This window comes from Bradyrhizobium sp. LA6.1, assembly GCF_040547805.1.
In the GTDB taxonomy this organism is placed as follows: Bacteria; Pseudomonadota; Alphaproteobacteria; order Rhizobiales; family Xanthobacteraceae; genus Bradyrhizobium; species Bradyrhizobium barranii.
This window is the reverse complement of sequence record NZ_JBEPQK010000002.1, coordinates 230,687-340,320: the sequence shown is the minus strand read 5'-3', so window position 1 is coordinate 340,320 and position 109,634 is coordinate 230,687. Positions and strand designations below refer to the sequence as shown.

The 109,634-nt window shown below is 63.9% G+C and carries 118 protein-coding genes (2 of these 118 running past the window's edge); 53 read left to right on the top strand and 65 right to left on the bottom strand.

What is annotated here, in order from left to right; genetic code table 11:
• Positions 1-363 carry the start of a recombinase RecA gene (gene recA, locus ABIB99_RS05175; protein WP_014494106.1) on the bottom strand. 726 nt of this gene lie to the left of the window's left edge, so 363 of the gene's 1,089 nt are visible here — the first part of the coding sequence; its start codon is at positions 361-363; its stop codon lies off the left edge, out of view.
• Between the two features lie 309 nt (positions 364-672).
• Between recA and ABIB99_RS05170 the strand changes: the two genes are divergently transcribed.
• From ABIB99_RS05170 to ABIB99_RS05150, 5 genes are all read left to right on the top strand, one after another.
• Complete coding sequence (locus tag ABIB99_RS05170) at positions 673-840, top strand: hypothetical protein (protein WP_247309309.1); 168 nt, start codon at positions 673-675, stop codon at positions 838-840.
• 1,414 nt (positions 841-2,254) lie between these two features.
• Entirely contained in the window at positions 2,255-3,268 is a 1,014-nt protein-coding gene (locus tag ABIB99_RS05165; RefSeq protein ID WP_063982345.1) for a glycosyltransferase family 2 protein, read from the top strand.
• 1,187 nt (positions 3,269-4,455) lie between these two features.
• The gene (locus ABIB99_RS05160) at positions 4,456-4,692 is read left to right on the top strand and encodes a DUF6894 family protein (protein ID WP_071917358.1); all 237 of its coding nucleotides are present in this window, start codon (positions 4,456-4,458) and stop codon (positions 4,690-4,692) included.
• Between the two features lie 246 nt (positions 4,693-4,938).
• The gene (locus tag ABIB99_RS05155) at positions 4,939-5,130 is read left to right on the top strand and encodes a hypothetical protein (RefSeq protein WP_085404274.1); all 192 of its coding nucleotides are present in this window, start codon (positions 4,939-4,941) and stop codon (positions 5,128-5,130) included.
• Positions 5,131-5,392: 262 nt separating this feature from the next.
• Positions 5,393-5,560 (top strand): hypothetical protein, encoded by a 168-nt coding sequence (locus ABIB99_RS05150; protein ID WP_187388010.1) that lies wholly within the window; start codon positions 5,393-5,395, stop codon positions 5,558-5,560.
• A gap of 888 nt (positions 5,561-6,448) precedes the next feature.
• Here ABIB99_RS05150 and ABIB99_RS05145 read toward each other — a convergent pair.
• Both ABIB99_RS05145 and ABIB99_RS05140 read right to left on the bottom strand, forming a co-directional pair.
• Positions 6,449-6,688, bottom strand: a complete 240-nt coding sequence (locus ABIB99_RS05145; RefSeq protein ID WP_354174984.1) for a DUF2798 domain-containing protein — start codon at positions 6,686-6,688, stop codon at positions 6,449-6,451.
• Positions 6,689-6,781: 93 nt separating this feature from the next.
• Positions 6,782-7,033, bottom strand: a complete 252-nt coding sequence (locus ABIB99_RS05140; protein ID WP_148312138.1) for a hypothetical protein — start codon at positions 7,031-7,033, stop codon at positions 6,782-6,784.
• Between the two features lie 457 nt (positions 7,034-7,490).
• Between ABIB99_RS05140 and ABIB99_RS05135 the strand changes: the two genes are divergently transcribed.
• Positions 7,491-7,679 carry a hypothetical protein gene (locus ABIB99_RS05135; RefSeq protein WP_354174983.1) on the top strand — a complete coding sequence of 63 codons (189 nt, stop codon included), beginning with the start codon at positions 7,491-7,493 and terminating at the stop codon, positions 7,677-7,679.
• 147 nt (positions 7,680-7,826) lie between these two features.
• The gene (locus ABIB99_RS05130; RefSeq protein WP_028152656.1) at positions 7,827-8,066 is read left to right on the top strand and encodes a DUF6894 family protein; all 240 of its coding nucleotides are present in this window, start codon (positions 7,827-7,829) and stop codon (positions 8,064-8,066) included.
• A gap of 3 nt (positions 8,067-8,069) precedes the next feature.
• Here ABIB99_RS05130 and ABIB99_RS05125 read toward each other — a convergent pair whose 3' ends face one another.
• Positions 8,070-8,324 carry a hypothetical protein gene (locus ABIB99_RS05125; protein ID WP_014494095.1) on the bottom strand — a complete coding sequence of 85 codons (255 nt, stop codon included), beginning with the start codon at positions 8,322-8,324 and terminating at the stop codon, positions 8,070-8,072.
• 102 nt (positions 8,325-8,426) lie between these two features.
• Entirely contained in the window at positions 8,427-8,723 is a 297-nt protein-coding gene (locus tag ABIB99_RS05120; RefSeq protein WP_081369444.1) for a hypothetical protein, read from the bottom strand.
• Between the two features lie 364 nt (positions 8,724-9,087).
• Here ABIB99_RS05120 and ABIB99_RS05115 point away from each other — a divergent pair, with 364 nt between their 5' ends.
• A complete protein-coding gene (locus tag ABIB99_RS05115; RefSeq protein ID WP_354174982.1) occupies positions 9,088-9,552 on the top strand; it encodes a PaaI family thioesterase in 465 nt (154 codons plus the stop codon).
• Positions 9,553-9,675: 123 nt separating this feature from the next.
• Here the strand turns inward: ABIB99_RS05115 and ABIB99_RS05110 are convergent, their stop codons facing one another.
• A complete protein-coding gene (locus ABIB99_RS05110; RefSeq protein ID WP_014494092.1) occupies positions 9,676-9,969 on the bottom strand; it encodes an HdeA family protein in 294 nt (97 codons plus the stop codon).
• Positions 9,970-10,147: 178 nt separating this feature from the next.
• Here ABIB99_RS05110 and ABIB99_RS05105 point away from each other — a divergent pair, with 178 nt between their 5' ends.
• Complete coding sequence (locus ABIB99_RS05105; protein WP_354174981.1) at positions 10,148-10,396, top strand: PilZ domain-containing protein; 249 nt, start codon at positions 10,148-10,150, stop codon at positions 10,394-10,396.
• A gap of 46 nt (positions 10,397-10,442) precedes the next feature.
• Here ABIB99_RS05105 and ABIB99_RS05100 read toward each other — a convergent pair whose 3' ends face one another.
• Positions 10,443-12,491 carry a pyrroloquinoline quinone-dependent dehydrogenase gene (locus ABIB99_RS05100; RefSeq protein ID WP_354174980.1) on the bottom strand — a complete coding sequence of 683 codons (2,049 nt, stop codon included), beginning with the start codon at positions 12,489-12,491 and terminating at the stop codon, positions 10,443-10,445.
• Positions 12,492-12,716: a hypothetical protein gene (locus ABIB99_RS05095; RefSeq protein ID WP_085404269.1), complete on the bottom strand. Its 225-nt coding sequence runs from the start codon at positions 12,714-12,716 to the stop codon at positions 12,492-12,494.
• Between the two features lie 151 nt (positions 12,717-12,867).
• On the opposite strand from ABIB99_RS05095, the gene ABIB99_RS05090 reads away from it, so the two are divergent.
• Both ABIB99_RS05090 and ABIB99_RS05085 read left to right on the top strand, forming a co-directional pair.
• Entirely contained in the window at positions 12,868-13,272 is a 405-nt protein-coding gene (locus ABIB99_RS05090; protein ID WP_354174979.1) for a hypothetical protein, read from the top strand.
• A 114-nt stretch (positions 13,273-13,386) separates the two neighbouring features.
• Positions 13,387-13,716 carry a hypothetical protein gene (locus ABIB99_RS05085; protein ID WP_028152664.1) on the top strand — a complete coding sequence of 110 codons (330 nt, stop codon included), beginning with the start codon at positions 13,387-13,389 and terminating at the stop codon, positions 13,714-13,716.
• A gap of 59 nt (positions 13,717-13,775) precedes the next feature.
• Here ABIB99_RS05085 and ABIB99_RS05080 read toward each other — a convergent pair whose 3' ends face one another.
• Positions 13,776-14,243, bottom strand: coding sequence for a DUF6691 family protein (locus tag ABIB99_RS05080; RefSeq protein ID WP_354099762.1), 468 nt, complete (start codon positions 14,241-14,243; stop codon positions 13,776-13,778).
• Positions 14,244-14,248: 5 nt separating this feature from the next.
• A complete protein-coding gene (locus ABIB99_RS05075; protein ID WP_085404266.1) occupies positions 14,249-14,677 on the bottom strand; it encodes a YeeE/YedE family protein in 429 nt (142 codons plus the stop codon).
• 160 nt (positions 14,678-14,837) lie between these two features.
• Between ABIB99_RS05075 and ABIB99_RS05070 the strand changes: the two genes are divergently transcribed.
• On the top strand, positions 14,838-16,007 hold the full coding sequence (locus ABIB99_RS05070) for a GNAT family N-acetyltransferase (RefSeq protein WP_354174978.1): 1,170 nt from the start codon (positions 14,838-14,840) through the stop codon (positions 16,005-16,007).
• 7 nt (positions 16,008-16,014) lie between these two features.
• Here the strand turns inward: ABIB99_RS05070 and ABIB99_RS05065 are convergent, their stop codons facing one another.
• From ABIB99_RS05065 to deoC, 10 genes are all read right to left on the bottom strand, one after another.
• Positions 16,015-16,680 (bottom strand): DsbA family oxidoreductase, encoded by a 666-nt coding sequence (locus ABIB99_RS05065; RefSeq protein WP_039152160.1) that lies wholly within the window; start codon positions 16,678-16,680, stop codon positions 16,015-16,017.
• Between the two features lie 76 nt (positions 16,681-16,756).
• Complete coding sequence (locus ABIB99_RS05060; protein ID WP_028152669.1) at positions 16,757-17,578, bottom strand: helix-turn-helix domain-containing protein; 822 nt, start codon at positions 17,576-17,578, stop codon at positions 16,757-16,759.
• A 260-nt stretch (positions 17,579-17,838) separates the two neighbouring features.
• On the bottom strand, positions 17,839-18,930 hold the full coding sequence (locus ABIB99_RS05055) for an ABC transporter ATP-binding protein (RefSeq protein ID WP_354174977.1): 1,092 nt from the start codon (positions 18,928-18,930) through the stop codon (positions 17,839-17,841).
• Between the two features lie 85 nt (positions 18,931-19,015).
• On the bottom strand, positions 19,016-20,455 hold the full coding sequence (locus ABIB99_RS05050) for an extracellular solute-binding protein (protein ID WP_354175278.1): 1,440 nt from the start codon (positions 20,453-20,455) through the stop codon (positions 19,016-19,018).
• 49 nt (positions 20,456-20,504) lie between these two features.
• Positions 20,505-21,542: a carbohydrate ABC transporter permease gene (locus ABIB99_RS05045; RefSeq protein WP_014494080.1), complete on the bottom strand. Its 1,038-nt coding sequence runs from the start codon at positions 21,540-21,542 to the stop codon at positions 20,505-20,507.
• Positions 21,539-22,414 (bottom strand): carbohydrate ABC transporter permease, encoded by an 876-nt coding sequence (locus tag ABIB99_RS05040; protein ID WP_354174976.1) that lies wholly within the window; start codon positions 22,412-22,414, stop codon positions 21,539-21,541. The genes ABIB99_RS05045 and ABIB99_RS05040 overlap by 4 nt, the downstream gene beginning before the upstream one ends.
• Positions 22,415-22,421: 7 nt before the next feature.
• The gene (rbsK, locus tag ABIB99_RS05035; RefSeq protein WP_063986250.1) at positions 22,422-23,345 is read right to left on the bottom strand and encodes a ribokinase; all 924 of its coding nucleotides are present in this window, start codon (positions 23,343-23,345) and stop codon (positions 22,422-22,424) included.
• Between the two features lie 5 nt (positions 23,346-23,350).
• The gene (locus ABIB99_RS05030; RefSeq protein WP_014494077.1) at positions 23,351-23,806 is read right to left on the bottom strand and encodes an RbsD/FucU family protein; all 456 of its coding nucleotides are present in this window, start codon (positions 23,804-23,806) and stop codon (positions 23,351-23,353) included.
• Between the two features lie 81 nt (positions 23,807-23,887).
• Positions 23,888-26,278, bottom strand: coding sequence for an aldehyde dehydrogenase family protein (locus ABIB99_RS05025; protein WP_354120624.1), 2,391 nt, complete (start codon positions 26,276-26,278; stop codon positions 23,888-23,890).
• A 2-nt stretch (positions 26,279-26,280) separates the two neighbouring features.
• Positions 26,281-27,198, bottom strand: coding sequence for a deoxyribose-phosphate aldolase (deoC, locus tag ABIB99_RS05020; RefSeq protein WP_223154031.1), 918 nt, complete (start codon positions 27,196-27,198; stop codon positions 26,281-26,283).
• 339 nt (positions 27,199-27,537) lie between these two features.
• On the opposite strand from deoC, the gene ABIB99_RS05015 reads away from it, so the two are divergent.
• Entirely contained in the window at positions 27,538-28,332 is a 795-nt protein-coding gene (locus ABIB99_RS05015; RefSeq protein ID WP_166342548.1) for a DeoR/GlpR family DNA-binding transcription regulator, read from the top strand.
• An 80-nt stretch (positions 28,333-28,412) separates the two neighbouring features.
• On the opposite strand, the gene ABIB99_RS05010 is transcribed toward ABIB99_RS05015, so the two are convergent.
• The 13 genes from ABIB99_RS05010 to ABIB99_RS04950 form a co-directional block, all read right to left on the bottom strand.
• Positions 28,413-29,522 carry a substrate-binding domain-containing protein gene (locus tag ABIB99_RS05010; RefSeq protein WP_247309287.1) on the bottom strand — a complete coding sequence of 370 codons (1,110 nt, stop codon included), beginning with the start codon at positions 29,520-29,522 and terminating at the stop codon, positions 28,413-28,415.
• 147 nt (positions 29,523-29,669) lie between these two features.
• Entirely contained in the window at positions 29,670-30,662 is a 993-nt protein-coding gene (locus ABIB99_RS05005) for an ABC transporter permease (RefSeq protein WP_354125899.1), read from the bottom strand.
• The gene (locus ABIB99_RS05000) at positions 30,659-32,185 is read right to left on the bottom strand and encodes a sugar ABC transporter ATP-binding protein (RefSeq protein WP_502917485.1); all 1,527 of its coding nucleotides are present in this window, start codon (positions 32,183-32,185) and stop codon (positions 30,659-30,661) included. The genes ABIB99_RS05005 and ABIB99_RS05000 overlap by 4 nt, the downstream gene beginning before the upstream one ends.
• 339 nt (positions 32,186-32,524) lie before the next feature.
• A complete protein-coding gene (locus ABIB99_RS04995; RefSeq protein WP_256468556.1) occupies positions 32,525-32,656 on the bottom strand; it encodes a hypothetical protein in 132 nt (43 codons plus the stop codon).
• A gap of 189 nt (positions 32,657-32,845) precedes the next feature.
• Complete coding sequence (locus tag ABIB99_RS04990) at positions 32,846-34,249, bottom strand: amidase (protein ID WP_354174974.1); 1,404 nt, start codon at positions 34,247-34,249, stop codon at positions 32,846-32,848.
• Positions 34,250-34,335: 86 nt separating this feature from the next.
• Positions 34,336-35,097 carry an SDR family NAD(P)-dependent oxidoreductase gene (locus ABIB99_RS04985; protein WP_028151197.1) on the bottom strand — a complete coding sequence of 254 codons (762 nt, stop codon included), beginning with the start codon at positions 35,095-35,097 and terminating at the stop codon, positions 34,336-34,338.
• A 47-nt stretch (positions 35,098-35,144) separates the two neighbouring features.
• Positions 35,145-35,870, bottom strand: coding sequence for an ABC transporter ATP-binding protein (locus tag ABIB99_RS04980; RefSeq protein WP_166090896.1), 726 nt, complete (start codon positions 35,868-35,870; stop codon positions 35,145-35,147).
• A complete protein-coding gene (locus ABIB99_RS04975; protein WP_354174973.1) occupies positions 35,860-36,579 on the bottom strand; it encodes an ABC transporter ATP-binding protein in 720 nt (239 codons plus the stop codon). Before ABIB99_RS04975 ends, ABIB99_RS04980 begins: the two co-directional genes overlap by 11 nt.
• 2 nt (positions 36,580-36,581) lie before the next feature.
• Positions 36,582-37,655 carry a branched-chain amino acid ABC transporter permease gene (locus ABIB99_RS04970; RefSeq protein WP_354174972.1) on the bottom strand — a complete coding sequence of 358 codons (1,074 nt, stop codon included), beginning with the start codon at positions 37,653-37,655 and terminating at the stop codon, positions 36,582-36,584.
• A gap of 12 nt (positions 37,656-37,667) precedes the next feature.
• Positions 37,668-38,534 (bottom strand): ABC transporter permease subunit, encoded by an 867-nt coding sequence (locus ABIB99_RS04965; protein ID WP_028151201.1) that lies wholly within the window; start codon positions 38,532-38,534, stop codon positions 37,668-37,670.
• A 99-nt stretch (positions 38,535-38,633) separates the two neighbouring features.
• The gene (locus tag ABIB99_RS04960) at positions 38,634-39,851 is read right to left on the bottom strand and encodes an urea ABC transporter substrate-binding protein (RefSeq protein WP_175618340.1); all 1,218 of its coding nucleotides are present in this window, start codon (positions 39,849-39,851) and stop codon (positions 38,634-38,636) included.
• A gap of 58 nt (positions 39,852-39,909) precedes the next feature.
• Complete coding sequence (locus ABIB99_RS04955; protein ID WP_208087657.1) at positions 39,910-40,908, bottom strand: acetamidase/formamidase family protein; 999 nt, start codon at positions 40,906-40,908, stop codon at positions 39,910-39,912.
• 17 nt (positions 40,909-40,925) lie between these two features.
• On the bottom strand, positions 40,926-42,326 hold the full coding sequence (locus ABIB99_RS04950) for an amidase (RefSeq protein ID WP_247309273.1): 1,401 nt from the start codon (positions 42,324-42,326) through the stop codon (positions 40,926-40,928).
• A gap of 409 nt (positions 42,327-42,735) precedes the next feature.
• Between ABIB99_RS04950 and ABIB99_RS04945 the strand changes: the two genes are divergently transcribed.
• Positions 42,736-43,911, top strand: coding sequence for a transporter substrate-binding domain-containing protein (locus ABIB99_RS04945; protein ID WP_028151205.1), 1,176 nt, complete (start codon positions 42,736-42,738; stop codon positions 43,909-43,911).
• Entirely contained in the window at positions 43,908-44,495 is a 588-nt protein-coding gene (locus ABIB99_RS04940; RefSeq protein WP_028151206.1) for an ANTAR domain-containing response regulator, read from the top strand. The genes ABIB99_RS04945 and ABIB99_RS04940 overlap by 4 nt, the downstream gene beginning before the upstream one ends.
• A 231-nt stretch (positions 44,496-44,726) precedes the next feature.
• Here the strand turns inward: ABIB99_RS04940 and ABIB99_RS04935 are convergent, their stop codons facing one another.
• A complete protein-coding gene (locus ABIB99_RS04935; RefSeq protein WP_354174971.1) occupies positions 44,727-45,461 on the bottom strand; it encodes an IclR family transcriptional regulator in 735 nt (244 codons plus the stop codon).
• A gap of 90 nt (positions 45,462-45,551) precedes the next feature.
• Here ABIB99_RS04935 and ABIB99_RS04930 point away from each other — a divergent pair, with 90 nt between their 5' ends.
• The 10 genes from ABIB99_RS04930 to ABIB99_RS04885 all read left to right on the top strand — a co-directional run bounded on the left by ABIB99_RS04930 (position 45,552) and on the right by ABIB99_RS04885 (position 55,027).
• Positions 45,552-46,232, top strand: coding sequence for an RraA family protein (locus ABIB99_RS04930; protein ID WP_247309270.1), 681 nt, complete (start codon positions 45,552-45,554; stop codon positions 46,230-46,232).
• Between the two features lie 2 nt (positions 46,233-46,234).
• Positions 46,235-47,497: a 3-isopropylmalate dehydratase large subunit gene (locus ABIB99_RS04925; protein WP_354174970.1), complete on the top strand. Its 1,263-nt coding sequence runs from the start codon at positions 46,235-46,237 to the stop codon at positions 47,495-47,497.
• Positions 47,494-47,991, top strand: coding sequence for a LeuD/DmdB family oxidoreductase small subunit (locus tag ABIB99_RS04920; RefSeq protein WP_085404246.1), 498 nt, complete (start codon positions 47,494-47,496; stop codon positions 47,989-47,991). The genes ABIB99_RS04925 and ABIB99_RS04920 overlap by 4 nt, the downstream gene beginning before the upstream one ends.
• Positions 47,988-49,163: a pyridoxal-phosphate-dependent aminotransferase family protein gene (locus ABIB99_RS04915; RefSeq protein ID WP_354174969.1), complete on the top strand. Its 1,176-nt coding sequence runs from the start codon at positions 47,988-47,990 to the stop codon at positions 49,161-49,163. The genes ABIB99_RS04920 and ABIB99_RS04915 overlap by 4 nt, the downstream gene beginning before the upstream one ends.
• 31 nt (positions 49,164-49,194) lie before the next feature.
• A complete protein-coding gene (locus ABIB99_RS04910) occupies positions 49,195-50,202 on the top strand; it encodes an extracellular solute-binding protein (protein ID WP_085404245.1) in 1,008 nt (335 codons plus the stop codon).
• A gap of 4 nt (positions 50,203-50,206) precedes the next feature.
• Complete coding sequence (locus tag ABIB99_RS04905; RefSeq protein WP_063982310.1) at positions 50,207-51,268, top strand: ABC transporter ATP-binding protein; 1,062 nt, start codon at positions 50,207-50,209, stop codon at positions 51,266-51,268.
• The gene (locus ABIB99_RS04900; protein WP_028151212.1) at positions 51,265-52,902 is read left to right on the top strand and encodes an ABC transporter permease; all 1,638 of its coding nucleotides are present in this window, start codon (positions 51,265-51,267) and stop codon (positions 52,900-52,902) included. The genes ABIB99_RS04905 and ABIB99_RS04900 overlap by 4 nt, the downstream gene beginning before the upstream one ends.
• Positions 52,903-52,919: 17 nt before the next feature.
• Positions 52,920-53,975: a threonine aldolase family protein gene (locus tag ABIB99_RS04895; RefSeq protein ID WP_354174968.1), complete on the top strand. Its 1,056-nt coding sequence runs from the start codon at positions 52,920-52,922 to the stop codon at positions 53,973-53,975.
• 385 nt (positions 53,976-54,360) lie between these two features.
• Complete coding sequence (locus ABIB99_RS04890) at positions 54,361-54,591, top strand: hypothetical protein (protein ID WP_354174967.1); 231 nt, start codon at positions 54,361-54,363, stop codon at positions 54,589-54,591.
• Positions 54,592-54,628: 37 nt separating this feature from the next.
• Positions 54,629-55,027 (top strand): hypothetical protein, encoded by a 399-nt coding sequence (locus tag ABIB99_RS04885; protein WP_354174966.1) that lies wholly within the window; start codon positions 54,629-54,631, stop codon positions 55,025-55,027.
• A 126-nt stretch (positions 55,028-55,153) separates the two neighbouring features.
• Here ABIB99_RS04885 and ABIB99_RS04880 read toward each other — a convergent pair whose 3' ends face one another.
• Positions 55,154-55,711 (bottom strand): SET domain-containing protein, encoded by a 558-nt coding sequence (locus ABIB99_RS04880; RefSeq protein ID WP_354174965.1) that lies wholly within the window; start codon positions 55,709-55,711, stop codon positions 55,154-55,156.
• Between the two features lie 160 nt (positions 55,712-55,871).
• On the opposite strand from ABIB99_RS04880, the gene ABIB99_RS04875 reads away from it, so the two are divergent.
• A complete protein-coding gene (locus ABIB99_RS04875) occupies positions 55,872-56,477 on the top strand; it encodes a hypothetical protein (protein ID WP_502917480.1) in 606 nt (201 codons plus the stop codon).
• A gap of 21 nt (positions 56,478-56,498) precedes the next feature.
• Here ABIB99_RS04875 and ABIB99_RS04870 read toward each other — a convergent pair whose 3' ends face one another.
• A complete protein-coding gene (locus tag ABIB99_RS04870; RefSeq protein WP_354174964.1) occupies positions 56,499-57,233 on the bottom strand; it encodes a TetR/AcrR family transcriptional regulator in 735 nt (244 codons plus the stop codon).
• A gap of 106 nt (positions 57,234-57,339) precedes the next feature.
• Between ABIB99_RS04870 and ABIB99_RS04865 the strand changes: the two genes are divergently transcribed.
• The 7 genes from ABIB99_RS04865 (at position 57,340) to ABIB99_RS04835 (ending at position 62,790) form a co-directional block, all read left to right on the top strand.
• Positions 57,340-58,737, top strand: coding sequence for a carotenoid oxygenase family protein (locus ABIB99_RS04865; RefSeq protein ID WP_247309256.1), 1,398 nt, complete (start codon positions 57,340-57,342; stop codon positions 58,735-58,737).
• A 79-nt stretch (positions 58,738-58,816) separates the two neighbouring features.
• On the top strand, positions 58,817-59,080 hold the full coding sequence (locus tag ABIB99_RS04860) for a hypothetical protein (protein ID WP_071912263.1): 264 nt from the start codon (positions 58,817-58,819) through the stop codon (positions 59,078-59,080).
• Between the two features lie 76 nt (positions 59,081-59,156).
• Complete coding sequence (locus tag ABIB99_RS04855; RefSeq protein WP_247309255.1) at positions 59,157-59,732, top strand: hypothetical protein; 576 nt, start codon at positions 59,157-59,159, stop codon at positions 59,730-59,732.
• 14 nt (positions 59,733-59,746) lie between these two features.
• The gene (locus ABIB99_RS04850; protein WP_063982302.1) at positions 59,747-60,298 is read left to right on the top strand and encodes an inner membrane-spanning protein YciB; all 552 of its coding nucleotides are present in this window, start codon (positions 59,747-59,749) and stop codon (positions 60,296-60,298) included.
• Between the two features lie 108 nt (positions 60,299-60,406).
• On the top strand, positions 60,407-60,703 hold the full coding sequence (locus tag ABIB99_RS04845; RefSeq protein ID WP_071912259.1) for a hypothetical protein: 297 nt from the start codon (positions 60,407-60,409) through the stop codon (positions 60,701-60,703).
• Between the two features lie 14 nt (positions 60,704-60,717).
• Entirely contained in the window at positions 60,718-61,638 is a 921-nt protein-coding gene (locus ABIB99_RS04840) for an SH3 domain-containing protein (protein WP_346016124.1), read from the top strand.
• Between the two features lie 132 nt (positions 61,639-61,770).
• Positions 61,771-62,790 (top strand): DUF3616 domain-containing protein, encoded by a 1,020-nt coding sequence (locus ABIB99_RS04835; RefSeq protein WP_247309253.1) that lies wholly within the window; start codon positions 61,771-61,773, stop codon positions 62,788-62,790.
• A gap of 43 nt (positions 62,791-62,833) precedes the next feature.
• On the opposite strand, the gene ABIB99_RS04830 is transcribed toward ABIB99_RS04835, so the two are convergent.
• A complete protein-coding gene (locus tag ABIB99_RS04830) occupies positions 62,834-64,489 on the bottom strand; it encodes a fumarate hydratase (RefSeq protein WP_028158349.1) in 1,656 nt (551 codons plus the stop codon).
• 246 nt (positions 64,490-64,735) lie between these two features.
• Here ABIB99_RS04830 and ABIB99_RS04825 point away from each other — a divergent pair, with 246 nt between their 5' ends.
• The 3 genes from ABIB99_RS04825 to ABIB99_RS04815 all read left to right on the top strand — a co-directional run bounded on the left by ABIB99_RS04825 (position 64,736) and on the right by ABIB99_RS04815 (position 66,430).
• Complete coding sequence (locus tag ABIB99_RS04825) at positions 64,736-65,209, top strand: hypothetical protein (protein ID WP_071912253.1); 474 nt, start codon at positions 64,736-64,738, stop codon at positions 65,207-65,209.
• 259 nt (positions 65,210-65,468) lie between these two features.
• Positions 65,469-65,639 carry a hypothetical protein gene (locus ABIB99_RS04820; protein ID WP_166090739.1) on the top strand — a complete coding sequence of 57 codons (171 nt, stop codon included), beginning with the start codon at positions 65,469-65,471 and terminating at the stop codon, positions 65,637-65,639.
• A 116-nt stretch (positions 65,640-65,755) separates the two neighbouring features.
• Entirely contained in the window at positions 65,756-66,430 is a 675-nt protein-coding gene (locus ABIB99_RS04815) for a methyltransferase family protein (protein ID WP_247309252.1), read from the top strand.
• 17 nt (positions 66,431-66,447) lie between these two features.
• Here the strand turns inward: ABIB99_RS04815 and ABIB99_RS04810 are convergent, their stop codons facing one another.
• Together ABIB99_RS04810 and ABIB99_RS04805 are read right to left on the bottom strand one after the other, a co-directional pair.
• Positions 66,448-67,155 (bottom strand): glutathione S-transferase, encoded by a 708-nt coding sequence (locus tag ABIB99_RS04810; RefSeq protein WP_247342644.1) that lies wholly within the window; start codon positions 67,153-67,155, stop codon positions 66,448-66,450.
• Positions 67,156-67,355: 200 nt separating this feature from the next.
• Positions 67,356-68,030, bottom strand: coding sequence for a lectin (locus ABIB99_RS04805; RefSeq protein WP_063982296.1), 675 nt, complete (start codon positions 68,028-68,030; stop codon positions 67,356-67,358).
• A gap of 324 nt (positions 68,031-68,354) precedes the next feature.
• On the opposite strand from ABIB99_RS04805, the gene ABIB99_RS04800 reads away from it, so the two are divergent.
• The 4 genes from ABIB99_RS04800 (at position 68,355) to ABIB99_RS04785 (ending at position 71,871) form a co-directional block, all read left to right on the top strand.
• On the top strand, positions 68,355-69,356 hold the full coding sequence (locus tag ABIB99_RS04800; RefSeq protein ID WP_247309250.1) for an NrtA/SsuA/CpmA family ABC transporter substrate-binding protein: 1,002 nt from the start codon (positions 68,355-68,357) through the stop codon (positions 69,354-69,356).
• Positions 69,357-69,370: 14 nt separating this feature from the next.
• A complete protein-coding gene (locus tag ABIB99_RS04795) occupies positions 69,371-70,195 on the top strand; it encodes an ABC transporter permease (protein WP_247309249.1) in 825 nt (274 codons plus the stop codon).
• A 20-nt stretch (positions 70,196-70,215) separates the two neighbouring features.
• Positions 70,216-71,055 (top strand): ABC transporter ATP-binding protein, encoded by an 840-nt coding sequence (locus tag ABIB99_RS04790; RefSeq protein WP_247309248.1) that lies wholly within the window; start codon positions 70,216-70,218, stop codon positions 71,053-71,055.
• A gap of 90 nt (positions 71,056-71,145) precedes the next feature.
• On the top strand, positions 71,146-71,871 hold the full coding sequence (locus ABIB99_RS04785) for a Crp/Fnr family transcriptional regulator (RefSeq protein ID WP_063986244.1): 726 nt from the start codon (positions 71,146-71,148) through the stop codon (positions 71,869-71,871).
• A gap of 10 nt (positions 71,872-71,881) precedes the next feature.
• Here ABIB99_RS04785 and atzF read toward each other — a convergent pair whose 3' ends face one another.
• The 9 genes from atzF to flgB form a co-directional block, all read right to left on the bottom strand.
• Positions 71,882-73,267 carry an allophanate hydrolase gene (gene atzF / locus ABIB99_RS04780; RefSeq protein WP_063982292.1) on the bottom strand — a complete coding sequence of 462 codons (1,386 nt, stop codon included), beginning with the start codon at positions 73,265-73,267 and terminating at the stop codon, positions 71,882-71,884.
• Positions 73,268-73,436: 169 nt separating this feature from the next.
• Positions 73,437-74,468 carry a Tim44 domain-containing protein gene (locus tag ABIB99_RS04775; protein WP_247309246.1) on the bottom strand — a complete coding sequence of 344 codons (1,032 nt, stop codon included), beginning with the start codon at positions 74,466-74,468 and terminating at the stop codon, positions 73,437-73,439.
• A 229-nt stretch (positions 74,469-74,697) separates the two neighbouring features.
• A complete protein-coding gene (gene cckA, locus ABIB99_RS04770) occupies positions 74,698-77,280 on the bottom strand; it encodes a cell cycle histidine kinase CckA (RefSeq protein WP_247309244.1) in 2,583 nt (860 codons plus the stop codon).
• A 154-nt stretch (positions 77,281-77,434) separates the two neighbouring features.
• Positions 77,435-78,514 carry a flagellar biosynthesis protein FlhB gene (gene flhB, locus ABIB99_RS04765; RefSeq protein ID WP_063982289.1) on the bottom strand — a complete coding sequence of 360 codons (1,080 nt, stop codon included), beginning with the start codon at positions 78,512-78,514 and terminating at the stop codon, positions 77,435-77,437.
• Between the two features lie 7 nt (positions 78,515-78,521).
• Positions 78,522-79,292 (bottom strand): flagellar biosynthetic protein FliR, encoded by a 771-nt coding sequence (gene fliR / locus ABIB99_RS04760; protein WP_354174963.1) that lies wholly within the window; start codon positions 79,290-79,292, stop codon positions 78,522-78,524.
• A 17-nt stretch (positions 79,293-79,309) separates the two neighbouring features.
• Positions 79,310-79,573 carry a flagellar biosynthesis protein FliQ gene (fliQ, locus tag ABIB99_RS04755; protein WP_014494021.1) on the bottom strand — a complete coding sequence of 88 codons (264 nt, stop codon included), beginning with the start codon at positions 79,571-79,573 and terminating at the stop codon, positions 79,310-79,312.
• Positions 79,574-79,703: 130 nt separating this feature from the next.
• Positions 79,704-80,012 carry a flagellar hook-basal body complex protein FliE gene (fliE, locus tag ABIB99_RS04750; RefSeq protein ID WP_008142413.1) on the bottom strand — a complete coding sequence of 103 codons (309 nt, stop codon included), beginning with the start codon at positions 80,010-80,012 and terminating at the stop codon, positions 79,704-79,706.
• A 16-nt stretch (positions 80,013-80,028) separates the two neighbouring features.
• Positions 80,029-80,454 carry a flagellar basal body rod protein FlgC gene (gene flgC, locus ABIB99_RS04745; protein ID WP_354174962.1) on the bottom strand — a complete coding sequence of 142 codons (426 nt, stop codon included), beginning with the start codon at positions 80,452-80,454 and terminating at the stop codon, positions 80,029-80,031.
• Positions 80,455-80,548: 94 nt separating this feature from the next.
• A complete protein-coding gene (gene flgB, locus ABIB99_RS04740; RefSeq protein WP_208070577.1) occupies positions 80,549-80,953 on the bottom strand; it encodes a flagellar basal body rod protein FlgB in 405 nt (134 codons plus the stop codon).
• Between the two features lie 350 nt (positions 80,954-81,303).
• Here flgB and ABIB99_RS04735 point away from each other — a divergent pair, with 350 nt between their 5' ends.
• Positions 81,304-82,284, top strand: coding sequence for a flagellar biosynthetic protein FliO (locus ABIB99_RS04735; protein ID WP_354174961.1), 981 nt, complete (start codon positions 81,304-81,306; stop codon positions 82,282-82,284).
• Entirely contained in the window at positions 82,281-83,036 is a 756-nt protein-coding gene (gene fliP, locus ABIB99_RS04730) for a flagellar type III secretion system pore protein FliP (protein ID WP_063982286.1), read from the top strand. Before ABIB99_RS04735 ends, fliP begins: the two co-directional genes overlap by 4 nt.
• A gap of 228 nt (positions 83,037-83,264) precedes the next feature.
• Here the strand turns inward: fliP and ABIB99_RS04725 are convergent, their stop codons facing one another.
• From ABIB99_RS04725 to ABIB99_RS04705, 5 genes are all read right to left on the bottom strand, one after another.
• Positions 83,265-83,501, bottom strand: coding sequence for a hypothetical protein (locus ABIB99_RS04725; RefSeq protein ID WP_028148501.1), 237 nt, complete (start codon positions 83,499-83,501; stop codon positions 83,265-83,267).
• An 81-nt stretch (positions 83,502-83,582) separates the two neighbouring features.
• A complete protein-coding gene (locus ABIB99_RS04720; protein WP_354174960.1) occupies positions 83,583-87,335 on the bottom strand; it encodes a tetratricopeptide repeat protein in 3,753 nt (1,250 codons plus the stop codon).
• 232 nt (positions 87,336-87,567) lie between these two features.
• Positions 87,568-87,762 carry a hypothetical protein gene (locus tag ABIB99_RS04715; protein ID WP_354174959.1) on the bottom strand — a complete coding sequence of 65 codons (195 nt, stop codon included), beginning with the start codon at positions 87,760-87,762 and terminating at the stop codon, positions 87,568-87,570.
• Between the two features lie 35 nt (positions 87,763-87,797).
• A complete protein-coding gene (locus tag ABIB99_RS04710) occupies positions 87,798-88,661 on the bottom strand; it encodes a tetratricopeptide repeat protein (protein ID WP_354174958.1) in 864 nt (287 codons plus the stop codon).
• A 54-nt stretch (positions 88,662-88,715) separates the two neighbouring features.
• Entirely contained in the window at positions 88,716-89,408 is a 693-nt protein-coding gene (locus ABIB99_RS04705) for a FecR family protein (protein ID WP_354174957.1), read from the bottom strand.
• Positions 89,409-89,779: 371 nt separating this feature from the next.
• Here ABIB99_RS04705 and ABIB99_RS04700 point away from each other — a divergent pair, with 371 nt between their 5' ends.
• Complete coding sequence (locus ABIB99_RS04700) at positions 89,780-93,202, top strand: VCBS domain-containing protein (RefSeq protein ID WP_354174956.1); 3,423 nt, start codon at positions 89,780-89,782, stop codon at positions 93,200-93,202.
• A 21-nt stretch (positions 93,203-93,223) separates the two neighbouring features.
• Here the strand turns inward: ABIB99_RS04700 and ABIB99_RS04695 are convergent, their stop codons facing one another.
• From ABIB99_RS04695 to fliL, 5 genes are all read right to left on the bottom strand, one after another.
• The gene (locus ABIB99_RS04695; protein ID WP_071912220.1) at positions 93,224-93,421 is read right to left on the bottom strand and encodes a hypothetical protein; all 198 of its coding nucleotides are present in this window, start codon (positions 93,419-93,421) and stop codon (positions 93,224-93,226) included.
• Between the two features lie 660 nt (positions 93,422-94,081).
• Positions 94,082-94,843, bottom strand: coding sequence for a MotE family protein (locus tag ABIB99_RS04690; RefSeq protein ID WP_014494009.1), 762 nt, complete (start codon positions 94,841-94,843; stop codon positions 94,082-94,084).
• Positions 94,844-94,852: 9 nt separating this feature from the next.
• Positions 94,853-95,299 (bottom strand): DUF6468 domain-containing protein, encoded by a 447-nt coding sequence (locus ABIB99_RS04685; RefSeq protein WP_063982280.1) that lies wholly within the window; start codon positions 95,297-95,299, stop codon positions 94,853-94,855.
• Entirely contained in the window at positions 95,296-96,498 is a 1,203-nt protein-coding gene (gene fliM, locus ABIB99_RS04680) for a flagellar motor switch protein FliM (protein ID WP_063982279.1), read from the bottom strand. Before fliM ends, ABIB99_RS04685 begins: the two co-directional genes overlap by 4 nt.
• Positions 96,499-96,517: 19 nt before the next feature.
• Positions 96,518-97,021 (bottom strand): flagellar basal body-associated protein FliL, encoded by a 504-nt coding sequence (fliL, locus tag ABIB99_RS04675; RefSeq protein ID WP_354174955.1) that lies wholly within the window; start codon positions 97,019-97,021, stop codon positions 96,518-96,520.
• 381 nt (positions 97,022-97,402) lie between these two features.
• On the opposite strand from fliL, the gene flgF reads away from it, so the two are divergent.
• Genes flgF through flgH form a run of 4 tightly spaced genes read left to right on the top strand, consistent with a single transcriptional unit; the run spans position 97,403 to position 100,889 of the window.
• Positions 97,403-98,164, top strand: coding sequence for a flagellar basal-body rod protein FlgF (gene flgF, locus ABIB99_RS04670; protein WP_247309226.1), 762 nt, complete (start codon positions 97,403-97,405; stop codon positions 98,162-98,164).
• A gap of 16 nt (positions 98,165-98,180) precedes the next feature.
• Entirely contained in the window at positions 98,181-98,969 is a 789-nt protein-coding gene (gene flgG, locus ABIB99_RS04665) for a flagellar basal-body rod protein FlgG (RefSeq protein ID WP_014494004.1), read from the top strand.
• 9 nt (positions 98,970-98,978) lie between these two features.
• Complete coding sequence (gene flgA, locus ABIB99_RS04660) at positions 98,979-100,121, top strand: flagellar basal body P-ring formation chaperone FlgA (RefSeq protein ID WP_247309224.1); 1,143 nt, start codon at positions 98,979-98,981, stop codon at positions 100,119-100,121.
• A gap of 3 nt (positions 100,122-100,124) precedes the next feature.
• The gene (flgH, locus tag ABIB99_RS04655) at positions 100,125-100,889 is read left to right on the top strand and encodes a flagellar basal body L-ring protein FlgH (protein WP_063982276.1); all 765 of its coding nucleotides are present in this window, start codon (positions 100,125-100,127) and stop codon (positions 100,887-100,889) included.
• 147 nt (positions 100,890-101,036) lie between these two features.
• On the opposite strand, the gene ABIB99_RS04650 is transcribed toward flgH, so the two are convergent.
• Positions 101,037-101,816 carry a 2-keto-4-pentenoate hydratase gene (locus ABIB99_RS04650; protein WP_247309222.1) on the bottom strand — a complete coding sequence of 260 codons (780 nt, stop codon included), beginning with the start codon at positions 101,814-101,816 and terminating at the stop codon, positions 101,037-101,039.
• A 97-nt stretch (positions 101,817-101,913) separates the two neighbouring features.
• Positions 101,914-102,942 (bottom strand): SDR family oxidoreductase, encoded by a 1,029-nt coding sequence (locus ABIB99_RS04645; protein WP_247309220.1) that lies wholly within the window; start codon positions 102,940-102,942, stop codon positions 101,914-101,916.
• 93 nt (positions 102,943-103,035) lie between these two features.
• On the opposite strand from ABIB99_RS04645, the gene ABIB99_RS04640 reads away from it, so the two are divergent.
• Positions 103,036-103,434: a winged helix-turn-helix transcriptional regulator gene (locus ABIB99_RS04640; protein ID WP_354174954.1), complete on the top strand. Its 399-nt coding sequence runs from the start codon at positions 103,036-103,038 to the stop codon at positions 103,432-103,434.
• A 297-nt stretch (positions 103,435-103,731) separates the two neighbouring features.
• Here the strand turns inward: ABIB99_RS04640 and dksA are convergent, their stop codons facing one another.
• Both dksA and ABIB99_RS04630 read right to left on the bottom strand, forming a co-directional pair.
• A complete protein-coding gene (gene dksA / locus ABIB99_RS04635) occupies positions 103,732-104,097 on the bottom strand; it encodes an RNA polymerase-binding protein DksA (protein ID WP_008554760.1) in 366 nt (121 codons plus the stop codon).
• Positions 104,098-104,310: 213 nt separating this feature from the next.
• The gene (locus tag ABIB99_RS04630; protein ID WP_247309218.1) at positions 104,311-104,922 is read right to left on the bottom strand and encodes an NAD(P)-dependent oxidoreductase; all 612 of its coding nucleotides are present in this window, start codon (positions 104,920-104,922) and stop codon (positions 104,311-104,313) included.
• Between the two features lie 164 nt (positions 104,923-105,086).
• Here ABIB99_RS04630 and ABIB99_RS04625 point away from each other — a divergent pair, with 164 nt between their 5' ends.
• Complete coding sequence (locus ABIB99_RS04625; RefSeq protein WP_028148515.1) at positions 105,087-105,458, top strand: winged helix-turn-helix transcriptional regulator; 372 nt, start codon at positions 105,087-105,089, stop codon at positions 105,456-105,458.
• Between the two features lie 3 nt (positions 105,459-105,461).
• Here ABIB99_RS04625 and ABIB99_RS04620 read toward each other — a convergent pair whose 3' ends face one another.
• Positions 105,462-105,875 (bottom strand): flagellar assembly protein FliX, encoded by a 414-nt coding sequence (locus ABIB99_RS04620; protein ID WP_247309216.1) that lies wholly within the window; start codon positions 105,873-105,875, stop codon positions 105,462-105,464.
• A gap of 270 nt (positions 105,876-106,145) precedes the next feature.
• On the opposite strand from ABIB99_RS04620, the gene ABIB99_RS04615 reads away from it, so the two are divergent.
• The 4 genes from ABIB99_RS04615 to ABIB99_RS04600 all read left to right on the top strand — a co-directional run bounded on the left by ABIB99_RS04615 (position 106,146) and on the right by ABIB99_RS04600 (position 108,668).
• The gene (locus ABIB99_RS04615) at positions 106,146-107,270 is read left to right on the top strand and encodes a flagellar basal body P-ring protein FlgI (RefSeq protein ID WP_028148517.1); all 1,125 of its coding nucleotides are present in this window, start codon (positions 106,146-106,148) and stop codon (positions 107,268-107,270) included.
• On the top strand, positions 107,270-107,638 hold the full coding sequence (gene flgJ, locus ABIB99_RS04610; RefSeq protein ID WP_247309208.1) for a flagellar assembly peptidoglycan hydrolase FlgJ: 369 nt from the start codon (positions 107,270-107,272) through the stop codon (positions 107,636-107,638). The genes ABIB99_RS04615 and flgJ overlap by 1 nt, the downstream gene beginning before the upstream one ends.
• A gap of 11 nt (positions 107,639-107,649) precedes the next feature.
• The gene (locus ABIB99_RS04605) at positions 107,650-108,147 is read left to right on the top strand and encodes a hypothetical protein (protein ID WP_247309207.1); all 498 of its coding nucleotides are present in this window, start codon (positions 107,650-107,652) and stop codon (positions 108,145-108,147) included.
• Positions 108,148-108,305: 158 nt separating this feature from the next.
• Positions 108,306-108,668, top strand: a complete 363-nt coding sequence (locus ABIB99_RS04600) for a hypothetical protein (RefSeq protein ID WP_028148520.1) — start codon at positions 108,306-108,308, stop codon at positions 108,666-108,668.
• A gap of 53 nt (positions 108,669-108,721) precedes the next feature.
• Here ABIB99_RS04600 and flaF read toward each other — a convergent pair whose 3' ends face one another.
• Positions 108,722-109,090 carry a flagellar biosynthesis regulator FlaF gene (gene flaF, locus ABIB99_RS04595; protein WP_014493991.1) on the bottom strand — a complete coding sequence of 123 codons (369 nt, stop codon included), beginning with the start codon at positions 109,088-109,090 and terminating at the stop codon, positions 108,722-108,724.
• A 290-nt stretch (positions 109,091-109,380) separates the two neighbouring features.
• A protein-coding gene (locus ABIB99_RS04590) for a flagellin N-terminal helical domain-containing protein (RefSeq protein WP_071912196.1) crosses the window boundary here: on the bottom strand, positions 109,381-109,634 show its final stretch. The gene runs 1,354 nt beyond the window's last position; only the last 254 of its 1,608 coding nucleotides appear in the window; its start codon lies beyond the right edge, outside the window; the stop codon is at positions 109,381-109,383.

Sequence of the window (109,634 nt, the reverse complement as noted above, 5' to 3'; positions counted from 1 at the left end):
GTTGACGCCCAGCTTGCGCGCATAGACCGGGTCGAGCGCGTGCTCGGCGTCGATGAAGGCGCAGATTCCGCCCTTCTTCTGCGCTTCCGCCACCGTGTGCAGCGCCAGCGTGGTCTTGCCCGAGGATTCCGGCCCGTAGATTTCCACGACGCGCCCCTTCGGCAGACCACCGATCCCAAGCGCAATGTCGAGCCCGAGGGAACCCGAGGACACCGCCTCGACATCCATCGACCGGTCGTTCTTGCCGAGCTTCATCACCGAGCCCTTGCCGAACTGGCGCTCGATCTGGGAGAGCGCGGCGGCCAGAGCTTTACTCTTGTCCATGGAAGATCCTTCGACGATACGCAGGGCAGTGTTGGACATTGGGTCGTGCTCCTTATGGCGAGGATTCGCTAGAGGGACAAACGATTGGCGGGGCGGGCCGGCGATAAAAACAATGTACCCTATTTGTTCCGGGTTCGCAATATGTTCTTTCACGGATTTGGGCGCTGGCCTGTTTCTGGCGACATTGGCCTGGTTTGAAATGACACGTGGCCTGTTTTGTTCTGGGCCAACCATGCGGTGTATCCGCGAGCGGAACGTCGCCGTCATAAATCCGCAATCCCTAGCGAATCTTTTGGGGTGTTTGGCCTGTCTGAGGATGGCGCCGCTAGTCGTATGGGAGCCTGGGTGATGACCGAAAACACGCAGCAGCAGGCGGACAGGCGCAATCGGCTATTGGAAGCCGCCACGCAGGAAATGATCAAATTCGAACAGAAGGAAAATGAATTCCGCAGGCGAGATCGCGAGGAGCGCGCGGCGGAGCTTCGTCTGCCTCTGGATAAGATCAACGTCCACTGAGCGGCGCCGACAGTTTCACACGACTGTCATGGCACGTTCCTAGCATTGTCATGCGACGGGGGTCCGGCGCGCGGCTCTCCGTCCAACCTCGGCCTAGACCACCAGATGGGCGGAGAGCTCGCCGACCTCCCGAACCATCGCGGCACGCCCGGCCCACAACGTCCTTTCATCCGGATATTCTGATGATCAGAAGATCGCGGCCGTTGCAGGCGGTGGCCCGATCCCCTCTCCCCTCTGAGGTGTCCCGCCGCGTGACATAAAACCTTGGCACAGGTTGTGCACACTCATCATCACCGGGGTTTTGCATCCACCTCTCCGGGGCTGGAAAGCCGCCGCCCGCGCGACATTTAAGCGGGCGGCGTTTTTATTAATGTCGCAGTCCGGCAGTCCCGCTGTCCTAATTGGGACGGCACCCGGATTTGGTACTTGCCTGTTCCCGCCGGGGCTGAGCGCGCCCCCCTACGCAAAGCGCGCACAGCCGAGACCGGCTCGCACATGAGCGAGTGGCTGACATCGCCGGGGCTTCAGCCGCCAAAGCCGGCCTAGAAGCAGACGGCGCCTGAGGTATCGCGTTGCCCGGGATAGATCCGGATTCGTCCCGGCGTGGTCATTCGCGTTGGCGGCATCAACGCTTGAGGGTGAAGGTTTTCCAAATTCTGCGGGCGTCCCGATGAACCTTGGCACGAGACGTGCTGACATAACGGTATCGGGATTTTGCAGTTTCCCTCCCGGGGCTGGTAAGCCGCCGTCCGCGCTTCATTTAAGCGGACGGCGTTCTTGCTTCTGAAGCCCAACAAGCAACCTGTCCTGACTTGATGTTCCGAGTGTCCTGATTGGGACAGCACCCGGGTTTGGGCACTGGCCTGTTTCCGACCTCACTGTCCGATTTTGAAACGAGCCGTGGCCGGATTTGAAGTCGTTCAATTGTCGCGAGGTGAGACAGCACGTCGCGGCAGGACGCAGTCACCCTCCACCTGTCACCGAGCGGCCCTTGGCAATCTACCGGTGATTGAAAACGCCATCACGCTCGCGCCTCGCTTCCCTCTTGGAAAGAAGCAACGCGGCAGAGCTTCGCGAAATCCTTCAGGCGCTCCGCAAGAAACTGAACCAACGCCGCCTCGATGGGCCGCCCCCGTCTTGATCCGTCACCGCGTTGGCGCGGCTGCTGCGGCGACAGAAACCGAGGGGAACCAGAACACTCTTTCACCAAGGCGGACAAGCGGCCGCTTCGAAACGTCGCGGCCTGCGGGAACAAAGTTCATGCGAATGGACGATGACCGTATCGAGATCGTCTCGCTAGCATTCACGCGCCTCGTTCGCTCGGTTCGATTCAAGATGTTCTGCGAACAGGCTCAAACCGAAGAAGGGTCTGCCACTTCCAGCCACGACCGCTTCGATCAACGAGGTACGATGAATGGATCAATTGTACGCCGAGCGGTTCGATAGCTCCCAGAGTTCGGAACACCGCCCATTCATTTCGGTGGCAATACCCACCTTCCGCCGACCGGAGATGGTGCGCCGTGCGATTGAAAGCGTGCTGCAGCAGGAGCACGCCGACTGGGAAATGGTGATCAGCGACGACGAAGGTCCGGAAGGCGCGACCTGGAGCATCCTGTCCGAGCACGCGCGGAGCGACCCGCGCATTCGCGTTATCGAGAACCACCGCGGCCGCGGCCAGGTTGAGAATACCAACAACGCGATGCTCGCATGTCGCGGCGACTGGATCAAAGTGCTGCACGATGACGACTGGCTCACGCCAGGATCGCTTGCGACTTTTGCGGAATTGGCGAGGACGTACCCCGCCGCTGCGTTCATGACCTCCACATCTCATCTCGTTCAGGACAGCGGCATAAGGTACCGGCGAGGACGCCAGGTTTATCTGTATTCGGGCCAGCAGTGCCTGGCGGATCTCTATCTGGCGGGCAAGACCCGATTGCTTGGGATTGTCCCGTCGACCCTGCTGATCAACGGCAAGGTCATCCGGGCCGGTTGCCTGATGCGAAACTACAAGTCGATCAGTTGGGGCGTGGACCAACTGTTCTTTCTCGATCTCGCCTGCCAGGGCGATATGGTGGCGATCGACGACGGTCTTGTGTTCTACGACACGACCAACCACGCGAGCATCACGGCATTGGGATCGTTCCCTCAGATTGACCAGGAGACCATCGAACTCAAGCACCTCGCCTGGAGCCTTCTGGAGGATAAGCGCGGACTTCCCGATCCTGAAACGATGGTGCGTGCATTGCGGGTTGCCCGGCTGCGCACACGGATCCGTCAGCAGCCCCTGAGCGCAACGATCCGCGATGCGCTTCAAATCTTGCGCCCCTCGGTTTTGAAGGCGGCCAACCTGGCGATCCGAGCCTGGGCGCGCGCACCGGGTGCGATTGCAACCTTACCGGGGATCGCTCATTGCACGGATTTCCTGTGAGCTCATTCGGCAGTCCCGGTGTCAGAGTTGCCACAGGTGCGTTTGAGACACCGAGATAGGTGACCGAAAATCAGTCCCTCCCAAAGCCGCTCCCGTCTCCCGATCCGGAGCGCACCGAGGAAGCCGGACGGGAGTATGCGCGGCCCATCGGTCGCGGGAATTTTTGGCAATGCGGCGGACTTGACTGCCGCGCGCCCGCATAGACATCGGGCGCAGCTGTTTCGATGATCGCCAGGCCCTTGCGCCCTCGGTCGGAGATCATCCAACCGATTCCACCCATCCGAATGAAAAAATCTGCCCTGCGAGGGTGCCGGTCAGGCAATACGCACGTCTCCGTGGTCTGCCAATCCAAGACGATAAGGAAACCGTGCCGGCCTCGAGATGCATTTGCGCATGCGAATGCGGGGCAGGAAAATTTGGCAATTATGTGCTGAAACGAACAGAGGCGCGGTGAGGGTCGACTAAACTCGGATTCGCTTGGTCTTTGCCAAGGGCCAAGCATCCCCAAGCGGCCCCGGCCTTCACCCCTATCAAGCCCCACCGGCCGGGGCCGTCTTCAGGGACGAGCCTGTTTCCTGGCGTGGTGGCCTTTGATTTCGGGAGTGACGCGATTTGTGGCGCAGAACACAACCTGACGACGAATAGCTGTGGTAGGATGCGAGGCATTGCAACGCCAAGGGTCGTCAGCGCCCCGCGTGGGAACCGTATTAGGGTTGAGCTGTTGACCTGTTTCATAGATGGGCTCAATTATGATCGACGCTGCTAAATGCGAGGAACTCGCAAATCACTACAAAGTCCTCTCTCAATCATCGGGGGTTTCGGCGGACAGGGCCTTCCTGTTGAAGAACATCGCCCGGAGCCTCACTGGCGTGGCGAGCCAATTGGACAGGCTGGCCGCCCTGACGAGAGACGAAGCAAGGGTCACGCCGCCACAGCTGTAGGCGGACGCAAGGCGGATCGAGACCGTCCGTAAAGACAGCTATGATTGACCTGGTTCAACGGCGCTCGGCGTCCAGGTCTACGATTGCCCAACCTGCAAGCGGCGGTCCTGGCATTCTCGCCGGCCAACGGGACGCCAACCGCGCCGCGGGGTTGGGACAGCACCCGGATTGCAGCGGCCGAAATTAAATAGGAACAGTCCTCACAAGGCAGGGTTGGCGCCGATACTCTCTCTGAGAGGCGGCGCCATGGTCCGGTACTTTTTCGATATCCGAGACGATACCGGCCTCTATGCCGACGAAGAGGGACTGGAGTTTCGAACCCAGCGCGAAGCAGAGATCGAGGCGACGCAGACATTGAGCGGTCTCGCGCGCGACCTGGCGGGACACGAGGATCGAACAGACGTTGCGATCGAAGTCCGCACCGACGCCGGGCGGGTGTTCCAAGCCGCCCTCATCTTCGAGCCGCCGACGACGAAGCAATAGGCCACCACGGCTCGCCACATTGGGCGTGCACGTCGCGACGGACCGAGGCCGCCTGATCGGTCCATTCCGCGGAGCGCTCGCCCCGCCTCATCTGCGATCTACCTCACTTTGCCCCATCTCGGTCCGCCGCGAGGACGGCGGTTCGTCGTCATGCCTCTGATCGAACTTGAATGTAGCGCTACAACATGTAACGCTCGCACCAGTAGCGCTACTTTGCGTACCGTTCGAACGACCTCAGGAGGCACGATGAAGGCAATCCTCAAGATCGCTCTGGCGCTGTCTGTCCTCGCCGGCTCGGTGCCGGCGCAAGCCCAGATTTCGAATGCCGCGACGGCATCAGGCGCCCCGAAGGTCGGCGCAAAGGTGACGAGGAAGTCTCAGTTGCACGACGGCTGCCACAGCCGGCATGCCCAGATGATTGGCAAGCCCTGTCGTTAGAAGCCCTGCCGCTAGAGGCCCTGCCGCTAGCGGGCAACCGATTCAAAGATCAAGTGATTCAAAGATGATGAGAGGCCGCCTCGGTTGGCGGCCTTTTTGATTTTTGCCGATCCTCCGCATTCGTCACCCTTCGACTGAAGATGACGCGCATCAAAGACGCAGCCGCCGTGCGCCGTCATAATTCCGCAATCCTGCGGCATCGAACCTTTTTGCGGTGTCCGGCTTTCTTCGGGATGCGATCGCAACGATGGGGACCAGGAACATGACGGAAGACGCGCACCCCAATGCTGTCAGGCGCACTCACCTCCTGGCGGCGGCATACGAGGAGATGGTGAAGTTCGAGCGGAAGGAAAACGAGTTTCGCAAGAAGGACCGCGAAGAGCGCGCCGCCGAACTCCGCCTTCCCCTCGGTGAGATCAAGGTCCACTAAGCCCGCCGACGGGCTTCTGATCTGACCAAGGCTGCGCCGCGATGGGCGGCTAGCCGCCGTACCGGCCGTCGGGAATGCGCGTCGCGGAATTGGGCCGGCAGAGCCAGCCCCTGTTCAGATCGAGGACCCGGCATTGCGCTTGGGGTGCGCCCCGGAGCCGTTGCGCGGCATTTAAGGTATCTAGATACCACAACTAAGCCATTGATCGCACAACGAATTCGTCCGACCCCCTACTGTGCATGGGGTTGTTTTCCATGTTTTGAAAGGGCGCGGCGGCGTCCTGGGTGCCCACCCAGGATCGAAGCGCCTGCTTTAGCCCGGTCCGGCCTTGGCTGCCGTCCGCCGGTACGCCTTACAGCAGTGCCAGCAGCACGAGGCCGATCACCAGCACGACGAAGCCAGCCGCCGTCGCGGCGGCGAATGACCGCTCTACGTTATCCATGATGCCACCCCGCTGCCGGCGCACCACGTTTCCCCCATGGCGTCGCCGACGATGCGAAATCTCGCCGAGGGGTGTGGCTCCAGTGGTGCGATCGGGTGGCCAAATTGGGACGCGTGCGGGGCCAGTCTGCGGCCTCCCGACGCGGATTTCGGTGCCGGCCGTCAGGCACCCGTAAGCCTGGTCTCCTAGTCTGGCTGTGCCCGGTGGACCAACACCGGGCCTCCATACACAGTCGAGGACCCCGCTCTGCCCCGAGCGGGGTTTTCTGTTTGCGGGCGCGGACGCGCGGCAGGTTGAAAGCCGATCTGCCGGCCCTGTCAGGCTGTCGTAAGCTCAACCGGCTAGGGTCGTCTGGCTACGGTGTTGCAGCCCAGCACCTCAGCCTCCAATAACCTTTCACCCGCTTGGCTCTCCCCAAGCGGGTTTTTTTATGCCTGCCGGCCGCTTCACCGAGCCCTCTCCTCTCGCGTCAGCCGCAGCGAGAAGGCGCGGATCGTAGGCGCCGCGAGCAGCACGATCGGCAGCATCGCGGCCCACGCGATCAGCCATGACGCCATCCAGTGCGCGAGGAAGACCGTCGCGCCAGTGGCGGGAAAGCTGGCGATGCCCGCGGCGATCAGCGAGGTCAGGCCGGATTGGATGACACCGAAGACGAAATGGGAGTAGCGGCTGGGAATGCCGAGCATGACGCGCCCATGTTGTTTGCCGTCACGAGGCCAAGCAAGGCATGTGCCGCAGCACGCATGGAGTGGACTTCGACGCACACCACCGGCGCTGGATCAGTGCCGCGAATCGGACAGCGGCGCGCGCCGCCTCGCCTCAGTGCAATCGGGCCGGCTCGATAGTCCTTCGAAACGCCAGAACGTGACGACGCTGGTCTCGCCGCACTCTTCGCAGACGAGCTTCTCGTCACCGAGCATGAAACGCGCGCGCTTGAAGCTCGATGAGGACGCGGGATGCCGGCAATGGGGACAGGTCAGCGAGAAATTCCGTGCACCCCAGCGCAGCACAAGATGTCTCAGCCAGCTCACACCTTCCCCTTCGTGACATCGCGTTCGAACCGTCGTTCACAAGCAGAGCATAGATACATGACACGCAAAAGTGGAAAAGTATCGACCGCACCTGTTCGCTTCGAAGGGCTGCGGCAGCAACACGCGCCGCTTTGGGTTCCACACGATACGGGATGGAATCCGGACCGCGCTTCGCAGCGATGTGTCAAATGCGCGGATCCCGCATTCCGGGGTTCTCCGTCCATGAACAGAGTTCCTCGGTGCGGATGGTTGCACGGCAAGACCGGATGAATTGGCCATGCCTTGCCCGGATTCCGTGCACGGTTTTCGGAACTCGATTTCGTTTGTTTCGGACCGCGCGCGGTTCCAAAGATTACCGTGAATTATCCAAGGCTTACCGCCAAATTTCGCTTGTCGCAGGAATAGGGTGACGCCCAACATGTTCACCGGTGATGGAGGGTGAATCGTGGAGGTGACCATGAATCACAGGGGCGTTGAGTTCACTGTTGCCGAGACGGCGCTTCCCGGGGTCTGGCAGTGGCAGTTCCGCATCGGTGACGAGACCAGGACGGGCAAGACCGAGACGAGGATCGATCTGTTGGCGATCCGGCGCGTGCAGCTGCGCATCGATCGGGAGCTGAAGGCGATCGGGCGCAAGACCGCATGAACAAACCACCCGAGCCGGGTTCAGCAACCACGCGCGCCCGCGAGGTGACGTCCGTAGCGGCCCGGAATTGATCTGTCCCTGGTTTGGGACTGCACTGCGCGCGCCCATGGCCCGGGAGGCGGGACCATCATGTGACCGGTGCCAGCCATGCCGCTCTACTTCTTTCGAATTCGGAACGGCCGCTATTCCGGCTGCGCCGACCAGGCGACGGAATTTGCCGATCGCGATGCGGCCTGGAAGATGATGACCAGCATCTGCGCCGACATGGCCGCCGGCCTCGCGCGCAAGCTCAACGAAAACTCCGAATGGCACATGGAGCTGCTGGACGAGGCCAAGGAGCCCGTGTTCCGGATCCGCATCATCGCCGAATCCTTCGAGGAGACTTGACGCCTAGTCGGCGCTGGGCAGCCGCCTCATGGTGAATTCGATCTCACCGCCCGGCAGTTCGCGCCAGGTCTCGACCGCGCTCATATAGCCGGCCTTGGGGTAGCGGGCGAAGAAAGCCTCCGCCCTCGCCCGCGCCGCTGGGCGCGGCAGAGTGAACGTCTCACGCAAGAAGCCGTCGCCGCCGCGCTCGCCCGGCTTGCCGCCCATCTTGCGCCGGCGCGCCATCCGCTCGGCGAGATCCCGCGGACGATCGGCCATGCCGTTCCTCCTCAACGCAATACGCTCTCGGAGATGTAGGAAGCAGGCGGCCGAAGAGGAGTCCCGGCCGGAGGCATCAGCCGCCTCCGATCGGGGACAAGGTCAATTGGCGGTCGTGCCGGACTTCTTCTTAGGCGCGCTGGTTGCGGCCGATGCCTTCGGCGCAGCCGCCTGCTTCGGCGGGTCGGAACGCATGTTGCCCCAGGGATCGTTGGACGCCTTGGAGTCCGGAATCTTCTTCAGCGTTTCCTTGTAGGCCTTGTCACGCTCGGCTTCCGCGGCCTTTTCCTCGGGGGTCTTGCCCGGACCTTCCTGCAGCAAATTGAGATTGGGCATTTGCGCGTAGGCCGGTCCCGCCAGCACGGCCAGCAACACCGCCGCCATACGGAAAAGCTTCATCATTGACTCCTTGATCATCCATGAAGGGCGGGTCAACCGCGCCTTGTCGTTCTTGTCAACGGCCCGCCAGGGCCGAATGGCGCGCTAAAGCCGGTCCGATCTGCACGATTTCGGCGCCTGCAGCCAGTCGTCCCAAATCGGGCCGCATCTGGTGCACCCGTCCAGCGCGAGACCCAGCGCTATCAACCCAAACACAAGGACACACCGACGCAACATCGCCCACCCGTTCCCAAGCCCATTATCATATCGGCCCAAGTCAGGCATTTTCAAGCCGACAGAGCCGACCGAAGACCGGGTGACTTTGCCGCGCCGATGCGCGCAGAATAGCCGAAACATCCAGCAACACAGGGGGGGACCGACAGCAATGCCATCGCAGCCAGAAGCCGGGTTCGGCATCGCTGAGGCCAGACGCATACTCGGCGAGGTCTTTGCGCCCTGGGTCCAGGATCTCAACCTCGCCGTCGAGCGCCTCGAGCACCTGCCGCCGCCGGACGAGCCGGACTGGCAGCCAGGCGCGCTCCTGCGCATGCCATTCTCGGAGCGACTGTGCCGCAACGGCGGTGTGGTGTGCGGCCAGGCGCTGATGGCGCTCGCCGATACCGCGATGGTGATCGCGAACCTCGCCGCCAATCGCGGCTATCGTCCGATGACGACGGTCGACCAGACCACGCATTTCATGCGCGCGGTCTCCTCCTCGGATGTGCTCGCCGACGCGCGCGTGGTGCGGCTCGGACGCATCATGAGTTTTGGCCGTGTCACGCTGCTTTCGGCCTCCGACAACAAGCAGGTGGCGATGGTGTCGAGCGCGTTCGCGATGCTGCCGGGCTGAGCATCATCCAAAAAGAAGAGAGCCGCGTGAGCGCGCAAGGCGCTCCGCGGCTCTCCAATCAATTTCGCATCGAAGCGAGGGACTGAAGCGCGATTGCGTCCGCGCTTCGGTCAGCTTCAGGAATTACTTGCCGAGAATTTCGTCAGCCGCGGTGACGACGCTGACGGTCGGATTCTTTCCGCAATAGGCACCGAACTTCTTGGCGTTCTCGATGAACACCTCGGTGTCGATGATCGCGTTGTCCTCGTCGCCCTTGTACCAGCCGTCCATCCAGGTCAGCACGACCGCGATGTTGTCTTCGCCGCTCTCGAGGAACTGCTTGCAGGTCATGGTCGAGAGGTCCCACTTGACGGCGTGGGCGGGCATCGATGACAGCGAGAGCGCTGCGGCGAACAGAAGCGAAAGCGTGGTCTTCATCAATATCTCCATCGGCGCGTAACGCCACAAAGGAAGGGCTTGTGAGGGAAGTCGGAGGGAAGTGACTCACCGCTCCAACGTCGTAAACGAAGTCTGAAGCGCTGTGCAAGTAGCGCCAGTATTGAGTTTATTTCAACGTAATTTCTATGCACTACTTCACAATCATCGTTATGGATTAATGCCGATGATCGAGAAACGTGCAGCGCAGCGTTACCGTGTTTTCAAGGGTGGAACGATCACCTTTGAAAGCAGCGGCATCGCGTGCACGGTGCGAAACATGTCGGAAGGCGGCGCGGCGATCGAGCTCGATTCCCCCGTCATATTGCCGAAATCATTCACGCTCTCGATCGCGCGCGACAATTTCGTACGGACTTGCCGCACCGTATGGCGCAATGACAGGCGCATCGGCCTCGCTTTCGTACGATAGCGTGCGCGATGTGAACAACCGTTCGCATCGCATACACAACGCAGCATCATGCTTGCTTTATACGACGTCGACGACGCCAGCGCAGGCTCGCGATGGTCAGCAGGATGATCGCGAACACAATTGCTGACGACGACACCCAAAATCGTCCGCCCGGACGATCGATGGTGCGCGACCATAGCGACGGCCCTTCACCCGGCCGCGCCAGGCGAAACGCAACGACGCTGTCGCCGATCGAGGTGCCGACCTCGGAGTGGCCGCCGGCGCCGATCGCGACATACTGCTCGCCCTTCCAGAGATAGGTCATGGGGTTGGCGACGCCGGGCACCGGCAGCCGGCCTTGCCACAACTCCCGGCCGCTTCGCGCATCGAAGGCGCGCAGATAGGCATCCATCGCGCCGGTGAAGACGAGACCGCCTGCGGTGACCGCGAGCCCGTTGACGAGCGGCGCGCCCCACGGCAGCGGCACGCCGAGCGGCGCAAGGTCTTCCGTGGTGCCGACCGTCGAACGCCAGAGGATCTTGCCGGCCTTCAGATCGACTGCGACCATCTCGCCCCAAGGCGGCTTGTTGCAAAGAAGCCCGAGCGGCGACATCACCACCGCGCGCGACATCGCGAACGGCGCGCCCTTCTGCTGGCCGAAATCATGACCGGGAGGCGGATCGAATCCAGCCGCCTCCGCACGCGGGATCAGCTTGATGAGATGAACGGCGCGGGCGGTGTTGGCGTAGAGGATCTGGTTGACCGGGTCGAAGGCTGCGCTACCCCAGTTGACGCCGCCGCCGGTGAAGGGAAACTCCGCCGTGCCTTGCGTCGAGGGTGGGGTGAACAACCCCTCGTTACGTGCCTCCGCGAACTGCCTTTCGCAAGCGGAGCGACCCAGGCCAGGGAGGAGCGAGAGCGCATCCTCAGTCGAGATTCTTTGCGATGTCAGCGGCGGCACATGCGTCGGGAATGGCTGTGTCGGCGACAGTCGTTCACCTTCCACGCCGCCTTGCGGCACCACGCGCTCTTCCACCGGCCACACCGGCTTGCCGGTATCGCGGTCGAGCACGAAGACAAATCCCTGCTTGGTCGGCTGAATCACGACATCGCGCTGGCCGTCTCCGGTGTCGATACGCGTCAGCGTCGGCTGCGACGCCAGGTCGTAATCCCAGACGTCGTGATGCACGGTCTGGAATGCCCACACGAACTCGCCGGTCTCGATGCGCAGCGCGACCACCGAATTGGCGTGCTCGTTGTTGCCCGGCCGCTTGCCGCCCCAAAAGTCCGGCGACGGCGAGGACGTCGGCAGGAAAACCAGCCCGCGCGCCGCGTCGACCGACATCGGCGCCCAGACATTGGCGTGACCAGCTTCGACACCGTCGCGCTCGAGCGGCTCGAAGGTCCAGCGCGGCTGGCCGCTGCGCGCATCGAACGCGCGCACCACGCCGCTCGGCGCGTCGACGCGGCGGTTGTCGCCGATCGCGGAGCCGATCACGACGACACCGCGGCCGACCGCCGGCGGCGAGGTGATCTGGAATTCGCCGGGCCAGTCCAGCTTCATGCCGATATCGGGCCTGACCTCACCGCCAGTGCCGAAACCGGCGCAGGGAATGCCTGTCTTTGCATCGAGCGCGATCAGGCGGACATCGTTCGTGCCCATGAAGATGCGCGATCGGCAGGCGGCATTCGCGGGCGCCTCATCGTCGATCCAATGGGTCACGCCGCGGCAGACATAGCGATTGGCGGGCCGCTGATTGGTCGCGATCTTTGGATCGAAGCGCCATTTCTGTGCGCCCGTGCCGGGATCGAGCGCGATCACCTCATTGAAGGGCGAGCAGAAGATCAGGCTGTCCTCGACGAACAACGGTGTCGCCTGGAATTTGGTTCGCCGCATCACCTCGGGCGGCCGCGCCGCGAGATCGCCGGTATGGAATTCGAAGGCCCGAACCAGATTGCCGACATTGTCGGGCGTGACCTCCCGCAAAGGCGAGAAGCGTGAGCCGCCGGGATCGCCACCCCAGCTCTCCCAGGCGATGCCTGGCCACGAGGAAAACAAGAGGAGCACGATGGCGGCGGCCGACTGACACAGACGGCTCGCCAACGCCCCCCTCATTTATTTGGGCTTCTTGGCAGGTTCAGCCGGACGGGCTCCGCCCCACGGGTCGTACTTCTCCTTGGGCTCCGGAATGCGCTCGAGCGCGGCCTTGTAGGCCTTTTCGTCGACCTTGGGCTTATTGTCCGACTTCGCTTCGTTCGGCTGGCCTCTGCTGCGGCCCTGCGCCTGCGCCGACGCAGCCGTTAGTGCGAGCACGGCGGCCGCGATGACCAAAATCCGCATTGATGCAATCCCCCTCGTCTGGGGCACAAATTAGCCTGCAATCCCGTAATAGCAAATGCCGGGGGGCCGGGATTTCAGCAAATCTTGATCGGCCGGGACTTTGCCGGATCGCATTCCTGCCTATCTGTTGGCCCGCAGGGGACCTTCACGGATGTTGCGGATTGTTGCTCATGCGGCGCTGCTGGCCAGCGCCCTCGCACTCGGTTCTTGCGGCTTCGCCGACAGCCGCGCGCCGGTGCCCGAGTTCATGCGCCTGAAGGAAGCCGAGCAGCCGCCCCCCGAACCGCCCCCTGACGTCAAACGCGTGGTCCGCGAGCAGATCAACGTGGTCTTCCTCAACACGTCCTATCCGCGCGAGGTGCACGTCGCCCCGCCCCATCGGGAGGTGCGGGGACCGGGCTGGACCGCCTGCGTCCGCGCGCAGCTCACCTCCGCGACCGGCTCCACGCTCGGCACCCAGATTTACATCGTGACGATCTCAGGCGGAAAAGTGGTCGATCGCCGCCGCGCGGAAGCCGACGACATCTGCGGGACGGAAACCTACGATCCGATCTAGGAACAAATCACGCCGACACGCGCTCCGGTTCCGGGAAAAACCTGTAATTCGACCCGGAACGATCACCGCCTCCCCTTCTTGTTACCCCCGAGGGCAGTTTCGGAGGAGGACACGATGAGGACATTCACGATCGCACTACTGGCTGGCGTCGGCGCCCTCGCTGCGGCGAGCGGCGCGAAGGCCGCCGATATCTATACGACCAGCGAATACGCTAACCCTGAGCTCGTTCAGGAAGTCCGGCTTGTCTGCGATGACGCTGGCAATTGCTATCGCACCCGTGGCGGCTCGCGCGTGATCGTGCGCGACTCCTACAACGCCATGCCGCGCGATCGCTATTACGAGCGCCGCACCTATCGTGACTGGGACGATGGTCCGCGCGGTGGCGTCGGCATTCGGGCGCCCGGCGTCAGCGTGGGCGTCGGTGTCGGCGGCGACCGCTGGTAGTCACTGAAGCTGTAACAGGGCAGGACCGGACGAGATCCACTCGCCCGGTCCTGTCCATGTCAGGTTTCGAGCGGATCGGCCGGCGCGACGAAGCGCGTTGACGACGGGAGCTGCGCGATGAAGCGGGCGAGCACCATGCCGGCAAACATCGCGGCGACGAAGATGAAAGCGGACGCCGAGCCGAATCCGAGCGCGGTGAGCGCAGGGCCCGGACAAAAGCCTGCGAGCCCCCATCCGATGCCGAAGATGGCGGGACCGGCGATAATTCTCGGATCGATGTCCTTTCGCGTCGGAAGGTAAAAGCGGTCCGCGAAAAACGGTCGCGCGAGTTTCAAGACACGGCTGAAGCCGATGAAGGTCACCGCGACCGCACCTGCCATCACGAAGGCGAGGCTTGCATCCCACGTTCCGGCGGGAATGCCGGCGACGTCCAAAAAGTTCAGCACCTTTGCCGGATTCGACATGCCGGAGACGATGAGCCCGATACCGAAGACGAGGCCGATCGCGAATTGAATGAGGATTGCCATCGTCGTCAGCCCCAGTGCCGCATCACGAAGACAGTGGCGATGCCCGCCGACATGAAGGTGATGGTCGCGACCAGCGACCGCAGCGACAGCCGCGACAGGCCACAGACGCCATGGCCGGAGGTGCAGCCGCTGCCCCAGACCGCACCGAAGCCCGTGAGCAATCCGGCGACGATCAGCACCGGCGTTCCCGCCGCGATCGTTTGCGCCGGCAGGCTTCCGCTGACAATGCGCACCAGGATGGGTGCGGCGACGAGGCCGGCGACGAAAGCGAGCCGGCCGGCGAACTCGCGGTCCTCGTAAGGCGGAAACAGCCGCGCCGCGATGCCGCTGACACCGGCGATCCGTCCCGTCGCCCACATCAGGAGCACGGCGGACAGGCCGATCAACGCGCCACCGAGGAGCGACGCCATCGGCGTGAAAGGTGTGGCGATCATTGTGATCCTCCAAGTCGAGAGCTCGATCATGGCACGCCGCGGCCTGCCGCCCGAATGCTCAATGAGACGTTAATATTACCATTCGAATTGAAGCGGTGTCCCAACGGAATTTTCCAATCTTTGCGCTAAGCATGACCTTCTGAACGGGGAACGACGGGACGTGGTCGATATCGCGCATCAGGCAGCGATCAATCCGGCATCGGCAAAGGCTGCCGCGGCGACGCGCGCGCTCGTCCCCCTCACGTCCATCGATCCCGGCCAATGGCGCGCGCTCGCCCAGCGCGTGATCGAGCCGAACGGCTATTACCTGCCGGGCTGGGAGCTCGCCGTGAGCGAGGCCGCACGCGGCCGCACCGACGCCTCGGCACTGCCCGCCTTCGACGGCTCGTCGGCGCGGCTGATCGGGCTGATGCCGGTGGTCTCGCTCTGGCGCGCCTGGAAGATCCCCCTGCCCGCGCTGGTGAGCGCGCATCCCTACGGCACCCTGTGCAGCCCGCTGATCGACCGCGACGCGCCGATCGAAGTGGCCACGCGCCTGTTGCAGCAGGCGCGCGAGGCCGGCGCGCATGCGCTCGTGCTCAACGACGTTGCGCTCGACGGCGCGGCGATGAGTTCGCTCAATGAGGTTCTCAATCGCGACGGCCTGAAGCCACGTGTCCTCTCCTCCTACATCCGCGCCAGCCTCGACGCGACGCAGGATGGTGAAACGCTGTTGCTTGAAGCGCTCGGCGCCAAGAAGCTCAAAGAGCTGCGTCGCCAGCGCCATCGCCTCGAAGAGCACGGGCTTGTCGCCTTCGAGGTCGCGCGCAAGCCCGACGAGATCAGGCCGGCACTCGAAACATTCCTGCAACTCGAAGCCAGTGGCTGGAAAGGCAAGCGCGGCACCGCGCTGATCCAGCATGCAGGCGATGCGACTTTCATTCGCTGCGCCGTTCCCGCGCTGGCAGAGACCGCGCAGTGCGAGGTCATCACGCTGCGCGCCGGCACGACGCCGGTGGCAGCCGGCATCGTGCTACGCCACCAAGACCGCGCCTTCTTCTTCAAGCTCGGTATCGACGAACGCTTTGCAAGATATTCGCCGGGCGTGCAGCTCACGCTCGACCTTACTCGCCATCTCTGCGCCGATCCGGCCATCGCCAGCGCGGACTCCACGGCGAGCGCCGACCACCCAATGATCAACCCGATCTGGCGCGGACGCTTCGCCATCGGCGACGTGCTGATTCCGCTGCGGCGTCACGATCCGGTCGTCGCGCTCATTCACGCGGCGCTGGTTGGCCTCAACGTCGCGCACGAGGCCGCGCGACGCGTGGTGCGTCTGCTCCGCAAATAAGCGAAAGCTACTCCGCCGCCTGCGCGTTGATCTCCGCCGAGACCTCGCGGATGGCGCGGGCGAGCAGGTTCGGATCCTGCGCGCCGGAGACGGCATATTTTTGCGCGAATACGTAGGTCGGCACGCCGGAGATGCCCTTCTCGGCGGCCTCCTGCGCGTCGGCCGACACGCGCGCGACGTCCTCGTCGGTGGCGAGGCGCTTGCGCACGTCGTCGGCATCGAGGCCGACATCGGCGGCCGCCTGCACCAGCACGTTCACGTCAGTGAGGTCGCCGCCGTCGCGGAAATACAGCTCCATCAGCCGCTGCTTCATCTCGGGCGCCTTGCCGATCGCCTCGGCCCAGAGGATCAGGCGGTGACAGTCGGTGGTGTTGGGCTGGCGCGCGACCAGCTCGGGCTTGTAGACGAGGCCTTCCTCGCTAGCAGCCGCGACCACGCGGCCGGCAATGCCCTTATAGGCTTCGACCGAGCCGAACTTGGTGGTGAGATAGTCCTCGCGGCTGATGCCTTCGCGCGGCACCCACGGATTGAGGAAAAAGGGACGGAAATTGAGTTTGACGGGAACGTCGGGCACGAGCGCCAGCGCGCTCTCGATCCGGTGCTTGCCGATATAGCACCAGGGGCACACCACGTCGGAGACGACATCGATCTGGAGCGGTTTCAACGTGCTCATAGCGCCTCCTTCGGGCGATGCGGGTTTGACCCAAGATAAGCCGAAGATAAGCAGAACCCGCCCCGAGGCAAGGGCGCTAGGTCATAGCTGCTGCCATCTGCTTGAGCCGCTCGGCGGTGCGCTCGTCCGCCGGGAAGAACGTCTCCAGCGCCAGCTCCGACAGCGTGATGTCGACAGGTGTACCGAACACCATGGTGGTGGAGAAGAAACTTAGTATCTCTCCGCCATGGCGCAGCTTGAAGGGAATCGCGACATTGTCGCTCGACAGCGGCCCCGAGCGCGCCGGGATGGGATAGCTCTTGAGGTCGTTGTAGAGCTTGATCAGCTCAGGATCGGCCGTTGCCTCGCATTGCCGGTGCAGCCGCTCCAGCAGGTGCCCGCACCATTCCGCGAGATTGACCGTGCGCGGCGCCAGCGCTTCAGGGTGAAACGCGAGCCGCAGCACGTTGAAGGGCTGGCCAAGCAGCCGCTGCGGGATGCCTTCGAGCAGCGGCGCCAGCATGCGGTTGGCGGACACCAGATTCCAGTGCCGGTCATAGGCCAGCGCCGGATTGGGCTCATGCGCCCTGAGAACGAGGTCGATCGCCTGGCGAGCTGATTTCAAGGCGGGATCCTCCAGCGGGCGCTGCGGAAACGCCGGCGCATAGCCGGCCGCGACCAGCAGCACGTTGCGTTCGCGCAAGGGCACCTCGAGACGTTCGGCGAGCCTGAGCACCATGTCGCGCGAGGGCGCAGCGCGGCCGGTCTCGACGAAGCTCAAATGCCGCGCGGAAATCTCGGCCTCGCCCGCCAGATCGAGCTGGCTCATGCGGCGGCGTTGCCGCCATTCGCGCAAATGGTCGCCGATATGGACCGGCTGGCTGCGTTCGGCCTGTGCCGTGGATGCGTGTGCGTTCATGCTCGAAAACCTAGCATGCGGATATCAGCCCTTCCATTACCTGCGAGGTAATGAATATTGGCATGTAACCATCTGAGATCGCTTAATCTCTTTTCGCAGACTCTGCTCGACACCAATACCGGACGAGCAAAGTTTGCGAAGAAGGGTGCAACGTCGCCCGCATCACGTGCGAGCTCGCCGCAGCGCAAGTGACCGCGATGAGGCATGCGCACGCTGGAAGTAAAGATTAGGGATTACCTGCACCGCCAGAGGACCGCCGACTATGAAACGGTCGCCCCGGAAACCTTGTCGAAAAGGTGCGTTCGCTCCAGATCGATGGCGACATCTATTGGGCAATCGGGCGCCGCAGAAACACCGACTTGCATCTGCGCCGTGAATGGAAATGCGCCCACGGTTCCAATCACGAGAGTATGCGGCCCGAGCGGCTCCACGTCTTTCACCATCATGCGGACGGAGGAGCCCGATGGCGCATCTTGCCGCAGCACGTGGTCGGGCCTCACGCCGAGCACAACCGGCTTGCCGATGCTCCCTGCATAGGCCGCCTCTCGGGATTTCGGCAATCTCAACGCCGTACCCGAGGGTTCGGTGAAGATCAGTGCACCGTCGCGAGCGGCAATCTCTCCGTGGATGAAATTCATGCTGGGCGCGCCCATGAAGCCCGCGACGAAGAGATTGCTTGGTTTCTCATAGATCGTGATCGGATCAGCCGCCTGCTCGATGCGGCCGCGATTCATCACCACGACCCGATCGGCCATGGTCATAGCTTCGACCTGATCGTGTGTGACATAAACGATCGTCTTGGCGAGACGGCGATGCAACGCCTTGATCTCGGTCCGCATCTCGATGCGGAGTTTGGCGTCGAGGTTTGACAATGGCTCGTCGAACAGAAACACGTCCGGGCTGCGCACGATGGCACGGCCGATCGCCACGCGCTGACGCTGCCCACCGGAGAGCTGCTTGGGCCGACGGTCCACGTATTGCTCGAGGTCGAGAACCCGCGCCACGTCCTCGACGGCTTTCGCGATATTGGCGCGCGACTCGCCCCGCGCCTTCATGCCGTAGCCGATATTCTCACCAACAGTCATATGCGGATAGAGCGCATAGTTCTGGAACACCATCGCGCAATTACGCAAGCCTGGGCGCAGCTGCGTCACATCGCGATTACCGATACGAATGGTTCCGCTGGTGACCGTCTCCAGTCCCGCTATCATGCGCAACGTCGTGGTCTTGCCGCAGCCGGACGGTCCGACAAGCACGACAAACTCCTCGTCGGCCACACTCAGATTAAGCCCCTCGATGATCTCGTAGGGCCCATATGCCTTGCTGACGTTCTCGATCTCGACGTGCGCCATGGATTCCTTTTTCCGTCCCCTATATCGACGGCCAACAAAGCCCGGATGATGCTCACGCATCATCCGGGGCAGTCTCCGCGAGAAGCTAGTTCTTCGGTGACAGGCCCATCGCCGCGCGATAGGCGGCGAGTTGCTTCGCGCGGCCGAACTCGTCGGTCAGGCGATTCCATTCCTTCGCGACCGCGTCCAGCGCGGCCTGCGGCGTGGTCTGGCCGGCCAGCGCCTTGCCAAGCTCAATCTCCACAACCTCGGTGTAGGAGAAATAGCCGGGCAAACGCATGTCGAGCGCAACGTTCTTGCCGTTAATGGAGTCGGCCTGGGCGCCGAGATATTCCTTGGCTTCCGTCGGCGAGAAGATCTTGCTCCACAACTCCAGATTCGTGGTGTGCGACTTGCGGTATGGGTTGACACCCGTGCCACCGGTAATCGCGGCCTTGCCGGAGACTTCAGGGCTTGTCAGCGTCTTGACGAAATCCCATGCCGCCTGCTGGTTCTTGCCCACCTTTGGCACGGCAATCTGCCAGCCTCCGAACGCCATGAAGGGTGCCGGCAGCACTGCCGGAAACTTGTCCCACTTCTTGGTTTTGGCGTTCCATATCTCGTCAGAGCCGGGCAGCACTGCAGAGCCCACCTTGCCGGAAATCTTCGATTGCTTGGGGTCGGCGGCGATCACGCCGGTGTCGCCCCAACCGATCGACTCGGCCACCTGGCCGCCGGCCACGGCGGCATTGACCTCGCCGAACGAAAAGTTCAGCGCATTGGGCGGGCCAAGCTTGGAAGCGCGAATATATTCCTCCAATCCCTTCACCCAGCCCGGATTGTTGATCTGGGCATCCATCGTTTCGGGGTCGAAGAACATCGCGCCCGGATAGTTCGGGTTGTTGGTATAGGCCGCCGCGTGGCTGAAGAAGAACCAGAACTGCTGGCCACCGCGGCGGAAGGCCTCCGCCGTGCCCCAGAGTCCCTTGTCGGGGCGCTGAAAGAACTCCGCGATGTCGAGATATTGCTTCCAGGTCTTTGGTGGCGCCAGGTCGTAGCCGTACTTGGCCTTGAAGGCGTCCTTCTCCTTGGGGTCGCTGAACAGGTCGGTGCGATAGGTGTAGGTGTGAACGTCGCCGTCCATCGATTGCGAATAGATCTTGCCTTCCCACACCATCAGGCGCTCACGGTAGGCCGGCTCGACATCGTCCCAATCCTTGCCGGACTGCATCTCTTTCGGCATCTCACAGAGATAGGTGACGAAGTCGGGCAGCCAGGCCGGCGCAAAGCTGACCAGATCGAACGCCGCGTCCGATCCGGTAAGCGATGTAACGATCTTCGGGTAGAGCTCCGACCAGGGGAACTCGACCACATTGACCTTGCCGCAGGTCTTCTTGGTCCATTCGTCCGCACCGAGCTTGAGCGCGGAGGCGATATACGGTCCGGTCTGCGACGCCACAGTCAGGGTGACGCCGGAGTAATCCGGGCTACAAGCAGCGTTCGCCTGACTCGCGGTGCAAGCCATCGCGAGCGAGGTGGTCAGCATCAGAAACGTCCGTCGCAACATCGTCCAGTCCTCCCTACATAGGTTTTTGCTATTTGATTGCTCCGAGCAGCAGGCCCGACCGCATCATGCGGCTGAGCAGACCTGCCATGATCATCATCGGAATGATGGCGACGAGCGCCGCGGCCGAGATCGCCCACCATTCGTCGCCGCGCTGGCTGTTCTGTCCCGCCACCAGGATCGGCAGCGTCTGCCATCTGGAATTGGTCAGGAACAGCGCGAACAGGAACTCGTTCCAGACGAAGGCGAGCGTGATCATGAAAGTCGCCAGCAGTCCGTTCATCGACATTGGCACCACGATGCCGAGGAAGATGCGCCAACTTGGCACGTTGTCGACCATCGCGGCTTCTTCGACCTCGATCGGAATGGCCTCGAAGAAGTCGCGCATCAGCCAGACCACGATCGGCAGCGAGAATGCGACGTAGCACAGCGTCAGGCCGACATAGCTGTCGATGAGCTGGAAGCCGAGCCGGCCGATTTCGCTGTAGAGGAGATACAGCGCGAAGGCCGTGACGATCGGCGGAAACATGCGCTGGCTGACGAACCAGAACAGGATGTCTTCATTGCCGAGGATCGGCCCCGGCAGCGGCAGGCGGTTGGCCAGGATTGCAGCGGCAAGCGCGATCGGGAACGCCAGCAGCAGCGCCTGCGCGCGGGTGAATCCGAGCGAATTGTTGAACAGCAGATAGCCGCCGAGCGCGAGCAGGAAGAAGATCAGACCGGCGCCGAAGCGCACCCTGAATTCGAACCGCACCAGCGCATAGGCCGCCATTGCACCGACGGCAGTCGCGATCGCCGCCGCCGACAAGCCAACGATTGTCGAGTTCAAAAAGGTCCGGAAGAACTCGCCACGGATACCCTGATAGAGATCAATGAAGGGCTGCAGGGTCGGCGTGAAATCGACGAACGGAATATAGGTCGGGCCGCCGACCACGCCCGGCGGGGTCTTGAACGCCGTCACGACCACCCAATAGAGCGGAAACGCCGTGATCAGGCACCATGCGAAGACACCGGCCGCGACCAGGCGGCGGCTCCAGCGCGACAGTCCGGTAAGGCCCTGCCCGCTCATCGGTGCTTCTCCAGATGCGGCCGCAGCAGCGCCAGATAAGTGACGCCAATGATCGTGATGGCGATCAGGAACAGGAAGCTGAGCGCCGACGTGTAGCCGAGATTGAACTTCTTGAAACCCTCCTGATAGGCGAACAAGGTCAGGGTCTCGGTGTCCACACCCGGTCCGCCGCCCGTCATCACGAATACGGTGTCCATGATCTTGTAGCTCTCGATCAGGCGGATGAAGACGACCGCGGCGGAGATCGGCAGCATCATCGGAAAGGTGATGCCCCAGAACTGTTGCCAGGCGCTGGCGTTCTCGAGCTCGGCCGCCTCGTAGACATCTTCGGGGAGCGTTTGCAGGCCAGCTAGCATCATCAGGATGACGAACGGGGTCCACTGCCAGATCTCGACAGCGATGATGCAGGCGAGCGCCCAATGACCGTTGGTGAGGAACGGCAGGTTCGCCATGCCGAACATGGACAGGAACTGGTTGAGCGGCCCCATGGTCGGATTGAAGATCATGCGAGCAACAAGCGCGACGGCGACCGGGGCCAGAAGCATGGGCAGCAGCAAGGCCACGCGAAATAGCCGTTCGCCCGGAACGCGCGCGTTCAGCGCGAGCGCAACGCCAAACCCGATCACGTATTGCAACCCGACGGCAATGAACGCGATCAGCGTCGTCGTGAAGATCGCATTCCAGAAGCGCGGCTCTTGCAGGAGCGTAGCATAATTGCCGAACCACACGACCCGCGGCGGGATCGGCGGAACCAGGCGATAGCTGAGGAAGCTCGTGGTCAACGAATAGATCAGCGGAAAGATCGAGATCGCCAGCACGACGAGCACCGCCGGCCAGATGAAGACATGCTTGATCGGATCGTTCCGCTTCATGAGCAGATCATCCCTTCAACAGGGCTTCAATCTCAGCGCGCCGCGGCATGGCAGGCGCGGTCCCCGCGCGCGTCACGGAAATCCCCGCCGTGGCGGAACCGAAGCGCGCCGCTTCCAGCGGATCGGCGCCGCCCGCAAGCGCTGCAGCGAAGCCGCCGACGAATGCATCGCCCGCGCCCGCGGTTTCGACCACCTTGCCGGCGGCGAACGGGGGCACGTGTAGCGAGCGGTCTCGCCCGTGAAACAGCGCCCCGCGTTCGCCGAGCGTGATCAGCGCGGTGCCCGCTCCCTTGGCCACCAACGCTTCGCCGGCGCGGCGGGCGCCGGCAAGATCGCTCACCGCGATCCCCGTCAGCGCTTCCGCCTCGGTCTCATTGGGAACGACGTAGTCGCACAAGGCAAACAGGCCATCGTCGAATTTGACCGCAGGTGCCGGGTTGAACACGGTGATGCTGCCCGCAGCGCGCGCGATCTCGAGCCCGCGCTGCGCGGCCGCGACCGGTTGCTCGAGCTGGGTCACGAAGACGCGGCTGGTGCGGATCGCATCCGCCGCCGCATCGACGTCGGTGGGGCTGAGACCGTCGGCCGCTCCGCTCACCACGATGATGGCGTTGTCGCCGCGTGTCTCGTGGACATAGATGAAGGCCGCGCCGGTCGGCGCCTCCGCAGTCCTGGCGACGCGCGGTCGAATGCCCTCGGTTTCCCACGTCTTGATGGCAAGATCACCGAAGGCGTCGCGGCCGATCCGGGAGATGAAGGTCACATCTGCGCCTGCGCGCGCAGCGGCCACGGCCTGGTTCGACCCCTTGCCGCCTGGTCCCATGGCAAATCCCGAGCCGGCGATCGTTTCACCGATCGCGGGCATGTTGCCGGCCCGGAAGGCCAGATCGACGACGAAGATGCCGAGCACTGCGACGCCAGTCTTGCTCATGGTCGTCACTCTCCGTCCGGCGCGATGACGCCCTTGGAAAACAGGAAGCAGCCGTAGAAGCGCCGCTCTCCCGTGGCGATCACGCAGTAGGCCGTCTTGGCCTTTTCATAGAAGGCATGGCGCTCGACCCCGACCAGCGGCCAGGAGCGTCCCTCGGCGCGGTCGATCGCGGCCTGCACCTCGCGCTGCACCGGCGGCACCTCCTGGGGCTGGCCAACAATCTCCATGCGGATCGCGGCATCGTCGACGAACGTATCGAGCGGCAGCACCGAGAGGATGGCTTCGATCGCCTTTGCCGTACTGACGTTGTCGATGCGAAGCAGCTCGCCGAACACGGTCTGGCGCGCGATGGAGTCGGCTGGAAAATTGGTGTCGCACACCACGAGGCGGTCCCCGTGCCCCATTGCGCGCAAGGCATAAAGCACGTCGGCATTGAGCAGTGGATTGATGCCCTTGAGCATGTTGCGTCCCTCCCTTGTCTTCAAAATCGCCCGAACTCTGATGGTCCGGATGCCAACCCGTATCACCGCAAGGTGACGTCTTTAGTCCCCATAGGGAATCCAGATGTTCTTCACCTGCACCGCGTGGCGGAGCAGGATCGGACCTTCGCTCGCCACCCGGTCGTACCAATCGAGCGCCAGCCCGTGGTCGACCAGCGTCCGCTTGAGGTTGCCGATCGACAGCCGCTCCGCAGCAGTCGAGGCCTCCTGCGAGCCGAACACCCAGAGCGCATCGACGTCGTCATGCTCGGCAAGGACCTTTGCGAGCGCATCGCGCTCGCCGGTGACGATATTGACGACGCCTGCCGGCACATCCGACGTCTCCAGCACCTGATAAAAATCGGTCGCTGCAAGCGGATGCCGCTCGCTTGGGACGGCGACGACGCGGTTGCCCATCGCAATCAACGGTGCCACCAGGCTGATGAAGCCCAGCAACGGGGCCTCGTCCGGACAGGCCACCCCGACCACGCCGATCGGCTCGTGCATGGCAAGCGCCACGCCGCGCAACGGCGGTGCATGGATCGTCCCCTCGTATTTGTCGGCCCAGGCCCCATAGCTGAACAACCGTTCGATACTCGCCTCGACCTCCGCGCGCGCCTTGGCGGGCGAAACGCCGGTCATATCACCGATGCGCCGGGCGAACTCGTCGCCACGCGCGGACAGATTCTCGGCAAGGTAGTAGAGGATTTGGGCGCGATTATGCGTCGTCGCCCGCGCCCACCCCTCGGCCGAGCGCGCAGCGGCCACCGCGTTACGGATATCCTTGCGATTGCCCTCGCCGGCTTCGCCGAGGTGCTTCCCCTTCGGCGACAGCACCGCGCGCGAATAATTTCCGTCGGGACGAACCTGCTTGCCGCCGACGAACAGCTTGGCGGTCCGGTCGATCGACGGCGTGCCAAATCCGGCGCCGTCGTTAGAAGCCGCCGGTGATGGCGGCGGCACCTTCGCCCGCGCCTTCCGCCCGCTCCAGGCTTTCGGCTTGAGATATTCGTAGAGACCTTCCCGGCCGCCCTCGCGACCGAAGCCGGACTCGCGATAGCCACCGAAGCCGACGCTGGCATCGAACAAATTGGTCGCATTGACCCAGACCACGCCGGCCTGAAGCTTCGGCGCGATATCGAGCGCCAGCCCGATGGTTTCGCTCCACACGCTGGCGGCAAGGCCATAGCGCGTGTTGTTGGCGAGCATCACCGCCTCGTCCGGCGTGCGGAACGTCATCGCGACCAGCACCGGGCCGAATATCTCCTCGATCGCCACGGTCGATGACGGATGTACGTTCCAAAGCAAGGTCGGGGGATAGAAGCATCCCTCAGCGGGGATCGGCCCCGGCGCCTGATACTTCTCGGCGCCCTCCTTGACGCCGGTTTCGACCAGCGCCTTGATCCGCTCGAGCTGCACCGGTGCGACCACCGCGCCCATGTCGATCGCCTTGTCGAGCGGCGGACCCACGCGCAGCGTCTCCATGCGGCGGATGAGGCGCTTGCGGAATGTCTCTGCGATCCCTTCCTGCAGCAGAAGCCGCGATCCGGCACAACAGACCTGGCCCTGGTTGAACCAGATCGCATCGACCACGCCTTCCACGGCGCCATCGATGTCGGCGTCGTCGAACACGATGAACGGCGACTTGCCGCCGAGCTCGAGCGTCAGCGACTTGCCGCTGCCTGCGGTCGACTGACGGATCAACCGCCCGACCTCGGTCGACCCCGTGAAGGCGATCTTGTCGACACCGGGATTTTCGACCAGCAACGCGCCGGTGGCGCCATCACCCGTCACCACATTCAACACGCCGGGCGGCAGGCCGGCTTCCGCCGCGAGCTCGGCGAACAGCAGCGCGGTGAGTGATGTGAACTCTGCCGGTTTCAGCACCACGGTGTTGCCGGTCGCCAGCGCGGGCGCGATCTTCCAGGCCAGCATCAGCAGCGGAAAGTTCCAGGGGATGATCTGGCCGATCACACCGACCGGGACATGGTCGGCGAATTCGCGGTCCTGCAATTGTGCCCAGCCGGCGTGATACAGGAAGTGGCGCGCGGCGAGCGGCACGTCGAGATCGCGGGTTTCCCTGATCGGTTTGCCATTGTCGATCGCTTCCAATACCGCGAACAGACGAGCATGACGTTGCAGCATGCGCGCCAGCGCATAGAGATGACGGGCACGACCGTGACCACCGAGCTTTGCCCATGACGACTGCGCCGATCGCGCGGCGCCGACTGCAGCCTCGACATCCGCTGCGATGCCTTGCGCGATCTTGGCCAGCGTCTTTCCGGTGGCTGGCTCAATCGTCGCCAGATGCTTGCCCGAAGCCGGCGCGACGAATTTACCGGCAATGAAATGCCCAAACGTCGCGTCGTGCCGCTTCAGCCAGGCGCGCGCCTCGCCGTCCGCCTCGGGAGCGGGACCATAATCCATGGTCTCAAAATAATGTGCGATACTCATGCTCAGCCCACGGGATGACGGTTGAAGGCCGAGTAGCGGCCGGTGACGTGATGCTCGAGCTGGCGCTCGATGTCGGCGAGCAGGCTCGAGGCGCCGACGCGGAACAGATCCGGCTCGAGCCAATCGCGTCCCAACTCCTCCTTCATCAGGAACTGGTAGTTGAGCACATCCTTCGCCGTCGAGATTCCGCCGGCCGGCTTGAAGCCTATCTTGAAGCCCGTGCGCTCCTCATAGACCCTGATCATGCGCAGCATCGCCAGCGTCACCGGCAGCGTGGCATTGACGCCTTCCTTGCCGGTGGAGGTCTTGATGAAGTCCGCGCCGGCCATCATGCAGACCATCGACGCCTTGGCGACGTTGCGCAGCGTTTTGAGGTCGCCGGTTGCGAGGATCGTCTTCAGATGCGCATCGCCGCAGGCTGCGCGGAAATCCCGGACCTCGGCGTAGAGAGCGCGCCAATCTCCGGTCAGCACATGCTCACGCGTGATGACGATGTCGATCTCCTGCGCACCGTCCCTGACGGACGCCTCGATCTCCTTGAGTTTCAGATCGTGAGGCACGAGGCCTGCCGGAAATCCAGTCGAAACCGCAGCGACCGGGATGTCATGCCCATCGAGCGCTTCGACCGCGGTTGCGACGAAGCGGTGATAGACGCAGATCGCGCCCGTGTGCAGCCCGCGCCCGGCAAAGCCGAGTGCCTCGAGGAGGTCTCTTCGTATCGGGGCCCTCGCCTTGGCACAGAGGCGCTTCACCCGTTCGGCCGTATCGTCGCCGTTGAGTGTCGTCAGGTCGATGCAGGTGATCGCCTTGAGCAACCACGCCGCCTGCGCGTCCTTCTTGACGGTGCGCCGGCCCGGCAGGCTCGCAACGCGGCGCTCGGCGGCGGACAGATTGATCCGGATATCATCGACCCAGTCCATCTCGAGCGCGCGGCCGCTGTTGCGCGCGATCGGATGCGGATGATTGTGATCCCGCGCATGGGGCTGCGCCGGCACCGCGGATGGATTTGATATCAAGACGCCCTGCGCCATCGGTACTCCGCGCAATGCTAGCGAATCGGCTGAAACGGCAGATAGACTGAATGTGCCGATTGCAACATGCGATCCTCCCATCCCTTGGCCGCCGGCGCTTCTGCTGCTCCCGTCGCCGACAGCGAAACGCCTTTCGGGCCAAATGTTATTATTGTAACAGATTGACGTTGCTAAACTCACATCATTGTAAGATCATTGTCAACCGGATAAGCAAGCTCGGTGACGAAAATGACTGAAACACCGACCGCACGCCCCAGCGAGACCCGCGTCCAACGACTGCAACGGCTGCGACGCGCCGTCGAGACGAGCGGCGCACTGCATCTGAAGGACGCCGCAGAGCTGCTGAAGGTGTCGGAGATGACGGTCAGGCGCGACCTTGCCGGGCCCGAGGTGGCGCTCGCCCTGCTCGGCGGCTACGTCGTCAACGCGGCGTCGCCGACCGGGATCAAGTACACATTCGAACAGGAAATCGACCAGCACACACAGGACAAGCGCCTCGCCTGCCGATCCGCAGCCGCCTCGATCAAGGAAGGTGACACCATCTTTATCGATTGCGGCACCACGATGCAGTCGCTGGCGGATTGCCTGCCTGAGGACATGCCTCTTTCGGTGATCTGCTATTCGCTGAACGTCGCCTCGATCGTCACCCACCGGCCAGCGACGCAGGTGATGTTGATGGGCGGGCTCTACCATCCGTCGTCGCAGTCGTTCTCGTCGGATGACGGCCTGTCCTACCTGCGGCGGCTCGGGGTCAACAAGGCTTTCATCTCGGCCGGCGGCCTGCACTGGACCCGCGGCGCCAGCTGCTCGAATTTTCACGAAGTCGCCATCAAGCAGGCCGTCATCGCTACCGCGATGGAGAGCATCCTCGTGGTCGACGCCAGCAAGCTCGGCAGCCTCAAGCCGGCGTTCTTCTCCGACGTCAGCTCATTCTCGCGGATCATCGTCGGTGGCTCCGTGTCGGCAGACACGCGCAAGCACTTCCGCAGCCTTCCCGTCGAATACGTCACCAGCACGGCCTGATCCGGACGGGGGCTGGTTCGCCCGGATCAGGCTTACTGAGCGATGCGCGGTCTCGGTGGATCGCGCATCGCTGTTTCGGGCTAGTTGCAGGCGGGCTTCGCCTTTTTGCAGGCATCCGTCAGCTCGGCCGGCGGGTCCTTCTTGAATACGGTCTTGTAGGACTCCAGCACGTTCGACTGCGTCACCGGCAGCGACTGCACACCGATCCAGCCAGGCGTTTCCTTACCCAGCAGCGCGTTCATCATCGCCATCGCCTCGGCTACGCCCTGGTCGTAGGGACGCTGCGAGCCGGTCGCCTTCAGCGGCCCGCCCTTGGCAATCTCGATCGCCGATTGCAGACCGAGGTCGACCGTCGTCATGGGAATATCGATGCCCTGAGCCCGCATCGAGCTCAGCGTGTCGAGCGCCGGTTGATCCCACACCGCGTACAGTCCCTTGACGTCGGGATTGCCGGTCAGGAAGTCGCCCGCGATCTGCGAGACCTTCGGCGGATCGGTGAAGTCGACCTGCTTCATCTTGATGTCAGGGCGGTTTGCTTTCATCCACTCCCGCACGCCCTTGGTGCGCTCGTTGGTGCTGAAATAGTCGACGCCGAAATTGACGAGACCGATGGTGCCGCCCTGCGCAACGCAGGATGCCAGGATCTGTGCCGCGATCTGGCCATTGCCCTGGCTATCGGCCGAGACCATCGTCGCATATTCCTCGGGATGCTTCAGACCAGTCGGGATGCTGTCCATCAACACGAGCTTGATGCCGGCTTTGGCGATCTTCTTGTAGGTCGGCGCGGTCGCGGTGAAATCGACCGGAATCGAAATGATGCCGTCCGGATGCTGCTGGATCGTGTTCTCGATATCGGCGATCTGCTTGTCCACCTGATATTCGGCGGACGCGACGCCCGTCACCGTCACGCCGTACTTCTTCAGCGTATCGGTGATGCCCTGGATCTGAAGCTGCGACCAGTCGAGGTTGACCGTCTGCATGGAGATGCCGACCTTGAAGTTCTTCTCCTTGATCTTGGCGGCGTCGGCCTCCGACAGCGCGAGCACCTCGGGGGAAGCCGCCTTTTCGCCGTGGGGTCCCTGGCCGACGATCGATTTCGGCCCGAGCTTCGCGAGATCGACACCCTTGACGCAGGTCGCGGGCACTTCGGCGCGAGCCGACGGGATCATCGAGAGGGCGGCAGCGGCCACCAACGCAGTCAAAGGCAAGGTTTGTCGCAAGATTGGTTTCATTGTTTCCTCCATTTTTTGGTCGCCGATTCACCGGAGGGCCAGCGACCTTGCCCCTACCCGCGCAGCGCGATGAACTTGTTGTTCATGCGTCGCGCCAGACGTCGACTAGCGTTTCGTGAAAGCAACCGCGGCAACGATGATCGCGCCCTTGATCACGAGCTGCATCGGCGAGCTCACGCCGAGCAGAACAAGGCCGTTGTTGAGCGTGCCGATGATCAAGCTGCCGAACAGTGTTCCAAGGATGTAGCCGCGCCCGCCGAACAGGCTGCAGCCGCCGAGGATCACCGCGGCGATGACGTCGAGCTCCATGCCCTGCACGACGTCGGGCCGCGCGGCGTGTGAGCGCGCTGACAGCACCAGCGCCGCGAGACCAGCCAGCGTGCCGGTCAGGACGAAGGCTGCAGTCGTGACCCGTTTGGTGTTGATGCCGGAATAGAGCGCCGCGGTCGGGTTGCCGCCGACCGCATAGATGCGCCGGCCGAACACGTTATAGTGCAGCAGCAGGATGCCGATAATCATCGCCGCCAAAGTCCAGGCGATCGGAACCGGTATGCCGAGGAACGTGCCTTCGCCAAAGATCGCGAAATAGGTCTCGTTGGTGATGATCACCGGCTTGGTGTTGGTTACCATCATCGCCAGTCCCCGCGCCATGCTCAGCGAGCCCAGCGTCACCAGGAACGACGGGATCGATAGCTGCGTGGTCAGGATGCCATTGAGCAGCCCGACCAGCGCACCGGTGCCGAGCCCGGCCACGGCCCCCACGATCCAGCTGTTGTTGATCTGGCTCATCGCGAGAGCGGCCGCCATGCCCGACAACGCCAGCGTCGAGGCAACCGACAGATCGATCTGACGCGCGATGATAATAAAGGTCATGCCGACTGCGATGATCGACACCAGCGTGGTCTGGCGCCCGATGTTCAGGAAATTGTCGACCGAGAGAAACCAGGGCGAAGACAGGCTGAACACGACCAGCAGGATCACGAAGGCGATGTACAGCATGTACGGCCGCTCGCCCCGCAGCAAATTCTGGAGAATCTTGCGGCGGCGATCAGATCGGGTCGACGAGGCGACCACGTTGGGAGCAGTCAGTTCGGTCATGCGGGAAGCTCTTGCAAGTGGCCCGGCCCGGAGGCCTGGTACATCTGGAGGAGATGATGCAGCTCTTCGGCATCATCGATCTCGCCGCGCGACAGCGTACGAGCCACACGCCCGTTGACGATCACGGAGATGCGGTCGCAGAGCTCGATCAATTCGACGAGATCGGACGAGACGACCAGGACCCCGCTGCCGTCGCGGACGGCATTCCGGATCACGGCATAGATTTCCTCGCGTGCGCCCACGTCGACGCCGACCGTCGGTTCATCCAGGAGCAGCACGCGCGGCCGCGGATCATTCCATTTTCCGAACACGACCTTTTGCTGGTTGCCGCCGGAGAGCGTCCTGACCAGGCTGAACGCGCCTGGCGCTTTCACCGAAAGCCTGGCGACCGCGGTTTCCGCACGCCTGGCGGCGGCGCGTTGCTGCATCCAGCCCCAGCGCGAGAAGTGGGGAATTCGCGGCAAAGTGACGTTTCGCTCGATCGAATGGTCCAGGACCAGACCCTGCACGTGCCGGTCTTCCGGCACCAGCGCGATGCCCTGCTCGATCGCATCGGCAGGCCCTCTCGGCAGCCATCGCCGGCCCTCGATCTCGATTGCGCCGCTCTCGAGCGGCCGGAGGCCAAACACTGTCTCCAAAATCTCCGTGCGGCCGCTGCCGATCAATCCGGCGAGGCCGTGGATCTCGCCCTTCAGCACGGACAGATCGACGGCGCGAAGCCGGTCGTTGGACACGTCGGACAGCGACAGAACCGGCGACGGATCCAATTCACGCTTCGCGACAGGTTCGGTGCGCGGGCCCGTGGGTGCCGATCGATCGGTTCCGACGATCGCGTTCACCAGCCGCTTCATGTCGGTCTCGCCGGTGACAAACGTGCCTGCGTTAGCGCCATCGCGCAGCACCGTGACGCGCTGCGAGATCTCGAACACCTCATTGAGCCGATGGGTCACATAGATCACGCCGACTCCGCGGCGCGTCGCCTTCCCGATCGCATCGAACAGGATCCGGACCTCATCCGATGTCAGCGAGGAGGTCGGCTCGTCGAGGATCAGAAGCCGGACCTCGCCCATCAGCGCCTTGGCGATCTCCGTCATCTGGCGATAGGCGAAAGGCAGCGAGCCGACAGCCGCTCTCGCATCCAGGGGAATGCCGAGCGCGTTCAGGAATGCCTCGGCCCTGGCCATCAGCGCGCGCTGCCGGACGAAGCCGAAACGCGCACGCGGCTCACGGCCGAGCAACAGATTGTCCGCAACGCTCAAGGATTCGACGAGGCTGAGATCCTGATAAACGACAGCGATCCCCGCCTCGCGCGACTTCGCCGGGCTGTCGAATTCCACCGGCCTGCCGGCGATCTCGATCGTGCCGCTGTCGAGGGCATGAACACCACTGAGAATCTTGATCAGGGTAGATTTTCCCGCGCCGTTCTCGCCCAGTAGCGCATGGACCTCGCCGGCGCGAACCTCGAGGTTGACGTCACGCAGCGCTCGCACGCCGCCGAAGCGCTTGTTGATGCCACTGACCATCACAAGCGAGGTCGACGACCGAGGTTCTGCTGCAACCGAACCGGACAGTTCCAAACTTTCCTCCCGTCGCCCCGCAAGACGCTGGTACGATGGTGACATATTGTTATTTTTGCAACTTATACTGTTATAATTCTATCATCTCCGTCGACCTGTCAATGGCGGATCACGTCGCGGGGCCGGATCTAGCCCTGGCCCTATCTCGATTTGTGCGGTTGCGAACGTCAGTACAGCCGGCCATGCCAGCGCGGATCTGTTCAACATCAGGAACGGACCAAGGCATCACGACGCGCTCCATTCGCGTCCTGGCGGCAAGCACCCGATCATCAAATGGGGAGCGCGCTATCCCCAGGCCTTGAAATCAGCCTCGCTCATGACGTTCTGCCTCCCGATGATGACCGCGATGGAGAGCGCCAGCCCGACCGACGATGCGGCGGCGAATATGGCGGTGCCGTCGTCTACGTTGCGGAGCACTCGCGTCCGGTGGCGCGGGCTGCTCACCGGCTGGAGCCAGATCGAAGTCGTACGACTCGAACACCGTGCCGAGGGTCGTGGCCATCAGTTCCGCTGACGAATTTTCGTTTCGACGTGCTCAGCGTCTCCCCTCTCTGAACTCGACCCATGATTGATTTTCGGATAGGCATCCTAGAATTCCGAAGATCTTCATTCGCCAAGGGCGCGTCGCGTATGCCAATCCGTCACTGATTGGAAAGCATACCCGGCGCGGGCAAGCGTATCTTCGGACAGATGCGGGCCGACGAGCTGCATGCTGAGAGGCAACCCGTCCGCCGCCATGCCGTTCGGTAGCGTGATGGTCGGGCTGCCCGAGAAGTCGAATACCGCCGTGAAGCGCAGGATGCTGAGCAGCACGTTCGGATCGGCGCCGTATTCGCCCATCTTGGTCAGCGTTGGGATCGGAACGGGCATGGTGGGAATCAGGAGCAGGTCAATATCGCCGAACAGCGCCGCGAGGCTGCCGCAGAACTTCAACCGCTCATGATGGATCTGAGCGATCTCGAGGCCGCTGATCGATCTGCCCTGCTCGATCAGCTGCGCCAGATCCGGACCGTATTCCGACTTCCGCGACGGATAGGTCTCGAGATGCGCCTCTGCGGTCTCGATGGAGCACATCGGAATCCACATGCTCACGAGCTTCTCGTAAGCTGGGAACTTGACCTCACGAATATCGGCACCGAGGTCCGCAAGCGTACGCTCCGCTTCCAGCAAGGCGGCGACCACCTGCGGATCGATCCCGTCCTGCGTGTAGCTACGGTCCACGCCAATCCGTAAGCCTCGCACGCCGTCACCGATCCCCGCCAGATAGTTCGGCACCGGCGCCTGAAGGGCGGTCGGATCATTGACGTCTGCGCCCGCGATGACGCCGAGCATGGCCGCGGCATCGGCTGCGGTCCGGCACATCGGCCCGACATGGTCGAGAGAGTCAGCCAGCGGGAAGACGCCGTGACGGCTCACACGTCCCCAGGTGGGCTTGATCCCGGTCAGCCCGCACGTCGCCGACGGAAACCGGATCGAGCCGCCGGTGTCGCTGCCGATCGAGCCAAAGCAAAGTCCCGCCGAAGTGGCCACGCCCGATCCGCTTGAGGAGGAGCCGACCCAGTAGTCGGCCCCCCAGGGATTGAGCGGCGCTTGGTCGTCGGGATGATGGCTCGTATAGGCGCCCTCGGTCATTTTTAGCTTGCCGAGCGTGACGGCGCCGGCGTGTTCGAGCCGGTCCACGATCGTCGCGTTGAAGGAGGGGACGAACTTAGCGTGGATCGTGGTACCACCAGCGGTCGGCGCGAAAGTGGTGTAGCAGAGATCCTTCAATCCGATCGGCACGCCGTGCAGCGGCCCGCGCCAGATGCCCTTGGCAAGCTCGGCGTCACAGCGCCTCGCCTGCGCCATGGCCCGCTCGGCGAGGACGAGCGCGTAGCCGTGAAACTTCTGATCGAGCTTCGCGATCCGGCCCAGCATCACCTCGGTCACTTTCGAAGGAAGAAGCTCGCCGCGGCGGAACAGCTCGGAGATTTCGATGATCGACTTGTAGTGAATTGGATCTGCTGACATCTGACTGTCCTGCTGTTGTCGGAAACGGCTTCGCCCACCGGCACCGCAGACGGCCCGGTTTCGTGACTGCGCTACTCAGGGAGCGCCTAGAACTGCACGCCGCGCGTGAGGGCACCGTCGACCACGAGGTTGGTCCCCGTGATGAAACTCGCTGCCTTGCTGGCAAGGAACACCGCACCGTTCGCCATTTCCTGCGGCGTGCCCATGCGGCCGGTCGGATTCAGCGCCAGCGCGGTCTTGTACAGCTCGGGATTGCCGTCCTTGATCTGATTCCAGACACCGCCCTCGAAATAGGTGTTGCCCGGCGACACCGAATTGGCGCGGATGCCTTTGCTAGCAAGCTGGAAGGCGAGACCTTGCGTATAGTGGATGATCGCGGCCTTGAACGTGCCGTAGGGGCCGCTCGCGAAGTCAACCTCCCGCCCTGAAACGCTGGAGATGGTCACGATCGCCGCGGCCTTGCTCTTCTCGAGATACGGCATCGCCGCATTGACCAGCCGCACGGTGCCCATCATGTCGGTGGAGAATTCCTTCTCCCAGCTCTCCTCGTCCTGTCCGATCGACAGCGCACTGACATTGGCGACCACGACGTCGATGCCGCCAAGCTTCGAGGCCATGTCCTCGACCCAGGCCTTGAGCGCCGGGCCGTTGGAGACATCGACCGAACGACCAAAGGCAGCGACGCCCTTCGCCTTGATCGCGGCGACTGCGCTATCGACGTCGGCCTGGTTGCGCGCGCAGATGCCGACATCCGCGCCTTCCGCCGCGAATGTGTCGGCGATCGCCCTGCCGATCCCCTTGGTGCTGCCGGTGACGAGAACCTTTGCTCCCTTGAGTCCCAGATCCATGTCCATTCCCTCCCTATTGACGACTTGAAAACATGCCATGCGGCCGTTCAGAGCAAGAGCTGCTCGCGGACATTGTCCTCGTTAACCTCGCCACCCGCCAGCGACTGCGCGATCTTGCCCTTCTCCATGATGTAACAACGCTCGGCGATTGCCAGGATCGTGTCCAGGTTCTGCTCGACGAAGATGATGGTGGTCCCGAGCTCGTTCCGGAACGATCTCAGCGCCTCGCAGATGTGCTGGACGATCGAGGGCTGGATACCCTCGGACGGCTCGTCCAGGATCATCAAGGACGGATTACCGATCAGCGCGCGGCCTATGGCGAGCTGTTGCTGCTCGCCGCCCGACATCGTGCCTGCGGCCTGCCGCCGGCGTTCCTTCAGTCGCGGAAAATACTCATAGACGAGTTCAGGCAGCTTCTTGCCGCCGGGACCGCCGATCAACTCGCCGACCTGCAGGTTTTCCTCGACGGTCATCTGCGGAAAGACATCGCGTCCCTGCGGGATATAGCCGAAGCCCGCCCTCGCCCGCGCGTCGGCTTCGAGCTTTGTTACGTCCTGCTCCATGAAGCTGATCGTGCCACGCCAGGTTTGCAGCAAACCGATCAGGCACCGCATCAGAGTCGACTTGCCGACACCGTTACGGCCGATCACGCCGACAATCTCGCCGCGGGAGACCGACATGGTGACGCCCTGCAAAATCGGCGTCGCACCATATCCCGCCCATAATTCCGATACGTCCAGAATCCGGTCAGTGGGATTGGGTTTAGTGAGCATGGGTCTTACCGAGATAGATTTCCGCGACCTTTTCATCCTGCAAAATGCTTTCGAGATCGCCGCGTGCGAAAATCTTGCCGAGATGCAGCACCGTGACGCGCTGGGCGACCTGGCGCACGAAGGCCATGTCATGCTCGACGACAAGGACCGTCATGCCCTCTGCATTGAACGACTTGATCAGCTCGCCGGTCTTGAAGGTTTCCTCCGGCGACATGCCGGCAGTCGGCTCGTCCAGCAGCAGGAGCTGCGGCTTCAGCGCCAGCGCCATCCCGATCTCGAGCCATTGCTGCTGGCCATGCGACAGCGCACCCGCGAGCTTATCGCTGTCCGGCCCCAGGTTGAGCAGGGTCAGCAGGCGATCCTCCTCGGCGATGCGTTCCGCGCCGGACAGTCGTTCCTGGAGCGCAGTCTGGATGTTTTGCCGAACCGGCAGCTCCTTGAACACGCTCGGAGCCTGCATCTTGATGCTCATGCCTCGCTGCACGCGTGCGTAGGGACGCTCCTTGGTGATGTCGACGGTATCGAACAGGATGCTGCCCTGGCTCGGCGGGTAGAGACCCACGATCAGCTTGAACAATGTGCTCTTGCCGGCGCCATTGGGTCCGATCAGGCAGTGGACCTCGCCGGCGTTGACCGTGAGGTCGACGTCGGAGACTGCGGTCAATCCGCCAAAACGCTTGGATACGCCTTTGACTTCGACCAGCGCCATGATCAGGACTCTTCCGACTGCAAGCGACCAGCCTCCGCCATGACGGGGCTATCATCGCGCCGCCGACGCCCGCTCCACCAGTCGGCAGCAAGCTTGCCGATGCCGAGCACAAAACCCTGCGGCGCCAGCATCACCGTGGCGAGCAGCAGCGCTCCCATCAGCACGAGTGCTGCCTGCTGGCTGTAGACCGTGATGGTCTGAAAGCCGAACAGCAGCAGGAACGATCCAACCAGAGTTGCGGTCAGATCGCTCCGTCCGGAGAAAGCCACCCATACGATGGGCATCGCCGCCGCAGGCAGGCCGATGCTGGACGGCGTGATGAATTGGCCCCAGGACGTGTACAGCGCACCACTCAGCCCTGCGAGGCCGCTGCCGATCACGAAGGTCAGGAGCTGGTATTTCCGGACGTCATAACCCAGCATCTCGGCGCGCTGCGGGTTCTCGCGCGTCGCCACGATGACGTTGCCGATGCCCGAATTCACGAGCATGCGCAGCGCGAGATAGACGATCACGATCAGCGCGATCATGACGTAGTAGAGCGCCGATCCCTCGATATAGAAGTCGCCGACGGCGAGCGGGTCCATGCCCTTCATGCCGTTGAAGCCATTCAGCCGCGCCGGGCCGATGTGCCATTCCGGCCCCGCCGTCTGGCCGAGGAAGAAGGCAAGCACCAGCGTCGCAGACAGCGTCACGATCCCGAAGAAGATGCCGTTGATGCCACCCCAGATCATGAAGTAACCGAGGATGCCCGCCGCCAGCATCGCAAGGACAACGGACAGCGCGAGCGCGGCGATCGTTGCGGTGCCGCCACCCATGTTAATCGCGAGCACGCCATAACCGTAACCGGCGATGCCGAAGAACAAGGTCTGGCCGAACGAAAGCATCCCGCCATAGCCCCACATCAGGCAGAGGCCGAGCGCCATGAATATCCAGATCAGGAAATAGGCGAAATTCCCTACATCATAGGAGTCGGCGAACAGCGGATATGTCAGTGCGCCCGCGAGCACTGCAAGGAAGCAGGACCAGAAGATCTTGCCACGTCCGAGCGTCTGCGGACCTTCCAGCAGCTTGAACATCACAAATTCCCTTTAGCGCCCACGACGAACCAGAACGCTGGAAAGCCCCTCGGGCAACACCCGAATGATCAAAATAACGGCGACCAGCATGCCAATCTGTCCGATGATCTGGCCGTAGCTCGCGTTCAGCGCCATCCGGATCATCGCCAGGAATACAGCGGCCGGCGCTGTTCCGAGCAGCACGTTTGCCCCTCCAATGACGACCGTAACGAAGCTTTCGACCACGAAGGTCGCCCCCATGGTCGGGATCAGCGTCATCGTTGGCGCGTAGAGCGCTCCACAAAGTCCGGCAAGGCCGGTGCCGATCCCGAAACTGATCGAATAGATTCGGCCCGTTCGCGCGCCCAGCGCCTTCGCCATCGCCGCATTCTGCATCGTCGCCCGGGCGATCACACCAAAGCGCGTCTTCATGAAAACGATGTAGAGACCGCCCAGCACGGCCACCGCGCAACCGAACAGAACCAGACGATAGGTCGAAAATGTATAGCCGCCGATTGCGAAGCTTCCTTCGGGCGTTCCGATGCCCCGCACGGCTGAACCGACAATCAGGAGCATCGATTGCGTCACGATGAGGCTGAGCCCCCAAGTGGCGAGCAGAGAATCCAGCGGCCGCTTGTAGAAGCGCCGCACGATCAGGAACTCGACGGCGACACCGATGAGCCCCGCCGTCAGCGCGGCCAGGATCTGGGCAATCGCAAGCGGAACGCCCAGATTCACCAGGCCGACGGTGACATAGGCGCCGCACATGATGAACTCGCCATGCGCCATATTGATGACGCCCATCATGCCGAACACGATAGCGAGACCCGCGGCCGAGAGAATGAGGAACGCGAACACGTCGGCGAACTGATAGAATACCGAGAATACTTCAGCCGACATCTTGGTCCCTTTGCCGATCCCGGCGCCGCATCGTTGCGGCGCCGGCCTTGTCCAAGAGCGCAACTCTCCAATACGAGCAAAATCCGTGCCCGTCAGGCGTCACGATTTCTTCGGGAGATGGCTCGGCGTGTATTGGTCCTTGTCGTTCTTCTTGGTGAGATCGCAACCGATTTCGCCAAGCCAGTACGGCTGGATCGTCCCATAGTCCTTCTCGACCTTCACCTCATGCTTCGGCCCGACCGAGATCAGGCGCATGCGGTGCGAGGTGTGCTGGCTCTTCGGATCGATGCACACCTTGCCTTCGGGAGCGTCGATGCATGCATCGCCGGTCGCGATGACCTTGCGCATGTCGTCGAGCTTGATCGACTTCGCCTTCTCGACCAGCGCCTTGTACATGTAGAGCGCATTATAGGCATTGTAGCCCATGTCGTTGATGTAGAGCTCGTCAGGGAATTTCGCGTGCCAGCGCTTCTTGAACTCGGTAGCCTCTGGCGTGTCGATCTCCTCGAACCAATTCGCAGTCGCATGCATGTTGTTAAGCGCCGGCGGCTTGAACCGCTTGTGCTCGAAGCCGAGCATGACCTTGATCGACGATCCCATCGGCAGATTGAGGTTGGCCGCAGCCGCCTGCTCGAAGAATGAATCCTGGGCAGCGCCGACATTGATCGTGAGCAACCAATCCGGCTTCGCCTTCTGGATGTTCTGGATGGTCTGCGCGAACTGCGACACGCCGAGCGGAATGAACTCCTCGCCGACGACCTCGCCGCCGAGATCCTTCATGATCTTGCGGTTCCACTCCGCCGAGATCTGACCAAAATTGTAATCGGCGGCGATGACATAGACCTTCTTGCCGAACTTCTCGACCATCCATGGAATCAGCGTCGAGAATTGCTGCTCCGGCACCGCGCCCATGCTGATCATGCTGGCGTCGCAGACGCCGCCTTCATACTGGTTGGTGTAGAAATAAGGCGTCGAGGTGCGGTCGACGATGGGACGCAGCGCCTCGCGCGAGGCCGAGGTGATGCCGCCGATCAGCACGTCGACCTTGTCGCGGTTGAGCAGTCGACGGCCGAACTCCTGATAGCGCGCGTTGTCGCCCTGCGGATCGAGGTGAATCAACTCGATCTGCCGACCAAGGATACCGCCGCTCTTGTTGATCTCCTCGACGGCCAGCTGAGAGCCGTGCAGCTTCGGCATGCCCATGAAGGCGAGATCGCCTGACACGTCCTCGAGCAGACCCACCTTCAATGGCGGTTCCGCCGCCCGAGCAACACTCACCCCCGCCGCTGTACCGAGCATAGCGCCGAGCAAGACCATTCCGAGCTTACGTCCCGAATTCATCGTGATATCCCCTGTTTCTGAAAGCGGCTGAATGTCATGGCTTGAGGTAATTCTTCAGGATCGATGCGCCCATCGTGTATTTTGGGTCGACCATGTTGCCGAGGCGCATGCGGCCGGCCTGGCTGAGCAGCATGTAGGCGTCGATCTCGTCGAAGCCGTAGTCGGCCGCCATCCAGCGCACGAGCTCGCGATAGGCGATACGCGCCGCGTCCTCGAGCGGACGCGCGCTGCCGATCGTCATGATGAAGTCCTTGGTCTCGAGCCGCGGCCAGGCAAAGCTCCAGTTCTTGATCAGGTCGACCTGCAGCGTGACGGTCGCGCGCTGCTCGAGCGCCACGCCGGAGAGCTCACCGTCGCCTTGCGTCGCATGGCAGTCGCCGACGTAGAGCATCCCGCCGTCGGTATGCACCGGGAAGTAGATGATCGCGCCAGGCGCGACGTCGGGCAGATCCATGTTGCCGCCGTGGTAGTCAGGCTGCAGCGACGAGATCGCCTCGATCTCCGGCGAGACGCCGATGGTGCCGATGAACGGCTCGTAGGGCAGCGTAATCTTGTCGTTCCAGCGCACGCCGTTCCTGTCGACATGCAGCTTTTTCACGCGCTCCGGCAATGGCGGATTGAGCAGTGCCGTCGAGCTTGTCCCGACGAGTCCGCCGAACTCAGGAATAATGCAGGTCGTGCCGGCCGGCTGCTCGCCGCGGGTCTCGACGTCGCGGATGTAGATCGCGAGGCAATCGCCCTTCTTGGCGCCCTTAACCGCGATCGGCCCGCATTGCGGGTTCAGATAGGGAAAGTTCAGTTTGGCGGTGGGGCTGTCGCTCTCGCTGGTGAGCACACCGCCGAAGGCATCCTCCGTCTCGACAACCACCACTCCGCCGGGGTCGATCGACAGGGTCGGCTTTGCATAGGGACCGTAGACGTAGTGGAAGCCGCCCTGCTCTTCGATCGTCAGGCTATGCGTCGCCCCGGTCGCGCCTTTGGCGACCGCACGCTTGGCCATGATGGAATTCTTCAACCAGTCTTCTGCGGGCATACGATTGGCTCCTCAACTCAGATCCCGGGATGACGCTTGTGCCAGTCGGTAACGCGCTGGAACGCATCGCCCGCGCGAACGAGGCCGGCCTCATCGAAATGACGACCGACGAACTGGAAGCCAACCGGACCGCCATTCGCGGCGAAGCCGCCGGGTAGCGTCACGGTCGGGCTTCCCGTCATGTCGAACGGGCATGTGAAGCGAAGCAAGCCTGCGATCAGCGAGGCGTCCTCGCCGAGCGACGCCATCTTGCCGAGCGTGGGCGCGGCGAATGCCTGGGCCGGCACTGCGAGGAGATCGACCGATTCGAACAGAAGGCGGACGGCGCCACGAAACGCTTCGCGCCGGAGCACGATCTTCTGATAGTCCATGCCGGACTGCTGCCGACCGAGATCGAGCAGGCCAGCGAGTGCCGGGCCGTACTCGTCCTTGCGCGCGGGATAGGTGTCCTCGTGTGCGACGGCGACCTCGATGCCGCACAGCGGGAACCAGTCGTCGATGACCGCCTTGGGATCGGGGAACGTAATCTCCTTGATCTTCGCGCCGAGATCGGCCGCTACACGCAGACCCTCGGTCAACACCCTGGCCGCATCGCCATCGGTGCCTTCGCTGGTCCAGCGCCGGTCGACGCCGATCGTCACGCCGCGAAGGTCGCCGGACAAACTGGCGAGATAGTCAGGCACGGGCAGCGGAACCGACGTCGTGTCCTTGGGGTCCTGACCCGCGATCACGCCGAGGATGGCGCCGCAATCGACCGCGCTCCTTGCCATCGGGCCGATATGATCCAGCGTCGCCGCAAGCTCGAATGCGCCGTAGCGGCTGACGCGTCCCCAGGTCGGCTTGAGCCCGGTGACGCCGTTAGCCGCGGACGGAAAGCGGATTGATCCGCCCGTATCGGTGCCGAGCGAGCCGAAGCAGAGGCCCGCCGCAGTAGCGACGCCGGAGCCGCTCGAGGATGCGCCGGGCCAGAGATCCGCGTTCCACGGGTTCTTCGGTGGGTCGATCTTCGGGTGATGATCGGCGTAGGCGCCCTCGGTTTGCTGCAGCTTGCCGAGGATGATGGCGCCGGCATCCTTCAACCGCGCAACTACCGTTGCATCCTCGGAGGGACGGAAATCTCGATGAATGGTCATGCCATGGGCCGCCGGCGCGCCCTTGGCCCAGCAGAGATCCTTGACCGCCACTGGCACACCATGCAGCGGCCCCTTGATCTTGCCGGAAGCGATCTCCTTCTCGGCCGTGGCAGCGTCCGCGAGCGCCGAGTCAGCCATCACATAAGCGAAACTCTTGAGCTTGCCGTCGAGATTCTCGATCCGCCCGAGCATCGCTTTGGTCGCTTCGACCGGCGACAGCTCCTTCGCCTGGATCTTCCGCCCGACGTCGACGAGTCCGAGATAGTGGAGATCTGTTGCCGCCATCGTTCTTCATCCTCACACTCGATGTGACGCGCGGTCGTCTCCGCGCATGCGTCACCGTTCTGGCGACGCGGACGCATCGCCAGCTTCCTTGGCGGCAAACGAAAAAAGCCACCCGTCCCTCCCGAATGAGGCGACGAATGGCTCAAATGCCGCGGCTATGATCTATCGCTTAGGGGCCGCAATCGAACGAAGCACTTAGTGCAAGGAGCTGGACGTCATCGGCCAGATCGGCGCACGCGAGGTTCGACAGGTAGCCCTGTAGGAGAAAAGTCTAAGTAACTGCCCATCGCATTGTCAACGATGCTCTCTGCCTAAATTTCGATAGTGCTGCGCAGCAAAACGGCAAGCGACTTGCACTGTCATCGCCGATGATGATTTCATATTCGCGTTGCACTACCGAAAGTCGTCAATGACAAAACCGTCTGTTCCCGTTGGCATCATCTGCTCGCAGTCCGGGCCCTATCAGGCCATGGGCCGCGAGATCCTCAAGAGCGCGATGATGGCGGTCGACGAGATCAACAACCAGACGGAGTTCGGCTTCTCGATTGCCGCTCATATCCGCGATCCTCGCGGCATCATCTCCGAATACCATACGGTCTGCGACGATCTCATCCGCAATGTCGGCGTCGAGCACATCATCGGCTGCTACACGTCGGCGTCGCGCAAACAAGTTCTGCCGATCGTGGAGCGCACCGATCGCCTGCTCTGGTATCCTGCGCGCTATGAAGGCTTCGAGTGCTCCGACAACGTCATTTATGTCGGCGCCTCGCCCAATCACAACGTCCTGCCGCTCGTCCGGTACGTGCTCGACAATCTGTCCCGGGAGATCTTCTGCGTCGGCTCCAACTACGTTTGGACATGGGAGACCAATCGCGTCACCCGGGAGTTGGTCAGCGCGGCAGACGGCCACATCCTGGCCGAACGGCTGCTCGAACTCGGCGAAAGCGCCGTCGGGCACATCGTCGACGAGATCGTCCGCCGCAAGCCGCCGATCGTCTTCAACACGTTGGTCGGAAGCTCGAGCTACGACTTCATTCGCGCCTTCCACGCCGGCACCAAGGCCGCCGGGCTCGAGATTCCGATGCTGAGCTGCAGCCTGTGCGAACCGGAACTGTCGATCGTCGGACCGGCGTCGGCCGGCTGCATCACGTCATCGGCCTATTTCGAGAGCATCCGCCTGCCGGAGAACCGCGCATTCGTTGCACGCTGGAAGGCGCGCTATGGCGACGACAGCAGCCCCTCGGTCGACGGGCAGTCCGCCTATGTCGCCGTCTATCTGCTGGCGCGCGCGTTGCAGCGCGCTGGCACATCGAGTATCGCCGAGGTGCGGCGCGCCGCGGCCGGCCATCGCTACAATTCGCCGCAAGGACCGGTCTGGATCGACGGCGGCAACAATCATTGCGTCCTTACACCGCGGCTTGCCGTTTCCAATCCGCGAGGACAGTTTGATATCTTCTGGGAAGCCGACGCGCCTGTTAAGCCTGATCCTTACCTGACGCAGCTCGACGTTGCCGTCAGCCCTTCGAGGGAGACCTCGGCGGGCGGCGCATTGCCGAATGCGCCGCATTTGCGGGTTGTAAAATGAGCAGACCGTCTTCATTTTCGCTGCGCGGGCGTAAGGCAATCGTCGCCATCAAGGACGAACGCGACGCAACCATCGTGCGACGCCAGTTCGAGCGTCTTGGGGTCGACAGCATCGCGTGGGAGCCGACAGAGGCGATCGACTTCGCGCCGGATCTGGCGTTGATCGATGACGAGTTCCTGCCTTTGACGCAACCGGCACGACGCGCGTTCCTGGGACGCTGCCCGGTCATCGCCCTGCTCGGCACCGAAACGCCGAGCCGGCTGAAGCTAGTGTTCGAGCTCGATCCAGCCTCGTTCCTGGTCAAGCCGTTGCGCTCGGCCGGCATCTACGCGGCGCTCGTCATGGCAATCGAGCGAAGCGAACGCACCAACGAATTGAAGCAGCAGGTTGTCAAGCTCGAGCAGCGTCTTCGGTCGCGTCGCGTCGTGCTCGCCGCCGTTCTCCAGGTGATGCACTCGCACGCGCTCGCAGAACCAGCCGCCTTTGCGCTGATCCGCAAAGCCGCCATGGAACAACGCAAGACGATCGAAGAGCTTTCGGCGGAGATTACCGCCAAGGGCATGCTCCCGCGCGCAACCGGCTAGCTCACTTCCATACGTGTGTATTCCTCACCGCACTTCGCCTGACCTACCGGCAATGGTGGGGCGTAGGCTGATCTACGCCGAATGGCTCAAGTTTCGCGAGGACATCGTGACCGGGTTCAGAGTTGCGGAGGCGAGCTTTGAGTCCAGTCTCTACAGACTGTACAAGACCTGAGCGGAGTCTATTCACGAGCTTGCCGGTCGAAATAGTGCCCTGCCCCGAACGGGGCGGCGTCAGGGAGAGCCTGTTTCGGCCGACGGCAGACTGATGATCCGCGGCGCGCCGACCTCGCGGGGCAATGGCGCGCCGAGCACAAGTGAGAGCCGATACGAGGCGTCGGTGAGCCGGGACGCCAGCGCCTGGAGGTCGGCCTGACGGATGCGTTCGATTGGGCCGCTCACGGTCATGGCGCCCACCAGCGCTCCGTCGTGGCCGAAAACGGCGGTGGAGAGGGAGGCCGTCACAGCGTCGTAGATTCCGGAACTGACGAAGACCTGCACGCAGCCATCCGTGCGGTCTGCCCAGCGCGCCGTCCGCAGCACTTGTCCCGTCGAGGTCAAATCGAGTGGCGCGAGATTTGTGGGCCGCGCGACGTCGCGCACGAGCTGCGGCGAATCCACCCGAAACAGACAGAGCCGGCTATCGCGTTCACGCACGTGGAACGCACTGCTCTCCAGCGTCTCCTGGCTTAGCCGCTGAAGGACCGGCAGCACATGCTGTTCGAGATTGAAATTGGCCCGATAGGTGGTGCCGAGCTGGAATGTCTTTGCGCCGAGCGAGTAGCGGCCGTCGCTGAGGCGGACGACGTAGCCGGCTTCATCCAGCGACACCAGCGAACGCATCACGGTCGGTTTCGCCAAGCCCGTGATCTTGGCTATGTCGGCCAGGCTGCGCGACCCGGCTCCAGCGAAGGTATCCAGGATCGCCAACGCCCGTTGCACGGCGGCGACCCCTTGCGTCTTGGGCATCGAAAATCCCTGTCCTGCCGATTTTCAGTTGACCTCGGCTCGTCACCGTTACACTATGCGTAACGGCGTTCCATTTTCAATGGGGTTGATATGGCCGTAGGGTTCAGGATCCTTTCCCGCAAGCGTGTTGTCGCAGGCGAATGGGTCGAACGGGCTCGCGCCCTTCCGGTCGCCAACATCAGCGATGTGATGTCGCGCATGGCCGCGGGCGGCCCCACGCTCCGGCCGATGCATGCGGCTGGCGGCATGGCCGGTCCCGCTTTGACCGTGAAGACGCGCCCCGGCGACAATCTGATGGTTCACAAAGCGCTCGACATCGCGGTTGCCGGCGACGTCATAGTGGTCGATGCGGGCGGCGACCTCAGCAACGCAATCTTCGGCGAGATGATGCTCGCGCAGGCCGCCCGGCGCGGCGTCGCCGGCATCGTTATCCATGGCGCGATCCGCGATGCCGCTGCGATCCGGGCAAACCCCCTTCCCGTTTTCGCGGCGGGTGTCACCCATCGCGGTCCCTACAAGGACGGTCCGGGCGAGATCAACGGACCGATCGCGATCGGCGGCATGGTCATCCAGTCCGGCGATTTGGTGCTGGGCGACGACGACGGCGTGCTAGCCGTCGCCATCGACGATTGCCGAGCGGTGATCGAGGCAGCCGAAGCCAAGCAGTCTGCCGAGACCAAGCAAATGGCGGCGATCGAAGCCGGTACGCTCGATCGTAGCTGGGTCGACGCCTCGCTCCGACGTCTCGGCTGCGAGATGCCAGAGGTCTAGCGATGGCCGGGCGTACGATCTCCGAGAAGATCCTCGCTCGAAAATCCGGGCAGGATGCGCACGCCGGGGACCTCGTGGTCTGCGAGGTCGATTGCGCGCTCGGCACCGACGGTTCGGTCCCGATGGCGCTCGACTATTTCAAGGCGATGGGCGGAGAGAACGTGCGCGATGCCGCCCGATTGGTCTTTGCGCTCGACCATTACGTGCCGCCGACAAGCCCGCAGACGATCGAGCTGCACCGCGTGATGCGGAACTTCGCCAGGCGGTTCAGCGTCACGCTGCATGAAGCCGGTGAAGGAATCGGTCACCAGCTCATCGTGGAGACGGGCCGCGCTCTGCCGGGTGGTCTGGTCGTCGGAGCCGACAGCCATGCCGTGACATACGGGGCACTGAATTGCTTTGCGACCGGGATCGGCTCGTCCGATCTCGCCGCGGTCATGCTGTGTGGCCGGATCTGGCTGCGCGTGCCGGATTCGATCCGCGTCGTCCTGACCGGACAACTGCCGAGCGGCGTCTATGCGAAGGATATCGCACTGGCCCTCGCGGGCATGCTCGGCGCTGACGGTGCCGCCTATCAGGCACTCGAATTCGCAGGACCGGGTGTCGCCACCCTCGCGCTGGAGGACCGCCTCGTCCTGAGCAATCTTGCGGTCGAGATGGGCGCGAAGACCGGCATCTTCCCGGCCGATGCTGAAACCGTCGCCTATCTGCAGGGCCGCACCGGCCAAGCTTTCGAACCGGTCGCAGCGGATCCGGATGCGCACTACAGCCGGACCGTGGAGATCGCGCTCGACGCCCTCACGCCGCGGATCGCGTTGCCGCATCTGGTGGATCAGGTCGTGGCGCTCGAGGATGCGGCCGGCACGCCGGTACAGATGGTCTATCTCGGCACCTGCACCGGCGGCAGGTTACGCGACTTCCATCAAGCCCTCGCCGTGCTCGAGGCGGGTGGAGGCGTCGCGCCCGGCGTGCAGCTCGTGGTCACGCCGGCATCGCGCGAGGTCCGCGACGCCATGGCGGCCGATGGCACGCTCGACGCCCTGGTCGGCTTCGGCGCAACCGTGGTCGAGCCGGGCTGCGGCTCCTGCTGCGGGACCTGCGGGGTGATCCCCGGAGACGGGGTTTCGGTGATCTCGACCGCCAACCGCAACTTCAAGGGCCGCATGGGCAACGCCAAGGCATCGATCTACCTCGCCTCCCCGGCAGCTTGCGCAGCCGCCGCGACCCGCGGTGTCGTGACCGATCCTCGCGAGGTGTCGCGATGACAGCCCTGCGAGGACGCGCGCGACTTGTCGGCGACGACGTCAACACCGACTCGATCATCAGCTCGACCCGCAAGCGGGAGAGCCTCGACCCCGCCGTTCTCAGGCAATTCCTGTTCGAGCATGTCGATCCGACCTTTGCAGCTTCTGTGCAACCGGGAGACATCCTGGTGGCGGGCAAGAATTTCGGTTGCGGCTCGGCGATGGAGGTTGCCGTCACAACCGTGCTCGGGGCCGGCATTCCGGCGGTGATGGCGCGAAGCTTCTCGCGCACCTACTACCGCAACGCGATCAACAACGGCCTGCTGCCGCTTGTCTGCGAAACCGGCGGGATTCGTGAGGGCGACATCCTGATCTCCGACGGCACCGGCGCGATCCGCAACGAACGCAGCGGCGAGACGCTCAGCCCGGAGCCGCTGCCGCCGATCATGCTGGCGATCCTGCGCGCGGGCGGCCTCGTTCCCTACATGCGTCAGAACGGTGACTTCAAGCTATGATCACAGACACTCCGAGCGCCATTGCTTCGACGGGATACCGTCTTCGGCTTCCCGGTCCAACCGAAGTGCCCGAGCGGGTGCGGCAGGCGATGGCTCGGGTGATGGTCAACCATCGCGGACCCGAATGCCGGACTGCAATCGGCGAGGCGGAGGAGATGATCCGCCCGATTTTGGGCACGACGAACCGCATCCTGTTCTTTGCGAGCTCCGGAACCGGCGTTATGGAGGCTGCGCTCGTCAACGTGGCCGGACCGGGCCATCGGATCCTCGTAGTCGAGCATGGTCAGTTCGGTGAGCGTTTCACCACGATCGCCAAGGCCATGAACATCACCGTCGACACGGTCGCGATCGAATGGGGCCAGGCGATCGATGTCGCCGCGGTGGAAGCCCGATTGCGCGAGCACACCTATCGCGCCGTCGTCGTCGTGCACAATGAGAGCTCGACCGGGATCGTGGCCGATCTCGCGGCGCTCGGCGCACTGGTGCGCGACCGGCCAACGCTGCTCATCGCAGACTCCGTCAGCGGTCTCGGCGGCATCGCGATGCGGCAGGACGAATGGGGCGTCGACATCGTTGTCTCGGCCTCGCAAAAGGCCTTGATGTGCCCGCCCGGCCTCGCACTTGCCAGCGTCAGCGCCAAGGTGTGGCGCGTGATCGGGCAGGACGAGCAGCGATCGGCCTTCTATTGGGATTTCCGTCGCGCGCTGAAATCCGCGGAGCAGAACGAGACCGCGTTCACGGCACCGGTGAGCCTCATCTATGGCCTGCGTGAGGCCTTGACGATGATGCACGAGGAAGGCTTCGCCAATGTGCTCGCGCGCCACAAGAAGCTCTCCGCCGCGTTGCGCGCCGGCGGCGCGGCGCTCGGACTCGCAGATTTTTGCCGCGATGAGCCACGCTCGAACACGGTCGTGGTTTTCAAAGTCCCCGACGGGCTCGAAGGCGGAGCCATCGTGCGGCAGCTCTACCAGGATCACCGCACGGTGATCGCAGGCGCCCGCAACCGTCTCTCCGGCCGTGTCATCCGGTTTGGCACGATGGGTGCTTTGAGCGCGGGGACCATTCTGACCGACCTTCTGCATCTCGAGGACGCACTCACGAAGTTCGGCCTGCCGATCGAACCCGGCGCCGGGCTCAAGGCGGCCACCGAGTACCTCGCCGCAACCGCATGAGCAATCGCTGAACCCACGAGGGCGAACCACGATGAGATCTCCTGCCTCCATCCTCGCCCGAGTCGTGACGCTCGCGGCATCGCTGTTCGCGGCCGAGCTGGCCTCGGCCCAGCAGAACGTCGTGCTCTATTCGGCCAACGACGACACCGTGAACAAGCTTGTAGCCGAAGGCTTCGCCAAGGCGACCGGAATCAAGGTCGACGTGGTCTCGACCGGATCAGGTGTGCTGGTGCGCCGCGTCGCGTCCGAGGCCGCCAATCCGCAGGGCGACGTGATCTGGGGCGTCAGTGCGACGCTGCTGCGGCTGGCGAGCCCGCACCTTCAGGCTTACGCGGCGAAGGGCCGCGAAGCCGTGCCGGCGCAATTTCGCGATCCAAACGACCTTTGGCTGGGCACCAACATCCAGGTCGTGGTGATCGGCCAGAACACCAAGGCGATCGACAAGGCCAGCGGGCCCAAAGCCTGGGCAGACCTCCTCGATCCGAAATGGAAAGGCAAGCTCGCCTTTACCGACCCTGCCAATTCCGGATTCTCATACGCGGCCGCGACCACGCTTCTCTCGCTGTGGGGCGCGGACGACGCAGCCTGGACCAAGATGGACGGGCTTCTTGCGAATGCGAAGGTGCTCAACCGCTCGACCCAGGTCTTCGACGGGATCGGCAGCGGCGAATATCCGCTTGGCATCACGCTCGAATATGCCGGCTTCCTGTGGGCCCATAACGGTGCGCCGGTGAGCGTCGCCTATCCAGCCGAGGGCACCTATGCGGGCGTCGAAGGCGCGGCCATCCTGAAAGGCGGACCGAACCCCGAGCCTGCCAAACGGCTGGTCGACTATCTGGCCAGCAAGGAAGTCCAGGAGATGTTGCTGAAGGCGACGTTCCGGCGCCCTGCCCGTCAGGATATCGAGCTCGAGGCAGTCGCACCGGGGATGCTGCCGTTTGCGGCGGTCAAGGTGCTGCCCTATGACGACACCAAATGGGAAGCGGCCCGTCGCGACACCCTCGCGCGGCTGAAGACCACGATCCAGAACACGCGCTGATCCGATGACCGCGATCCGGATTGAAAACCTGACCCGCACCTTCGGCGCGGTGCGGGCCGTGGACGACATCTCGCTCGACATCAAGCATGGCGAGCTGTTCACGCTGCTTGGGCCGTCAGGCTGCGGGAAGACGACGTTGCTGCGCATGATCGCAGGCTTCATCGACGTCGAATCCGGCTCCATTTGCTTCGACGGCCGGCGCATCGATGCTCTGCCCGCGCATCGCCGCGACACCGGCATGGTGTTTCAGAACTACGCGATCTTCCCGAACCACACCGTCGCCGAAAACGTGGCCTACGGGCTGAAGGCCAGGAAGGTTCCGGCTGCCGAGATCGCATCGCGCGTCGACAAGGCGCTCGAGCGGGTGCGCCTTGCAGGTTACGGTCCGCGATCACCACACCAGCTCTCCGGCGGCCAGCTGCAACGCGTGGCAATCGCCCGCGCGCTCGTGATCGAGCCCGCCGTGCTCCTGTTCGACGAGCCGCTGTCCAACCTCGACGCGCAGTTGCGCACCGAAATGCGGATCGAGGTCCGACAGCTGCAGCAGGCGCTCGGCCTGACTGCGATCTACGTGACGCATGATCAGGAGGAGGCACTCGCCATCTCCGATCGCATCGCCGTCTTGCGTCACGGCAAGATCGAGCAAGTGGACACGCCGGAGCGCATCTATCGGATGCCGCAGACTGCCTTCGTCGCCGAATTCCTCGGCTCGACCAATATGGTGCCGGGCATCGCGGGAGCTTTCGACGGCCGTAACACTCCTGTCGCAGCAGCCGGAACGGAATTCACGGTCAGAGGCGAGGTCGCAGCGCCGGGCGCGCCGGTGTTGCTGTCGGTCAGGCCGGAGGCCCTGCAGCTGCGAGACGGTTCCGGTGGCTCGCTTGTGCATGCGCGGCTGGCGCTGCGTGAATTTCTCGGCCCGGTACAACGCCTCCACGCAACCCTGCCGGACGGCACCCAGATTCGGATTGCGGCGCTCGGCGGCCAGGCGCTCGATCTCTTGCCCGGCGCGCCGCTCACCCTTGCCTACGACCCTGCCCAGATCACGGCGTATCCGGCGCCATGAAACGCTTCGCCACCATCGTGACGCTGGCGGCGTTGGTGCTGCTCGCGGTGTTTCTGCTCTACCCGCTGGCGCTCGTCCTGGATGCAAGCTTTCGGATCGACGGCACGGGCGGCCTGACACTTGGGAACTATGCGGCGATTGTGAAGAGCCGCTACTATCTTGGCAGCATCGGCAACAGTCTGCTTTGCGCCGCGCTCGCGACGGCCTTCGCATGCGCGATCGGCATCCCGCTCGCCTTCTGTCTTGCCCGGATCGACATACCGGGCCGTGCGCTGCTGCTGACGCTTGCGTCCTTGCCGCTGGTCCTGCCCTCGTTCGTCAGCGCCTACGCCCTCGTGCTGCTGTTCGGCCATGCTGGCGTCGTCACCACCGCCCTGCGCGGGATCGGCATCCCGATCGGATCGATCTACGGCGTGCCCGGAATCGTCATCGTGTTCACGTTGACGCTCTATCCATACGTCGTCATGCCCGTGCTGGCCGGATTCCAGGCAGTCGACGCCTCGATGGAGGAGGCAGCCCGCAATCTCGGCGGCTCACGGCCCTATGTGATCCGCACCGTGCTGCTGCCCATCGTGATGCCGGCGATCCTTGCCGGCGGACTATTGGTGTTCATTGAGGCACTGGAGAATTTCGGCGTGCCAGCGGTGCTGGCTGAGGACCGGCCGTTCCTGGCCGTCGACATCTTCAAGCTGTTCGCCGGCGAATCTGATGCCAACCCGGCCGCGGCGGGCGCACTCAGCGTGCTCCTGATCGCCTGCACGGCGATCGCGCTGCTCGTTCAGCGGCACTACCTCGGCAAGCGCCGGTTTTCGACCAATGCCCGCAGCGCGCCCGCGAAGCTGCCTCTGACGCCGGGACTGCGGCTCACGGCCACGATCGTGAGTTGGGGCATTGTGATTGCCTCGCTGCTGCCGTTCGCGGCTGTGTTGATGATCTCCCTCCTGCGCTTTCGCGGCCCTGTCCTGACCTGGGAGTTCGGATTGGGCAATTACGCCACCCTCTTGTCGGGCTCCTATCGGCCGCTGCTCAACACGCTGACGCTCGCCAGCATCGCGGCCGTCGCCACCATGCTGATCGGCGCTCCGATCGGCTATGTCGTGGCCCGGCACCGCTCGCGCCTGTCGGGATTGCTAGATTTCGTCGGCATGGTGCCGTTTGCGGTCTCGGGCACGATCCTGGCGATCGGGCTCATCATCGCGTTCAACAGCGGTCCCTTGATTCTGACTGGCGGCTGGCTGATCCTGGTCATCGCCTATGTCGTCCGCAAGCTCCCCTTCGCGATCCGGTCGTCCTCGGCAATCGTGCACCAGCTCGATCCCTCGCTTGAGGAAGCCTCGATCAATCTCGGGGTCTCACCAAGCAAAACCTTCGCGACCCTGACCGTGCCGTTGATGGCCAGCGGCCTTGTCGGCGGGCTGGTGCTGGTCTGGATCACCGCGGCATCCGAGTTGAGCGCGACCATTGTGCTCTATGCGAGCGGCTGGGTCACCACGACCGTCGTGATGTACCATGCCATCGAGGGCACCGGCGCGGGTCTGGCGGCCGCCGCGGCCGCGGTGCTTATCCTCGTCACCGCAATCCCGTTGCTCCTGATCAATCGGCGCATCAACAAGCAGGAATCAACCGTCATATGACGGCAGGACAGGACGGTATGAACGAAGCAGCCCCGACGCTCCCGAATTTCCGCAGCGACAATGTCGCGCCGGTCTGCCCCGAGATTCTGCGAGCGATCGCCGAGGCCAATCGCGGCCCCGCCGCCGCCTATGGGGACGACGATTATTCGAGATTGTTGAATGCGCGCTTCTCGGAGCTGTTCGAGACCGCGGTCACCGTGTTCCCGGTCTCGACCGGTACGGCGGCCAACGCCTTGTCACTCGCGAGCTGCGCGCGGCCCTATGGCGCCATCTATTGTCACGAAGAGGCGCATATCCACACCGCGGAAGGCGGCGCGACCGAAGCCTTCACAGGCGGCGCGAAGCTCGTCGCCATGTCCGGCCGAAACTTTCGGATCGAGCCGTCGAGCCTGCGCCAGGCGCTGGGCCAGGCGGCCTGGGGAGTCCGCAATCGCTCCCAGCCCGATGCGGTGTCGATCACTCAGGCCAGCGAATATGGAACAATCTATCCCCTCGCCGAGATCGCCGAAATCGGAGCAATCGCCCACGACAGGAATCTGTCGCTGCACATGGATGGCGCCCGGTTCGCCAACGCGCTGGCGCGGCTCGATTGCAGCCCGGCCGACATGACATGGCGCGCTGGCGTCGACATCCTGTCCTTCGGGGCGACCAAGAACGGGGCGATGTCGGCGGATGCGATCGTGGTGTTCGACCAGGATCTCATCGAATCCCTGTCCTATCGGCTTCGCCGCGCCGGCCAGACCTCGTCGAAGATGCGCTTTGCGTCTGCACAGCTGCTCGCCTACGTCGAGGATCGCCTTTATCTGCGGCTCGCGGCGAAGGCCAATGCCGTGGCCGCGCGTCTTGGAGCGGGCCTCGCTGCGCTGCCCGACGTTCAGCTCATTGCGCCAGTGGAAGCCAATCTGGTTTTCATCAGCCTGCCCGCTTTGGCCATCAACCGTCTTGCAGCGAGCGGGCTGCAATTCGCGCGACGGGGCCAGGACGTAATCCGGTTCGTGGCTCGCTTTGACAGCACCGAACAGGAAGCCGACGAGGTCATCGCGCTCGTCCATCGCGCAATTGCAGGAGGCTGAGAGCGATCATTCCTTAGCCGATCATTCTGCAGATAGTTGCCCCGCCCACCGTCACCCACGCGTCTACAGCCTTCCAAATTTTCGATTGCAGCTCCTGCGCAACAAGAGCATCGCTTGGCAAGCGGCACACGCTCAACCAACTGCCACGCCCGTTAGGGCGCGTGATGTCTGGCCGGTAGAGCCTGCCGAAACGCTTCTTCAAATAACCGGCCCATCTTTCTAGTAGAGCGATGGTCTCGGGACTGCGCACAATGACCAGCCTGCGCGCACCTCGCGCACAGCATCGAACACCTTAGGACTGTCGCGAACGGGCGCATTTTTTACCCGCGAGGTAATCGAATTGGTCCCCGCCACGGCGCATCTTCGGTCGCAACAGGAGATGACCATGATTGCGCTGCTGCTCTATCGGACCATCGCAGACCATCTTGTTCCCTGGGCCGTGACGCTCGCAACCCGCATGCTGGCACGCAGCCTCAACATGCCCGAGCCGCTGGTGCATTCGACCGGCGACTATGTCGTCGCGCAGGTCACAGCCTTCGAGCACGGCGTCGGCAAGAGCCTCTGCCCGCTCCGCCTCGCCCGCCTGTTCCGCGCCTGGTGGCGCGGACGGCACTGAATTCACCCCCAAGCCCAACCCAACCATGGAGACCACGATGATCGACGCATCCATCTTCCTGCGCCGCGCGCTTCTCGCCGACGCTATCTTCAGCGGCGTCGCCGCCGTCGGCTTCACCTTCGGCGCCGGCGCGTTCGCATCGCTGTTCAACCTGCCTGAAGCGCTGCTGCGCGAGACCGGCCTGTTCCTGATCGCCTACACCGCGCTGGTCGGCTGGCTTGCCTCGCGTGCCTCCGTGGCGAGGCCGCTCGTGCTGCTGGTCGTGGTCGGCAACGCGGCCTGGACGGTCGGCAGCATCGCGCTGCTGTTCTCGGGCGCAGTGTCGCCGAACATCAGTGGCGAGCTCATGGTCGTCGCGCAGGCGATTGCGACCGGCGTGTTTGCCGAGCTGCAATATGTGGGATTGCGGAAGAGCGGGAGTGTGGTGGCGGCGTGAGACCACGTCACTCGCTGTCGTCGCCCGGCTCGACCGGGCGACCCAGTATTCCGAGACAGTAGACGGATGCGGATGGGCTGCGGCGTACTGGATGCCCCGCTTTCGCGGGGACACCGCGGCTAATGGCTATGGCCCCGCGCGACCGTTCTTCTTGCCAACGGCATGGCCGTTGAGCTTCTTCTTGCTGGCCTTCGCGCCCGCCTTCTTGGCCTTGGCTTCCGTGCGCGTCTTCACCTTGGCGCGTTCGGCGCGGGCCTCGGCGCGCAACTTCTTGCGCTTGGCCTCGCAGGAAGGGCATTTGCAGCCGATCGGCTTCAGATAGGCTTTGAAGTAGTCGGTGCCGTAATCGTAGTTGATCTCGTCGCCCGGCTCGATGTTCCTGATGGCGCGGATGAAGACCTTGCGCTCGCGCGGCCGGACGTCGGACTCGGCGTTGGGCCGGCAGGAATGGTTGATGTAGCGGGCGAGGTTCTTGCGCACCGAACCGTCGATGGTCCAGCGGTTGTTGAGCTCGAACAGATATTTGTTCTCGATTTCGTCGTGCGCGGGAATCCGCGAGTCCAGGATCGGTCCGAAATAACGGATGATCCGGGTGCCCTTCTTGATCGGCATGGTAGCGAAGAGGCCAAGTCCGGTCTTGGAACGGCCGACGCGATAGGATTTGCTTGAAGCGATGGCTGGCATGATCGAATGAGATGTCGCGGACGAAGCGCGGTAAGCGCAGCGGAAGGCGCCCTTCTAGAACGATTCCGCGCCGCTGTCAGGTACATCCCGCCTCTGTTTGAACCTTGCCCACAATGAAGACGTCTGATGGAGCGAGTTCCCTCTGTATCGAGGCGTCGTCATGAGGCGTATCGCGCTCTTTTGCCTGACCGTGCTGCTGACTTGCCTGAGCGCGGGTCACGTCGCCGCCCAATCCATGGGCAGCACCTATTCCTCCACGGCGCCAAAAGACTGCCGCCAGATCGGCAAGCCCAGCGAGCTCGACGGCAGCACCACACGGGTCTGCCCGGGAAAAAACGGCCTGATCGTGCTGATCGCCGAGGATGATCTGCGCGAAATCGTCTCGATCGGCCGCAATCGCAAGGCCGCAGCGGAGGAACCGGCGGCAAAGATCTGGTTCGCGCCATTCAATTCATCGGAGGCCACGGTCGAATGGCGCAGCGCGGGCACGAAGCCGTTTGCCATGATCCAGCGCTGGCACATCGCCGATAGCACCGATCCCGACAAGCAGGGACGGCCGAACACCAAGGCCATGCTCGTCGTGACGCGGCTGCCGCCGGGGCCGGTCTGCCACGTCGCCTATGTCGATGCCATCGCCAACCCCACCGCCAATGAGCTCGCGCGCAAGGCGGCGGACGATTTCGCCCGCAGCTTCACTTGCGGCAAGGACGAGGTGAAGATTGTCGGCACGCGTGGACGCGCGGTCGAACTCGCGACGATGCGCTAGGGCAGCACCCGCCCGAAGGCGCTATGCCGGCAGCTTCGCCGTGATAGGCGCCGTCAGCATCGCCTCGAGCAACTGTTCGGCCGTCGTCCCCTCGGGCAGCCGTCCCAAAATGTCCTCGAGACGGCCGTCGAGCAACAGCATGGTGAAGCCGTGCACCATCGACCAGGCGCGCGCGATCGCGGCGCCCTGGTTCAGCGTCAGCGAATCTTCGCTGATCTGCTCCTGACGCATCATGCCGATGGCATTGGCGAGCCCGGCGAAGGAGGCTTCGGCCGCCTCGTGCAGCGAGGGCCTGGAATAGTCCAGCCGTTCGGTGCGGAACATGATGCCGTACATGCCGGGATGGGCCTGCGCATAGGCGACATAGGCCTTCGGCCGCGCCAGCGCGCGCTCCAGCGGCGTGGTGGCGGCGTCGCAGGACGAGGCCATCGCCGCGTTGAACTGGCGGAAGCCGACGGCCGCGAGCTCGCTGAGCAGACCGGTGAGATCGCCGAAATGATGGGTCGGCGCGGCATGCGAGACGCCCGCCTCCCGCGCCACCGCGCGCAAGGTCAGGCCGGAGAGCCCGTCGCGCTCCAGCACCCGTTCGGCGGCCTGGAGCAGCGCCTCGCGCAGGGCGCCGTGATGATACGGCGTCTCCGTCTTCGCTACTGCCGGACGGCGTGCGGAACGCGCCTGCGCGCTCGCGGCCGACGATGTCTTGCGCGGGGTACGCGGCTTGCGCGCTGTTTCGCTCTTGGTGTCGCTTTTGGCCATTTGCAAGCTATATGACGCAATATTGACAGTGTAAAGATTTCACTTGACGAATGCGGCGATCGGCATTATTCGATCTTTACGATGTAAAGATAGGGAGGGATACGCCGTGCAGCACGACGCCGTCACCGAGCGCCGCCACAACCTCGGTCCGATTCCATTCGAAGCCGATGCGCCATTCCTCAAAATCGTCGGGGAATTGCCGCGCGATCTGAATGGCGTGCTCTATCGCAACGGTCCCAATCCGCAGTTCGATGCGCCCGGTGCGCACTGGTTCGTCGGCGACGGCATGCTGCACGCCTTCCACCTCGAGAACGGCCGCGCCAGCTATCGCAACCGCTGGGTCCGCACGCCGAAATGGCTGGCCGAGCACGATGCAGGCCGCGCGCTGTTCGGCGGCTTCGGCCGCAAGCTGCCGGATGCCCCGCAAGACCTCACCGACGGCGGCGTCGCCAACACCAACATCATCTTTCATGCCGGCAAGCTGCTCGCGCTGGAAGAAGCGCATCTGCCGACCGAGATCGAGCCGGGCACGCTGGCGACGCGCGGCTATCACAATTATCAGGGTCGCGTCGCCGGCAGCTTCACGGCGCATCCGAAGGTCGACCCGGTCACCGGCGAGCTCGTGTTCTTCGGCTACAACGCCGCGGGTCCGCTGACCCCTGCCCTCTCCTACGGATCGATCGACGTAACAGGCAAGGCGACGCGCTTCGAACGTTTCGAGGCGCCCTACGCCAGCATGGTGCACGACTTCATCGTCACCGAGAACCACGCGCTGTTTCCGATCCTCCCGATCACCGGCAGCATGGAGCGCGCGATGAGCGGACGGCCGCCTTATGCCTGGGAGCCGGACAAGGGCGCCTATGTCGGCGTGATGAAGCGCAACGGCACGGCCAAGGACATCGTCTGGTTCCGCGGTGAAGCCTGCTATGTCTTCCACATCATGAATGCGTGGGAGGACGGCAACCGCATCATCGCCGACGTCATGCAGTTCGAGGAAGCGCCACTGTTTCCGCATCCCGATGGCCGGCCGACGGATCCGGAGAAATCACGCGCCCGCCATTGCCGCTGGACGTTCGATCTCTCAGGGAAGACCGACCGCTTCCAGCAGACCTACCTCGACGATCTCACGGGCGAATTCCCCCGCATCGACGACCGCCGCGCGGGATTGAAAAGCCATCACGGCTGGTACGCCTGCGCCAATCCGCGGCTGCCGATGTTCGGCGCGCTGTCGGGCATCGTCCATGTCGACGGCAACGGCAGACGGCTCGGTCATTATCTGCTGCCGGCCGGCGATACCATCTCCGAGCCGGTGTTCGTCGAGCGCGCGACGGATGCAGCGGAAGGCGACGGCTGGCTGTTGGCGGTGGTCTGGCGCGCGCGGGAGAACCGCAGCGACCTCGCCGTGTTCAACGCCACCGATGTCGAAGCCGGCCCCCTCGCGCTGGTGCAGCTCGGCCACCGCGTGCCCGACGGCTTTCACGGCAATTGGGTGGGCGCGCAGTAACTCTCGCCTCGTCATTCCGGGGCGCGACGACGTCGCGAGCCCCGGAATGACATCGCGGATGTCACCAAAGAGGCCTCGCATGCATATGCCCTCGATCACCGCAGATTGCCTTGCCGTCCTCGCCCTGGCCTGCGCAGCGCTCGCACTCCGGATGATCCGGCTGCGACGGAGCGGCCATGTCATCTTCAACGGCGGCATCTTGCTCTCGGTCGGCCTCCTGCTCGCCGCCGCGCTGCCGATCCTGTCGCGCCTGCCCTGGGCGGAATTCGCCGACGAGGCGTCCGACCAAGCCATTGCTGCCCTTCACTTTTTGGAAGTCACCTACGTTATTTTGACACTGTAAAGATTTCGCTTGACCCGGCATCGCTCGTGATTTATTGATCTTTACACCGTAAAGATTAGCCAGACCGAGGCGGCTCATGGCGATTTTCCTGATCCTCGCGCCCTACGGCGCCTACACTTTCCTGATGCTGGTGACGTCGGCCACGATCAGCGTGTTCGCCGCGTCTGCGATCTGCCTCGCCACCGTCACGGTCGATGTCGCGCGCGGCCGCTCCGTGAAGATCCTGGCGATGGGCTCGGCGATCGTATTCGCCGCAATCGGCCTCTACCTCGCGCTGATCGACCCGAAGCTCGGCACGCTGGGCGTCAAGCTGTCGGTCGATATCGGCATCTTCGTCATCTCGCTCGGCTCGATGCTGGTCCGCCACCCGTTCACGCTGCAATATGCGGTTGAAACGGTCCCGGCCGAAACGGCGGCGATGCCCGGCTTCCTCACCGCCAACTACGTCATCACCGGCGCCTGGACCGCCGCCGCGCTGTTGATGATGGCCGCCAACATCGCGCTGCTCTACGTCCCCGGCCTGCCGCTCTGGTCGGGCCTCGCGGTCGCCTTCGCCGCCCGCAACAGCGCGATCTATTTTACAAAGTGGTATCCCGAGTATCGTCAGATCAAATATGCTGCGCCCGCCGCCGCGCTGCCCCACACCCATTGAAGACAGGACAGACGATGAAAGACGTATTCCGCCGGCTCGTCTCTGATTTCCTCTCCACCATCGTCTTCCTGGCAATCTATCTCGCGACCGACAACGTCATCCTCGCGACCGCAGTCGCGATCCTTGGCGCCATCGGCCAGGTGGTCTGGTCGCGGATCAAGGGCCAGACGCTGGGCTACATGACCTGGGCGAGCCTCGGCCTAGTCATCGTGCTCGGCGGCGCAACGCTGCTCACCCACGACCCGCGCTTCGTGCTGGCGAAGCCCGCGATCGGGCATGTCGCGATCGGCATCATCATGCTCAAGCGCGGCTGGATGCTGCGTTATCTGCCGGCGATCGTGACCGAGACCATTCCGGAATACGTTACCTTCGCGGGCTACGCTTGGGCCGCGCTGATGTTTGCGCTCGCCGCGGGGACCGTTGCGGTTGCCATGACCGGCGACATGAAGCTGTGGGCCTTCTATATTTCGGTGGTCCTGATCGGCGCGAAGATCGTTGCGTTCGCGATCCAGTACGTGGCCTTCCGCCTGCTCATCGGCAGCCGTATTCGCGCAGCCCGCGCTTAAGGGCGCGTCAAAGAGAGCGTTAGGCACGTCACGCGAGTTAGGCTATAGGCGTCCCTGGCTCACCTTGCGGATTGTCGCGAGGTGCCGGGAAAAAGTTGGGAGACACGTATGGCCGTGGACGGCAACTGGACTCTGACCATGACGACGCCCATGGGCGAGCGCAAGGCCACGCTGACCTTGCTGAACTCAGGCGGCACACTGACCGGAACGCAGGGCGCCGACGGCAATTCGGCCGAGATCTTCGACGGCACCATCAGCGGCGACGCCGTCAACTGGAAAGTCTCGATCACCAATCCGATGCCGTTGACGCTCGAGTTCATCGGAACGGTCTCTGGCGACAGCATGAGCGGCGAGATGGGCATCGGCCCGATGGGCAGTTTTCCGTTCACGGGTGCACGCGCATAAGCACGTTGCGAACCGTGCGCGTGCTCCGTCTCATCGCGGCAACGATCCTGTGTGTCGCGACGCAAGCGGCGCGCGCGGATGACACCGAACCGGCGTGGCGCGCAAGCGCGCTCGCCATGGTGCCGGCGGGCTATGTCACCGGCACGGCCTACCGGACCGAAGGATCGACCGGCACCCTCGCCGTCTATCCGGCCTCGTCGAACGATCCGAAGACACCGGCAAGCGTGTTCGCTGCGCGCCAGGCCCTCGTCGTCACGCTGACGCCGGATGGGACGCGCGCGGTCTCGGCCGAGCTGAAGCCGCGCAGCGCGCCGGACCCTGATAACGACGACACTGACTTCGCAAAGCTCCACGCCGATCTCGCCGCCAGACGCGCAACGCTGCCCGATGGGACCGAGCCGTGTGATCTCGGCGCCTGGTCCATCGACAAGGATCCTGATGGCCTCAACGTCCGCGCCGAGCCCTCGGCGAAAGCGCGCGTGCTCGGCACGCTGCCCCCGCCCTATCGTCTGAAGCTTGGCGGCGCCGAGAACACGCCCGATGGCGGCTGGCTCACCGAATTCCGCATCATCGGCTTCAAGGACGGCTGGTTCCTGATCGAAGGCGCGAAGCCGCCCGGCAAGGATTACGAGGACGAGAAGAGATATCCGCGCAGCGCGCCAAAACCCTATGCGGGGCGCGGCTGGGTCGCGTCCAACAAGGTCGGCGCGTCCTACGCCAATGGCGCGACGCGCATGGGCGGACTTTTCCAGGCGCCGTTCGTCGATGCGAAATGGATGCCGGCCCAGCGCGAGCTCGGCGGCCCAATCGACACCGACGGAGGCCCGAAGCGCATCTTTGCCTGTAGCGGGCTCTGGGGCCTCGTCGAGAGCCAGGACGGCGTCCGCGGCTGGTGGCGCTCGCTGTGCTCGAACCAGGTTACGAATTGCAGCTAACGGGCTGCGGTCATTGGCCACGTGGCCAAGGCGCTCAGGTCGTTGACCACAGCCGGCTTCACGAGCAGGATACAGCATACAACTAAAGATTTTTATTGATCTCAACACACTTGCAGCAGAAGGGGAATTTGCATGGTCTCCCTCCCCGCTCGCAATCGCATCCACCTGTTCCTGACCTCCGCCGTGGCCGCGCTTGCTGGAGCAGCGCCGGCGAGTGCCGATGTGCTCGAGCCGCAGTCACCGGCGTGGCAACTGAGCGAGCCGTTCAAGAAGAGCGCGGATGCCCGCACCAACATCAGTGGAGCGGCGTGCGCGACCACATCCCCGCCCCTCAAATCCTGCCTCGTCGTCAACGACGAAAAGAAATACGCGCAGTTCTTTGCGATCGAAGGCACAACGATCAATCCCGGCAAGGTAATCCGCCTGCTGAGCGATCAGGCCAGCGGCGATCCGGATGCCGAGGGCACCGCTTACGATGACGGTTATTTCTACGTGGTCGGATCGCACGGCCGCAAACGTCATCATCCCGACGACAGCAATCCGACGAGCTATCACCTCTTTCGCTTTCCCGTCGACAAGCTCACTGGAGAGCCACCCTTCCCGATCTCCGCGGACGAGGTGATCGGCGTCGAAGCATCTGTGACGCGCCTGCGCGGTGCAATCAAGGACGCACTGCCCGCGGATTACGACAAGCCTCTCGGAGACAACGGCGCCAACATCGAGGGCATCGCGGTCAAAGGGGACCTGATGTATCTTGGTTTCCGTGGTCCGTCCAAAGGCGGCAATGCTTATATTCTCACGGTCGACGCAAAGGCCGTCTTCACCGAGAACATGCCGCTCAAGGCCAAGCTCATCGACCCTCCGCTGCCGCTTGGTACAACGACCGGTATCAGGGACATCGCCGCCGTGTCAGGCGGCTTGCTGCTCTTGACCGGGCCGGTCAACGAACAGCAGATCTCGCCCGCCGTCGTCTTCTACGATACCAGCAGCGGCAAGCTTGGAACGACCCACACGCTCAGCGTCGCCGACAGCACCGCCAAGGCAGAGACCCTGCTGGTGCTCAGCGACATCAGCGGCGAGCCATGGCGCGTGCTCGTGATGTTCGATGGGCCCGAAAATGGCGCGCCGACGCAGTATGTGGTGCCGCGCTAAAGCGCACCATCAGCGGCGGACCGCCGTTCAACTGCGCGGAGCGCTAGCCCAGATTCAATTCCTTGAAGAAGTCGTTCCCCTTGTCGTCGATGATGATGAACGCCGGGAAGTCGACGACTTCGATGCGCCAGATCGCTTCCATGCCGAGCTCGGGATATTCGAGCACCTCGACCTTCTTGATGCAGTGCTCGGCGAGGTTCGCAGCCGCACCGCCGATCGAGCCGAGATAGAAGCCGCCATACTTCTTGCAGGCCTCGCGCACGGCAGGCGCCCGGTTGCCCTTGGCCACCATCACCATCGAGCCGCCGGCGGCCTGGAACTGGTCGACGAAGGAATCCATGCGGCCCGCGGTGGTCGGGCCGAACGCGCCGGAGGCGTAGCCCTCGGGCGTCTTGGCGGGACCGGCGTAGTAGACCGGATGGTTCTTGAAATAGTCCGGCAGCGGCTCGCCTCTCTCGAGGCGCTCGCGCAGCTTGGCATGCGCGCTATCGCGCGCGACGATCATAGTGCCGGTCATCGAGACCCGCGTCTTGGTCGGGTACTTCGAGAACGTCGCCAGGATGTCCTTCATCGGCTGGTTGAGGTCGATCTTGACGACCTCGCCGCCGAGCGACTGCTCGACCTGCGGCAGATATTGCGCGGGGTTGTGCTCAAGCTCTTCGAGATAGACGCCATCTTTGGTGATCTTGCCGAGCACCTGGCGGTCGGCCGAGCACGACACGCCGAGCCCGATCGGCAGCGAGGCGCCGTGGCGCGGCATGCGGATAACGCGCACGTCGTGGCAGAAATACTTTCCACCGAACTGCGCGCCGACGCCGAGCGACTGCGTCATCTTGTGGATTTCCTGCTCCATCTCGACGTCGCGGAAGGCGTTGCCGTCGGGCGAGCCGTGGGTCGGCAGCGCGTCGAGATAGCGGGCGGAGGCGAGCTTCACCGTCTTCATGCACAGCTCGGCCGAGGTGCCGCCGATCACGATGGCGAGGTGATAGGGCGGGCACGCCGCGGTGCCCAGCGTCAGGATCTTCTCCTTCAGGAAGGCGAGCAGGCGGTCCTTGGTCAGCACCGAGGGCGTGGCCTGGAACAGGAAGCTTTTATTGGCGGAGCCGCCGCCCTTCGCCATGAACATGAACTTGTAGGCGTCGTCGCCCTCGGCGTAGATCTCGCACTGCGCCGGCATGTTGTTGGCGGTGTTCTTCTCCTCGTACATCGACAAGGGCGCGACCTGCGAGTAGCGCAGATTGCGGCGCAGGTAAGCGTCGCGCGCGCCTTCCGACAGCGCCGCCTCGTCGTCACCATCGGTGATGACGTTACAGCCCTTCTTGCCCATGATGATCGCGGTGCCGGTGTCCTGGCACATCGGCAGCACGCCGCCGGCCGCGATGTTGGCGTTCTTCAGGAAGTCGAGCGCGACGAACTTGTCGTTGGGGCTCGCCTCGCCGTCCTCCAGGATTGCGCGGAGCTGCTTCAGATGGCCGGGGCGCAGATAGTGGTTGATGTCGCCAAAGGCCGCCTCCGACAGCGCCCGCAGCGCCTCGCGCGATACCACCAGCATGTCCTTCCCCAGGACCTTCTCGACCCTGATACCCTCGGCCGTGATCTTCTTGTAGGGCGTCTCGTCCTTGCCCAGCGGGAACAGCGGGGTGTGCTTGTAGGGCGGAACGGGTTTTGCGGGATCGGGGAAGGCGGTGGGAGCGTTCATGGGCAAATCTCGGGGTTTTGGAGCCCTCGCGGGCCTCTAAGCGTAGAAGCGTTCTAAGCTTTTTTGCCGCGAATGGAAGGCGTTCTGGCGCGGCCGAGGCATCCCGATTCGGCGTCACGACGGCCCTTTTTGGTTGCCGTCGGCCGGACGCAAGGTGGCGACGACCGTCCCCGGCAGGCTCTGGGTGCACCCCTTGCGCTCGGCGCGCGACGAAGGTTGAATGCGCGGCCTAAGGGGCTTTTCATCATGATTTTCAAACTGAACGTCCGCGGCGCGATCCTGGTCGCCGCCGCCATCACCGGCCTTGTGACCCTCGCCTCGCCTGCCCGCGCGGATCGCTGCGATGACAGCGCCAAGGAGCTGACGAACCAGGTCGAGCGCCTCAAGGTGAATTTCCGGGCCGCCAACATCGTCTACCTCTCGCACCCCGCGGCCAAGGAGCTGTCCGTGGGTTGCCGCGGCGACAAATATTCCATCGAGCTCTATGCCAAGGGCGATCGCAAGCCGACACCGGAGTTCTTTTCACTGGTGGGGTCGATGGCGGCGATCGTCTTCACCGTCACGAAGGACGACACCACGACGGGCGCGACACGCTGCCTGAAGCGGATGGGACTGTTGCGCGGCGACAAGGTCGTCATGCGCTACCGCCGGCTCAACATGGAATGCACCCGTACCAAGACGGATGCGTCCATCGCGATCACGCGCGGCAAGGACGAGTAGACGGCACTCGCTCTTTCCACACGCTCCGTCATTGCGAGCGAAGCGAAGCAATCCAGAATCCCTCCGCGGTGACAGTCCTGGATTGCTTCGCTGCGCTCGCGATGACGAGGAGAGGTTCGTCCGCTCCCTCGTACAGCGCAAGGAGGCACAAAAGGCACATCCCACCGCACCAACTCCCTCGCATTTTAACGATTGGCTTGACGGAAGCTTCGCTCCTCGCAGCGCAAGGTCGATTGTTTCCATGTGTGAGGATTTGTGGATGAGCGTCTCTACCGTTGCGCCGCCGCCGATCGCGATCGTGGTGCCGAGCTACGACGCGACCAAGCAGCAGGACGACCAGAAGACCAAGGACAACGACCCGACCTACAAGCCGCCGCCGCCCGCGCCGCTGCCGCCGGGTCAGGGCACGCGGATCGATCAGCTCGCCTGATCAGACCGGTCAAAGATGAAACGCCCGAACCGGTCGATCGGGCTTTTCGCGTGTCCGGCCGCATCTTCGCCGGATAGCGGGACCAATATCGTGCGCGGCTGACCCGGGACCTGCGCATGATCGCAAAACTGCTGTTGCAGAACACGATCACCACCGCCGGCATGGGCGCGCTGCTGTTCGCTTGCGCCGGGACGATGCATTGGCCTTCGGCCTGGGTGTTCCTCGCCACCTGCGCCCTGCTCGGCCCGCTCTGCGGCTGGTGGCTTTATCGGGTCGATCCGGCGCTGCTCGCCGAACGTCTGCGGCCGGTCCTGCAAAAGGACCAGCCTGCCGCCGACAAGGCCTTCATGATCGTCTTCGCCATTGCGATGCTGGCCTGGCTGGCCGCGATGGGGCTCGACCGGCGCACGCAGTCCTCCGACGTGCCGGTTGCGTTCCAGGCGCTCGGTCTCGTGCTGTTCGTCCTCTCGACGCTGTTCATCCTGTGGGTGTTCCGCGAGAACTCGTTCGCCGCGCCCGTGGTGAAGCTCCAGGCCGAACGCGCACAGCGCGTGGTCTCGACGGGGCCTTACGCGCATGTGCGCCATCCCATGTACAGCGGCATGATCCTATTCTTCGCCGGCGTGCCGCTGCTGCTGGGCTCGTGGTGGGGCCTTGCGATAGCGCCGGTCATCGTCGTTTTGTTTGCTGTTCGCATCGGCATCGAGGAGCGCACGCTGCGTGAGGGCCTGCCGGGCTATTCCGACTATATGTCGCGCGTGCGCTATCGCCTGCTGCCCGGCGTGTGGTGAGCCGCTATCCGGACCGGCTAATTGTCCAATTCCTTGTAGCGGCGGAAAATGCCTTGCTCGTTGAAGGGAATGCGGCGCTCACTTTCGAGATAGGCCTTGATGTTCGGCCGCGCGGCGATGCGGTCATGCAGATCGACGAGGCCCGCGATATTTCCCTCGAACGCCTTCATGCGCTTGGGAAAGGCGTAGCGCAGCCCATCGACGATCTGGAACAGGGATAGATCGACGTAAGTCAGCCTGCGACCGGTGACATAGGCACCGCCATTACACGCGAGGAGCTCCTCGAAATAGCCGAGATATTTCGGCACGCGCTCGTCCCAAAACTCGGCCGTGCGCTTCTTCGCCGGCGCCTTCTGATCTTCATAGTACATCGAAGGCCCGAGCGGGTGATGGGTGTCGTGGATCTCGGTCACGAGGTCGGTGATGGTGAGCTGAAGCTGGTGCACCCAAAGCTTGCCCGCTTCCGTCTTCGGCGCGAGCCCATGACGGGCGCCGAGATAGAGCAGGATGTTGGCGGTCTGGCCGATGACGAGCTTGCCCGCTTTCAGGAACGGCGGCGCGAAGGGCGGCGTGCCGCCATGCGCGTCCATCATCTTCATCATCGCAGCTGTTCCGCGCGCCCCCCGCGCGACGTCGACATAAGCCGCCCCCGCCTCCTCCAGCGCCAGCCGCACATATTCGCCGCGGCCCTGGATCTCGGGCCAGTAGTAGAGCTCGTATTTCATGGGAAGGGTCCGTGAGCGTGGAAGCGGTCGGACCAATGTAATATGCGGCCGAAGGTTCCGTGAGAGCGAGACGGAACGGCGGCACCACATACCCCGTCATTGCGAGCGCAAGCGAAGCAATCCAGAATCTTTCCGCGGAGACAGTCTGGATTGCTTCGCTACGCTCGCAATGTCGCGGGGAGAGAGCTGCGCGCCCTAACTCAATTCGCCGCGAAACAAAACAGCAGGCCGTCGCCGCCGGTGCTCTTCAGATCGGCCTGCGAGCAGCCGCCGTCAGGACCGCGCGAGGGGTGAGAGCTGTTCCAGGACTTTGACGGCTCGTCGTCGCGCAGGCCCTTACGATCGGCATGGCCGACGACCGCCGCGCCCTGCGTGCTCGACGTCCAGTTCCTGCAGGTCTTGTCGTCGCCCGCGGCAAAAGCGGTGCCGTCCGGTTGCGATCCCGTGAGGATATCGTGCCGGTTCGGCGTGTCGCCGGCGCCGTTGATGACCTCGCCCTTCTCGCTGAGCGCTGTCTGCTTGGTGAGGTTATTGGCCGCGCCGTGCAGGTCGGCAACGTCCTTGGCAATCACCGCACCCTTGGCATTCTGCCACGGTCCCTTGCCAATGCGGTCCTTGGCATTGACGGCGGGCTTGCCGTCGGCGGCCTGCGTCGAGAGATAGGCGCGCCAGGTCTTGCCGCCGGCGCCGCCGGCCTGCGCCAGCTTCTGGCACTGCGCATCGGCTCCCTCCAGGCCGCCGAGATCGGCTCCCTTGCCCGGCCCGCTCGAAGTCACAAAGAAGGTCATGTCGGCTGACTGCGCCCACACCGATGGACTTGCGAAGACCGCGAACGCAACGCCTGCTGGCACGATGACCCTGGCAAGAATGCTCATCCTATCCTCCCGATTGTTCCTGCGATTGCGCCTCGCTGGACGGTCTTTGATCCGCTGACATGAACCCCGTCACGACAGACATTATTCCAGCGGCCATCCGCCGCACGCGCATCACCTCGAGCGGCGGCGCACGACCGGTCGCCCCGAGGGCCATGTCGATTAATTGCTTCCAGAGACCGTAGCGCCGGGCGAGCATACCAACGTGGGGCCGATCCTCAAGAGATCGCCCAGGAGGGGACGCGGGAGTCTGCTGCGGGGCCGTTCAGGGCGGCATCCGCGATCACATCGGGGCTGCCGCCGGGCGCGGCGCGAGGGGAGATCGTCATGCACTGGAACACCGTCCGCCCAATCGCGGCAATTGCCGGCTATGCCACGCTTTGCTGCCTTGCCATCAGTCCGGGCCGCGCCTCGGCCGCGGAATTGCTCAAAGCCCGGCTTGCGCAAAACCTCGGACCGATCTCCGGCCTTGCGATCGTCGCCAAATCGAAGGGGATTTTCGAAAAGAACGGACTGGACATCACCGTCTCGAACTTCACGTCCGGCAAGCAGTGCCTGGACACCGTGATCGGGGGCGGCGCCGACATCGCGACGACGGCGGAGGCGCCGGTCACCGCTTCGGCGATGGCAAACCAGCCCATCGCCTTCGTCGCCGGCATGGAATATTCCGACCTCAAGACGGTCGTCGCGGCCAAGGCCGGCGTCAAGACCAAGGCAGATCTTCGCGGCAAGCGAATCGGATTCACTGCCGGCACCGGCAGCGAGGTCTACACGGCAACTTTGCTGAAGTCGGCGGGATTGACTCCCAAGGATGTCACCCTCGTCAACCTGCGGCCGCAGGAGATGCTGCCGGCACTTGCAGCAGGAAGCATCGACGCGATCGACACTTGGGAACCCCACATCGCCAACGCCAAGAAGGCCCTCGGCGAAGCCGTCGCTGAGCTCGATACAACGGGCACTTACTCCGAGACGTTCAACATCGTCGTCACGAGACCCTATCTGGATGCCAACCCTGCACTGGTTGAGAAGTTCATCGCCGCGCTGATCGACGCCGAGGTCTGGATGAAGGCACACCCGGACGAAGCGATCACGGTCGTGGCGGACGCGGTCGGCATGAAGCGGGATGAACTCGCCCCCATCTGGGCCGACTATGTTTACCGGGTACGGCTCGACGACCGGCTGATCGAGATTCTCAAGACCCACTCCGCATGGCGCCTCGAGAGCGGCAACCATCCTCCGGGAGCGGCGATGCCCGACTTCAGCAAGGTCGTCGTCGCCGAGCCGCTGAAGAAGGTCGACCCCGCACGCGTCACGCTCTCGTGGAAATAGGCACCCGCACAGCCATGCAGGATGGCACTTCAGCAGGACAGGAGATTGCTCTCCGCACCGACGGTCGCGGTCGGCGGCCGGATTCAGCTCGTCTTCGCCGCCTCAATATTCTGATCGGGGCGCTTTCGCTTCCCCTGTTCGTCGGCCTCTGGGAACTGGTCGCCCGTTCCGGGGCCGTCAACATGGTGCTGTTTCCGCCGCCGACAGTGGTTGCTGCGGCGGTCCTTGAGTGGATACGAAGCGGACAGTTCCTTGGCGATCTGCTGGCCAGCCTCTTTCGCGTCACCACGGGGTTCATCGTAGGCGGCCTGCTCGGCATCCTGCTCGGTATCCTCACCGGCCAATTCCCTGTTATTTCGAGCTTGCTGTCCCCGCTATTCCATATCCTGCGGCCAATTCCGCCGATTGCTTTCGTGCCGATTGTCATCCTCTGGTTCGGCCTGTCGGAGGCGGGAAAACTGTTCCTCGTCGTATGGGGCGTGTTCTTCACGGTTTGGCTTTCGACCCACATCGGCGTGCAGAAGGTCGACCGCGGCCTGATTCGGGCGGCGTTGATGCTCGGCACGCCCCGGCGGCAGATGCTCCAGGAGATCGTGCTGCTGGGCGCGCTTCCCTACATCGTGGTCGGGTTGCGCACCGCCGTCAGCATCTCGTTTTACACGCTTGTCGCGGCCGAACTTGCAGGCGCTTTCGCCGGCATCGTCTACAGGATCGAGATTGCGCAGCAGAATTTGCAAACGGGCCAGGTCATGGGCGGGCTCGCAGCGCTCGGGTTGATTTCGTTCACTGCCGACCGGCTGTTTTCGGCTCTTGCGGAACGTACTGTCTGGTGGCGTTGATGTCTGGAGCTCGATCGACCATGAAACTGGCTCTGGCAAGTTCGCCAGCCTCCGTCGAATCGGCGCGGAAACAACCGGCCATTCAAGTCTCAGACCTGAGCATCGTTTTTGACACCCGCCGCGGGCAGACCATCGCGGTGGATCGCGTTTCCTTCGACGTGGCGCCTAGCGAGTTCGTTTGCATCGTCGGGCCCTCCGGCTGCGGCAAGTCGACGGTGCTCAATACGATCGCCGGACTGGAAGTGCCGTTTGAAGGCGACATCCTGGTAGAGGGCTCGCGCGTCTACAGCCCGCGACCCGATGTCGGCATGGTGTTCCAGCAGCCGCATCTCTTCCCCTGGAAGTCTGTCCGCAGGAACATCGCCCACGGCCCGAGGATGCTTGGGAAGTCCAGGACGGAAGCGAATGCCATCGCCGACGATCTGATCGCGATGGTCGGTCTCAAGCGTTTCGCCGACGCCTATCCGAACACGCTGTCCGGGGGCATGCAACAGCGCGTGGCGATCGCGCGAGCGTTGGCCAATCAGCCTCGCGTGCTGCTGATGGACGAGCCCTTCGGAGCCCTCGATGCGCAGACCCGGGCGGTGATGCAAGACAATCTGCTGGAGCTGCGCGACCGGATCAAGGCGACGATCGTGTTCGTCACGCATGACATAGATGAGGCCATCGTGCTGGCCGACCGTGTTCTCATCATGAGCGCGGGACCCGGCCGCATCCTGCGCGAAGTCGCGGTCAAGCTGCCGCGCCCGCGGTCGAGCTCCGTCATGGTCGAGCCAACCTATCTTTCCCTCAAGAAGGATTGTCTCGACGTCATCCGCGCAGAAGGGTTGCGGGCGTTCAATCAGTCGGACGCGAGCTGATCCCCCAGAACTTGGAAATCGCGAAGCAGCCCGCAGCGCGCTGGCATGGTTCTTGAATAATCGATGCCGGGTCTCACCGTGGAGCCGGCGATGCACAGGGCGAATAGCGCGATAGCGGCAGGCGTGATGCTGGCCGAGTCGGACAATCTCGTCAGGCCGCTGCCCGGCTTGCTGGATGGTCTCAACCGGGCTGATTGCAATCGGCTGCGCGCGATCGGACGCGAGAAGGCCCTGGAAGCCGGCCAACTGGTTTGGTCTCAGGGCGACACACAGGCTGGGATCTACCTGATCAGCGAGGGACGCATACGCAGCTACTATGCGGCGCCGTCGGGGCGCGAGGTCACGCTCGCCTACTGGTTTCCCGGCAACTTCGTCGGCGGCCCCGATATATTCGGAACGGGCCCGCACATGTGGTCATCGGTTGCGGCCGAACCCAGCCTGTTGACGTTCATGCCGGGACTGGCGCTGCGGCGGCTTGCGCTGGAATCGCCGGCGATCGCCGTCGCCCTGCTGGATGCCCTGGCATTCAAGGCGCGATGCTATTCGGCGATGGCCCAGATGCTCGGGACGCGCTCGGTGACCGAGCGGCTACATAGCCTGTTGATCTTCCTGTCGCACGTCTACGGCGTTAAGCGCGACGGCGAGGTCGTCATCGGGATGCCGTTTACCCACGGCGATCTCGCCAATCTCATCGGATCCACCCGCCAATGGGTGACAGTACAGCTCGCGCGGCTCCAGGAGGAAGGCGTGATCAGGTACGACAGATCCGTGATTTCGATCCTGGATCTTTCGACACTCGAGCAAGAGATGGAATAAATTCCGTCCGTCAACCGCCAGACTTCAATTCGAACGCCGCTCGGCCTGCACTGGCCTCGAACCGCCGCGCCAGTCCGATCAGCGCGCGATCATGCCAGGCCGGCGCCAGAAGGGTCACGCCCATCGGCATGCCGTTCGGCAATGTCGCGTTCGGAACCGCCACGCCGCAGAGATCGAGCAGATTGGCAAAGTACGAGTAATAGCCGAGGCGATTGTTGAGGGTGATCGGATCGCGATCCATCTCCTCCAGCGTGAACGGCCGCGGTGCGGTCGGGACCACCAGCGCATCGATACCCGCAAAGATCGCCTCGGCGTCGCGGCGAAGCCGGTGCAGCCGGTGAATGGCACCAAATGTGTCGATCGCTGAATAGCCGGCGGCCGAGCCCAGCACGGTCCTCGTGACATCAAGCAGGGAGCCAGAATCGATGTCCATCAGCGAAGCGATGGCCGAGTGCCGCTCCGCGACCCAGGGTCCGCTGAACATCAACTCCCCGGCCTGGCGGAACGGCGCGAAGTCCACCTCGATCGCCGTTCCCCCGATCTGCGTGAAACGCTCGCAGGCGCGCTCATAGAGCTCGCCGCATTCCGGCATGCCGAAGCATTCGAGATCGGCGGCCGCAATGCGGCCGAACCGGAACGATGGCACCGCCCCGCTGGCGAAAGAAAAGGCCCTGGGCAGGCGGCTGTAGGGATCTTCGAAATCGAACCCTTCGATAATTTCGAGGATTGCCTCGCCATCGCTGACGGTATTGCAGAACACCGAAACGCAATCGATCGTCGGGCAATTCGGCACCAGCCCGCGTGATGACACCAGCCCAACGGTCGGCTTGATTCCGACGATGTTGTTGAAGCCGGCAGGTATGCGGCCGGACCCGCCAGTATCGGTGCCGAGCGCGAACGCGACGTGCCCCGCCGCGACGGCGACCGCGGACCCGGAACTGGAGCCGCCCGCAATATAGCGCGCATCGGCAACCGACGCGCAGGGGCCATAGGGCGAACGCGCACCGGACAGGCCTGTGGCGAACTGATCGAGATTGGTCTTTCCGAGGCAAATTGCGCCGGCCGCGGTCAGGCGTTCGACGCTGTGCGCGGAATGCCAGGGCGTGTAGCTGAACGCGGGGCATGCGGCAGTGGTCGGCATTCCCTCGACATCGATATTGTCCTTCACACCAAAGGGAATGCCGAGCAGCGGAAGATTTTCGCCTGTCCGCGCGCGTGCCACGAGCTTCCGGCATGCTTCGAGCGCCTCCTCCCGCGGGCGGAGATAGATCCAGCAATTGCGGTCGCGCTCGGCCTCGATCCGGTCATACGCCGTTTCGATCGCCTCCAGCGGCAGGGACGAATTCCTGGCAATGGTTTCGTGATTTGTCCTGGAGCGCGCGACAGACTGGCTCACCGAATATCTCCCTCTCTAACCGGCAGGCGCGAAATTGCGGGAGCTCTGCGCGGGCAACAAGCAATTAAGTGCTTCGCGCAAAATGGTCGGCCGTATCAGGATATAAGCGGCTCAAAGAAAAAGGGCGCCGTGCCGAAGCACGACGCCCTTGTCTTTAATCTGCGTACGATCAGTTGGTCTGCTGGATCGCCGACAATTCCCAGCCGCTGCCCGGACGGCGGGCAAAGGTCCAGATCTCGGTCGCCTCGCCCGGCTGCTCGCTGCCGGCGACAACCGTACCGCTGTTGCGGTCCAGCGTCTTGTCGGTGAGGGCGAAGCGCAGCGCCACCGTGGCGTATTCGGTCTCGCCTTCGCGCCAGGCCTCCGCGAGGTCGCCCTGCAACAGCTTGACGTTGGTCACCTTGTTGACGACGTTGCGCGCGCGGTTCTGGCCAAGGTCCTGCTCGAAATAGGAGACCATTTCCGGCGTCGCGAGCGTGTGCAGCTTGGCCACGTCCTCGTTCGACCAGGCGGCCTGGACATCGCCGAGCAGGCGCTCGAACGCCTCATAGTCATCCGGCTTGATCTCGAGCGGCGCGTTGTTGGCGCCGCCGAAGCCGAAGCCGCCGAGACCACCGCCAAGTCCACCACCGACGCTACCGCCACCGAGGCCGCTGCGATAGTTCGGCTGCGGTCCCTGACCGCTGCCTGCATCAGCATTGGCATAGGCCGCCTGCTGCGAGTGGCGGCGCTGCCACCAGGACATCGCCAGCCGCACCACCAACACCACGAGCGCGATCTGGATGAGCAGGCCAATGATTGACGACAGGCCGCCGAGGCCACCGAACAGGCCGCCGCCGAACAGCATGCCGAGCAGGCCTGCGCCGAGGAAGCCGGCCGCAAGGCCGCCCATGAAGCCGCCGGCGCGGCCGAACAGGCCGCCACGCGCGGGTGCGGCGGCAGCCGAATTCATGCCGGCACCCGGCTGGGTATAGGTGCGGTTGAACTGCGAGGTCGAGCCCGGCGCGGTCGTGGTCGACGGCGGCGCCGAATAGGTGCGCGAACCGCGCGAACCCGACGACATGCCACCACCGACGCGGGCGTCGGCGGACGAAATCACCAGCGCAGTCGGCAGCGCAAGCGCCAGCATGACGGCGAGGGTCTTGAAGAGAGTGCGGGAGCGTTGCGAGAAAGTCATGTGCGTTTCCCAAATCCCCGGCATGGGGACGTGCTCCTAACATGGGCAGACTTCCCGAAAAGTGAAGCCGGTTTCGGAACTTATGGCTGCGGCCCTCAGTCGCGGGGATGTGGCAAAAGCCCATATTTGGCGGGGGTTTGGCCGGGGAGCCGGAGGAACCGCGGTCGCTGGTTACCGGCGGGTTTACGACAGGAATGCCGCTTTTTCCTCGTCATTTCCAGGAACTCTCGCAAATCGACAGTGGTAGTCGCCGTCATCCCGCCTTTGCCATCGTCTCCTTTACGGCCGCCACGAGCTGGCTGAGCGTGAACGGCTTTGGCAGGAAGTCGAATTGCTGGCCTTCGGGCAGGCTCTTCTCGAAGGCATCCTCGGCGTAGCCGGAGACGAAGATGAACTTGATGTCGGGATTCTTCTCGCGCATCGCCTTCAGCAGCGTCGGGCCGTCCATCTCGGGCATCACGACGTCGGAGACGACGAGATCGATCGCACCGCTCTGTTCCTCCAGGACCTCCATGGCCTCGACGCCGTTCTCGGCCTCGACCACGGTGTAGCCGCGCGAGCGCAGGCCACGTGCGTTCAGCGCGCGCAGGCCCTCTTCGTCCTCGACGAGAAGGATGGTGCCCTGTCCGGTGAGATCGGTCCGCGGCTTGGCCTCCGCCGCCGCAGGTGCGGTCTCCTTCGCGGCGCCATTGGCCGCGCCGACCACTGCTGCGGGCTGCTCTTGCACCTCGGGCTCGGCGTGATGGCGCGGCAGGAAGATATGGAACGAAGTCCCCTGCCCCGGTTCCGAGTCCACGTAAATGAAGCCGCCGGTCTGCTTGACGATGCCGTAGACGGTGGAGAGCCCGAGGCCGGTGCCCTTGCCCACTTCCTTGGTCGAGAAGAACGGCTCGAAGATCTTGTCGCGGATATCGGCGGGGATGCCGGTGCCGGTGTCGGCGACCTCGATCCGTACATAGTCCGCAGCCGGCATGCCCTTGTAGGCGAGCTTGGCCGCTTCTTCCGCGGTGACGTTGGCGGTGCGGATGATCAGCTTGCCGCCGTCGGGCATGGCGTCGCGCGCGTTCACCGCCAAGTTGACGATTACCTGCTCGAACTGGGAGACGTCGACCTTCACCGGCCAGAGATCGCGGCCGTGGATGGTCTCCTGCTTGACCTTCTCGCCGATCAGCCGGCGCAGCAGCATGGCGAGATCGGACAGCGCATCGCCGAGGTCGAGCACCTGCGGCCGCAGCGTCTGCCGCCGCGAGAACGCCAGCAACTGCCGCACCAGCGTCGCCGCGCGCGTCGCATTCTGCTTGATCTGCATGATGTCCTGGAACGACGGATCGGTCGGCTTGTGCGCGTTCAGCAGGAAGTCGTTCGCCATCATGATGGCGGAGAGCACGTTGTTGAAGTCGTGGGCGATGCCGCCGGCGAGCTGGCCGACCGTCTCCATCTTCTGCGACTGGTTGATCTGGTTCTCCAGCGCGCGCCGCTCGGTGGTCTCGAGCATGTGCACGATGGCGGCTTCGGCCTCGTTCTCGGCCGCATCCACCGGCGTGACGAAGAACTGGCCCCAGCGCTCCTTGGCTCCCTCGAGCGCCACCTCGACCGGCGCGACGTCGGCCTGGCCCTCCGCGGCCTGGTTGATGGCCGTGATCAAAAGTTGCCGGTCGCGCGAATTGACCGCGCGGAAGATCGACTTGCTGGCGCTGTCGAGCCCGAGCGCCTGCCCGAGCTTGGCGTAGCGCGCGTTGGCGCGCACGACGTTGCCGCCTCGGTCGACGGTCGCGATCGCCATCGGCGTATGGTCGAAGAAGCGCATGAAGCGCACTTCGGCGGCGCGGTCGGGATCGCTGCGCTCGTCGCGCGCGCGGCTGATGACGAGCGTGCGCGACGGCCCCGGCGCGCCGTCGGCGCCGAAGGCGAGCTTGTGATAGAGCCGCACCGGCATGGTCTTGCCGGTGCGCATGCGCAAGTCGATGTCGAAGACTTCCGTCTTCACTTCGCCCGGCACCGCCACGATCGCGGTGAGCAGCGAGGCGCCGTCGCCGGAGACGATGTCGGTGAGCTTCAGCCCGCCCGAGCCGATCTCGGCGAGATCGTAGTCGAGCCAGTTCGCCAGTGTCGCGTTGACATAGGCGAGTTCGCCGGCCGGATTGACCGAGAAGAAGCCGCAGGGCGCGTGATCGAGATATTCGATCGCGTGCTGGAGTTCCTGGAACACGTCCTCCTGGCGCTCGCGGTCGCGGGTGATGTCGGAGATCGACCACACCGCGTATTTCGCCTCGCGCTTCCCGGTGCCGAGCGGGCGTACCCGCATGCGCAGCCAGCGGCCCTGGCTGCCATCATGGCCGGAGATCCGCACCTCTTCCTGCTGCCGTTTTCCTTCGCGCGCGGCCTTGAGCAGGCGGAACACGGCTTCGGAGACGTCGGGGTTGCCGATGAAAACGCGCTCCACGGGCCGCACCTCCTGCGGTCCGCTGGCGCCGGTGAGCGTCAGATAAGCGGCGTTGGAATAGACCACGTGGCCGCGGGGATCGGTCACGGCCAGGCCGTCGAAGGCGTGGTCGGCAATGCGCCCGATCACGGGATCGTCGAGACTGCGGTCGACGAAGCGGATGATGCCGGCGGCGAAGGCGAACAGGTTGAACAGGCCAACCATCGCCAGCACGGCGAGGATGCCGAGGATATAGGGCTGCGCCTGCGCGCGCCCGAGCGTCATCAGCCCGACGGCGACGGCGACGAGGCCGGCGGCTACCAGCAGCACCAGCGCAATGCTGCCCGAGCGCGGCGACGGCTCGTGCGCCGCAACGGGCTCGCGTGTGAGGTCGTGGTCGGTCTCGGCAGTCATTTCAAGCTGGCACAGCCTGTCGGCAGAGAATCAACGCGCTACGGGGCGCGTGGGGTCCTCCCTGCCTGAATCGGACCCGCAGGCGCAAGGGTAGCAAGGGCGAAAGGTACGCTGATTCCCAGATTACGGCCATTTCCGGTACTTTTCGGGCATTTTATCCGCGTCCGGCGCCGAATCCCTGCTTCAGCCGCATGACGTAACCGATGACCTCGGCGACCGCATGGTAGTGCTCGGTCGGGATTTCCTGGTCGATTTCGACGGTGGCGTAGAGCGCGCGGGCGAGCGGCACGTTCTCGACGATCGGGATGTCGTGCTCGCGCGCGATCTCCCGGATCTTGAAGGCGAGGTTGTCGACGCCCTTGGCGACGCAGATCGGCGCAGACATGCCGCGCTCGTAGGACAGCGCGATCGAATAGTGGGTCGGGTTGGTGATGATCACGGAGGCCTTGGGAACCGCCGCCATCATGCGCTTCTTGGAGCGCTGCTGGCGCAATTGCCGGAGCTTGCCCTTGATGTGCGGGTCGCCTTCGGACTGCTTGAACTCTTCCTTGATCTCCTGGAGCGACATCTTCTGCCGCTGGAACCAGCTGCGATACTGGAAGAAATAGTCGCCGATGGCGATGATCGCGAGCGCCGCGACCACCGCGCCGAGCAGATGAATGGTCAGGCTGGTGCTGGCGCCCAGCATGGCGGCCGGATCGAGCCTGACCATCGCCTCCATGCGATGGCGCTCCGGCCACAGGACCACGGTCATGACCGCGCCGAGCACGATCAGCTTGCCGAGCCCCTTGAGGAAGTTCGCGGCCGCCTGCTTGCCGAAGATGCGCTTGAGGCCCTCGGCCGGCGACAGTTTGCTGAATTTGGGTTTCAGGGATTCGGCCGACCAGACCAGGCGATGCTGGAGCACGTTGCCGGCAATCGCCGCCAGCACCAGCATCAGCAGGGGCACGCCGATCGCCGCGAGCACGGCGACCTCGATCTGCTGCATCAGCGCGAGCAGAGCCCTGCCGTCGGTCTTGATCATCCAGGAATTGGCGAGCAGGTTGCGCATCGGCGTCACCAGCCCGCTGCCCACCGAGCCCGAGAAGGTGGAGACCACGAGCGTGCCGCCCGCGATCATGAACCAGGTGTTGATCTCCTGGCTCTTGGCGACGTCGCCGCGTTCGAGCGCCTCTTCGAGACGCTTTTGTGTCGGGTCTTCTGTTTGACTGTCGGGATCGTTGTCGTCTGCCATCGATCACCTATTTGAGCGGCATCATCTGGTGCATGACACCGATGAAATAGTCGAGATACGTGCCCATCATCGCGGTGAGCACCACGGCGAGCACCAGGAAGCCCACGAAGATCGACAGCGGCACGCCCACGAAATAGACCTGCATCTGCGGCATCAGCCGCGCCAGCACGCCGAGCCCGATGTTGAAGACGAGGCCGAACACAAGGAACGGTCCGGAAAGTTGCAAGCCCAGGCTGAACGCGGCGGCAAAGGCGCGCGTCGCCAGCGAAGCGACGTCGCCACTCGATACGGTCTCGCCGGGCGCGAAGATCGTGTAGCTGTCGTTCAGCGCGGCGATCACCAGATGATGGCTGTCGGTGGCAAACAGCAGCGTCACCCCGAGCATGGTCAGGAAATTGCCGACCAGCACGCCCTGCTGTCCCTGTGTCGGATCGACCGAAGTGACGAAGCCGAGCCCCATCTGCTGCGCAATCACGGCGCCCGCGACCTGAAGCGCCGACAACGTCACGCGCGCGGTCGCCCCCAGCACGACGCCGATCACGATCTCATGCAGCATCATGACCAGCAGCGGCGCGATCGAGCCCATGTCGACGTGGTAGGCGTTGCGATGCAGCGGCAGGATGATCAGCGTCAGCAGCAGCGCGATCGCCAGCTTGATCCGCGTCGGAATGTTGGTCTCGCCCAGCCCCGGCAACAGCATCACCATCGCACCGACCCGGGCGAAGGCGAGCATGAAGGAAGCGGCGAGCGCCGGCAGCAGCGAGACGTCGATGCGCATGACGGGCGCATTGTGCCTCAGCCGCCGATGATTCGCGACGAGATCCGCATCATGTGGGAATGGAGTGCGTCGGCCATGAACGGCAGCGCCAGCAGCATCGTGGCGAAGATGGCCAGGATCTTCGGCACGTAGATCAGCGTCTGCTCCTGGATCTGCGTCAGCGCCTGGAACAGCGACACGACGACGCCGACCACGAGGCCGACCACCATCAGCGGCGACGACACTATCACGATGGTCCAGATCGCATCACGCGCGACGTCGAGGGTTTCAGGTCCGGTCATGTTCTTTTTCTCACTATGAGTTGTTCGTCATTCCGGGGCTCGCGAAGCGAGAGCCCGGAATCCATACTCCCGATCGTGGTTATGGATTCCGGGTTTGCGACGTCGTCGCGCCCCGGAATGACAGGACCGATCAGATCGGCATCTTCATGATGTCTTCATATGCCGCGATCACGCGGTCGCGGACCGAGACCAGCGTGGATACCGCGACGTCGGTGTCGGCGACCGCCGTCACCACGTCCATCACGTTGGCCTTGCCGGCGGCCATCGCCACCGTCTGCGCGTCGGACTTGCGGCCGGACTCCATGACGCTGCCGACAGCGTCTTTCAGGAGCGACGCGAAGGACTGCCCGCTCGCTTCGCTGCCCTTGCCGGCGCCGCTGTTCTCCAGCACGCGGGCGAGGTTGGCATAAGCATTGGCTGCGATTGTCGGTGATGCCATGGCTTAATTGTCCTGTTCAGCTCTTGAGGATGTCGAGCGTGCGCTGGATCATCCGGCGCGTCGCACTGATGATGTTGAGATTGGCCTCGTAGGACCGCTGCGCGTCGCGCATGTCGGTCATCTCGACCACCGAGTTCACGTTGGGATATTTGACGTTGCCGGTCGCATCGGCGGCCGGATTGCTCGGCTCGAATTTGGTGCGGAAGTTCGACTGGTCCGGCTTGATCCTGCCGAGCGTGACGACCTGCGCGTCGAGCGTGCGGTCGAGCGCGGAGGAGAAGGTCGGCACCTTGCGCCGGTAGGGATCGCCGCCTGATGTCTGCGAGGTCGAATCCGCATTCGCGATGTTTTCGGAGATCACCCGCATGCGCCCGGCCTGCGCGCGCAGGCCGGAGGTCGCGATCGCCATCGAGCGGGCAAAGTCGCTGCTGTCATTCGCCATGATGCGCTTCCCTTAGCTCTTGAGCATGCTCTCCGCGCAAACGCTCCGCGTTTGTCGCGAGGGAAAACCGCCGCACACTTTTCCGGATCATGCCCTAGCCTTTGCCGATCGCGGTCTTGAGCAGATGCAGGCTCTTGGAATAGAGCGAGGTCGCCGCCGCGTAGTCCATCTGGTTGCTGGCGGCCTTCATCATCTCCTCTTCGAGATTGACGGCGTTGCCCGCGGGACGGGTCTCGAAACCCGCATTCCTGTTCTGGTCAAAGCCCGAGGCGGCGCCGGATGGCGCCATGTGGGAGCCGCTGGTGCGGGTCAGCGCCAGGGGGCCCATCGAGCCGGTGACGGCGCCTGATTTGTCGAGCTTCGGCTCGACCAGGTCGCGTGGCCGGAATTTGGGCGTGTCGGAATTGGAGACGTTCTCGGACAGGACGCGCTGGCGTTCCTGATGCCACTGCATCTTGGTGCGAAGCGCCGACAGCACCGGGAGGTCGTTGATGGACATCGTTGCGGCTCCTTCCGCCTCTCGGACCAAAGGCCCGAAGCTAGGCAGAATTTGCCGCGTGTATGGTTAACAGGTGGTTAAGGATGGCGTCGATGCATGTCCCTTGATGGAACACCACTTTGCGCCCCCCGTGATTCTACGCATCCAAAAGCGGCATTAACCCAACCGTTTGGCGAGCCATGCACAGGCCAAGAAGTCGTTTTGGATCGAGCGATTCATAGGTTATTAAGAGCTGGGGACGGCAAAACTTGCCGTGGGACGTTAAGAAATCGCAGTTTGGGGCATCCCACGCCGATGGTTGGCGCGTCTGACCATGGGCACGAGAAAAGCGCCATTTGTCGGGGACAAGTATGCAAGGCAGCCCAATCACCTTCATCGTGGCGTTCATCGTCGTTCTGGCGTTGATCGGCGTCGCCGCATGGTTGGTTCGCCGATTCGCCACCAGCCGGCTCGGTGCCAACACCCAGCGCGGCCGGATGCCCCGGCTTGCCGTGATCGATGCCGCCGCGGTCGATGGCCGGCGCCGCCTGGTGCTGGTCCGGCGTGACAATGTCGAGCATCTCCTGATGATTGGCGGTCCCACCGACATCGTCGTCGAGCCCAATATCGTGCGCGCAGCGCCCGGCCGCGACCAGCTTCCGCAGCGTTCCAATGCCGCCGAGCCGCCGCGCCTTGCCCCGATGCCCGATACCAGCAGCTGGACCGACGAAGCTCCGCGGCCCGAACTGCTCGATCATCCCGAACCGCAAATGCCCGAGCCGCCGCCGCGGCCGCGCCCCTCCTTCGCCGACGAGGTACGCCGGCCCGCTCCCGCGCTGGCCGAGCGCCGCAACGAACCGCCACTGGCCGGCTTTCCGCCTGAGCCGGTCCTGCCGCCGCGCCCCGAGCGCGAGGCACGCCCCGAGCCGGTTCCGCCGCGCATCGCCCGCAACGAGCCTCCGCTGATGCCACGTCCCCCGCGGCAGAGCGAGCCGGTGAAAGTCCCCCCGGTGCGCGCCGAGCGCGCGGCCGCGCCGCCGCCTCCCCCGCCCGTGCCGCAGGCTCCGGCCGTTCCGCCGCCGGCCCCCGCTCCTGCCGCGCCCTCGAACGCCGAGCAGAATCTCGCCGAGATGGCGCAGCGGCTCGAAGCCGCGCTGCGCCGCCCCGCCGGCGAGACAGTCGCGCCTCCGGTTGCGCCCGAGCCGCCCGCGCCACCACCGCCCCGCGCCGCACGCAGCGAGCCGCCGGCCCCCCCGGCTCCGCCCGCAAAGCCGGCCGCGGAGAAGACCAGCTTTGAAAATCTCGAAGACGAGATGGCCTCGCTGCTCGGCCGTCCGAAGCCGTCTTCGTGAGGCTGCCGGCCCTCCCGCGTAGAGTTGTTTTTCTTTCTGTTCTGATCGCCGCGGCTTCGCTCGCGATGCCTGCGCATGCGCAGGACATCAGCATCAATCTCGGCGGTCAGGGGGGCGGCGTCACCGAGCGCGCGATCCAGCTCATCGCGCTGCTCACGGTGCTGTCGATCGCGCCGTCGATCCTGATCATGATGACGTCATTCACGCGCATCGTGGTCGTCTTGTCGCTGCTGCGCACCGCGATGGGCACGGCGACCGCGCCGCCGAACTCGGTGATCATCGCGCTCGCGATGTTCCTTACCTTCTTCGTGATGGGACCTGTGCTGCAGAAGTCCTACGACGAAGGCATCCGCCCGCTCGTCGCCAACCAGCTTGGCGTCGAGGACGCACTCCAGCGCGCTTCCGTCCCCTTGCGCGGCTTCATGCAGAAGAACGTGCGCGAGAAGGACCTCAAGCTGTTCCTGGATCTCTCGGGCGAGCCGCCGCCGGCCACGCCGGATGACCTCGCGCTTCGCATCCTCGTCCCCGCCTTCATGATCTCCGAGTTGAAGCGCGCCTTCGAGATCGGCTTCCTGCTGTTTCTCCCCTTCCTGATCATCGACCTCGTCGTCGCCTCCGTGCTGATGTCGATGGGAATGATGATGCTGCCGCCCGCAACGATCTCGCTGCCGTTCAAGCTGATCTTCTTCGTGCTGGTCGATGGCTGGTCGCTGGTGGCGGGAAGCCTGGTGCAGAGTTACGGGGGCGGATAACTGCGGCTCCATCCGCCGTCATGCCCCGGCTTGCCGTCTTCGCTGAAGCTTCGCCGGCCGAGCGCCCTTGTGGGCCCGGCGTAGCCTAGCGGAGCCGGGACCGGGGCATCCAGTACGCCGCGGCCTTTCGATTTCATCACTGCGGTCTCTGGAATACTGGATCGCCCGATCAAGTCGGGCGATGACACCGAGAACGTGGCGTACAGTGAGACGGCGTCGACAGCGCCCCTACCCCTTCACGTCATACTGCTTGCTGAGGTGATCGCCGATCTGCACCAGCATGGCGACGCTTTCGGGGAAGCCCGGCTTATCCGTCGCGGCCTGGTCGGCATCGGCGCGGAATTCCCAGCTGTCGCCGTCGCGGACAATCGAGATGACGAGGTCATCCGGACCATCGGCATGGACCTTCAATTCGGCCCGCGCCATGGCGATGAGTTCGGCTTCGGTCTTGGCAGGCTTGCTCATATCGACGCTCTCCCGGCATGAAGACGCGCAGGTTGCCGCTTCAACGGGCACCTGTCGAGAGGCCTCGTGGTAGCAGGCTTCCTACCGCGTCATCTTGATCTGCCGCACGACGGGGATCGTGGGCAGCGAGCCGGTGTGGTCGGCCTCGTCCTTGGCTTGCGGCGAGGCCGGTGCGCGGGCGGTGGCGTCGGGGAAGCGCTGCTTCATCTCGCGCAGGAAGCCGTCGAGCGTGTCGACGCTGGCAGCGAGCTTGGCGATCTCGGCGAATTCGGCGCTGGAGGACGCTGCCGGCTTGCTCGCGATGTCGAAGGCGACCCGGTCCGCACTCTCGCTCATCAGCGGCGCGTATTTCTCGCGGAAGCGCGACAGGCCGATCGAATCGTCGGCGAGCGCATAGCCGACGGCGGCGCGGATGATGTCGCTCTTCTCCACCGCGTTGAGCGGCTTGAAGTCGCGGAAGCGGTCGCCGTAATAGAGCTCGATCTGCTCGGCGGATTCGCGCCAGCGCCGCGCCGCCCAGAAGATGTCGGAGCGCAGGCGGAGCACCTCGCGTCCGGAAACGTTGGAGACGATGTCGAGCGCGAGATCGTGGCGGCCGACGTCGCTCTGCGCGCGCGCCTCGAGCAGCAGCCGCTGCTGCCGCAGCTCGCCGGAGAGATCGCTGATACGGCTCGCGCGCAGCGCCGAGATCGCCATGTCGGGCTTGCGGTTGGCGAGGTAGATCATGGACAGGCGCGCCGCGACCTGGGCGCGGGCTGCGCCTTCGAGGCGATGGTCGACCTGGTACTGCAACAGCTCGGCAGCCTGGTCGAGCAGGTCGATCGAGGCGAGACGGTCGGCGAGGCGGCGGATCAGCTCGTCGCCGCGGCGGCCGATCGGCGTCAGCTCGCGGAACTCGTAGAACATCCCGAGCGCTTCGACCGGCGGCAGCTCGTCGCCCTTGGGCCCCAGGAAGATCTGCGTGAACAGGTCGGAGGCGAGGTCCTGCGCCTGACGCGAGGCCTCGGCGTTCGGCTGGAGCCTTGTCGCGGTGCGCGCCGCCCTGAGCGCGTCCCGGTAGCGCCCGTTCTCGGCATAGATCTGCGACAGCATCTGGAGCGTCTTGACCTCGATCGAGTCGCCCCGCCAGGTCATCGACAGCGTCTCGAGCTCACGCAGCGCGTCTTCCTTGCTGATCTCGTCGCGCTTCTGCCGCAGCGCCACTTCGAGCTGCTTGGCCTCGGCCGCCGCCTGACGATCGTTCGAGGCGACCGCGAATTTGTAGTCGTCGAGCGCGTCCTTGTCGTGGCCGAGCGCCTCTGCGAGCCGGCCGCGCAGCACGGCGAAGCCGGGCGCCGCCTCGGGCGATATGCCGACCACCTCGATCTCGCTGCGGCGCTTGGAGGCGCCGGCATAATCCTTCACCTCGAGCGAGGCGCGCATCGCCTCCATCGTCACGATGCGCTGGATGTCGATCGGCAGCGAGGCGATCGCGAATTCGACGTTCTTGAACTTCTCGCGCGCATCCGCCCACTTGCCCTGGCGCGCATAGGCGAGCGCCTTCCAGAGCTGGGAATCGTGGCTGTTGCCGATCACGGGATTGGCGAGGTCCTTCAAGCCCTGCGCTGGCCGGCCGATCAAGATGTTCGCGATCGCATGCATGATCAGCGCGCCGCTCTCCTCCTTGTTGAGGGGATCGGCCAGCATCAGGTCGGTCACCGACTTGGCTTCGTGGTACATGGCGCGCGACATGTAGAACTGCGCGAGATCGAGCCGCGGCAGCGAGCGCTGCGCCGGCTCGACGGCCGCGATCGCCGTGATCAGACTGCCCTGGCGCGTCCAGAAATCCTCCGACTGGCCCTTGCGCCAGCCTTCCGGACTGAAGACCGGCCGCACCGCGGTCGGTGCCCGCTCGGCGGAGATATCGACCGGCGACAGCGTCAGTCCACCCTTCTTGCCGAGAATGACCTTGTCGGATCCGACCTCGACGCCGACCTCGTCGGAGTTCGGCCGGATCGCGATGCCGTGCGCGGATTCCAGCAGCGAAAGATCGACGAGATCCTGCCGCTTGATGAAGCCGCGCACCGGCCGCTGCCCGGTGACGACATAGAGCGTGTCGCCGGCGTCGGGATCGGTCAGCTTGTGCAACAGGCCCGGATTGGCGAAGGGGATCGCGATATTGGCGAGCGCGGGGTCGGTGATGTTGCGCGACATCATCAGCGGCAGCGGCGTCGCCTGGATCTTGTCGGCGAGCGTCAGGAGCCAATTGGTCTCCTTGCCGACCTCCTCACTCGTCAGCGAGTAGACCAGCGGCCGGGTGAGACGGATGCGGACCGCCTGCCCCTTGTCGAGCGGCATGCGGCTGACCTCGCCGATCATCGCACCGCCCCGGCTGCGGATCGCCTCGACGTCGATCGGCTTCGGCGTATCGAACACCAGCCACACGGTGTCGCCGCGGCGGAACGCCGCCGCAGGCGTTGCCACCTGAAGCGGGAAGATCACGCGCAAGCCATCGCTGTCGCGGCGGACATCGACGCTGGCCACGGTGGGCTGCGGCGCGGCCGGCGCCTCGGCAGGTGCGGCCTTGACGCTGTCCTTGGCCGGCTCTTTCGCAGCCTCCTTGACGACCTCCTTGGGCGCTTCGGACATAGCGGGCTTGACGGGCGCGACCACAGCTTCCGTTGCCGTTGCCGGCGCCGCAGGCTTCGACACGTCCTTGGGCGGTTCCGCAGCATGCGGTGCTTCGGCCGCGGGAGCCGGCGCAGGCTTCGGTGCTTCGACCGGCGGCATCGCCGCCGGAGCTTCCGGCTTCACCTCGGGCTTGGCTTCGATCTTGGCTTCGATCCTGGCTTCGCGCGCGATCGTCTCGGACGTCGGCGGCGCGATCTCGCGATGGACCTCCTTCGGCTTCTCGGCTGCCGGTTTTTCCGGAGTCGGTCCATGGCCTTGGGCCGCAGGCTTCGCCTGCGCGATCACCGCCTCAGCCGTCGCGGCGGTCTTGCCCTTGTCGGGCTGGAAGGAGATGTCGACGACGTAATTCTTCTCGTCGCGGAAGGAGTGCACGTCCGAATCGCCGATCAGCGCGATCTCGACACTGGTCTGGTCGATGTCGGACTTCTGCTTGATCGAGGCGACATTCGGGGGCGCGGCGACGACGGCGTCCGCCAGATCGAAATTGAGGCCGGCATTGAACGCGAGCGTGAGCTTCTGCTCGTTGAGCACGGAGGACACGCCGACGCCGTCGGGCATCTCGAACACGAAGCGCACGAAAGTCGGCTGCACCGAGGCGCGCACGCGGATCTGCGGACGCTTCTTGGTCTCTGCCGCGGCGCGCTGGGCGCGCAAGGCACGTTCGGCGACACGCGCACGCTCGGCCAGTTCCTTGACCACGTCCATGGGCAGGCTTGGCGGCGGCCCCTTCCAGCCCTCCGGCAAGAGGTCGATGAAGGTGCGCTCGCCGGCGTTCATGGTGTTGACGGTGACGCGCCGCGCAAGCGACAGGCGGATGGCGCTGCCGTCGGGATCGCGGCGGGCAGAATTGACGTAGTCGGGCGCACCTTCCGGAACGCGATCGACGGGAACGTCGACCGCCCTATCGAAGCGAATGATGAGAATGGAGCCGGCCGTCGTCACCTCGGAGGGAACGTCCTCGCCGAGCTTGATCACCAGACGGGCAAAGCCGCCACCGGCCGAGAAAGTCGCCTCGCCCCGGACCACATCGGCGGCGCGGGCGGGCGCACCGAGGCCAATGAGCAGGCAGGCCGCCAGCACGGGTGCCTTGCGGACATGACGCGACAGCCCTCGCGCCAAAGCGCGGGCTCGCGACATAAATCCAGCGGCAGCCTTCTGCGCCATTGGCGGCGTTTCTTCCAATTCGGCGGTCCATGCCGGCACTGGCGCCGGCCCGTGCCGTCGACTGTAGGTTTTGCCAATTAAGGACTTGTTAATGCTGTAATGACGAATTCACCCGGCACAGTGCGTCGCGACGCCTGCCTGCGGGCTCGGGCGTTCGTGCTTCGAAATCTGGAGAGCAAGTGGTTAAGCAGGTGTTAACACCCCCTTCGTTCGCACCCGTCAGGAATGCCAATCAAACCCCGCGATTGGCCGGCGAGGCATTCACCTTGCCTCGCGCTTCGCGAATTGACTGCAAGGTCAATCGCTTTTCCGAGATTCGGCTCTCGATGTACTCACGCTCGATATCGGTCAGCTGTGTGTTCAACAACCGCTGATAGCGGCGAATGCTATCGTCGTGAGCTTGAATGAGCGCGAACCTTGCATCCATATTCACCTCCAATCGTTCCGCCTCACCGGGCCAACTCAGTCGTAATCGACGCCATAACGCGCGAACTCGTCACCGATGTTCTTCTGAATTGTCCTTGCAGTCGAAATGTCAGATTTTCCGCCGATCGCATCGCCTTGCTTCAGCTTGGCAAGCCCGCGGCCAAAAAGCGCGCTCGCCAATTCCGGGGCGGCTCGCAGGGCAGAATTGTAGTCATCGATCGCCGCACCGAACTCACCCATCTTCAGGTGGATCAGCCCACGCGAGTCGTACACGGCAGCGCTGGTCGATCCCGACTGAAGCGCTCTGTCGCAATCCGCCAGCGCTTCTCGCGAGGCACCGAGAACCGCCCTGGTCCAACATCGTCCGCTCCATGCCGCCCGCGAGGCGGGCTGGAGACGGATTGCCTCGTCGTAATCATGCGCCGCGCGCTGGTGGTCGTTTTTCTTCAGGTAGGCGCCGGCGCGGTTGACGAAGGCAGCGCCATAGCCGGGATCGAGCTTGATCGCATCATCAAAGGCTTCGATCGCGAGCTCATATTCGCGTCTCCTCAAGTGAGCCACGCCGCGGTTGTTGAAGGCCTTTGCGTATGTCGGATTGAGTGCGATCGACTGATCGAAATCGCTGATGGCGCTGTCGTAGTCGCCCTTTGCCGTGTAGGCGTTGCCGCGATTGTTGTACGCGATTGCCAGAGCTGCCGTCGAATCTGGACGCGCCTGTATGAAAGTCGTGCAGGCACCGATCCGGGCATCGAGCGAGGTGGTACCCGTCCCGTTGCACAGTTCGATATTGCTGAGATAGCTGTCCTTCACGCTGGAGTTCTGGGCCACGACCGGCAAGCCGACCAACATCAGGACGACAAGCGCCAGTCCGCCTTCGGCAACGGAGGATCCTGGTTTCATGTCAGGCTCCCGATCTTCTGAGATCTGGCGATTGCACGGGCTCGGACCAATTCTCTAGCAGCCGCGACAGATGTTCAGATTGAGCCTTTGCTCGGTCCTTTGCTCGGGTTGGCGTGGCCCCGCTGCGCCGGGCTTCTTCGTATATTTGTTCTTGCCCTCTTCGATCAGAGTGGAAAACCTGGTGGTTCCGTCGTCCGAGATTTCGACGTGAGGTGTAGTGCCTCGAATGCCCATCGTCGCGACCGGCGTTTCGATCTTCATGTCACCGGTCTTCGCAACCTGGCCGGCAACAAAAACGAACGTACCCTTGGTCAGGTTGAAGGCTGTCGAATTGGACTTTCCACCCGGCTCGTAGACGTATTCGTCCAATGTCATGCGGGCGTTGCTCGACAAGTTGAACGAAGTTCCATCGACGAAATTGATGCCGACCCGACTGTCGGCACCGGTTCGAACCACATCACCCAAATAGACGGGATCACCGACTTTCGTCTGGATGGATTCGGCCCCGACGTTTGCCTGGACAATGGCGGCGCCCGCATGCTCGATGATGACCGAGCCATCGGCTGTCACAACTTTCCCGATTGGCTTTGACGACGAGTCCAGCACGGCGCGCCGCGGAGAATCGTCCTGCGCCTGAACCGGGCGGGGTGACGAAGCGGCCAGCGCAAGGACGAGACCTGCCACGAGAACAATCGCTGCACGAGTGCCCATGGCTTCCTCCTTTTCGAAGATATGATCCTCGAGCATCCGAACGGCTCCGACAGCGCCGACGAAAGCCATCGGGGATAATGGCAGACCAGCAACAGCAAACCACGACAGCCAAAATGGTTATTCCGGGGTAATCCGAATGGCTGATCGCCGTGTCCAAAAGAGTCACTATCCGCGCCAGGCAATTTCAAACAGCTTTTAGCGCTGAAAGCGGTACCGTCGGGCGAAACGTCAGCAATTCTGCCGTGATCAGCCTGGGCGGAATTCTCAGAAACGACAACTTTTTAGCTGGCATAGCTGAGGTTGCCGGCACAAAATTGTTCCCGATCGCGTGACGCGGCAAGCCGGCCAAGACGCGGCGGCATAGGGCGACGCCTGAGGCCGACCGCTAGGGCAATCGAGGTTGAAAAATGGCCGTCACGTCCACTGCAGAGCACGGGGGCGAGCGCGAAGCCGCTGCGGGCCTGCATCGCCGCGTGAAGACGGCGAAGAGCAATCCTCCTGATGTACCCGCTATTCAATCTCATGAGCGAGCCTCTGCCGGCCGTTTCGGGATGCTGTCGCTCACGGCATTGCTCTTCTCGATGATCAAGGAGGTCAGGGCCGCAGACCCGAACGCAACGTTCCTGGACGACGATACGATTACATACAAGGACTTTGCACACGGCACGTTCGAGCTCACGACCAAGGAATCAATCCCGCGGCACATCATCGTCGAGGACCCCGGACAAACGGTCGTGCTGAGCAAGGTCGGCTCCGGGCTTACCGTGAATCAGCTCGACAACAGCGCGACCCGCATGGAGGAGCTGCGGGTGGCCCAGCAGGAGGCGCTCGAAAATTTCTCGAAGGGATTTGGCAAGAACGGGTCCGGCACGCCTCCGTTCGTCGAATCTCTGCCGCTGGAGCCGATCAATTTCATAGCGCCCGCGGCGCCAAACGCACTGCTACCGTTGCAGCCGATCATCGTCACGGTGCCCGACATCATCACACCCGTGACACCCGTGCGGACGCCGCCGATCTTGAATGTGCAGGCGGGCCCGCTTGAACTCGACACGGTCGCGTTCGACGTCTTCGCCGCAACGAGGGGAACCTTCAGCGCCAGCAGCTCCAGCGCCGCGCTGACTTTCGGCATCAGCGGAGGCGCTACGGGCGCTACCGCGCTGGAGGGAGCGATCTACGACGTATCGAAGACCAGCTCTTATGGCACGCTTTATCTGAACAGCTCGACTGGCGCCTATGCCTTCGTTCCCAACAGTGGCGCGATCAACGCGCTGAAGACGCCGACCACCGATAGCTTTGTGATCACCGTGTCCGACGGATCGCTTTCGGCTCAACAGGCCTTCACGATCAACATCAACGGAGCCGACGACGCGGCGATCATCTCCGGCACGACGACCGGCTTGTCAATCGAATCCGGCGGCGTCGCCAATGCTCCATCCGGCCCACCTGTCACAACCGGCCCACCCGTCACAACCGGCAAGCTTTCGGATATCGACGTCGACGACCCCCCCAACACTTTCGCGGCTGTCAATTCCCCGACGAAGAGTGCGCACGGCTACGGCACTTTTACGATGACCGCCGACGGCGTCTGGAGCTACACGCTCGATCAATCCAACAGCGCAGTGCAGGCTCTGAACGTCGGCAAGACGCTGACAGACACCTTCACGGTGACCAGCATCGGCGGCACCCCGCAGTTGATTACCATCACGATCAACGGCTCCAACGACGCTGCCATCATTTCCGGGACGACGACCGGCACCGTGACGGAAGCCGCGTGTTGGAAGCCCGGGACTCCGATCGCGACCGGCAAGCTTGCAGATACGGATGTCGACAATACTCCCGACAGCTTCACGCCGGTGACCTCGCCAAGGGCGAGCGACCACGGTTACGGCTGCTTCCGGATGACGGCCGACGGCGTCTGGACCTACACGCTCGATAACACCAATTGCGTCGTCCAGGCGCTGAACGTCTACGACACCCTGACCGACACCTTCACCGTGACCACCATCGACGGCACCGCGCAGGTGGTGACGATCACCATCCACGGCACGAACGATCCGGCCATCATCCACGGCTGCATCACCGGCTCGGTGACCGAGCCCGATTGCAGGGAACACGGCAAGCCGACGGCGAGCGGCAGACTGACTGACACCGACGTCGACAACACGCCGAACACATTCACGCCGGTCACTTGTGCGACACGGAGCGCGGGCGGCTACGGCGCTTTCACGATGACCGCCGCCGGCGTGTGGACCTACACGCTCGACACCACCAACTGTGCCGTGCAGGCGCTTCCTTCCTGCGAGACTTTGACCGACACCTTCACGGTCACCACCATCGATGGGACGGAACAGACCATAGCCATCACAATCCACGGCGCCGACGATCGCGACCATTTCGGCCACGCGGCAGCTCTCAATGCCGCCGATCCGCCCCACGCCACCGCGCCCCCCGAAGACAATGCGGCTGCGAGAGCCTTTGCCGCCGGTCCGACGGTGGCTGCGAGCACCCATGACGCGAACACGGATGGCATCGGCGCCTCCGGCGAAAGTCCGGATCATGGCAAGATCGGCACAAACGGCGGTCGCGACACCTCTCACGACGGGCACGAACAGACCCTTCTTGCCGGCGGCTCCAGAGACGATCATTTCGTCTTTGCCTCGACGTCGAATTCCAGTGCAGCGCGCCCTGATATCATCTCTGGTTTCAAGGCAGACTCTGAGCGGGGCGACCTGATAGCGCTCGGCGCGCTCACCCTCTCCGTTCTGGCACTCGACCCCTCCAGCACGACGGTGCCCGCACATACGATCGCCTGGCTCTACGACAGCTCGGCGAACCAGACCATCGTTTACGTCAATCCGACGGATCAAAGCCTGAGCATCGGCGATTCCAGTCTGGTGGAAATCCATCTCGATGGCTTCTCCACCGTCCAGACGTCGGATTTCATGCTCGCGCTGGAAACGTCGGGTCATGCGATGGCAGCCGCGCCGGCCAATCTGGAACCGGGCGCGGGCAACGACGCGACCGGTAGCCCGACGACGGCGACCAGCCCCTCATCGGGCGAAACCGTCCATGAGCGAGCCGCCCTGATCGACGGAAACGGGCCCGGGCAAGCTGCGAAGGCGAGCGGATGCAGGTTCGATGCCGATTGCGAACGGGTTGTCCGGGTCGGGCACACCCAGTTCGTTCAGCCCGACGACACGAACACGCGATCGGATGCGCCCACCGGCGGGCACGTGGCCTCCGCGGTGAGCCACGTGCAGCCCGTCAACCAGCTTCATCCCACGGCAGTCGCGGAGAATAGGTTCGTATTCGACAAGTTGACACCGTTCGACAACGGCAAGGAGATCGCGCCCGTTCCAGAGAGCGTGGCCGCCAAGGACAGCGGCCCGGTCATACCGTCCACGGTCGACCCAAGCATCGAGTCCGCCCCCGACTCCATCGAGACGTCACACCACGAAAATCACTTGCGCGAGCATCATCATGGGGAGCCGATAGCCGAGAACGGCCTTCCTCGAGTTGCTTCGGTTCACCTCGGGGACTCATTTCATTTCAAGCAGCACGGCTCTGACGGTTCGGGTGACATTGCGCCCGCACCCTGGCACGCGGCGGTCGGACCCTACGCCATCAAGGATGGCGCTTTGCATGGCCACCATTCAGAGCTCAGCGCAGGATGGGACGATCCTTCGGACCCGTCCGGTCATCACGAACATGCTGGCGTCGTCCACGGATTCAGGGCGGCGTCGATGCTTGAGCCGTCCCCGCCGCATATTGATCCGGCTCACGGCGCAGGCTCAGCTCACGCCCATGTGCCGCACGATCTGATCGTGTGATGTCCGCAGGGCAATTGATCTTCAGTGTTGTTTCCCCGTGCCATCCGATGCGGCGGAGCTGTCCCGCTCGGGACAAGCATCGTCAATGTCGCCATCCTCTTCTTGCGGCGGCAATGCATGCTGATGGTCAAGCGCGGATGTCCAGGCCAACGTCATCGCCGCGATGAGCAGCCGATTGACGGCTTCGATTGCGCGTTCTGCTACGGACGAGTAATTCATGGCTTCCGCCCGCGCGGCTGATTGCCGATGGCGGGAGCCTAGGACGAACTCTCCAGCACCACTGTACTCCAGTTCACAGTTGCACGCGTCAACTCATCGCAGCCTCAGAAGATGCCGCTTGCTTCAGCTGCATCTGCAACGCGAGCCGACGAGCTTCGTGCGGCAAAGACATCAAGCTCGCGATCACCCCACTCCCCGGCGCGTTTGATCTGCGTACTTGGTTGCCGAGTAGGCTCGCACAACCTCAGAGGTGTTGCGGTCCATCAACGACTCTGAATCAAATGTAATCATTGCGATGCGAATGCGATTGGTCAACTTTTTTGGGGGAGCAATCAATGAGCGGAGAAGCCAACTGCATTGTATGTAGCCAGGCAAGAGCGGTCGTAGCCGTCTTTCCAATTGCGCGGGGCTATGCACTAAAGGTATACGAGTGTTCCTGCTGCCACAGCACCCTTCATCTCGTGACTCGCACGACGAAGGCTGCGCTGATCAGGCAGCACTGCGAGACCCTCCTTCCCGTCGAGAAGCCGCTGAGCGCGACGGGTCCCAGGGTTCAACAGCGGTTCGCGAACTAGACACGCAAGGCGTCCAGCCGCGTACAGGCCGAACGACCGCGCGATTGCGCGCAGGCTGCCGCAGCGCGCCGCGCCTCCGGAGCCTTCAATTCGGCTTTTGCGTCGGCTTGCCGTCGATCTTGGGGAGGTCACCGGCCGCGGCCGATTGATCGCCGCCGCCATTGGCCCGGCGGGCCATCTCGACCGTCAGCCGCTCGGCGGCCTCCGGCGACATCACTCCCATGATGTCCGACATCTTTCGCGGCGCGATCTGCGAGGCGATCTCGATCAGCACGCCCATCTCGAGCCGGTCGAACACCCGCGCGGCATCCTTGGGCTTCATGCCCTCATACATGGTCACGAGGCCCTTCATGCGCTGGGCCTCGGCGGCCTTCTGCTCGGCCTGGGTCGCGGAGATGCGGGATTCCACCGCCTTCATCTCCTCGACCTTGTTTTCGATGCGCTTCTCGGCCGACTTCAGCAGGCTCTCGCGGATGTCGATCTCTCGCTGGCGGGACTCGATCTCCTGGCGGCGTGCCTGCAAGCGCTCCAGGATCGCGCGCTCGGAGGCCGAGACCTGCGGCTGGGCCTCGTCCATCTTGACCACGGTGCCCTCGGGCTTGGTCTCGGGCGCGGCGGGCTTCGGCGCCTCCTTCGGCGCGCCGTGGGTAGATCCCGTGATATCGGGGTCTTCCCGCCCCGTCGGAAAGTTCAGATTCTCCTGCGCCCAGGATTTCTTGATCTGGCTCGGCTGGTAGTCGAAGACATAGCCGCCATTGATCACGAGGCCCACGACCTTGAGCGTGGCGAGCCCTGCGACGGCGACCAGGACGACAGGAATGACGCGGATGTTACGAAAGGATTTCATACCCTGACTTTATGCCGCAAGGCCGTTGGATCGTCGGCGCTCGGAGAAGGCTTCGGCCGCAGCCGCCACCGCCTTCGCCGATGAGGGCTTGGCCGCGGGCACCGCGGCCGCTTCCGGGCTCGCCGCAGGGCGCGCGGCGATCGCAATCTTGGACAGGCGCCGCACCACGTTGTCGGCTTCGCCGAGCTGCTTGTAGAGCTGGTCCGACATCTGCGTCGCCGCCGCCAGCTGGCTGCCGAGGTTCTCGTTGACGTCGCGCACGGCGAGCTTCAGCCCGCCGATCGCGCGCTCGGCGATCTCGGTGGCGGTGATCAGCTCGCCGATGACCGCCTTCAGCGAATGCTCGTCCGCCTTCAGCCGCGTCAGCCGCTTGTTGAGCATGACACAGTAAACGATGGTCAGCATCAGCAGGATAGCCACCAGCGTCTCGATCGCCATTCCCAGGGAGTGGTTCATGGGGCCTCCATCATCTTGTTCTGCTCGTCCACCTTCTCGAACATCGCAAGTGTCGTACTTGGCTTGCGCAGGGGTTTCGTCACCCGTATCGCGACGCGGTCGCCGACCCGGCCCATCCGCCCCTCGGTCAGAGTGACGTCGCCGCAACGCACGGTCACGTTGGCATCCGCGCGCATGTCGAGCGGCAGGGTGTCGCCGACCTTGAGCCGCATCAGCTGCTTGAGCGGGATTTCGGCCTCGTAGAGCACGGCATCGACCGCGATCTCGGCCTGGTTGATCTCGGTGGCGAAATGGCCCTCCCAGATCGTGTCGCGGCCGAATTTTTCGCCCATGAACATCTGGAGCAGGACGCCCCGGATCGGCTCGATGGTCGCGTAAGGCAGCAGCAGCTCGATATTACCGCCGCGATCTTCCATGTCGATGCGCAGGCGCACCAGGATCGCGGCGTTGGCGGGACGGCTGATCGCGGCGAAGCGCGGATTGGTCTCGAGCCGGTCGATCGTGAAGGTCACCGGCGACAGCGGCCGGAACGCCTGCTCGGCGTCGACCAGTACCACCTCGACCAGCCGCTTGACCAGCTCGGTCTCGATCGTGGTGTAGGGCCGGCCCTCGATGCGGAGCTGGCTGGCGCCGCGGCGACCGCCGAGCAGCACGTCGATCATCGAATAGATCAGGCTGGAATCGACCACCGCCATGCCGAAGTTTTCCCACTCCTCGGCCTTGAACACCGAGAGAACGGCCGGCAGCGGGATCGAGTTCATGTAGTCGCCGAAGCGCACCGAGGTGATGCGGTCGAGCGAGACCTCGACGTTGTCGGAGGTGAAATTGCGCAAGGAGGTCGTCAGCAGCCGCACCAGGCGGTCGAAGACGATTTCGAGCATCGGCAGACGCTCGTAGGAGACCATCGCTGAATCGATGATCGCGCGAATGCCGGAATGGTCGTCGAGCGTGACGTCGCCGACCGCGAAGCCGAGAAGATTGTCGATCTCCTCCTGCGACAGCACCCGCTCGCCGGAATTCTTGCCGGCGCCGAGATCGCGGCTGCCGTCCTCGACCATGGCCGCCCATTGCAGGGCCATGGTCTCGGATAGTTCGTTTGCGGCAGCAGCCTTCGCGGCCTCCGCGGGATCCTCGGAATCAAGCGAGGCCTCCCATTGGGCGGCAATTGCATCCTGGTCTGGTTGGTCGGTGCCTGCCATGATCCCTAGCCCGTCATGCTCACTGGATCACGACTTCCTTGAACAGCACCGCGCTGACCTGGATCGGGGAAACCGCCGCATTGACGCGCTTGGTCAGCTCTTCCTTGAGGCGGAAGACGCCGGCGGAGCCGTTGAGGTCGGAGGAGCGCAGCTCGCGCACATAGGTCTGGAAGATGTCGGTGATGCGCGGCATCGTCGGCTTGATCGCCTCGATCTGCTTCTCTTCCTTCAGCTCCAGCACGACCTTGAGCTTGAGATATTGCACGCGCTCGCCGGGCGCGCCGGCGAGGTTGACCATGATGTCGGGCACGTCGACGAAGGCCGGCGGCTTCGGCGGCGGCGCCGCCTCGGCGTGATGCTCGTCGTCGCCATGACGGAAGAAGAAGAAGAACCAGGTCGCGGCACCGCCACCGAGGACGGCGAGCAGACCGACGGCCATGATGATGAGCTTGAGCTTGTTCTTCGGCGGAGCGGCTTCCGCGCCTTCGGCGGCTGCGCCGCCTTCCGCTTCATTGTCTGCCATGGTCGATAGGCTCGCTCATCTCATAAAGGGTCGAAAGAGCGAAGCCTCCTGGCAGACAGTGACGCGATACAAATGCCCCAGCGCAGTGCGCTCCTCTTACACGCAAACGCTACGGTAATAATGGTTAACGGAATCTTTCGATTGGGCCTCCACTAGGAAAAATCTGCCGGGCAAACATGGCTAACAGAACCTTTCTGCCGCCTTCCCGCACCCCTCAAAAATCGACAAAACATTGAAATTACATATTTTTTCGAGTTGGCACGGCTTTCGCTGAGAGAGGACCGAGGCCGGAGGGTTTGGGAGAACCCGGCGGTCTTGTTCACGGGTCGGCCAAGGCGCTTGGGAGAGCGAGGTGGCGGGCTCACTCAGGGGAGATTTCCGATGCAGAACGCGCTTCTGATCGGCTTGTCACGGCAGATGACGTTGGAACGGCAGATGGATGTCATCGCCAACAACGTCGCCAATGCCAACACCAACGGCTTCAAGGCCGACCATTCGCTGTTCGAGGAATTTCTCAACTCGAACGCGCGTGAGGACAATTTCATCGCGTCCGACCGCCGGGTCTCCTATGTGCAGGACCGCGGCACCTTCCGCGACGTCGGCCAGGGGCCGATGGAGCCGACCAACAACCCGCTCGACATGGCGATCGACGGCAACGCGTTCTTCGCGGTGCAGGCCAATGGCGGCGAACGCTACACCCGCGACGGCAAATTCTCGCTCAACAGCACCGGCCAGCTCGTCACCTCCGACGGCAACCTCGTGCTCGGCACTGGCGGCCCGATCACCTTCCAGCCCACCGACCACGACATCAATGTCGCACCCGACGGCACCGTCACGGTACTCGAGGGCACCGCCAAGACCGACTCGATCCGCGGCAAGATCCGCATGGCTGCGTTCGACGATGCGGCGAAGCTGACCAAGCTCGGCGCCAACCTCTACGACGTCGGCTCCGCGACCCCGCAGGCCATCACCAAGTCGACCGTGCGCCAGGGCTACGTCGAGAAGTCCAACGTGAACTCGGTCGGCGAGATGAGCCGCATGGTCGAGGTCATGCGCAGCTACACCGCCATCGCCAACCTGCTTCAGCAGCAGAGCGACCTCCACAAATCGGCGATCGAGAAGCTCGCCGACGTTCCGGCCTGATTAGGGGATCACTGACATGCAAGCGCTCCACACCGCTGCGACCGGAATGGCGGCCCAGGAACTCAACGTCCAGGTCATCTCCAACAACATCGCCAACCTGCGCACCACCGGTTTCAAGAAGCAGACGGCGGCGTTCCAGGACCTGATCTACGAGCACGTCCGCCGCGTCGGCGCGCAGGCCTCGGACCAGGGCACCATCGTGCCTGTCGGCGTCGACATCGGCGGCGGCGTCAAGACCGTCGGCACGCCGCGCAGCATGACGCAGGGCACGCTGTCGCAGACCGGCAACGATCTCGACCTCGCGATCTCGGGCGAAGGCTTCTTCAAGATCCTGATGCCCGACGGCACCTTCCAGTACACCCGCGACGGCACCTTCCAGATGGACAACCAGGGCCGCGTCGTCACCGCGCAGGGCAACCCGGTGCAGCCGACCATCACCATCCCGAACAACGCCTCCGGCCTCGCCGTCAACGAGCAGGGCCAGGTCTCGGTGACGCTGCCGGGTTCGTCGACGTCGGCCGTTCAGGGCCAGATCGGCGTGACCCGCTTCATCAACAAGGCGGGCCTCCAGCCCGTCGGCAACAATCAGTTCGTCGAGACGCCCTCTTCCGGCCCGCCGCAGGACGGCACCGCGAACTCCGAAGGCTACGGCAAGGTCACGCAGGGCAGCCTGGAGCAGGCCAATGTCGACGTCGTCTCGGAGATGAGCGACCTGATCGCCGCGCAGCGCGCCTACGAGATGAACGCCAAGGTCATCAGCGCCGCCGACCAGATGATGCAATCGACCACGGCGTTGTTCCGCTGAGGTATGACGATGATCCGCACCACCCTCGCCACGATCTCCGCTCTCCTGCTGCTGGCGCTGCCGGCGCAGGCCGCCGACGATTTCATCGCAGCGCCGACGCTGCGCGCGAGCGTCACCGTGACCTCGGACGTGGTGCGGGTCGGCGACCTCATCGACAATGCCGGCTCGGCCGCGCTGATCCCGGTCTACCGCTCGCCCGATCTCGGCACCACCGGCGCGCTGCCGGTCGCGCATGTGCTGTCGGTGCTGCGCGCAAAACAGGTCATCGGCGTGATGACCGGCGACATCAAGGAAGTCCAGGTCACCCGCCTCGCCCGCACGCTCGCCAACAAGGACCTCGAAACCGCGGTGGCCTCGGCGCTCGAGCGCCGCTTCGGCCTTGGGGAAGCCGCCAACATCGCCGTCACGTTCGACCGCGGCGTCGCCGACATGCGGCTCGACGCCTCCAACAGCGGTGCGCTCCAGCCAGTCGCAACCCGCTATGACGCCCGCAACGGCCGTTTCGACATCGCCTTCGAGATCAACAACGACAACAATCCGACGCCGACCAAGCTGCGCTTCACCGGCACCGCGATCGAGACGGTGGAAGTGGCCGTGCTGACGCGCGACATCGACCGCGCCGATCTCCTGAAGTCCTCCGACATCGCGCTGGAGCGCCGGCCCAAGGCCGAAATCACCGGCGAGCCCGCCTCGCGCGATCGCACGCTCGGCATGCAGCTGCGCCGGCCGATGCGGGCGGGCATGCCGATCCGCGTCGCCGACATCGTCAAGCCCGACTTCGTGTCGCGCGACCAGAGCGTCACCGTCATCTACCAGGTCCCCGGGATCTACCTCACCACGCGCGGCAAGGCGCTCGAAAGCGGCGCCGAGGGCGACACCGTCAGCGTGCTCAATCTCCAGACCAAGCGCACGCTGGCAGGCATTGTCACCGGTCGCGGCCAGGTGACGATCCAGGGCGCGAGCCAGTCCGCGCCGATGGCGCCCGCGGTCGAGCAGACCTCCTCGCTCAAGCGCGACGAAACGCCTACCCCCGCGGCCGCTGCTGCTGCGCTCGCACAGAGCCTGATCCAGGCCCCCGCGTCTCCGGCTCAGATCGCCCAAGCCCATATTCCGCAAGTTCGCGTCCCGCAAGCTCCAGCCAAGTCAGAGTAAGTCATGTCCAGGTTCAGTTCGGCTTCCCGCCTTCGTCGCGTCGCGATCTCTGGTCTGCTGCTGGCAGTTTGCGCGCTGGCGAGCGGCTGCTCCTCGATCGACCGCCTGTCGCAGATCGGCGAGCAACCGAAATTGTCGGCGATCGACAATCCGACGACGCAGCCCGGCTACAAGCCGGTGCAGATGCCGATGCCGAAGCCGGAAGTCGCCTCCTACAATCCGAACTCATTGTGGCGCAACGGCAGCCGCGCCTTCTTCAAGGACCAGCGCGCGACCCATGTCGGCGACCTCCTGACCGTGACCGTGAACATCACCGACAAGGCCAACATCGCCAACGAGACCCAGCGCAGCCGAACCGCCAAGGAGGATTCGGGGATTACCGATTTCATCGGCAGCAAGACGGTCACGCAGCCGCTCAAGATCCTGCCCGGCCGCCTTCTCACCACCGACTCGACATCCTCCGCCGACGGCAAGGGCTCGGTCAATCGCACGGAGGCCTTGCAGACCAACGTCGCCGCGGTCGTGACCCAGGTGCTGCCGAACGGCAACCTCGTCGTCGAAGGCAAGCAGGAGATCCGCGTCAACTACGAGATCCGCGAGCTCATCGTCGCCGGCATCGTCCGCCCCGAAGACATCCAGAGCGACAACACCATCGATTCCAGCAAGATCGCACAGGCCCGCATCGCCTATGGCGGCCGCGGCCAGATCACGGACGTGCAGCAGCCGCGCTACGGTCAGCAGGTCATGGACGTGCTGTTGCCCTTCTAAGCCTCTCCCGAGCTCCCACATCGTGTTCGCGAACCTAGGCGCGAACGACGATGTACTACGCGGCCCTCGCTAGCTCCCCTGGCGAGGGCCGCATGTATTTTGTAAAGCCGATTGGTACGACTGACGGCGGGGATTGCCGTAGCAGCCTCAAGTAAACTCCGCCTCGACCGTCCCCAGCCCGTCCAGCTCCATCCGCACCTTGTCGCCGGCCTTCAGCCACAGCGTTTTCACCAGGCTGCCCGTCAGCACGAGTTGCCCCGCGTGCAGACCCTTGCCTTCGGCGGCGAGGTGGTTGGCGAGCCAGGCGAGTGCGTTGTGGGGATGGCCGAGCACGTCGGCGCCGGTGCCGTGGCTGACCTCTTCGCCATTGACGATGGCGCGGCCCTTGACCGCCTTCAGATCCGGCACCGACGAGCGCGGCACCGCCTCACCCAGCACGCAGCCGGCGGCGAAGAAATCGTCGGCGATCAACGTCGGCGCACCCATCGACTCCCACTTCACATAGCGGTCGTCGACGATCTCGATCGCGGGATGATAGAACTCAACGGCCTCGCCGACCCATTCGGCCGTGAACGGCGCCTCGCCGGCGGCGAGGTCGCGCTTCAATCGCACCGCGATCTCGCACTCGACGCCGACACGGACATAGTCGGCAGCCGCGAGCTTGGCCCCGCTCTCGTACACGCCCTTCTGGAACACGCTGCCGCCGCAGGGATGCGGGATGCCGATATAGTCCTGCATCACCTGACTGGTGCAGCCGATCTTGTAGCCGACCAGCGGCCCGACATGCGGCAACAGGAGATCGTGCAGCGCGCGCTGGACCTGATAGCCCTCGGCTTCGTCAGCCGGCGGATGGTCCAGGGCTGCGAGCGGCGCACGGTTACGGCGCGCGAGTGCAATCGCCTTTGCGGCTTTGAGAATCTTGTCCATTGGCGCCGGCTCCCACGCTACGCAATTGAGGTCGGCACTTCAGCATCCCCGCCGCGGCGTGACAAGCGCGGGCCAAGGGACGGCCCACGGGGCGCCCTCAGCGCTTCACGAGGCCGAGCCGGATCAGGCTTTCGGCCGTCGCGAGGATCGCCTCGTCGTTGGAACGGGCCTGCCAGCCAAGCAGCGACCTCGCCTTGGCGCTGGTGGAATGCCGAACCCTCCCAAGCATCGGCACGACCGCGCGCAGCAGCGGAATCCGGTTCGCGGCCAGCCGCACCAGCCAGTCCGGGGCCTGGAGCCGCGGAACCCGGCGCGCCCTGGGTCCGAGTTCCCGCCGCAGCACCCTGGCGATATCGAGGATCGACATCGTCTCGCCGGAGACCGCGATGAAGCGCTCGCCCCTGGCCTCCGGCGCCGTCATCGCGCGCAGGTGCAAATCGGCCACGTCGCGCACGTCGACCACGCCGAAATAGACCCGCGGCACCGCCGGCATGGCGCCGTCGAGCAGCGATTTGACGATCTCGATCGAGCCGGAGAAGTCCGGCCCCAGTACGGGGCCAAAAATGCCGGCGGGATTGACGACGGACAATTCGAGCCCGCCGCCCTCGCGCGCAATGAAATCCCAGGCCGCCCGCTCGGCCAGCATCTTGGATTTGATGTAGGGCTGCACGTCGGCGCCGTCGAGATTGGTCCAGTCGGTCTCGTCGAACGGCCTGTCGCGCGCCGGATGGCCATAGCCGATCGCGCCCAGCGACGAGGTCACGACGGCCCGCCTGACGCCGGCCTCGCGTGCGGCACGCAGCACCCGCAGCGTGCCGTCGCGGGCCGGGATGATCATCTCGTTCTCGTCCTTGGGAACACTGGTCGACAATGGCGAGGCGACATGGAGCACGTAATCGCAGCCGGCGACGGCCTCGCGCCAGCCGTCGTCCGCGGTGAGATCGGCGGTGAAAAAGGACAGGCTTTCGGGCGACGCAGCCCCGCCCTCGCGCAACATCGCCAGCACGTCGGCCTGCCGGTCCGGGCGGCGCACCGTGGTCCGCACCTGATGGCCGGCGGCCAGAAGCTGCAGGACAACATGGATGCCGACGAAGCCGGACCCGCCGGTGACCAGAACAATGCTCATTGCCGAATTCCCCTCCTTGCGCAGGCGGGCGAATTGGTTCCGCCACCCTGCTCAAGGCCGCATCTGGTCACTATCTCCCGGGGAACAAGTAGAATGGATTTCGAGACCGGTATGGAAAACCTGACCATCGTTTGCGACGGCGACTGCGATTGCAACCCCGACCCTGCCCTGCTCGCCGACTTCAAGCGGGCCATTCATGCGCTTGGCGGCAAGTGGAAGCTGGAGATCCTGTTCGCGCTGATAAACGGCGCCGTTCGCTTCGGTGCGTTGCGGCGAGCGATCGGCGGCATCACCCAGCACATGCTGACCACGCAGCTGCGCGAGCTTGAGCAGGACGGCCTGGTGTCGCGAACCGTCTTCGCGGAGAAACCGTTGAGGGTCGAGTACGAGTTGACGGATGCGGCCTACGGCCTGTTGCCGGCGTTTAAGGAAATATTGAGCTGGTCCAGGCTTTATGGCGATGCGCGCCTTGTGGCGTCGCAGCAAGCCTGATTGCAGCCAAGCCTGATTGCAGCGATGTGTGAAGCTGCCGGATCGTTGCCTCAGCATTCGAGTCGATCTCGTTGATGCGACTCGCAAAACCTCCCGCACCTGAAGTGAAGGCTGTTTCTCATCGGAACTTACGTGAGCTCGGAGGAAGTGACTCCAGCCCATTGATCGTGATTCACTTTTCACGATCGCGCCTGCGCTGATGCGCGTCACGGCAAGCGGCAGACAAAATGCTGATCACGGCGCTCAAGCAGCACCGTGCGTCCAAAAACAAAGAGCCGCATCGCTGCGGCTCGGACTCTATTCGTCGCGGTAGACCTTCTCGCGTTTCTCGTGGCGCTCCTGCGCTTCCACCGAGAGCGTCGCGATGGGCCGGGCTTCGAGCCGCTTCAGAGAGATCGGCTCGCCGGTGTCCTCGCAATAGCCGTAGGTGTTGTCCTCGATACGCTGGAGCGCGGCGTCGATCTTGGCGATCAACTTGCGCTGGCGGTCGCGGGCGCGGAGTTCGATGGCGCGGTCGGTTTCGGACGATGCCCGATCGGCGAGATCGGGGTGGTTCACGTTCTCCTCCTGCAGAGCCTGCAGCGTGAGCTTGGACTCTTTGAGGATCTCATCCTTCCAGGCGAGGAGCTTCAAACGGAAGTACTCCTTCTGCCGGTCGTTCATGAAAGGCTCTTTTTCGGTCGGTCGGTAGTTTTTCAACTTTTCCAAGGGCGGCCTATCTGTCTAAGCAACGACTCGCAACGGAACGGGGTCCGTTAAGCCGGGCTTATATAGCGGCCTCCTGTGACAGACAATATTTCCCTGATCGTTCGGTTAGCGCCCCCAAGCCCTTGCACAGGAAGGTTTATCCTGGAGAACCCGGGGGCGGCCGAAGGCCTAGTAACCGACCGTGAAACGCTGCCTCGGATGGGCCGGTCGCTCGATCTCGTCGGCGAGCGCAATGGCGTAGTCGGCGAAGCTGATCCAGCTTTTCCCGTTCGCATCTGCGAGAAGCTGATCGGTCCCGAGCCGGAACTTGCCGGTTCGCTCGCCCTCGATGAAGAGGGCCGACGGCGAGATGAAGGTCCAGTTCAGGTCCTTTTCCTGTCGCAGCAGGTCAAGGAAAGCCCCGCCCGCCTCCGCTTCGGCCTTGTATTGGGCTGGAAAACCGGGGGTTGTAACCAGTTTGACGCCGGGAGCGACTTCCAGGCTGCCGGCACCGCCGACAACGAGGTAGCGACCAACGCCGGACGCCTTCGCCGCGCCGATCAGCTTGAGCGGGTCGCTGGCCAGGAAGTGCACGGAACTCACGGCGACGTCGTGCCCGGCCCACAGCCTGGCAAGGCCGGCCTGGTCGAGCACGTCGCCCTTGGTGGACGTGACGTTCGGCAGGGTCGCGATCTTCTCGGGGTTCCGGGCGATCGCCGTGACCGCATGGCCGCGGCGCGACAGTTCCTTGGTGATCTCCGACCCGGCCCGGCCCGAGGCGCCGGCGACTGCGATTTTCATGGAAGGCTCCTTTGCTTCTTTTGGTAACTAACAGTTACTAGATATCGCAAAGGATGCTGGTGTTAAGAGAGCACTTTGTGCTTACCTGATTACGCAAGAGTAACCGGGACCCGTCACGGGCGCGCGAGCCGGCAAGGGGCCAAACGGATCGTGAGGAGTTGACGATGAAGCCAGACGTCTATGCAGCGAACTGCCCCACGCGCCAGATCCTCGACCGCGTCGGCGACAAATGGGCGGTGCTGATCCTGCTGCTGCTGCGCGAGGAGCCGATGCGCTTCAATCAGTTGCGCCGAACGATTGAAGGCATTTCGCAGAAGATGTTGAGCCAGGTTCTCAAGTCGCTCGAGCGCGACGGCCTGATCAAGCGTCACGCCATCGCAACCGTACCGGTGACGGTGGAGTATTCGATCACGCAGCTCGGGGTGACGCTCGCGGCCGCCGTCGATCCCCTGCGCGATTGGGCCGAGCAGAATCTGAAGGACGTGCTCGCCGCCCAGCGCCGCTACGACGCGCAGCAGAAGGATGAAGCGGCGTAGGCGCTACGCCTGCCCGGCCTTTGCCAGTTCGACCTCGACGCGCAGCTCGATTTCGGAGAGCAAGGAATCGAGGCGGGGATCGCCCGAGGACGATTTCAGGTTCGCCGCGGCATCGCGCAGCCGCATCACGGTCGAGGCGTCGAGATTGCCGGACAGTAGTCCCATCTTGAGATCGTCGAGCACGTCGAGCGCGGTCCTGCCGCGGGCGACCGAGCGCTTGCGGCGCTCGACCGGATCTTCCTCGATGCCCTGCAGCGCGAGCAGCCCGTCGATGTTCGCGGCGGCCTTCGGTGCGGCAGCGCCCCGCGTCTCCTGAGCCGACGAGGTGTCGGGCAGCACGAAGGTGCCGGAGCTCGTCCGCCTGGCCTGGCTGGCCGGCGTACCAAGCGTGGTGCCGTTCGGTCCGTAGATGCGCATCGCAGGAATCCGGGTGATCGATGCCGTTACCTTCGCCGTCTTATGGTTAACGGCGCGTAAACGGCCCGGCAAAATCTGCCGAGAGGCGGCAGTTTCGCTCCTCAGGGAGAACGCTCCCTGACACCGGTGGAAACAGGTTTATTCAACCTATTCAATCGCGTAACCCCGCTGCCCCGCGTTGGCACAGCACTCGCAAGGAAAGCGTCGGACCAGCTCGTCATGGGAGTGTCGAGGATGGTCCGAGATGTGAGGAGCCTCGGGGAGCAGAGGATGCCAGGCGTTCGTTGGGTGAGGATTGTTGGGGTGGCCTGCGCCGCGCTGTCAGCGCTGGCGCTCTCGGTCACGTCCGCAAGCGCGACGTCGCGCATCAAGGACCTCGCCAATATCGAGGGCGTGCGGCAGAACCAGCTCATCGGCTACGGCCTCGTCGTCGGCCTCAACGGCACCGGCGATACGCTCAACAACATCCCATTCACCAAGCAGTCGCTGCAAGCGATGCTCGAGCGCATGGGCGTCAACATCCGCGGCGCCACCATCCGCACCGGCAACGTCGCCGCCGTGATGGTCACGGGCAATCTGCCGGCCTTCGCCACCCAGGGCACGCGCATGGACGTCACCGTCTCCGCGCTGGGCGACGCCAAGGATCTGCGCGGCGGCACCCTGCTGGTCACGCCCCTGCTCGGCGCCGACGGCAATGTCTACGCGGTCGGACAGGGCTCGCTCGCGATCTCCGGCTTCCAGGCCGAAGGCGAAGCCGCGAAAATCGTGCGCGGCGTTCCGACCGTCGGCCGCATCGCCAACGGCGCCATCATCGAGCGCGAGATCGAGTTCGCGCTCAATCGGCTACCGAACGTGCGGCTTGCGCTGCGAAACGCCGACTTCACCACCGCCAAGCGGATCGCGGCCGCGATCAACGACTATCTCGGCGTCAAGACCGCGGAGCCGATCGATCCCTCGACGGTGCAGCTTTCGATCCCGCCGGAGTTCAAGGGCAACGTCGTCGCCTTCCTCACCGAGATCGAGCAGCTCCAGGTCGATCCTGATCTCGCCGCCAAGATCGTCATCGACGAACGCAGCGGCATCATCGTGATGGGCCGCGACGTTCGCGTCGCCACCGTCGCGGTGGCGCAAGGCAACCTCACCGTTACCATCTCCGAGAGCCCGCAGGTCAGCCAGCCCAACCCGCTGTCACGCGGGCGCACGGTGGTCACGCCGCGCACCGGCGTTAGCGTCGTCGAGGACGGCAAGAAGTTCGCCGTCGTCAAGGACGGCGTCTCGCTTCAGCAGCTCGTCGACGGCCTCAACGGCCTCGGCATCGGCCCGCGCGACCTCATCAGCATCCTCCAGGCGATCAAGGCCGCCGGCGCGATCGAAGCCGACATCGAGGTGATGTGATGCAGACCAGCATGATCAATACCCCGCACGTCGTCACCTCCCCGGCCTTCTCGGTGGAAAGCCGCAACGGCCGGCCCGACTTCGAGCTCGCCGCCGCGTTGCAGAAGGTCTCGCCGCAGCAGCAGTCGAAGGCGCAGAAGACCGCCACCGATTTCGAGGCGATGTTCCTCAACAGCATGTTCTCGCAGATGACCTCGGGCCTGAAGGGCGAAGGCCCGTTCGGCGACACCCCGGGCACCGGCGTGTGGCGTTCGATGCTGACCGAGCAATATTCCAAGAACTTCGCCAAGGCCGGCGGTGTCGGCGTCGCCACAGAAGTCTACCGCACCCTCATCATGCAGCAGGCGAAAACGATCCGCACGGCATAAGGTCAACCGAGATGAACCACTTCAACGCCTCACGTCAGCCGGCGCAAGCGCAGCGCCCCAACACCGCCCCCGGCAACACCGAGGCGCGCAAGGTCGCCGAGCAGCTGATGGATGCGATGAACGCCCTGCTCGGACTGGTCGAGCGCGAGACCGAGCTCGTTCGCGCCGGCCAGGTCCGCGAAGCGATGACGCTCGAGAGCAAGAAGCAGGAGCTGTCGCGAAACTATGTCAGCGCCGTCAGCGAATTGAAGACGAACCAGGCCCAGCTCGCGAAATCCGCGCCCGAGCTGCTCTCGACGCTGCATCGGCACCACGATGCGTTCCGCGCGATGCTCCAGGTCAATCTCACCGTGCTCGCGACCGCACACGCCGTCTCCGAGAGCGTGGTGCGCGGCGTCAACGCCGAGATCCAGAAGCGCAACGTGCCGAATACCTACACGGCGGCGGGACGCCGCGCGGCTCCGGGCCCACGCCACATCACCCCGCTCGCGGTCAGCCGCTCGCTCTGAGCGCGCGCAAAACTCCCTGCAATTTTACGAAAAACCGCGCGGCGATATCGTCGCGCGGTTAGGCACGTTTGCTTACCCGGTCTTCAATCCTGGTGTTCCATGGTTGCGTATTGAGAGGGGTTGGGATTTGACTCAGACAAGGCAACCAGGAGGCTGCCATGAGTACAGATTTCAGCATCAGGCCGGTGGGGATACCGGCCCCCGTGCAGATCATAACGACGTCCAATGCGGCGGCGAACGAGGCCGTGCAAACTGATTTGCCGGTGAGCCAGACGGTCGCCGCGAGCGATACGAGCGCGGCTGCGCGCAATGATTTGCAGAGCACCAACGACAGCGTTTCACGCCAGGTCGTTTTCAACCAGCCCGCCGCGTCCTTCGTGTTCCAGGTCGTGAACGAAAGGACCGATGCGGTTGTCGATCAGTTTCCGGATGAAGCGATGCTGCGGCGGCGCGCCTATTTCCACGCACTGGACATGAAGTCCGAGCCCCCGCGTCCACTCAGCACCGATCGCAGCGCCTGACGTTCACGCCGCGGGTCGCGACGGCCGTATCGAGGTCGTTCGAATCGGTCGCGTTACGACCGTCCCGAAAGACCGGCGGCGATGTTGCGATTGATCTCGATCAGCGGGCGGAAGTGATCGAGCTGCGGGCTCATCAGCAGCGCTGCAGTCTGGCTCAGCACGAACACGCTGATGTTGGCGATCCTCTGCCGAACGTCGAGCGGCTGCGGATTGGTGTCGCGCATCGCCTCGCTCAGGAAGATGGTCCAGAGCTTGCGGTTGAACATCAACGCCTGCGTCGTCTGCTCGTTGAAGGGATCGGCGCTGTTGATGGCGTCCTGCAGCTTGTTGGCGGCCTTCAGGAGCGTCTGCGCCTCGATATCGCGAGGAGACGCAGTGGTCGTGGCTACACGCGCGTAGGCCGAAGCAGCAGAACTCGACATCGATCACCCTGGAGGTTTCCTCGCCCGTTGTACAGGCTTAAGGATTTCTTTCCCGACCCTAGGCAGCACCGCTTAAGATTTGCTTACGTGAGAGTGCGGACGATCTCCGGACAATTACGGGTCGCGGCATCCACCTTCGCCTCAAGGCTAAATCCGAGTGCGCGCACTGTAAACGATTGCATCCATCATGCGCTGATCTGAGCTAATCGACAGTTAGCGATCTCGCTCAAAACAACGGCGAAGCCTAGGCTTCGCCGTTGAATGATTCATCGTGTACGTCAGCGTCGCGCTTAGCGGAGGAGCTGAAGCACGCTCTGCTGCGACTGGTTGGCGAGCGACAGCGCGGAGACTGCGATCGACTGACGCGTCGAGAGCGCCTGGCTGTTGGCCGCTTCCTCGTTGGTGTCCGCAAGCGTCAGGCTCGACGAGCCGGTCTGCAGCACGTTGATCAGGTTCTTGCTGAAGTCCTGACGGATCTGCACGATCGAGAGGTTCGAACCGAGCGTCGACGCCTCGGCACGCAGCGTGGTGCTTGCCGAGTTGA

What these genes read in the sequence shown, in the direction of transcription:
- ABIB99_RS05170 (WP_247309309.1), top strand. Translation starts at nt 673, where the DNA reads ATGACCGAAAACACGCAGCAGCAGGCGGACAGGCGCAATCGGCTATTG.
- ABIB99_RS05165 (WP_063982345.1), top strand. Translation starts at nt 2,255, where the DNA reads ATGGATCAATTGTACGCCGAGCGGTTCGATAGCTCCCAGAGTTCGGAA.
- ABIB99_RS05160 (WP_071917358.1), top strand. Translation starts at nt 4,456, where the DNA reads ATGGTCCGGTACTTTTTCGATATCCGAGACGATACCGGCCTCTATGCC.
- ABIB99_RS05155 (WP_085404274.1), top strand. Translation starts at nt 4,939, where the DNA reads ATGAAGGCAATCCTCAAGATCGCTCTGGCGCTGTCTGTCCTCGCCGGC.
- ABIB99_RS05150 (WP_187388010.1), top strand. Translation starts at nt 5,393, where the DNA reads ATGACGGAAGACGCGCACCCCAATGCTGTCAGGCGCACTCACCTCCTG.
- ABIB99_RS05145 (WP_354174984.1), bottom strand. Translation starts at nt 6,688, where the DNA reads ATGCTCGGCATTCCCAGCCGCTACTCCCATTTCGTCTTCGGTGTCATC.
- ABIB99_RS05135 (WP_354174983.1), top strand. Translation starts at nt 7,491, where the DNA reads ATGAATCACAGGGGCGTTGAGTTCACTGTTGCCGAGACGGCGCTTCCC.
- ABIB99_RS05130 (WP_028152656.1), top strand. Translation starts at nt 7,827, where the DNA reads ATGCCGCTCTACTTCTTTCGAATTCGGAACGGCCGCTATTCCGGCTGC.
- ABIB99_RS05125 (WP_014494095.1), bottom strand. Translation starts at nt 8,324, where the DNA reads ATGGCCGATCGTCCGCGGGATCTCGCCGAGCGGATGGCGCGCCGGCGC.
- ABIB99_RS05120 (WP_081369444.1), bottom strand. Translation starts at nt 8,723, where the DNA reads ATGAAGCTTTTCCGTATGGCGGCGGTGTTGCTGGCCGTGCTGGCGGGA.
- ABIB99_RS05115 (WP_354174982.1), top strand. Translation starts at nt 9,088, where the DNA reads ATGCCATCGCAGCCAGAAGCCGGGTTCGGCATCGCTGAGGCCAGACGC.
- ABIB99_RS05110 (WP_014494092.1), bottom strand. Translation starts at nt 9,969, where the DNA reads ATGAAGACCACGCTTTCGCTTCTGTTCGCCGCAGCGCTCTCGCTGTCA.
- ABIB99_RS05105 (WP_354174981.1), top strand. Translation starts at nt 10,148, where the DNA reads ATGCCGATGATCGAGAAACGTGCAGCGCAGCGTTACCGTGTTTTCAAG.
- ABIB99_RS05100 (WP_354174980.1), bottom strand. Translation starts at nt 12,491, where the DNA reads ATGAGGGGGGCGTTGGCGAGCCGTCTGTGTCAGTCGGCCGCCGCCATC.
- ABIB99_RS05095 (WP_085404269.1), bottom strand. Translation starts at nt 12,716, where the DNA reads ATGCGGATTTTGGTCATCGCGGCCGCCGTGCTCGCACTAACGGCTGCG.
- ABIB99_RS05090 (WP_354174979.1), top strand. Translation starts at nt 12,868, where the DNA reads ATGTTGCGGATTGTTGCTCATGCGGCGCTGCTGGCCAGCGCCCTCGCA.
- ABIB99_RS05085 (WP_028152664.1), top strand. Translation starts at nt 13,387, where the DNA reads ATGAGGACATTCACGATCGCACTACTGGCTGGCGTCGGCGCCCTCGCT.
- ABIB99_RS05080 (WP_354099762.1), bottom strand. Translation starts at nt 14,243, where the DNA reads ATGGCAATCCTCATTCAATTCGCGATCGGCCTCGTCTTCGGTATCGGG.
- ABIB99_RS05075 (WP_085404266.1), bottom strand. Translation starts at nt 14,677, where the DNA reads ATGATCGCCACACCTTTCACGCCGATGGCGTCGCTCCTCGGTGGCGCG.
- ABIB99_RS05065 (WP_039152160.1), bottom strand. Translation starts at nt 16,680, where the DNA reads ATGAGCACGTTGAAACCGCTCCAGATCGATGTCGTCTCCGACGTGGTG.
- ABIB99_RS05060 (WP_028152669.1), bottom strand. Translation starts at nt 17,578, where the DNA reads ATGAACGCACACGCATCCACGGCACAGGCCGAACGCAGCCAGCCGGTC.
- ABIB99_RS05055 (WP_354174977.1), bottom strand. Translation starts at nt 18,930, where the DNA reads ATGGCGCACGTCGAGATCGAGAACGTCAGCAAGGCATATGGGCCCTAC.
- ABIB99_RS05050 (WP_354175278.1), bottom strand. Translation starts at nt 20,455, where the DNA reads ATGCTGACCACCTCGCTCGCGATGGCTTGCACCGCGAGTCAGGCGAAC.
- ABIB99_RS05045 (WP_014494080.1), bottom strand. Translation starts at nt 21,542, where the DNA reads ATGAGCGGGCAGGGCCTTACCGGACTGTCGCGCTGGAGCCGCCGCCTG.
- ABIB99_RS05040 (WP_354174976.1), bottom strand. Translation starts at nt 22,414, where the DNA reads ATGAAGCGGAACGATCCGATCAAGCATGTCTTCATCTGGCCGGCGGTG.
- rbsK (WP_063986250.1), bottom strand. Translation starts at nt 23,345, where the DNA reads ATGAGCAAGACTGGCGTCGCAGTGCTCGGCATCTTCGTCGTCGATCTG.
- ABIB99_RS05030 (WP_014494077.1), bottom strand. Translation starts at nt 23,806, where the DNA reads ATGCTCAAGGGCATCAATCCACTGCTCAATGCCGACGTGCTTTATGCC.
- ABIB99_RS05025 (WP_354120624.1), bottom strand. Translation starts at nt 26,278, where the DNA reads ATGAGTATCGCACATTATTTTGAGACCATGGATTATGGTCCCGCTCCC.
- deoC (WP_223154031.1), bottom strand. Translation starts at nt 27,198, where the DNA reads ATGGACTGGGTCGATGATATCCGGATCAATCTGTCCGCCGCCGAGCGC.
- ABIB99_RS05015 (WP_166342548.1), top strand. Translation starts at nt 27,538, where the DNA reads ATGACTGAAACACCGACCGCACGCCCCAGCGAGACCCGCGTCCAACGA.
- ABIB99_RS05005 (WP_354125899.1), bottom strand. Translation starts at nt 30,662, where the DNA reads ATGACCGAACTGACTGCTCCCAACGTGGTCGCCTCGTCGACCCGATCT.
- ABIB99_RS05000 (WP_502917485.1), bottom strand. Translation starts at nt 32,185, where the DNA reads ATGGTCAGTGGCATCAACAAGCGCTTCGGCGGCGTGCGAGCGCTGCGT.
- ABIB99_RS04990 (WP_354174974.1), bottom strand. Translation starts at nt 34,249, where the DNA reads ATGTCAGCAGATCCAATTCACTACAAGTCGATCATCGAAATCTCCGAG.
- ABIB99_RS04985 (WP_028151197.1), bottom strand. Translation starts at nt 35,097, where the DNA reads ATGGATCTGGGACTCAAGGGAGCAAAGGTTCTCGTCACCGGCAGCACC.
- ABIB99_RS04980 (WP_166090896.1), bottom strand. Translation starts at nt 35,870, where the DNA reads ATGCTCACTAAACCCAATCCCACTGACCGGATTCTGGACGTATCGGAA.
- ABIB99_RS04975 (WP_354174973.1), bottom strand. Translation starts at nt 36,579, where the DNA reads ATGGCGCTGGTCGAAGTCAAAGGCGTATCCAAGCGTTTTGGCGGATTG.
- ABIB99_RS04970 (WP_354174972.1), bottom strand. Translation starts at nt 37,655, where the DNA reads ATGTTCAAGCTGCTGGAAGGTCCGCAGACGCTCGGACGTGGCAAGATC.
- ABIB99_RS04965 (WP_028151201.1), bottom strand. Translation starts at nt 38,534, where the DNA reads ATGTCGGCTGAAGTATTCTCGGTATTCTATCAGTTCGCCGACGTGTTC.
- ABIB99_RS04960 (WP_175618340.1), bottom strand. Translation starts at nt 39,851, where the DNA reads ATGGTCTTGCTCGGCGCTATGCTCGGTACAGCGGCGGGGGTGAGTGTT.
- ABIB99_RS04955 (WP_208087657.1), bottom strand. Translation starts at nt 40,908, where the DNA reads ATGCCCGCAGAAGACTGGTTGAAGAATTCCATCATGGCCAAGCGTGCG.
- ABIB99_RS04950 (WP_247309273.1), bottom strand. Translation starts at nt 42,326, where the DNA reads ATGGCGGCAACAGATCTCCACTATCTCGGACTCGTCGACGTCGGGCGG.
- ABIB99_RS04945 (WP_028151205.1), top strand. Translation starts at nt 42,736, where the DNA reads ATGACAAAACCGTCTGTTCCCGTTGGCATCATCTGCTCGCAGTCCGGG.
- ABIB99_RS04940 (WP_028151206.1), top strand. Translation starts at nt 43,908, where the DNA reads ATGAGCAGACCGTCTTCATTTTCGCTGCGCGGGCGTAAGGCAATCGTC.
- ABIB99_RS04935 (WP_354174971.1), bottom strand. Translation starts at nt 45,461, where the DNA reads ATGCCCAAGACGCAAGGGGTCGCCGCCGTGCAACGGGCGTTGGCGATC.
- ABIB99_RS04930 (WP_247309270.1), top strand. Translation starts at nt 45,552, where the DNA reads ATGGCCGTAGGGTTCAGGATCCTTTCCCGCAAGCGTGTTGTCGCAGGC.
- ABIB99_RS04925 (WP_354174970.1), top strand. Translation starts at nt 46,235, where the DNA reads ATGGCCGGGCGTACGATCTCCGAGAAGATCCTCGCTCGAAAATCCGGG.
- ABIB99_RS04920 (WP_085404246.1), top strand. Translation starts at nt 47,494, where the DNA reads ATGACAGCCCTGCGAGGACGCGCGCGACTTGTCGGCGACGACGTCAAC.
- ABIB99_RS04915 (WP_354174969.1), top strand. Translation starts at nt 47,988, where the DNA reads ATGATCACAGACACTCCGAGCGCCATTGCTTCGACGGGATACCGTCTT.
- ABIB99_RS04910 (WP_085404245.1), top strand. Translation starts at nt 49,195, where the DNA reads ATGAGATCTCCTGCCTCCATCCTCGCCCGAGTCGTGACGCTCGCGGCA.
- ABIB99_RS04905 (WP_063982310.1), top strand. Translation starts at nt 50,207, where the DNA reads ATGACCGCGATCCGGATTGAAAACCTGACCCGCACCTTCGGCGCGGTG.
- ABIB99_RS04900 (WP_028151212.1), top strand. Translation starts at nt 51,265, where the DNA reads ATGAAACGCTTCGCCACCATCGTGACGCTGGCGGCGTTGGTGCTGCTC.
- ABIB99_RS04895 (WP_354174968.1), top strand. Translation starts at nt 52,920, where the DNA reads ATGAACGAAGCAGCCCCGACGCTCCCGAATTTCCGCAGCGACAATGTC.
- ABIB99_RS04890 (WP_354174967.1), top strand. Translation starts at nt 54,361, where the DNA reads ATGATTGCGCTGCTGCTCTATCGGACCATCGCAGACCATCTTGTTCCC.
- ABIB99_RS04885 (WP_354174966.1), top strand. Translation starts at nt 54,629, where the DNA reads ATGATCGACGCATCCATCTTCCTGCGCCGCGCGCTTCTCGCCGACGCT.
- ABIB99_RS04880 (WP_354174965.1), bottom strand. Translation starts at nt 55,711, where the DNA reads ATGCCAGCCATCGCTTCAAGCAAATCCTATCGCGTCGGCCGTTCCAAG.
- ABIB99_RS04875 (WP_502917480.1), top strand. Translation starts at nt 55,872, where the DNA reads ATGAGGCGTATCGCGCTCTTTTGCCTGACCGTGCTGCTGACTTGCCTG.
- ABIB99_RS04870 (WP_354174964.1), bottom strand. Translation starts at nt 57,233, where the DNA reads ATGGCCAAAAGCGACACCAAGAGCGAAACAGCGCGCAAGCCGCGTACC.
- ABIB99_RS04860 (WP_071912263.1), top strand. Translation starts at nt 58,817, where the DNA reads ATGCATATGCCCTCGATCACCGCAGATTGCCTTGCCGTCCTCGCCCTG.
- ABIB99_RS04855 (WP_247309255.1), top strand. Translation starts at nt 59,157, where the DNA reads ATGGCGATTTTCCTGATCCTCGCGCCCTACGGCGCCTACACTTTCCTG.
- ABIB99_RS04850 (WP_063982302.1), top strand. Translation starts at nt 59,747, where the DNA reads ATGAAAGACGTATTCCGCCGGCTCGTCTCTGATTTCCTCTCCACCATC.
- ABIB99_RS04845 (WP_071912259.1), top strand. Translation starts at nt 60,407, where the DNA reads ATGGCCGTGGACGGCAACTGGACTCTGACCATGACGACGCCCATGGGC.
- ABIB99_RS04835 (WP_247309253.1), top strand. Translation starts at nt 61,771, where the DNA reads ATGGTCTCCCTCCCCGCTCGCAATCGCATCCACCTGTTCCTGACCTCC.
- ABIB99_RS04830 (WP_028158349.1), bottom strand. Translation starts at nt 64,489, where the DNA reads ATGAACGCTCCCACCGCCTTCCCCGATCCCGCAAAACCCGTTCCGCCC.
- ABIB99_RS04825 (WP_071912253.1), top strand. Translation starts at nt 64,736, where the DNA reads ATGATTTTCAAACTGAACGTCCGCGGCGCGATCCTGGTCGCCGCCGCC.
- ABIB99_RS04820 (WP_166090739.1), top strand. Translation starts at nt 65,469, where the DNA reads ATGAGCGTCTCTACCGTTGCGCCGCCGCCGATCGCGATCGTGGTGCCG.
- ABIB99_RS04815 (WP_247309252.1), top strand. Translation starts at nt 65,756, where the DNA reads ATGATCGCAAAACTGCTGTTGCAGAACACGATCACCACCGCCGGCATG.
- ABIB99_RS04810 (WP_247342644.1), bottom strand. Translation starts at nt 67,155, where the DNA reads ATGAAATACGAGCTCTACTACTGGCCCGAGATCCAGGGCCGCGGCGAA.
- ABIB99_RS04805 (WP_063982296.1), bottom strand. Translation starts at nt 68,030, where the DNA reads ATGAGCATTCTTGCCAGGGTCATCGTGCCAGCAGGCGTTGCGTTCGCG.
- ABIB99_RS04800 (WP_247309250.1), top strand. Translation starts at nt 68,355, where the DNA reads ATGCACTGGAACACCGTCCGCCCAATCGCGGCAATTGCCGGCTATGCC.
- ABIB99_RS04795 (WP_247309249.1), top strand. Translation starts at nt 69,371, where the DNA reads ATGCAGGATGGCACTTCAGCAGGACAGGAGATTGCTCTCCGCACCGAC.
- ABIB99_RS04790 (WP_247309248.1), top strand. Translation starts at nt 70,216, where the DNA reads ATGAAACTGGCTCTGGCAAGTTCGCCAGCCTCCGTCGAATCGGCGCGG.
- ABIB99_RS04785 (WP_063986244.1), top strand. Translation starts at nt 71,146, where the DNA reads ATGCACAGGGCGAATAGCGCGATAGCGGCAGGCGTGATGCTGGCCGAG.
- ABIB99_RS04775 (WP_247309246.1), bottom strand. Translation starts at nt 74,468, where the DNA reads ATGCCGGGGATTTGGGAAACGCACATGACTTTCTCGCAACGCTCCCGC.
- cckA (WP_247309244.1), bottom strand. Translation starts at nt 77,280, where the DNA reads ATGACTGCCGAGACCGACCACGACCTCACACGCGAGCCCGTTGCGGCG.
- flhB (WP_063982289.1), bottom strand. Translation starts at nt 78,514, where the DNA reads ATGGCAGACGACAACGATCCCGACAGTCAAACAGAAGACCCGACACAA.
- fliR (WP_354174963.1), bottom strand. Translation starts at nt 79,292, where the DNA reads ATGCGCATCGACGTCTCGCTGCTGCCGGCGCTCGCCGCTTCCTTCATG.
- fliQ (WP_014494021.1), bottom strand. Translation starts at nt 79,573, where the DNA reads ATGACCGGACCTGAAACCCTCGACGTCGCGCGTGATGCGATCTGGACC.
- fliE (WP_008142413.1), bottom strand. Translation starts at nt 80,012, where the DNA reads ATGGCATCACCGACAATCGCAGCCAATGCTTATGCCAACCTCGCCCGC.
- flgC (WP_354174962.1), bottom strand. Translation starts at nt 80,454, where the DNA reads ATGGCGAATGACAGCAGCGACTTTGCCCGCTCGATGGCGATCGCGACC.
- flgB (WP_208070577.1), bottom strand. Translation starts at nt 80,953, where the DNA reads ATGTCCATCAACGACCTCCCGGTGCTGTCGGCGCTTCGCACCAAGATG.
- ABIB99_RS04735 (WP_354174961.1), top strand. Translation starts at nt 81,304, where the DNA reads ATGCAAGGCAGCCCAATCACCTTCATCGTGGCGTTCATCGTCGTTCTG.
- ABIB99_RS04725 (WP_028148501.1), bottom strand. Translation starts at nt 83,501, where the DNA reads ATGAGCAAGCCTGCCAAGACCGAAGCCGAACTCATCGCCATGGCGCGG.
- ABIB99_RS04720 (WP_354174960.1), bottom strand. Translation starts at nt 87,335, where the DNA reads ATGGCGCAGAAGGCTGCCGCTGGATTTATGTCGCGAGCCCGCGCTTTG.
- ABIB99_RS04715 (WP_354174959.1), bottom strand. Translation starts at nt 87,762, where the DNA reads ATGGATGCAAGGTTCGCGCTCATTCAAGCTCACGACGATAGCATTCGC.
- ABIB99_RS04710 (WP_354174958.1), bottom strand. Translation starts at nt 88,661, where the DNA reads ATGAAACCAGGATCCTCCGTTGCCGAAGGCGGACTGGCGCTTGTCGTC.
- ABIB99_RS04705 (WP_354174957.1), bottom strand. Translation starts at nt 89,408, where the DNA reads ATGCTCGAGGATCATATCTTCGAAAAGGAGGAAGCCATGGGCACTCGT.
- ABIB99_RS04700 (WP_354174956.1), top strand. Translation starts at nt 89,780, where the DNA reads ATGGCCGTCACGTCCACTGCAGAGCACGGGGGCGAGCGCGAAGCCGCT.
- ABIB99_RS04695 (WP_071912220.1), bottom strand. Translation starts at nt 93,421, where the DNA reads ATGAATTACTCGTCCGTAGCAGAACGCGCAATCGAAGCCGTCAATCGG.
- ABIB99_RS04690 (WP_014494009.1), bottom strand. Translation starts at nt 94,843, where the DNA reads ATGAAATCCTTTCGTAACATCCGCGTCATTCCTGTCGTCCTGGTCGCC.
- ABIB99_RS04685 (WP_063982280.1), bottom strand. Translation starts at nt 95,299, where the DNA reads ATGAACCACTCCCTGGGAATGGCGATCGAGACGCTGGTGGCTATCCTG.
- fliM (WP_063982279.1), bottom strand. Translation starts at nt 96,498, where the DNA reads ATGGCAGGCACCGACCAACCAGACCAGGATGCAATTGCCGCCCAATGG.
- fliL (WP_354174955.1), bottom strand. Translation starts at nt 97,021, where the DNA reads ATGGCAGACAATGAAGCGGAAGGCGGCGCAGCCGCCGAAGGCGCGGAA.
- flgF (WP_247309226.1), top strand. Translation starts at nt 97,403, where the DNA reads ATGCAGAACGCGCTTCTGATCGGCTTGTCACGGCAGATGACGTTGGAA.
- flgG (WP_014494004.1), top strand. Translation starts at nt 98,181, where the DNA reads ATGCAAGCGCTCCACACCGCTGCGACCGGAATGGCGGCCCAGGAACTC.
- flgA (WP_247309224.1), top strand. Translation starts at nt 98,979, where the DNA reads ATGATCCGCACCACCCTCGCCACGATCTCCGCTCTCCTGCTGCTGGCG.
- flgH (WP_063982276.1), top strand. Translation starts at nt 100,125, where the DNA reads ATGTCCAGGTTCAGTTCGGCTTCCCGCCTTCGTCGCGTCGCGATCTCT.
- ABIB99_RS04650 (WP_247309222.1), bottom strand. Translation starts at nt 101,816, where the DNA reads ATGGACAAGATTCTCAAAGCCGCAAAGGCGATTGCACTCGCGCGCCGT.
- ABIB99_RS04645 (WP_247309220.1), bottom strand. Translation starts at nt 102,942, where the DNA reads ATGAGCATTGTTCTGGTCACCGGCGGGTCCGGCTTCGTCGGCATCCAT.
- ABIB99_RS04640 (WP_354174954.1), top strand. Translation starts at nt 103,036, where the DNA reads ATGGATTTCGAGACCGGTATGGAAAACCTGACCATCGTTTGCGACGGC.
- dksA (WP_008554760.1), bottom strand. Translation starts at nt 104,097, where the DNA reads ATGAACGACCGGCAGAAGGAGTACTTCCGTTTGAAGCTCCTCGCCTGG.
- ABIB99_RS04630 (WP_247309218.1), bottom strand. Translation starts at nt 104,922, where the DNA reads ATGAAAATCGCAGTCGCCGGCGCCTCGGGCCGGGCCGGGTCGGAGATC.
- ABIB99_RS04625 (WP_028148515.1), top strand. Translation starts at nt 105,087, where the DNA reads ATGAAGCCAGACGTCTATGCAGCGAACTGCCCCACGCGCCAGATCCTC.
- ABIB99_RS04620 (WP_247309216.1), bottom strand. Translation starts at nt 105,875, where the DNA reads ATGCGCATCTACGGACCGAACGGCACCACGCTTGGTACGCCGGCCAGC.
- ABIB99_RS04615 (WP_028148517.1), top strand. Translation starts at nt 106,146, where the DNA reads ATGCCAGGCGTTCGTTGGGTGAGGATTGTTGGGGTGGCCTGCGCCGCG.
- flgJ (WP_247309208.1), top strand. Translation starts at nt 107,270, where the DNA reads ATGCAGACCAGCATGATCAATACCCCGCACGTCGTCACCTCCCCGGCC.
- ABIB99_RS04605 (WP_247309207.1), top strand. Translation starts at nt 107,650, where the DNA reads ATGAACCACTTCAACGCCTCACGTCAGCCGGCGCAAGCGCAGCGCCCC.
- ABIB99_RS04600 (WP_028148520.1), top strand. Translation starts at nt 108,306, where the DNA reads ATGAGTACAGATTTCAGCATCAGGCCGGTGGGGATACCGGCCCCCGTG.
- flaF (WP_014493991.1), bottom strand. Translation starts at nt 109,090, where the DNA reads ATGTCGAGTTCTGCTGCTTCGGCCTACGCGCGTGTAGCCACGACCACT.